The organism is Ruegeria pomeroyi DSS-3 (assembly GCF_000011965.2).
In the GTDB taxonomy this organism is placed as follows: domain Bacteria; phylum Pseudomonadota; class Alphaproteobacteria; order Rhodobacterales; family Rhodobacteraceae; genus Ruegeria_B; species Ruegeria_B pomeroyi.
On record NC_003911.12, the window covers coordinates 1054784 to 1164805 of the forward strand.

Annotated in this window: 121 protein-coding genes, 1 tRNA gene and 1 pseudogene (1 of these 123 running past the window's edge); 76 read left to right on the top strand and 47 right to left on the bottom strand. The window is 62.8% G+C overall.

Annotated features, from left to right (window positions below; genetic code table 11):
• Positions 1–295 carry the start of a GlxA family transcriptional regulator gene (locus tag SPO_RS05045; RefSeq protein WP_011046750.1) on the bottom strand. Its footprint begins 710 nt before the window's first position, so the window shows 295 of its 1005 coding nt (coding positions 1–295); the start codon lies at positions 293–295; its stop codon lies off the left edge, out of view.
• A gap of 244 nt (positions 296–539) precedes the next feature.
• On the opposite strand from SPO_RS05045, the gene SPO_RS05050 reads away from it, so the two are divergent.
• The 6 genes from SPO_RS05050 (at position 540) to SPO_RS05075 (ending at position 4401) form a co-directional block, all read left to right on the top strand.
• Complete coding sequence (locus SPO_RS05050; RefSeq protein WP_011046751.1) at positions 540–1169, top strand: ATP-dependent Clp protease proteolytic subunit; 630 nt, start codon at positions 540–542, stop codon at positions 1167–1169.
• Between the two features lie 139 nt (positions 1170–1308).
• The gene (clpX, locus tag SPO_RS05055; RefSeq protein ID WP_030003187.1) at positions 1309–2577 is read left to right on the top strand and encodes an ATP-dependent Clp protease ATP-binding subunit ClpX; all 1269 of its coding nucleotides are present in this window, start codon (positions 1309–1311) and stop codon (positions 2575–2577) included.
• Positions 2578–2741: 164 nt separating this feature from the next.
• Positions 2742–3104 (top strand): RidA family protein, encoded by a 363-nt coding sequence (locus SPO_RS05060; protein WP_044029043.1) that lies wholly within the window; start codon positions 2742–2744, stop codon positions 3102–3104.
• A gap of 91 nt (positions 3105–3195) precedes the next feature.
• A complete protein-coding gene (locus SPO_RS05065) occupies positions 3196–3579 on the top strand; it encodes an NADH:ubiquinone oxidoreductase subunit NDUFA12 (protein ID WP_011046754.1) in 384 nt (127 codons plus the stop codon).
• A 10-nt stretch (positions 3580–3589) separates the two neighbouring features.
• A complete protein-coding gene (gene mlaD, locus SPO_RS05070) occupies positions 3590–4045 on the top strand; it encodes an outer membrane lipid asymmetry maintenance protein MlaD (RefSeq protein WP_011046755.1) in 456 nt (151 codons plus the stop codon).
• Between the two features lie 5 nt (positions 4046–4050).
• Positions 4051–4401, top strand: coding sequence for a DUF2155 domain-containing protein (locus SPO_RS05075; protein WP_230981800.1), 351 nt, complete (start codon positions 4051–4053; stop codon positions 4399–4401).
• Here the strand turns inward: SPO_RS05075 and aat are convergent.
• The 4 genes from aat to SPO_RS05095 form a co-directional block, all read right to left on the bottom strand.
• On the bottom strand, positions 4365–4997 hold the full coding sequence (gene aat, locus SPO_RS05080) for a leucyl/phenylalanyl-tRNA--protein transferase (RefSeq protein WP_011046757.1): 633 nt from the start codon (positions 4995–4997) through the stop codon (positions 4365–4367). The two genes, SPO_RS05075 and aat, sit on opposite strands and share 37 nt — an antisense overlap.
• Positions 4998–5048: 51 nt before the next feature.
• Entirely contained in the window at positions 5049–6398 is a 1350-nt protein-coding gene (gene accC, locus SPO_RS05085; RefSeq protein ID WP_011046758.1) for an acetyl-CoA carboxylase biotin carboxylase subunit, read from the bottom strand.
• A gap of 10 nt (positions 6399–6408) precedes the next feature.
• The gene (gene accB, locus SPO_RS05090) at positions 6409–6903 is read right to left on the bottom strand and encodes an acetyl-CoA carboxylase biotin carboxyl carrier protein (RefSeq protein WP_011046759.1); all 495 of its coding nucleotides are present in this window, start codon (positions 6901–6903) and stop codon (positions 6409–6411) included.
• Positions 6904–7050: 147 nt separating this feature from the next.
• On the bottom strand, positions 7051–7587 hold the full coding sequence (locus SPO_RS05095) for a LuxR C-terminal-related transcriptional regulator (protein WP_011046760.1): 537 nt from the start codon (positions 7585–7587) through the stop codon (positions 7051–7053).
• Between the two features lie 90 nt (positions 7588–7677).
• Here SPO_RS05095 and SPO_RS05100 point away from each other — a divergent pair, with 90 nt between their 5' ends.
• Genes SPO_RS05100 through SPO_RS05110 form a run of 3 tightly spaced genes read left to right on the top strand, consistent with a single transcriptional unit; the run spans position 7678 to position 11143 of the window.
• A complete protein-coding gene (locus SPO_RS05100; protein WP_011046761.1) occupies positions 7678–8838 on the top strand; it encodes an acetyl-CoA acetyltransferase in 1161 nt (386 codons plus the stop codon).
• The gene (locus SPO_RS05105) at positions 8835–10343 is read left to right on the top strand and encodes a class I adenylate-forming enzyme family protein (protein ID WP_011046762.1); all 1509 of its coding nucleotides are present in this window, start codon (positions 8835–8837) and stop codon (positions 10341–10343) included. The genes SPO_RS05100 and SPO_RS05105 overlap by 4 nt, the downstream gene beginning before the upstream one ends.
• Positions 10340–11143, top strand: coding sequence for a 3-hydroxybutyrate dehydrogenase (locus SPO_RS05110; RefSeq protein WP_011046763.1), 804 nt, complete (start codon positions 10340–10342; stop codon positions 11141–11143). Before SPO_RS05105 ends, SPO_RS05110 begins: the two co-directional genes overlap by 4 nt.
• A 1-nt stretch (position 11144) precedes the next feature.
• On the opposite strand, the gene SPO_RS05115 is transcribed toward SPO_RS05110, so the two are convergent.
• The 6 genes from SPO_RS05115 to SPO_RS05140 all read right to left on the bottom strand — a co-directional run bounded on the left by SPO_RS05115 (position 11145) and on the right by SPO_RS05140 (position 17489).
• Entirely contained in the window at positions 11145–12011 is an 867-nt protein-coding gene (locus tag SPO_RS05115) for a glycosyltransferase family 2 protein (RefSeq protein ID WP_044027954.1), read from the bottom strand.
• Positions 12012–12201: 190 nt separating this feature from the next.
• Positions 12202–12957, bottom strand: a complete 756-nt coding sequence (locus SPO_RS05120) for an ABC transporter ATP-binding protein (RefSeq protein ID WP_011046765.1) — start codon at positions 12955–12957, stop codon at positions 12202–12204.
• 69 nt (positions 12958–13026) lie between these two features.
• On the bottom strand, positions 13027–13782 hold the full coding sequence (locus tag SPO_RS05125) for an ABC transporter ATP-binding protein (protein ID WP_011046766.1): 756 nt from the start codon (positions 13780–13782) through the stop codon (positions 13027–13029).
• A 12-nt stretch (positions 13783–13794) separates the two neighbouring features.
• Complete coding sequence (locus SPO_RS05130; protein WP_011046767.1) at positions 13795–14997, bottom strand: branched-chain amino acid ABC transporter permease; 1203 nt, start codon at positions 14995–14997, stop codon at positions 13795–13797.
• Positions 14998–15000: 3 nt separating this feature from the next.
• Positions 15001–16032, bottom strand: coding sequence for a branched-chain amino acid ABC transporter permease (locus tag SPO_RS05135; protein ID WP_044027955.1), 1032 nt, complete (start codon positions 16030–16032; stop codon positions 15001–15003).
• Between the two features lie 104 nt (positions 16033–16136).
• Positions 16137–17489, bottom strand: coding sequence for a substrate-binding protein (locus SPO_RS05140; protein WP_011046769.1), 1353 nt, complete (start codon positions 17487–17489; stop codon positions 16137–16139).
• Between the two features lie 228 nt (positions 17490–17717).
• Here SPO_RS05140 and SPO_RS05145 point away from each other — a divergent pair, with 228 nt between their 5' ends.
• From SPO_RS05145 to SPO_RS05165, 5 genes are all read left to right on the top strand, one after another.
• Complete coding sequence (locus tag SPO_RS05145) at positions 17718–19016, top strand: helix-turn-helix transcriptional regulator (RefSeq protein WP_011046770.1); 1299 nt, start codon at positions 17718–17720, stop codon at positions 19014–19016.
• An 85-nt stretch (positions 19017–19101) separates the two neighbouring features.
• Positions 19102–19482, top strand: coding sequence for a response regulator transcription factor (locus SPO_RS05150; protein WP_011046771.1), 381 nt, complete (start codon positions 19102–19104; stop codon positions 19480–19482).
• Positions 19479–19784, top strand: coding sequence for a hypothetical protein (locus SPO_RS05155; RefSeq protein ID WP_011046772.1), 306 nt, complete (start codon positions 19479–19481; stop codon positions 19782–19784). Before SPO_RS05150 ends, SPO_RS05155 begins: the two co-directional genes overlap by 4 nt.
• Positions 19781–22459 (top strand): sensor histidine kinase, encoded by a 2679-nt coding sequence (locus tag SPO_RS05160; RefSeq protein ID WP_011046773.1) that lies wholly within the window; start codon positions 19781–19783, stop codon positions 22457–22459. Before SPO_RS05155 ends, SPO_RS05160 begins: the two co-directional genes overlap by 4 nt.
• Before the next feature lie 81 nt (positions 22460–22540).
• Positions 22541–23704, top strand: coding sequence for a FliM/FliN family flagellar motor C-terminal domain-containing protein (locus SPO_RS05165; RefSeq protein WP_044027956.1), 1164 nt, complete (start codon positions 22541–22543; stop codon positions 23702–23704).
• Positions 23705–23723: 19 nt separating this feature from the next.
• On the opposite strand, the gene SPO_RS05170 is transcribed toward SPO_RS05165, so the two are convergent.
• From SPO_RS05170 to SPO_RS05185, 4 genes are read right to left on the bottom strand one after another with little or no spacing between them, the layout of a single operon-like run.
• A complete protein-coding gene (locus tag SPO_RS05170; protein WP_011046775.1) occupies positions 23724–24155 on the bottom strand; it encodes a TIGR01244 family sulfur transferase in 432 nt (143 codons plus the stop codon).
• A gap of 9 nt (positions 24156–24164) precedes the next feature.
• On the bottom strand, positions 24165–24596 hold the full coding sequence (locus SPO_RS05175) for a DUF6691 family protein (protein ID WP_011046776.1): 432 nt from the start codon (positions 24594–24596) through the stop codon (positions 24165–24167).
• Entirely contained in the window at positions 24596–25024 is a 429-nt protein-coding gene (locus SPO_RS05180) for a YeeE/YedE family protein (RefSeq protein WP_011046777.1), read from the bottom strand. Before SPO_RS05180 ends, SPO_RS05175 begins: the two co-directional genes overlap by 1 nt.
• A gap of 40 nt (positions 25025–25064) precedes the next feature.
• Positions 25065–25928, bottom strand: coding sequence for an MBL fold metallo-hydrolase (locus tag SPO_RS05185; RefSeq protein ID WP_044027957.1), 864 nt, complete (start codon positions 25926–25928; stop codon positions 25065–25067).
• A gap of 257 nt (positions 25929–26185) precedes the next feature.
• Between SPO_RS05185 and SPO_RS05190 the strand changes: the two genes are divergently transcribed.
• Positions 26186–26401, top strand: coding sequence for a hypothetical protein (locus tag SPO_RS05190; protein ID WP_044027959.1), 216 nt, complete (start codon positions 26186–26188; stop codon positions 26399–26401).
• A gap of 24 nt (positions 26402–26425) precedes the next feature.
• On the opposite strand, the gene SPO_RS05195 is transcribed toward SPO_RS05190, so the two are convergent.
• On the bottom strand, positions 26426–26647 hold the full coding sequence (locus SPO_RS05195) for a hypothetical protein (protein WP_011046780.1): 222 nt from the start codon (positions 26645–26647) through the stop codon (positions 26426–26428).
• A gap of 146 nt (positions 26648–26793) precedes the next feature.
• On the opposite strand from SPO_RS05195, the gene SPO_RS05200 reads away from it, so the two are divergent.
• Positions 26794–27054 (top strand): DUF2312 domain-containing protein, encoded by a 261-nt coding sequence (locus tag SPO_RS05200; protein WP_011046781.1) that lies wholly within the window; start codon positions 26794–26796, stop codon positions 27052–27054.
• Positions 27055–27090: 36 nt separating this feature from the next.
• On the opposite strand, the gene SPO_RS05205 is transcribed toward SPO_RS05200, so the two are convergent.
• A complete protein-coding gene (locus tag SPO_RS05205; RefSeq protein WP_011046782.1) occupies positions 27091–27966 on the bottom strand; it encodes a hypothetical protein in 876 nt (291 codons plus the stop codon).
• Between the two features lie 164 nt (positions 27967–28130).
• Between SPO_RS05205 and SPO_RS05210 the strand changes: the two genes are divergently transcribed.
• The 4 genes from SPO_RS05210 (at position 28131) to SPO_RS05220 (ending at position 31217) form a co-directional block, all read left to right on the top strand.
• Positions 28131–28206, top strand: a tRNA-Thr gene (locus SPO_RS05210).
• Between the two features lie 141 nt (positions 28207–28347).
• Entirely contained in the window at positions 28348–29592 is a 1245-nt protein-coding gene (locus SPO_RS05215; protein WP_011046783.1) for an integrase family protein, read from the top strand.
• A gap of 141 nt (positions 29593–29733) precedes the next feature.
• The gene (locus SPO_RS22785; protein ID WP_202807075.1) at positions 29734–29967 is read left to right on the top strand and encodes a helix-turn-helix domain-containing protein; all 234 of its coding nucleotides are present in this window, start codon (positions 29734–29736) and stop codon (positions 29965–29967) included.
• On the top strand, positions 29967–31217 hold the full coding sequence (locus SPO_RS05220) for a hypothetical protein (RefSeq protein WP_044027960.1): 1251 nt from the start codon (positions 29967–29969) through the stop codon (positions 31215–31217). The genes SPO_RS22785 and SPO_RS05220 overlap by 1 nt, the downstream gene beginning before the upstream one ends.
• Here the strand turns inward: SPO_RS05220 and SPO_RS23405 are convergent.
• Positions 31211–31339, bottom strand: a complete 129-nt coding sequence (locus SPO_RS23405; protein WP_269138914.1) for a hypothetical protein — start codon at positions 31337–31339, stop codon at positions 31211–31213. The two genes, SPO_RS05220 and SPO_RS23405, sit on opposite strands and share 7 nt — an antisense overlap.
• A gap of 13 nt (positions 31340–31352) precedes the next feature.
• Positions 31353–31547 (bottom strand): hypothetical protein, encoded by a 195-nt coding sequence (locus tag SPO_RS05225; RefSeq protein WP_044027961.1) that lies wholly within the window; start codon positions 31545–31547, stop codon positions 31353–31355.
• Positions 31548–32419: 872 nt separating this feature from the next.
• Between SPO_RS05225 and SPO_RS05230 the strand changes: the two genes are divergently transcribed.
• From SPO_RS05230 to SPO_RS05300, 17 genes are all read left to right on the top strand, one after another.
• Positions 32420–32617: a hypothetical protein gene (locus SPO_RS05230; protein WP_144083960.1), complete on the top strand. Its 198-nt coding sequence runs from the start codon at positions 32420–32422 to the stop codon at positions 32615–32617.
• Positions 32614–33996 carry a DUF4055 domain-containing protein gene (locus tag SPO_RS05235; RefSeq protein WP_011046786.1) on the top strand — a complete coding sequence of 461 codons (1383 nt, stop codon included), beginning with the start codon at positions 32614–32616 and terminating at the stop codon, positions 33994–33996. Before SPO_RS05230 ends, SPO_RS05235 begins: the two co-directional genes overlap by 4 nt.
• Positions 33996–34607 carry a hypothetical protein gene (locus SPO_RS05240; protein WP_044027963.1) on the top strand — a complete coding sequence of 204 codons (612 nt, stop codon included), beginning with the start codon at positions 33996–33998 and terminating at the stop codon, positions 34605–34607. Before SPO_RS05235 ends, SPO_RS05240 begins: the two co-directional genes overlap by 1 nt.
• Before the next feature lie 75 nt (positions 34608–34682).
• The gene (locus SPO_RS05245) at positions 34683–35081 is read left to right on the top strand and encodes a hypothetical protein (protein ID WP_158454158.1); all 399 of its coding nucleotides are present in this window, start codon (positions 34683–34685) and stop codon (positions 35079–35081) included.
• Positions 35074–35742, top strand: coding sequence for a hypothetical protein (locus SPO_RS05250; RefSeq protein ID WP_011046789.1), 669 nt, complete (start codon positions 35074–35076; stop codon positions 35740–35742). The genes SPO_RS05245 and SPO_RS05250 overlap by 8 nt, the downstream gene beginning before the upstream one ends.
• A 190-nt stretch (positions 35743–35932) precedes the next feature.
• Positions 35933–36169, top strand: a complete 237-nt coding sequence (locus tag SPO_RS05255) for a hypothetical protein (RefSeq protein WP_011046790.1) — start codon at positions 35933–35935, stop codon at positions 36167–36169.
• A 2-nt stretch (positions 36170–36171) separates the two neighbouring features.
• Complete coding sequence (locus SPO_RS05260) at positions 36172–36705, top strand: terminase large subunit domain-containing protein (protein WP_144083961.1); 534 nt, start codon at positions 36172–36174, stop codon at positions 36703–36705.
• Positions 36702–37412 (top strand): hypothetical protein, encoded by a 711-nt coding sequence (locus SPO_RS05265; protein ID WP_044027966.1) that lies wholly within the window; start codon positions 36702–36704, stop codon positions 37410–37412. The genes SPO_RS05260 and SPO_RS05265 overlap by 4 nt, the downstream gene beginning before the upstream one ends.
• A gap of 39 nt (positions 37413–37451) precedes the next feature.
• Positions 37452–37811 (top strand): hypothetical protein, encoded by a 360-nt coding sequence (locus tag SPO_RS05270; protein ID WP_030003188.1) that lies wholly within the window; start codon positions 37452–37454, stop codon positions 37809–37811.
• Positions 37812–38057: 246 nt separating this feature from the next.
• A complete protein-coding gene (locus SPO_RS22790; RefSeq protein ID WP_144083962.1) occupies positions 38058–38555 on the top strand; it encodes a hypothetical protein in 498 nt (165 codons plus the stop codon).
• Positions 38548–39276 (top strand): hypothetical protein, encoded by a 729-nt coding sequence (locus SPO_RS22795; protein ID WP_011046793.1) that lies wholly within the window; start codon positions 38548–38550, stop codon positions 39274–39276. The genes SPO_RS22790 and SPO_RS22795 overlap by 8 nt, the downstream gene beginning before the upstream one ends.
• Before the next feature lie 144 nt (positions 39277–39420).
• Positions 39421–40389, top strand: coding sequence for a reverse transcriptase family protein (locus SPO_RS22425; RefSeq protein WP_011046794.1), 969 nt, complete (start codon positions 39421–39423; stop codon positions 40387–40389).
• A gap of 122 nt (positions 40390–40511) precedes the next feature.
• A complete protein-coding gene (locus SPO_RS05275) occupies positions 40512–41537 on the top strand; it encodes a NotI family restriction endonuclease (protein WP_011046795.1) in 1026 nt (341 codons plus the stop codon).
• A 69-nt stretch (positions 41538–41606) separates the two neighbouring features.
• The gene (locus SPO_RS22430) at positions 41607–42728 is read left to right on the top strand and encodes a DNA cytosine methyltransferase (RefSeq protein WP_011046796.1); all 1122 of its coding nucleotides are present in this window, start codon (positions 41607–41609) and stop codon (positions 42726–42728) included.
• A gap of 104 nt (positions 42729–42832) precedes the next feature.
• Positions 42833–43156: a hypothetical protein gene (locus tag SPO_RS05290; protein ID WP_044027970.1), complete on the top strand. Its 324-nt coding sequence runs from the start codon at positions 42833–42835 to the stop codon at positions 43154–43156.
• Between the two features lie 234 nt (positions 43157–43390).
• Positions 43391–43657, top strand: coding sequence for a hypothetical protein (locus SPO_RS05295; protein WP_044027971.1), 267 nt, complete (start codon positions 43391–43393; stop codon positions 43655–43657).
• A gap of 9 nt (positions 43658–43666) precedes the next feature.
• Positions 43667–44755, top strand: a complete 1089-nt coding sequence (locus SPO_RS05300) for a tyrosine-type recombinase/integrase (protein ID WP_011046797.1) — start codon at positions 43667–43669, stop codon at positions 44753–44755.
• 90 nt (positions 44756–44845) lie between these two features.
• Here the strand turns inward: SPO_RS05300 and SPO_RS23280 are convergent.
• From SPO_RS23280 to SPO_RS05335, 6 genes and pseudogenes are all read right to left on the bottom strand, one after another.
• Positions 44846–45067: pseudogene (locus tag SPO_RS23280) on the bottom strand (Bro-N domain-containing protein); the annotation flags it as partial.
• A 395-nt stretch (positions 45068–45462) separates the two neighbouring features.
• On the bottom strand, positions 45463–45783 hold the full coding sequence (locus tag SPO_RS05315; RefSeq protein ID WP_044027974.1) for a hypothetical protein: 321 nt from the start codon (positions 45781–45783) through the stop codon (positions 45463–45465).
• A 14-nt stretch (positions 45784–45797) separates the two neighbouring features.
• Entirely contained in the window at positions 45798–46814 is a 1017-nt protein-coding gene (locus SPO_RS05320) for a hypothetical protein (RefSeq protein ID WP_011046798.1), read from the bottom strand.
• A gap of 27 nt (positions 46815–46841) precedes the next feature.
• Positions 46842–47240, bottom strand: a complete 399-nt coding sequence (locus tag SPO_RS05325; protein WP_144083963.1) for a hypothetical protein — start codon at positions 47238–47240, stop codon at positions 46842–46844.
• Between the two features lie 53 nt (positions 47241–47293).
• Positions 47294–47701 (bottom strand): hypothetical protein, encoded by a 408-nt coding sequence (locus SPO_RS05330; protein WP_011046799.1) that lies wholly within the window; start codon positions 47699–47701, stop codon positions 47294–47296.
• Positions 47702–47857: 156 nt separating this feature from the next.
• Positions 47858–48271 (bottom strand): hypothetical protein, encoded by a 414-nt coding sequence (locus SPO_RS05335; RefSeq protein WP_144083964.1) that lies wholly within the window; start codon positions 48269–48271, stop codon positions 47858–47860.
• An 87-nt stretch (positions 48272–48358) separates the two neighbouring features.
• Here SPO_RS05335 and SPO_RS22800 point away from each other — a divergent pair, with 87 nt between their 5' ends.
• Positions 48359–48592 carry a hypothetical protein gene (locus SPO_RS22800; protein ID WP_144083965.1) on the top strand — a complete coding sequence of 78 codons (234 nt, stop codon included), beginning with the start codon at positions 48359–48361 and terminating at the stop codon, positions 48590–48592.
• Positions 48593–49579: 987 nt separating this feature from the next.
• Here SPO_RS22800 and SPO_RS23070 read toward each other — a convergent pair.
• Positions 49580–49747, bottom strand: a complete 168-nt coding sequence (locus SPO_RS23070; protein ID WP_158454159.1) for a hypothetical protein — start codon at positions 49745–49747, stop codon at positions 49580–49582.
• A 294-nt stretch (positions 49748–50041) separates the two neighbouring features.
• Here SPO_RS23070 and SPO_RS05340 point away from each other — a divergent pair, with 294 nt between their 5' ends.
• Entirely contained in the window at positions 50042–50284 is a 243-nt protein-coding gene (locus SPO_RS05340) for a hypothetical protein (protein ID WP_044027978.1), read from the top strand.
• 388 nt (positions 50285–50672) lie between these two features.
• Here the strand turns inward: SPO_RS05340 and SPO_RS05345 are convergent, their stop codons facing one another.
• The 4 genes from SPO_RS05345 to SPO_RS05360 form a co-directional block, all read right to left on the bottom strand.
• Positions 50673–51155 (bottom strand): AAA family ATPase, encoded by a 483-nt coding sequence (locus tag SPO_RS05345; protein ID WP_230981774.1) that lies wholly within the window; start codon positions 51153–51155, stop codon positions 50673–50675.
• A 75-nt stretch (positions 51156–51230) separates the two neighbouring features.
• Positions 51231–51740 carry a DUF1772 domain-containing protein gene (locus SPO_RS05350; protein WP_011046801.1) on the bottom strand — a complete coding sequence of 170 codons (510 nt, stop codon included), beginning with the start codon at positions 51738–51740 and terminating at the stop codon, positions 51231–51233.
• Positions 51741–51796: 56 nt separating this feature from the next.
• Positions 51797–52225 carry a DUF4345 domain-containing protein gene (locus tag SPO_RS05355; RefSeq protein ID WP_044027980.1) on the bottom strand — a complete coding sequence of 143 codons (429 nt, stop codon included), beginning with the start codon at positions 52223–52225 and terminating at the stop codon, positions 51797–51799.
• Positions 52226–52254: 29 nt separating this feature from the next.
• Positions 52255–53082: an NmrA family NAD(P)-binding protein gene (locus SPO_RS05360; protein ID WP_011046803.1), complete on the bottom strand. Its 828-nt coding sequence runs from the start codon at positions 53080–53082 to the stop codon at positions 52255–52257.
• A gap of 175 nt (positions 53083–53257) precedes the next feature.
• On the opposite strand from SPO_RS05360, the gene SPO_RS05365 reads away from it, so the two are divergent.
• Entirely contained in the window at positions 53258–54256 is a 999-nt protein-coding gene (locus SPO_RS05365; protein ID WP_011046804.1) for an AraC family transcriptional regulator, read from the top strand.
• 154 nt (positions 54257–54410) lie between these two features.
• Here the strand turns inward: SPO_RS05365 and SPO_RS05370 are convergent, their stop codons facing one another.
• Complete coding sequence (locus SPO_RS05370) at positions 54411–55286, bottom strand: lysophospholipid acyltransferase family protein (RefSeq protein WP_011046805.1); 876 nt, start codon at positions 55284–55286, stop codon at positions 54411–54413.
• A 769-nt stretch (positions 55287–56055) separates the two neighbouring features.
• Between SPO_RS05370 and SPO_RS22140 the strand changes: the two genes are divergently transcribed.
• The 7 genes from SPO_RS22140 to SPO_RS05405 all read left to right on the top strand — a co-directional run bounded on the left by SPO_RS22140 (position 56056) and on the right by SPO_RS05405 (position 65430).
• Positions 56056–58095, top strand: coding sequence for a serine/threonine-protein kinase (locus SPO_RS22140; protein ID WP_230981775.1), 2040 nt, complete (start codon positions 56056–56058; stop codon positions 58093–58095).
• 103 nt (positions 58096–58198) lie between these two features.
• A complete protein-coding gene (locus tag SPO_RS05380; RefSeq protein ID WP_011046807.1) occupies positions 58199–59575 on the top strand; it encodes a transporter substrate-binding domain-containing protein in 1377 nt (458 codons plus the stop codon).
• 83 nt (positions 59576–59658) lie between these two features.
• On the top strand, positions 59659–60759 hold the full coding sequence (locus SPO_RS05385; protein WP_011046808.1) for a LysM peptidoglycan-binding domain-containing protein: 1101 nt from the start codon (positions 59659–59661) through the stop codon (positions 60757–60759).
• Positions 60760–61023: 264 nt separating this feature from the next.
• Positions 61024–62115, top strand: coding sequence for a LysM peptidoglycan-binding domain-containing protein (locus SPO_RS05390; protein ID WP_158454160.1), 1092 nt, complete (start codon positions 61024–61026; stop codon positions 62113–62115).
• Positions 62116–62274: 159 nt separating this feature from the next.
• Positions 62275–63111 carry an FHA domain-containing protein gene (locus SPO_RS05395; protein WP_011046810.1) on the top strand — a complete coding sequence of 279 codons (837 nt, stop codon included), beginning with the start codon at positions 62275–62277 and terminating at the stop codon, positions 63109–63111.
• Entirely contained in the window at positions 63095–64051 is a 957-nt protein-coding gene (locus SPO_RS05400) for a PP2C family protein-serine/threonine phosphatase (protein WP_011046811.1), read from the top strand. The genes SPO_RS05395 and SPO_RS05400 overlap by 17 nt, the downstream gene beginning before the upstream one ends.
• Positions 64052–64053: 2 nt before the next feature.
• Positions 64054–65430, top strand: a complete 1377-nt coding sequence (locus tag SPO_RS05405; protein WP_011046812.1) for a hypothetical protein — start codon at positions 64054–64056, stop codon at positions 65428–65430.
• A gap of 27 nt (positions 65431–65457) precedes the next feature.
• Here the strand turns inward: SPO_RS05405 and SPO_RS05410 are convergent, their stop codons facing one another.
• The 7 genes from SPO_RS05410 to SPO_RS05440 all read right to left on the bottom strand — a co-directional run bounded on the left by SPO_RS05410 (position 65458) and on the right by SPO_RS05440 (position 73902).
• Positions 65458–66246: a hypothetical protein gene (locus SPO_RS05410; protein ID WP_011046813.1), complete on the bottom strand. Its 789-nt coding sequence runs from the start codon at positions 66244–66246 to the stop codon at positions 65458–65460.
• 38 nt (positions 66247–66284) lie between these two features.
• On the bottom strand, positions 66285–66650 hold the full coding sequence (locus tag SPO_RS05415; RefSeq protein ID WP_044029055.1) for a hypothetical protein: 366 nt from the start codon (positions 66648–66650) through the stop codon (positions 66285–66287).
• An 87-nt stretch (positions 66651–66737) separates the two neighbouring features.
• Positions 66738–67640 carry a dynamin family protein gene (locus tag SPO_RS05420; RefSeq protein ID WP_011046815.1) on the bottom strand — a complete coding sequence of 301 codons (903 nt, stop codon included), beginning with the start codon at positions 67638–67640 and terminating at the stop codon, positions 66738–66740.
• Positions 67637–69739, bottom strand: a complete 2103-nt coding sequence (locus SPO_RS05425; RefSeq protein WP_011046816.1) for a dynamin family protein — start codon at positions 69737–69739, stop codon at positions 67637–67639. Before SPO_RS05425 ends, SPO_RS05420 begins: the two co-directional genes overlap by 4 nt.
• Positions 69740–70494: 755 nt before the next feature.
• On the bottom strand, positions 70495–72156 hold the full coding sequence (locus SPO_RS05430; RefSeq protein ID WP_011046817.1) for an FAD-binding dehydrogenase: 1662 nt from the start codon (positions 72154–72156) through the stop codon (positions 70495–70497).
• A 68-nt stretch (positions 72157–72224) separates the two neighbouring features.
• Complete coding sequence (locus SPO_RS05435) at positions 72225–72959, bottom strand: glutamine amidotransferase (protein WP_011046818.1); 735 nt, start codon at positions 72957–72959, stop codon at positions 72225–72227.
• Between the two features lie 202 nt (positions 72960–73161).
• Positions 73162–73902 (bottom strand): YebC/PmpR family DNA-binding transcriptional regulator, encoded by a 741-nt coding sequence (locus tag SPO_RS05440; RefSeq protein WP_011046819.1) that lies wholly within the window; start codon positions 73900–73902, stop codon positions 73162–73164.
• A gap of 203 nt (positions 73903–74105) precedes the next feature.
• Between SPO_RS05440 and SPO_RS05445 the strand changes: the two genes are divergently transcribed.
• Genes SPO_RS05445 through SPO_RS05460 form a run of 4 tightly spaced genes read left to right on the top strand, consistent with a single transcriptional unit; the run spans position 74106 to position 78853 of the window.
• Entirely contained in the window at positions 74106–75050 is a 945-nt protein-coding gene (locus SPO_RS05445; protein ID WP_011046820.1) for a tripartite tricarboxylate transporter substrate binding protein, read from the top strand.
• Between the two features lie 10 nt (positions 75051–75060).
• Positions 75061–75489: a tripartite tricarboxylate transporter TctB family protein gene (locus tag SPO_RS05450; protein WP_044027981.1), complete on the top strand. Its 429-nt coding sequence runs from the start codon at positions 75061–75063 to the stop codon at positions 75487–75489.
• 23 nt (positions 75490–75512) lie between these two features.
• Positions 75513–77018 carry a tripartite tricarboxylate transporter permease gene (locus SPO_RS05455; RefSeq protein WP_011046822.1) on the top strand — a complete coding sequence of 502 codons (1506 nt, stop codon included), beginning with the start codon at positions 75513–75515 and terminating at the stop codon, positions 77016–77018.
• 59 nt (positions 77019–77077) lie between these two features.
• Positions 77078–78853: an SLC13 family permease gene (locus SPO_RS05460; RefSeq protein WP_011046823.1), complete on the top strand. Its 1776-nt coding sequence runs from the start codon at positions 77078–77080 to the stop codon at positions 78851–78853.
• Between the two features lie 70 nt (positions 78854–78923).
• On the opposite strand, the gene SPO_RS05465 is transcribed toward SPO_RS05460, so the two are convergent.
• Positions 78924–79616 (bottom strand): nitroreductase family protein, encoded by a 693-nt coding sequence (locus SPO_RS05465; protein ID WP_011046824.1) that lies wholly within the window; start codon positions 79614–79616, stop codon positions 78924–78926.
• Between the two features lie 37 nt (positions 79617–79653).
• Positions 79654–80538 (bottom strand): ArgP/LysG family DNA-binding transcriptional regulator, encoded by an 885-nt coding sequence (locus SPO_RS05470; protein ID WP_011046825.1) that lies wholly within the window; start codon positions 80536–80538, stop codon positions 79654–79656.
• 91 nt (positions 80539–80629) lie between these two features.
• On the opposite strand from SPO_RS05470, the gene SPO_RS05475 reads away from it, so the two are divergent.
• From SPO_RS05475 to SPO_RS05500, 6 genes are all read left to right on the top strand, one after another.
• Positions 80630–81241: a LysE/ArgO family amino acid transporter gene (locus tag SPO_RS05475; protein WP_011046826.1), complete on the top strand. Its 612-nt coding sequence runs from the start codon at positions 80630–80632 to the stop codon at positions 81239–81241.
• Positions 81242–81308: 67 nt separating this feature from the next.
• The gene (locus SPO_RS05480) at positions 81309–82220 is read left to right on the top strand and encodes a DMT family transporter (RefSeq protein ID WP_044027982.1); all 912 of its coding nucleotides are present in this window, start codon (positions 81309–81311) and stop codon (positions 82218–82220) included.
• Positions 82221–82278: 58 nt separating this feature from the next.
• Complete coding sequence (locus SPO_RS05485) at positions 82279–82692, top strand: DUF1036 domain-containing protein (RefSeq protein WP_051420321.1); 414 nt, start codon at positions 82279–82281, stop codon at positions 82690–82692.
• A gap of 61 nt (positions 82693–82753) precedes the next feature.
• Positions 82754–83326, top strand: a complete 573-nt coding sequence (betI, locus tag SPO_RS05490; RefSeq protein ID WP_044027983.1) for a choline-binding transcriptional repressor BetI — start codon at positions 82754–82756, stop codon at positions 83324–83326.
• A complete protein-coding gene (gene betC / locus SPO_RS05495; protein WP_011046830.1) occupies positions 83323–84831 on the top strand; it encodes a choline-sulfatase in 1509 nt (502 codons plus the stop codon). Before betI (SPO_RS05490) ends, betC begins: the two co-directional genes overlap by 4 nt.
• Positions 84832–84981: 150 nt before the next feature.
• Positions 84982–85341 (top strand): nuclear transport factor 2 family protein, encoded by a 360-nt coding sequence (locus tag SPO_RS05500; RefSeq protein ID WP_011046831.1) that lies wholly within the window; start codon positions 84982–84984, stop codon positions 85339–85341.
• Between the two features lie 20 nt (positions 85342–85361).
• Here SPO_RS05500 and SPO_RS05505 read toward each other — a convergent pair whose 3' ends face one another.
• On the bottom strand, positions 85362–86168 hold the full coding sequence (locus tag SPO_RS05505) for an isocitrate lyase/PEP mutase family protein (RefSeq protein ID WP_011046832.1): 807 nt from the start codon (positions 86166–86168) through the stop codon (positions 85362–85364).
• Positions 86169–86333: 165 nt separating this feature from the next.
• Positions 86334–86915 carry a choline-binding transcriptional repressor BetI gene (gene betI / locus SPO_RS05510; protein WP_011046833.1) on the bottom strand — a complete coding sequence of 194 codons (582 nt, stop codon included), beginning with the start codon at positions 86913–86915 and terminating at the stop codon, positions 86334–86336.
• Positions 86916–87080: 165 nt separating this feature from the next.
• Here betI (SPO_RS05510) and SPO_RS05515 point away from each other — a divergent pair, with 165 nt between their 5' ends.
• From SPO_RS05515 to SPO_RS05525, 3 genes are all read left to right on the top strand, one after another.
• Positions 87081–88283, top strand: coding sequence for a BCCT family transporter (locus tag SPO_RS05515; RefSeq protein ID WP_011046834.1), 1203 nt, complete (start codon positions 87081–87083; stop codon positions 88281–88283).
• An 82-nt stretch (positions 88284–88365) separates the two neighbouring features.
• Positions 88366–90024 (top strand): choline dehydrogenase, encoded by a 1659-nt coding sequence (gene betA / locus SPO_RS05520; protein ID WP_011046835.1) that lies wholly within the window; start codon positions 88366–88368, stop codon positions 90022–90024.
• A gap of 122 nt (positions 90025–90146) precedes the next feature.
• Positions 90147–90386 carry a YdcH family protein gene (locus SPO_RS05525; protein WP_011046836.1) on the top strand — a complete coding sequence of 80 codons (240 nt, stop codon included), beginning with the start codon at positions 90147–90149 and terminating at the stop codon, positions 90384–90386.
• Between the two features lie 72 nt (positions 90387–90458).
• Here the strand turns inward: SPO_RS05525 and SPO_RS05530 are convergent, their stop codons facing one another.
• Both SPO_RS05530 and SPO_RS05535 read right to left on the bottom strand, forming a co-directional pair.
• Complete coding sequence (locus SPO_RS05530; RefSeq protein ID WP_011046837.1) at positions 90459–91856, bottom strand: helix-turn-helix domain-containing protein; 1398 nt, start codon at positions 91854–91856, stop codon at positions 90459–90461.
• A 69-nt stretch (positions 91857–91925) separates the two neighbouring features.
• Positions 91926–92213 (bottom strand): YciI family protein, encoded by a 288-nt coding sequence (locus SPO_RS05535; protein ID WP_011046838.1) that lies wholly within the window; start codon positions 92211–92213, stop codon positions 91926–91928.
• A 97-nt stretch (positions 92214–92310) separates the two neighbouring features.
• Here SPO_RS05535 and SPO_RS05540 point away from each other — a divergent pair, with 97 nt between their 5' ends.
• Positions 92311–93213: a LysR family transcriptional regulator gene (locus SPO_RS05540; RefSeq protein ID WP_011046839.1), complete on the top strand. Its 903-nt coding sequence runs from the start codon at positions 92311–92313 to the stop codon at positions 93211–93213.
• Here SPO_RS05540 and SPO_RS05545 read toward each other — a convergent pair.
• Positions 93157–94362 (bottom strand): multidrug effflux MFS transporter, encoded by a 1206-nt coding sequence (locus tag SPO_RS05545; protein WP_011046840.1) that lies wholly within the window; start codon positions 94360–94362, stop codon positions 93157–93159. The genes SPO_RS05540 and SPO_RS05545 overlap by 57 nt on opposite strands.
• 182 nt (positions 94363–94544) lie before the next feature.
• Between SPO_RS05545 and SPO_RS05550 the strand changes: the two genes are divergently transcribed.
• From SPO_RS05550 to SPO_RS05570, 6 genes are all read left to right on the top strand, one after another.
• The gene (locus SPO_RS05550) at positions 94545–96077 is read left to right on the top strand and encodes an acyl-CoA carboxylase subunit beta (RefSeq protein WP_011046841.1); all 1533 of its coding nucleotides are present in this window, start codon (positions 94545–94547) and stop codon (positions 96075–96077) included.
• Between the two features lie 141 nt (positions 96078–96218).
• A complete protein-coding gene (locus tag SPO_RS05555; RefSeq protein WP_044027984.1) occupies positions 96219–96851 on the top strand; it encodes a hypothetical protein in 633 nt (210 codons plus the stop codon).
• 147 nt (positions 96852–96998) lie between these two features.
• The gene (locus SPO_RS22440) at positions 96999–97349 is read left to right on the top strand and encodes a cupin domain-containing protein (protein WP_144084051.1); all 351 of its coding nucleotides are present in this window, start codon (positions 96999–97001) and stop codon (positions 97347–97349) included.
• 71 nt (positions 97350–97420) lie between these two features.
• Positions 97421–97825, top strand: a complete 405-nt coding sequence (locus tag SPO_RS05565) for a DUF6497 family protein (RefSeq protein WP_230981776.1) — start codon at positions 97421–97423, stop codon at positions 97823–97825.
• Between the two features lie 214 nt (positions 97826–98039).
• Positions 98040–98177 (top strand): hypothetical protein, encoded by a 138-nt coding sequence (locus tag SPO_RS23190; protein ID WP_011046843.1) that lies wholly within the window; start codon positions 98040–98042, stop codon positions 98175–98177.
• Between the two features lie 69 nt (positions 98178–98246).
• Entirely contained in the window at positions 98247–98606 is a 360-nt protein-coding gene (locus tag SPO_RS05570; RefSeq protein ID WP_011046844.1) for a hypothetical protein, read from the top strand.
• An 80-nt stretch (positions 98607–98686) separates the two neighbouring features.
• Here SPO_RS05570 and SPO_RS05575 read toward each other — a convergent pair whose 3' ends face one another.
• Positions 98687–99826 carry a DcaP family trimeric outer membrane transporter gene (locus SPO_RS05575; protein WP_011046845.1) on the bottom strand — a complete coding sequence of 380 codons (1140 nt, stop codon included), beginning with the start codon at positions 99824–99826 and terminating at the stop codon, positions 98687–98689.
• Positions 99827–100485: 659 nt separating this feature from the next.
• Here SPO_RS05575 and SPO_RS05580 point away from each other — a divergent pair.
• From SPO_RS05580 to SPO_RS05590, 3 genes are all read left to right on the top strand, one after another.
• Positions 100486–100689: a hypothetical protein gene (locus SPO_RS05580; RefSeq protein ID WP_011046847.1), complete on the top strand. Its 204-nt coding sequence runs from the start codon at positions 100486–100488 to the stop codon at positions 100687–100689.
• A gap of 120 nt (positions 100690–100809) precedes the next feature.
• Positions 100810–102855, top strand: coding sequence for an acetyl-CoA carboxylase biotin carboxylase subunit (locus SPO_RS05585; RefSeq protein WP_011046848.1), 2046 nt, complete (start codon positions 100810–100812; stop codon positions 102853–102855).
• 4 nt (positions 102856–102859) lie between these two features.
• The gene (locus SPO_RS05590) at positions 102860–103381 is read left to right on the top strand and encodes a hypothetical protein (RefSeq protein ID WP_011046849.1); all 522 of its coding nucleotides are present in this window, start codon (positions 102860–102862) and stop codon (positions 103379–103381) included.
• Positions 103382–103397: 16 nt separating this feature from the next.
• Here the strand turns inward: SPO_RS05590 and SPO_RS05595 are convergent, their stop codons facing one another.
• On the bottom strand, positions 103398–103844 hold the full coding sequence (locus SPO_RS05595) for a DUF4174 domain-containing protein (RefSeq protein ID WP_044027987.1): 447 nt from the start codon (positions 103842–103844) through the stop codon (positions 103398–103400).
• A 171-nt stretch (positions 103845–104015) separates the two neighbouring features.
• Here SPO_RS05595 and SPO_RS05600 point away from each other — a divergent pair, with 171 nt between their 5' ends.
• The 6 genes from SPO_RS05600 to SPO_RS05625 all read left to right on the top strand — a co-directional run bounded on the left by SPO_RS05600 (position 104016) and on the right by SPO_RS05625 (position 110005).
• The gene (locus tag SPO_RS05600) at positions 104016–104948 is read left to right on the top strand and encodes a hypothetical protein (RefSeq protein ID WP_044027989.1); all 933 of its coding nucleotides are present in this window, start codon (positions 104016–104018) and stop codon (positions 104946–104948) included.
• Positions 104914–107043, top strand: a complete 2130-nt coding sequence (gene scpA / locus SPO_RS05605; protein ID WP_011046852.1) for a methylmalonyl-CoA mutase — start codon at positions 104914–104916, stop codon at positions 107041–107043. Before SPO_RS05600 ends, scpA begins: the two co-directional genes overlap by 35 nt.
• Before the next feature lie 129 nt (positions 107044–107172).
• Positions 107173–107775 carry a VOC family protein gene (locus tag SPO_RS05610; protein WP_030003190.1) on the top strand — a complete coding sequence of 201 codons (603 nt, stop codon included), beginning with the start codon at positions 107173–107175 and terminating at the stop codon, positions 107773–107775.
• On the top strand, positions 107772–108266 hold the full coding sequence (locus SPO_RS05615; RefSeq protein WP_011046854.1) for a GNAT family N-acetyltransferase: 495 nt from the start codon (positions 107772–107774) through the stop codon (positions 108264–108266). The genes SPO_RS05610 and SPO_RS05615 overlap by 4 nt, the downstream gene beginning before the upstream one ends.
• A 40-nt stretch (positions 108267–108306) precedes the next feature.
• Entirely contained in the window at positions 108307–108987 is a 681-nt protein-coding gene (locus tag SPO_RS05620; protein WP_011046855.1) for a molecular chaperone DjiA, read from the top strand.
• Positions 108988–108991: 4 nt separating this feature from the next.
• Complete coding sequence (locus tag SPO_RS05625) at positions 108992–110005, top strand: endonuclease/exonuclease/phosphatase family protein (protein WP_011046856.1); 1014 nt, start codon at positions 108992–108994, stop codon at positions 110003–110005.
• Positions 110006–110022: the final 17 nt, after the last annotated feature.

A 110022-nucleotide genomic window follows, 5' to 3' on the forward strand; every position in this document is an offset into this window, starting at 1 on the left:
CCCCGGCGCAGACAAAACCCATCGCCTCGGGCGGCAAGGGCGCCAGCGCCTGATCGGGGGTGATGCGCAGCCCGTTGGAACAGGTCACCGGCGCGCCGTTCTCGGTCATCGTATGCCAGGTGTACAGCTGTGTCTTGGTCAGCTGGTTGGCGATGCGCAGCGGCTCGATCGCGGCGGCCACCGCCAGCATCGTTGCCTTGGGCAGCAGCAGAAAGCGGAAATCCTGCGGCGGCCCGTCATAGTGCAGCGAAACCGAGGCAGAGGCGGCTTTGGAAACAAAGGGGGTCTGGGTCATGACGCTCGGGCAGGGGCGGGAACCGGCATCGGCTCCGCCGGGTTACACGCCCCTACCGTGCTGTGCGCCAGAGGCAAGGTCAAGATGCGGCGGTTCGTGCCTTGTTTGCGTCAGCCTGCCCTGCCGGTCTGCGGCAAACGAAATCGCCTCCGGCCCTTGCAGCCCCTCCAAGGCGACACTAAGACTCGTGTAACCCTCCTCGGGTAATGTCCCGAACCAACGCTAATGAGCAGGCAGGTCCCAGATGTTCGATCCCGTCGATACCTATATGAACACCCTTGTCCCCATGGTGGTCGAGCAGACCAGCCGGGGCGAGCGCGCCTATGACATCTTCTCGCGCCTGCTGAAGGAGCGGATCATCTTCATCAACGGCCCGATCCATGACGGGATGAGCCATCTGATCGTGGCCCAGCTGCTGCATCTGGAAGCCGAGAATCCGAACAAGGAAATCTCGATCTACATCAACAGCCCCGGAGGCGTGGTGACCAGCGGCCTGTCGATCTATGACACCATGCAGTATATCAAGCCGAAATGCTCGACCCTGGTGATCGGCCAGGCGGCCTCGATGGGCTCGGTCCTGCTGGCGGGCGGCGAAAAGGGCATGCGTTTCTCGCTGCCCAACAGCCGCATCATGGTGCACCAGCCCTCGGGCGGGTATCAGGGCCAGGCCAGCGACATCATGATCCATGCCGCCGAGACCCAGAAGCTCAAGGACCGGCTCTATGACATCTATGTCAAGCACACCGGCCAGACCAAGAAAGCCGTTGAAAAGGCGCTGGACCGCGACAATTTCATGTCGCCGGAAGAGGCCAAGGAATGGGGCCATATCGACGAGATCGTCGAAAGCCGCAGCAAGGGCGACGACGCAGAGTGAGCGATCCGGCCAGCGGGCATGACCGCAGGTCGGGAAGTTTGACATTGTAGCGGCCGGTATGCTGGCCTAAGCTTTACGAACAGACGGCGGCCCGCCTGCGCAGAGCGGGGCGCCGGGACGAAGGCCGGAAAGGGTGACCATGGCGACGAATTCAGGCGGTGACAGCAAGAACACGCTTTACTGCAGCTTCTGCGGCAAGAGCCAGCATGAGGTGCGCAAACTGATTGCCGGTCCAACGGTGTTCATCTGCGACGAATGCGTCGAGCTGTGCATGGACATCATCCGCGAAGAGACCAAAAGCAGCAGCCTGAAATCCTCGGACGGGGTGCCCACGCCGCGCGATATCTGCGATGTGCTGGATGACTATGTGATCGGCCAGTCCACCGCCAAGCGGGTGCTCTCGGTCGCCGTACACAACCATTACAAGCGTCTGAACCACGCCCAGAAGGCTGGCAGCGATATCGAACTGGCCAAGTCGAACATCCTGCTGATCGGCCCGACCGGCTGCGGCAAGACGCTGTTGGCGCAGACGCTGGCGCGGATCCTGGACGTGCCCTTTACCATGGCCGACGCGACCACCCTGACCGAGGCCGGTTACGTGGGCGAGGATGTGGAGAACATCATCCTCAAGCTGTTGCAGGCCAGCGAATACAATGTCGAACGCGCCCAGCGCGGCATCGTCTATATCGACGAGGTCGACAAGATCACCCGCAAGTCGGAAAACCCCTCGATCACCCGCGACGTGTCGGGCGAGGGGGTGCAGCAGGCGCTCTTGAAGCTGATGGAAGGCACCGTGGCCAGCGTGCCGCCGCAGGGCGGGCGCAAGCATCCCCAGCAGGAATTCCTGCAGGTGGATACCACCAATATCCTGTTTATATGCGGCGGCGCCTTTGCGGGGCTCGACAAGATCATCGCGCAGCGCGGCAAGGGCAGCGCGATGGGTTTTGGCGCCGATGTGCGCGCCAGCGACGAGCGCGGTGTGGGCGAGCTCTTTACCGAACTGGAGCCCGAGGACCTGCTGAAATTCGGCCTGATCCCGGAATTTGTCGGCCGTCTGCCGGTTCTGGCGACGCTGGAGGATCTGGACGAGGATGCGCTGGTCACCATCCTGACCAAACCCAAGAACGCGCTAGTCAAACAGTATCAGCGCCTGTTCGAACTGGAAGATACCGAGCTGGACTTTACCGATGACGCGCTGAAGGCGATTGCCAAGCGGGCCATCGAACGGAAGACCGGCGCGCGCGGCCTGCGCTCGATCATGGAGGATATCCTGCTGGATACCATGTTCGACCTGCCCAGCATGGATAACGTGACCAAGGTGGTGGTGAACGAAGAGGCGGTGACCTCGGACGCGCAGCCGCTGCTGATCTATGCCGATGCCGAAAAGGGGTCGGCCAGCGCGGGCTGAGGCCCGGACGCGTGAGGATAGGACGGCGCGGAATTTCCGCGCCGTTTTCCGTTGAGAGGGGAGAAGGGGCGCTGCCCCCGTCACTTGCGGTGACGCCCCCGGAGTATTTTGAGCAAAGTGAAAAGGCCATGTGCAGGCATGGCAATCGGGAAGGAGCAGGCAAGATGCGCATAAGGCGGATTTCATCGGGTGGCCCGTTTGAGGCCAAGATCGGCTATTGCCGAGCGGTGGTGGCGGGTGGCTTTGTCCATGTGGCCGGAACCGTGGGGCAGGGCGAGGATGTGGTGGCGCAGTGCCGTTCGGCCCTGGAGGTCATCGGCGCGGCTCTGAAAGAGGCCGGTGCTGGATTCGCCGATGTGGTGCGGGTGACCTATTATCTGCCGGACGCGGCCGAGTTCGAACCCTGCTGGCCGATCCTGGCCGAGACCTTTGGCGCCAATCCGCCGGCGGCGACCATGATCGAATGCGGCCTCATCGACCCCAAGTACCGGATCGAGATCGAAGTCACGGCCTTGTTGCCACAATGAGAGCTGCGCGCGCCTGTCACGGGGGCTGGCCTCTGGACCTTGGCGCGCGCATCGGTCATATCTGCTGGTAAGTCATTTTCGGAGGTACCCTATGGGAATCCTGAACACCCTGCTGCGCGCCGTGACCTGGTGGAACGGTGCCACGCTGAACACCCGGATCTATACCGCCCGCAAGGGGACAAGGGTGGGCGAGGACGCGCAGGGCAACATCTTTTACCGCAATGGTGATGACAGCCAGCGCTGGGTCATCTTCAACGGCGAGGCCGAGGCCAGCCGGATTGATCCGGAATGGCATGGCTGGCTGCACCGGACCTGGGACGAACCGCCGAGCGAGCGGCCGTTGCCCCACAAGGCCTGGGAAAAACCGCATCAGGAAAACCTGACCGGTACGCCTCTGGCCTATGTCCCGGCGGGATCGTTGCGCCGGACCAAGCCGGTCGAACGGCGCGATTACGAGGCCTGGAGCCCGGAATAAAGAGGCGGATATGTCCAGCCACAACATGACAGAAGTTCTGGTCGGCGGGGCGGTTCTGGCCGCGGCGCTGACCTTTGGCATCTATGCCAGCCAGGCCACCGGCCTGTCGCGCGGCACCGGCGGCTATGAGCTGGCGGCCTCGTTCCGCTCGCTCGAAGGGGTGACGGTGGGCACCGATGTGCGGTTGGCCGGGGTCAAGATCGGCACCGTCACCGGGGTCGATCTGAACCCCGAAAGCTATCGCGCCGACACCCGGTTCACCGTCAGCGAGGGGATCCAGATTCCCGACGACAGCGCGGCGGTGATCTCGTCCGAGGGGCTGCTGGGCGGCAATTTCCTTGAAATCATGCCGGGCGGTTCGGCCTTCTACTTCGAACCGGGCGACGTGATCGACGACACCCAGGGCGCGGTCAGCCTGATCTCGCTGCTGGTCAAGTTCGTGGCAGGCGACGGGAGCGGCGAGTGATCCGTCTGGTGGCGGTCCTGCTGGCGCTGTTGCCAGCGCCGCTTGTGGCGGGGGATGCGGTGACCTCGGGCACCGGGGCGATGTTGCGCGGGCTCGACAAGGTCAGCGGCCAGACCGAGGATTTCAGGGTCGCAACCGGCGGCACGGCCGAGATTTACGGGCTGGATGTGGCGCTGGGCGATTGCCGCTATCCGGTCGAGAACCCCACCGGCGACGCCTTTGCCTATCTCACCATCTGGGAACGCGGCCAGCGCCAGGCGATCTTTGACGGGTGGATGATCGCCTCGTCCCCGGCGCTGAGCGCGCTTGACCATTCGCGCTATGACGTCTGGGTGATCCGCTGTATGACGCCCTGAGGGCTCTGCTCGATCACGGCCGCGAAATCCGCCGCCCCGTTCAGCGCGCGCTCCAGCTGGCGCCGGTATTCGGCGCGGGGGATTTCCACCGCGCCCAGCGAGGCCAGATGCGCAGTCAGGAACTGGGTGTCAAACAGGGCGAACCCGGTCTGGCGCAGCCGGTCGACCAGATGCGCCAGCGCGATCTTTGACGCATCGGTGCGGCGCGAGAACATGCTTTCCCCAAAAAAGGCCGCGCCCAGCACCACGCCATAGACGCCGCCGATCAGCTGCCCGGCCTGCCAGACTTCCAGCGAATGGGCATGGCCCAGGTGGTGCAGCGCCAGATAGCTGGCGCGGATCTCGGGGTTGATCCAGGTCTCGGCCCGGTCGGCGCAACCATCCAGAACGCCTGCGAAATCACGGTCGATGCTGACCTGGTAGCCGCCCCGCCGCATGCGCCGGGCCAGGCTGCGTGACAGGTGAAACCCGTTCAGGGGAAAGACGCCGCGCCGGATCGGATCGACCCAGAACACGTCCGGGTCGTTGCGATGTTCGGCCATCGGAAAGATGCCGATGGAATAGCCATGCAGCAGGATTTCGGGCGGCAGGCTCATATCGTGCTCGCCGCGCGGAGAGGGGCCGGATCAGGGACCCGGCCCACATGGTCAGTCGGCCAGATTCTCCGCAAGCCAGCGCTCCAGCCAGTGGATGTTATAGGTACCGCTCTGGACGTCAGGCTCTTGCAGCAGCGCGTGAAACAGCGGCACCGTGGTGTCGATGCCGTCCACGATCAGCTCGCTCAGCGCCCGTTGCAGACGCGCCAGCGCCTCGGGGCGGTCGCGGCCCTGCACGATCAACTTGGCGATCAGGCTGTCGTAATAGGGCGGGATCGAATAGCCGGTATAAAGCGCAGAATCCATCCGCACACCCAGACCGCCGGGCGCGTGATAGGCGGTGATCTTGCCGGGGCAGGGCGAGAAATTCGGCAGTTTCTCGGCGTTGATCCGCACCTCGATCGCGTGGCCGTTGATCTGCAGATCGTCCTGGGTAAAGGACATCGGCAGGCCAGCGGCAACCCGGATCTGCTCGCGCACCAGATCGACGCCAAAGATGCCCTCGGTCACCGGATGCTCCACCTGCAGGCGGGTGTTCATCTCGATGAAGTAGAACTCACCATTCTCGTAGAGGAATTCCACGGTACCGGCGCCGATATAGTTGATCCGGGCCACCGCATCGGCACAGATCTTGCCGATCCGCGCGCGTTCCTCGGGGGTGATGCAGGGGCCGGGGGCCTCTTCGAACACTTTCTGGTGACGGCGTTGCAGCGAGCAGTCACGTTCGCCCAGATGCACCGCGTTGCCCTTGCCGTCGCCAAACACCTGGATCTCGATATGGCGCGGCGTGGTCAGGTATTTCTCGATATAGACCTCGTCATTGCCAAAGGCGGCCTTGGCCTCGGAGCGCGCGGTGGAAAAGGCGTGCTCCATCTCCTTGGCATTGCGGGCGACCTTCATGCCGCGACCGCCACCACCGGCGGTGGCCTTGATGATCACCGGATAGCCGATGTGCTCGCCGACCCGGCGCGCCTCGGCCACATCTGCCACACCACCATCCGAGCCGGGGACCACGGGGATACCCAGTTCCTTGGCGGTGTCCTTGGCGGTGATCTTGTCGCCCATGATGCGGATATGCTCGGCCGAAGGGCCGATGAAGGTGATGCCGTGGTCTTCGACTATCTGCACGAAACCGGCGTTTTCGGACAGAAAGCCATAGCCGGGATGGATCGCCTGAGCACCGGTGATCTCGCAGGCCGAGATTATGGCGGGCACCGAAAGATAGCTCTGGTTGCCGGGCGGGGGGCCGATACAGACCGATTCGTCTGCCATGCGCACATGCATCGCGTCGCTGTCGGCGGTGGAGTGCACGGCAACCGTGGCGATCCCCATCTCGCGCGCGGCGCGGATCACACGCAGGGCGATCTCGCCTCGGTTCGCAATCAGGATCTTGTCGAACATGATTGCGCCCTTATTCGATGATGACCAGCGGGGTGCCGAATTCCACGGCGTCGCCGTCTCCCACCAGGATGCGTTTGACGGTGCCCGCGCGCGGTGCGTGGATGTGGTTCATGGTCTTCATCGCCTCGACGATCAGCAGCGTGTCGCCCTCGGCAACGCTGGCGCCGACGCTGACGAAAGAGGGCGCGCCCGGTTCGGGCTGCAGATAGACGGTGCCAACCATGGGCGAGGGGACGGCGCCCGGATGGGCGGCGGGGTCCTCGGCGCTGGCCGGTGCGGCGGTGGGCGCTGCGGGCGCGACCGGTGCGGCGGCCACGGGCGCGGCGGGCACGGCAACCTGTACCGGTGCGGCGGCAACGGGCGACACGCGGCTGACGCGCACGTTCAGGCTGTCTTCCTCGCCATATTCACGCTTGACCTGCACTTCGGTCAGATCGTTTTCCCGCAGCAATTCGGCCAGCGCCTTGATGAATGCCACATCCGCTTCGTGTCTGCTGTCTGTCATGAGTGTCCTCGACGGTTCCCCTTGGCCCGTTTGTGGTGGTCGGGCTCGTGAATTACGCGGCGTTATAGGCCAAGCGTCGGGCCATGAAAAGCGCCCTGTCACCGGGAAACATGGGGTTTGCGCCGCTCGATTGCGAGGAAAATGCGATCAAAGCGGCATCCCGGACAGTTTTGCCACCAGTTCCGGCAGTTTGCGGGCGCCGAATTTTTGCAGCAACCGGGCGCGATGCGCCTCGATGGTGCGATAGCTGAGCCCCAGTTCGACGCCCACCTCCTTGGCCGAGAGGCCCCGGCAGGTCAGCAGCGCCACCTCGCGTTCGCGCGGGGTCAGCTCGACCACCCGGCGCTCTTCCGAGATGTCGGCAAAGCTCCAGATCCCGTGGCGGAACGGGTCGTCGGGCGTCAGCGACTTGCCCCGCGCCCGGCACCAGAACAGATCGCCGTCGCGGCGGCGCATGATGCGTTCGTCGGTGTAATAGCCGGTTTCGCGCATAACCTGCAGGCCACGCTTGCCGATGCGCTCGAAATCCTCGTGACTGGGATACAGCCTGAGCAGCGGCATGTCGCGATACTCGCTTTCCTGCCCGCCGAACATGCTGGCAAAATGCAGGTTGCACCGCCGGATGACGCGGTTTTCCAGCTCTACCAGACCGATAGGCGCATATTCGAAGCCGGGATCGCTCATGCTGTGTATGGTGACGGGTATTTCTACGGAATTGAAGCGAAAGCTGCGTCTTGGCAGGATTTGCCACAAATCATTTGGGGAGGATGAACCATGGTTTCCATCGCGGGCTGGGGGCATACCAAGTTCGGCAAGCTGACAGACATGTCGGTCGAGGACATGATCACCGCCGCCGGGCGCGATGCATTGGCTGATGCCGGGCTGGGCGCCGAGGCGGTCGATGGTATCTGGGTCGGGCATTTCAACGCCGGGCTGGTTGGCGATGGGTTCCCCGCGTCGCTGGCGATGAGCATCGACCCCGCCCTGCGCTTCAAACCCGCGACCCGGCTGGAAAACGCCTGTGCCTCGGGTTCGGCGGCGGTGTTTGCCGCGCGTCAGGCGATCCTGTCGGGCGAGGCGCGGGTGGCGCTGGTGATCGGGGTGGAAAAGATGACGCATCTGCCCACCGCCGAAGTGGCCGCCGCCCTGGGCCATGCGGCGTATCAAAAGGAAGAGGCGGGCCTGTCCTTTCCGGGTGTCTTTGCGCAGTTTGCGCAGGCCTATTTCGAGCGTTACGGCGATCACAGCCGGGCGCTGGCCCGGATTGCCGCCAAGAACCACGGCAATTCGGTCAACAACCCGCTGGCGCAGTTGCAGAAACCGTTGGACGAGGCGTTCTGTGCCGAGGTGTCCGATCGCAACCCGATCATCGCCGCGCCGCTGAAAAAGACCGACTGTTCGCTGGTCTCGGACGGGGCGGCGGCGCTGGTGCTGGTGGCCGACGACATGCTGGGTGACGTGACCAAGGCCGCGCGGCTGCGTGGCGTGGCGCAAGTGAACGATATTATGCCGATGTCGCAGCGCGATCTGCTGGCCTTCGAGGGGCCGCGCCGGGCCATCCACCGGGCCTATGACCGGGCCGGGGTTACCGTCAGCGATATCGACGTGGCCGAGGTGCATGACTGTTTCACCATTGCCGAGCTGTTGATCTACGAGGCGATGGGGCTGGCGGCCCATGGCCATGCCGCCGATCTGCTGGAGGGCGGTGTCGTCCATGAAGGCGGGCGCCTGCCGGTGAACCTGTCCGGCGGGCTCAAGGCCAAGGGGCATCCGGTCGGCGCCACAGGTGTATCCATGCATGCGCTCATCGCGCGCCAGGTGCTGGGACAGGCGGATGCGATGCAGCATCCGGGCGCCGAACTGGGGCTGGTCTTCAACATGGGGGGATCGGGGGTTGCCAATTACGCCTCGATCCTGGAACCGGTCAAGGCATGAACATCGGCCTCTGGCTGGCGCGGCAGGCGCAGGCGGGTGGCGAGCGCCCGGCGCTGTTTCTCGGGCGCGATCTGGTGGCCGATTATGCGGCGTTTCACGACCGCGCCGCGCGGGTGGCGGGATGGCTCGGCAGTCAGGGCGTGGCGCCGGGCGACCGGGTTGCGCTGTTCATGGGCAACAGCCCCGATTACCTGATCCTGCAATACGGCATCTGGTATGCCGGGGCTGCCGCAGTGCCGATCAATGCCAAGCTGCACGGGCGCGAGGCGGCGTTCATCCTTGCCGACTCCGAAACCACGATCACCTTTGCTGCACCCGATCTCGCCGCGGCGCTGCACGCGGCGCAGGCGCCGGGCCGCATTGTCGAGACGGGTACGGCCGGGCTGGCCGCGATCCTTGCCGCCGATCCGGTCGCGGCACCGGCGCAATGCGATCCGGGTGATCTGGCCTGGCTCTTTTACACCTCGGGCACCACGGGCAGGCCCAAGGGGGTGATGATCACCCACCGGATGCTGATGGCGGTCTCACTGGCTTATCCGGTGGATGTGGATCCGGTCACACCCGAGGATACGGTGCTTTATGCCGCCCCGATGAGCCATGGCGCCGGGCTGTACAACATGGTGCATGTGCTGCGCGGGGCGCGCCATGTCTGCCCGGCCTCGGGCGGGTTCGAGCCGGGTGAGATCTTCGGTCTGGCGCGCCATTTCACCCGGGTCCAGATGTTTGCCGCGCCCACCATGGTCAAGCGGATGACCGACCAGGCCCGCGCTAGCGGAGAAACCGGCGAGGGGCTGCGCACCGTCGTCTATGCGGGCGGGCCGATGTATCTGGCAGACATCGTCGAGGCGGTCGAGCACTTCGGGCCGATCTTCGTGCAGATCTATGGTCAGGGTGAATGTCCGATGGGCATCACCGCCCTGTCGCGCCATGACGTGACCGACCGCAGCCATCCGCGCTGGCAGGAGCGGCTGGCCAGTGTCGGGCGCGCGCAATCCCCGGTTGAGTTGCGCATCGGCGATGGGGATGGTGCGCCGCTGCCGCCGGGCCAGACCGGCGAGGTGATGGTGCGCGGGGACGTGGTGATGCCGGGATATTGGCGCAACCCGCAGGCAAGCGCCAGGGCCTTGCGCGACGGATGGCTGATGACCGGCGATATGGGGTTTCTGGATGCGGAGGGTTATCTGACGCTTCAGGACCGCTCCAAGGATCTGATCATCTCGGGCGGCTCCAATATCTATCCCCGCGAGGTCGAAGAGGTGTTGCTGACCCATCCGCTGGTGCGCGAGGCCTCGGTGGTGGGCCGCCCGCATCCCGACTGGGGCGAGGAGGTGGTGGCCTTTGTGGTGGGCGAGGCCACGGCGGCAGAGCTTGACGCGCTCTGCACCCGCAACATCGCGCGGTTCAAGCGGCCCAAACATTATCGCTGGCTGCCGGAGCTGCCCAAGAACAATTACGGCAAGGTTCTCAAGACCGAACTGCGCCGGATTCTGGAGGGTGAGGGATGACCGATCTGAGTGGAAAGACGGCGCTGGTGACCGGCTCGGTCCAGGGGATCGGGCTGGCGATTGCCAAGGTGCTGGCGGGGGGCGGTGCCCGCATCGCGGTGCACGGGCTGGCGGATGCGGGTGAGGCCGAGGCGGCCTGTGCCGCGATGCGCGCGGCGGGCGCGTCCGAGGCGCGGTTCTTTGCCGGCGACCTGCGCGACCCTGGCCAGATCGCCATGCTGATGCGCGAGGTGGCCCATTGGGGTGGCGCCGATATCCTGGTCAACAATGCCGGTATCCAGCGCACCGCGCCGCTGTCCCAGATGGCGGGCGAGAACTGGGAGACGATCCTGTCTATCAACCTCAGCGCCGCCTTCTACACCATGCAGGCGGCCATGCCCGCCATGGCCGAGCGCGGCTATGGTCGGGTGATCAATATCGCCTCGGTGCACGGGTTGGTGGGCTCAGTCGAGAAGGCGCCCTATGTGGCGGCCAAGCACGGGCTGATCGGGCTCAGCAAGGTGGCGGCACTTGAATATGCAGCGCTTGGTGATCGGGGCCGGGGCGGCGTGACCGTGAATTGCATCTGTCCGGGTTGGACCGAAACCGCCATTCTCGAGCCGCAGATCGCAGCGCGGATGGCGGCACTGGGGGTCGACAGGGTGGCGGCGATGGCCGATCTGATGGCCGAGAAACAGCCCTCGCGCCGGGCCTCGGACCCGGCAGAGATCGGGGCGCTGGCGCTGTGGCTTTGCGCCCCTACCGCCCATAACGTGACCGGGGCTGCGATCCCGGTGGATGGCGGCTGGACCGCGCAATAGGTCAGAGCGCGCTGAACCAGTCGGGCAGGCGGGTGCGGAGGCGCGGCGTGTCGCGGCGTGCGCGCACCACGCCGGGGCCGGGTTCGCGCACCGGTTCGGTCGAGATATCGGCATAGGCGCGCGGTTCGGCCTCCTCCCAAGGCAGTTCAGGCAGCGCCTCGAATTGTTTGAAGAAGCGGCGGCTGTCGGTGCCGGGGTTCAGCCAGGCCTGACCGGGATTGCCCAGACCCGGCTGTTCGGCCACCTCGCGCCGGTGGTCGGCCGAGCGCGCCAGCGCGGCGCTGTTGGCGTATTTCAGATGCACAAGATAGGCGCCGCGCGGCATGACGAAGGGAAACCCCTCGACCCGCGCCGGGCGCAGCTGCACCCCGTGCGACTTGAGGCCGATCCTGTTGCGCACGGCCCAGGCCTTGGAATAGTTGCCGGTGAAGACCGCGCTCTGGCGATGGTTCAGGACCGGTTCATCTCCTTGCAGCGTGGCGTCCTCGGCCCGTTCGCCCAGATTCAGTCCCAGCGCAAAGACGGCGCTGCGGCGCTGGCGGGCGAAGAAATCGGCAAAACTGTCGAAACGCGCGGGGTCGAGGCAGATCAGCTCATCCGCGTCGGTGCGGATCACCCAATCATAGATCTGGTTCAACCCGTTCTGAAAGGCGTTGAGCATGTCGCCCCGGCGGGTGTCGAAGCGGCTGAGATCCGCGCGCGGGATGGTCAGGATGCTGGCGCCGGGGCAGATGCGGGCAATCTCGGGGTCGGCGCCATGAGCCACCACATAGAGATGTTCGGCCCCCAGCTGGCGCGCGAAATGGCGGTACCATTGGCCAAGCGCCCAGTGATCGCGGTAAACCATGGTGATCGCACAGATTTTCATGCGCTCATTTAGGCAGGGCCGGGCCTGTCGGACAAGAGCCGGAAATTGGAAATTTCCGGCCAGGAAAAGATCTTTTCCTGGCCGTTTTCCGTGCCGGAAAACGGTCGCGCGCAAAAAAGAACCGGCCCTTCAGGGCCGGTCTCAAGGTATCGGCAGGGGCTGATTGCCCTGCGCGACGGGGAGTGTGATGTCAGATCGCCAGATATTCGGCGCGCAATTCGGCATTGCCCAGCACCTCGGCGGCGCTGCCGTCGAAAACGATGGTGCCGGTGTCCAGGATCACCGCGCGGTCGGCCAGTTCAAGCGCCCGCACCGCGTTCTGTTCGACGATGATCGTGGTCATGCCCTGTTCCTTGATGTGGATAAGGGTCTTTTCGATCTCGTCCACGATGACCGGCGCCAGCCCCTCATAGGGTTCGTCCAGCAGCAATACCTTGATGTCGCGGGCCAGCGCGCGGGCGATGGCCAGCATCTGCTGTTCGCCGCCCGAAAGCGTGACACCCTCCTGCTTGCGCCGCTCACCCAGGCGCGGGAACAGGTCATACAGCCGCTCCAGCGACCAGCCGACCGGCGGCGCGATCTGGGCCAGTTGCAGGTTCTCCTCGACCGTCAGGCCGGGGATGATGCGGCGATCCTCGGGCACCAGGCCCAGCCCGGCCTGCGCGGCCTCGTAGCTGGCCATGTTGTGCAGCGGCTGATGGTCCAGCCAGATCTCGCCATGGGTCACCAGCGGCGAGCCGGTGCGCGCGATCGAGCGCAGGGTCGAGGTCTTGCCCGCCCCGTTGCGCCCCAGCAGGGCGAGTATCTCGCCCTCGTGCACGTTGAAGTTCACGCCCTGCACGATGTAGCTCTCGCCGTAATAGGCGTGCATGTCCCAGACCGACAGAAAGGCGGGCGCCGTGGTGGCCTGGTTGGCGTTCTTGGAGAAATCGGGTTTTACGTTCATCGTTTATCCTTTCTCACTCATCTTATCCAAAAACCGGTTCCCACTTTTCGGGATGAGTGACGCACTCCCTTACGCACTTTCGCCCAGATAGGCTTCGCGCACCTTCGGATGACCCTTGATGTTTTCCGGCGTGTCCTCGACCAGGGGCGTGCCCTGGGCCAGAACGGTGATCCGCTCGGCCAGGCTGAACACCACATGCATGTCATGTTCGATGATCGCGATGGTGATGTCGCGTTCCTCTTTGATCTGCTTGAGCAGGTCGATGGTGTTGTTGGTATCGGCCCGCGCCATGCCCGCGGTGGGCTCGTCCAAAAGCAGCAGGCGGGGCTGCTGGCTCAGGCACATGCCGATTTCCAGCCGCCGCTTGTCACCGCGCGACATCGAGGCCGCGTGCATGTGGCGCTTGTCGGCCATCCGCATCTCTTCCAGCATGTGCATGGCCTGTTCCACGACATCCTTCTGACTGCCGACCGAGGGCAGGGCGTTCAGTTCGAACGCCCCGTCGCGGCGGGCGAAACAGGGGATCATCATGTTTTCCAGCACCGTCAGATCGCCAAAGATCTCGGGCGTCTGGAACACGCGGCTGATGCCCATCTGATTGATCTCGTAAGGCGCGCGGCCCAGCACCGACTGACCGTCGAACATGACGCTGCCACTGTCCGGGATCAGCTTGCCGACCAGGCAGTTGAGCAGGGTGGACTTGCCCGCGCCATTTGGCCCGATGATCGCGTGAACGGTGTTTTCGGCCACGCTCAGGTTGACATCGGACAGCGCCTGAAGGCCACCGAACCGCTTGCCCACGTTCTTGACTTCGAGAATTCCCATGATCCCGGCTCCTTATTCCGCAGGCTCGTGCTTGGTCTTGGCCTCACTGGTCCGCTTGCCCCGGTTGCGCAGCCAGTTGCCCAGCCTCTGGCCGCCTTCCACAAGGCCACCGGGCAGGAAGATCACCACCAGCATGAACAGGATGCCCAGCGTCAGGTGCCAGCCCTTGCCGATGAACGGGTGCACGATAAAGACCATGAAGTCCTCGATCCCGTCGGGCAGGAAGCTGAACCACTGGTGCAGGATGGTATCGTTGATCTTCGAGAAGATATTCTCGAAATACTTGATGAAACCCGCGCCCAGAACCGGCCCGATCAGGGTACCTGCACCGCCCAGGATGGTCATCAGCACCACCTCACCGCTTGCGGTCCACTGCATCCGCTCGGCGCCGGCCAGCGGGTCCATCGCCGCCATCAGGCCACCGGCCAGGCCGGCATACATGCCCGAGATCACAAAGGCCGCCAGCGTATAGGGACGCGGATTGAGACCGGTATAGTTCATGCGCTGCTGGTTCGACTTCACCGCCCGCAGCATCATGCCGAATGGCGAGCGGAAGATGCGGATGGCCAGGTAGAACATGACCATCATGATCACCGCGCACAGATAGTAGCCCGCGTTGAAGTCAAAGCTCCAGGCGCCGAGGTCGAGCTTGTAGGTCGAGCGCATCGACAGGCCGAACAGATGCGGCATGTCGGGCAGGCCGTCACGGTGGAAGATCTGCGGATCATCGGCATAGACCTGAAGCCCGGTTTCCCCGTTGGTCAGATTGAACTTGGGGTTCGACAGCACCGAATAGGCCAGCGCAAAGCTCATCTGCGCAAAGGCCAGCGTCAGGATCGAGAAGTAGATGCCCGAGCGGCGCAGGCTGACATAGCCGATCAGAAGCGCGAATAGCGCGGCCACGACAACGCTCAATGCGATGGCCGGGATCACGTTGTAGCTGAGCAGCTTGAACATCCACACGGCCGAATAGGAGCCGACGCCAAGGAAGGCCGCGTGACCGAAGCTGAGATAGCCGGTCAGGCCGAACAGGATGTTGAAGCCGATGGCGAAGATGCCGAAGATCACGAACCGCTGCATCAGGTCGGGATAGCCTGCGTTGAACTGCGCCATGGCGCTTCCGGTCGGGAAGGGGTTCAGGATGAACGGCGCCAGCAGGGTGAGGATCGCCACGATGATCAGAAGCGAGGTGTCTTTCTTGTCCAGTCCCAGCATGGGTTAGTCCTCCATCACGCCCTTGCGGCCCAACAGGCCCCGAGGACGGGTCAGCAGAATGATGATTGCGACCAGATAGATGATGATCTGGTTGATGCCCGGGATGGTGGTGGTGGCCCAGGTGGTCGAGGCAAAACTTTCCAGCACACCCAGCAGGAACCCGGCCGCGACCGCGCCCGGCAGGCTGCCCATGCCGCCGACCACGACGACGACGAAGCTGAGCACCAGGAAATCCATCCCCATGTGATAGTTGGGCGGGTTGAGCGGCCCGTACATGACACCCGCCAGACCGGCGACACCGGCGGCGATGCCGAACATGATGGTAAACCGCTTGTCGATGTTGATGCCCAACAGGCCCACGGTCTCGCGATCGGCCATGCCCGCGCGCACCACCATGCCGAAGGTGGTGAATTGCAGGAAGGCGAAGACACCGCCGATGATCACCGCCGCAAAGGCGAAATAGACCAGGCGCCAGATCGGATAGATGATCGCGTTCGGATCAAAGCCCAGCATCAGCCCGATGTCGAGCGAGCCCTTGAGCGCCGAGGGTTCCGGCGTCTGGATCGGGTTGGCGCCGAAGAAATACTTGATGATCTCCTGCAACACGATGGCCAGGCCAAAGGTCACCAGGATCTGGTCGGCATGGGGACGCTTGTAGAAATGCTTGATCAGCCCGCGTTCCATCGCATAGCCGATGAACAGCATGATCGGGATGGCGAAAATCACCGCCAGCGGCACCGACCAGTCGATGATCGCGGCGCCGGTCTCGGGCCCGAACCAGGAATGAACATAGGGGGTATCGACTTTCAGCGGATTGCCGAGGAAATCCTTCTGTGTTTCGTCGATGGTCTGAAAGCTCAGGTTGAGAATGCGTTGCAGCATGACGGCGCAGAACGCCCCGATCATGAACAGCGCGCCATGGGCGAAGTTGACGACGCCCAGTGTCCCGAAGATCAGCGTCAGACCCAGCGCGATCAGCGCATAGGCAGAGCCCTTGTCGAGCCCGTTTAGAATTTGCAGCAGGATTGCGTCCATCGTCCCCACCCTTGGCTGGTACTGATTGCTCTTCCCGATGCGCGATCGGGAAGAGCAAGGTCACGACATTTCAAGACTTGTCGTCGAAAGATCCGGTTGCCTGATCAGGCGCCCGGGTTGCACTGGCCCAGCGTGGCCTCGTCGCCACCGAACATCGGGTGGTTCGGCGGATACATGACCTGCGCGACCGGGGTGACCTCGACGATTTCCAGCGTGTCATAGGCGTTGGTCGGGTTCTGCGCACCGCGCACGACCAGAACGTCCTTGAAGCACTGGTGGTCATCGGCGCGATAGAGCGTCTTGCCGTTGCCCAGACCGTCGAATTCGAAGCCTTCCAGCGCTTCGACCACACCGCAGGGGTTGAAGGTTCCTGCCCGTTCGCAGGCATCGGCATAAAGCAGAACCTGCGCATAGCAGGTCTGGGCCGAGTTCGACGGCGGTTTGCCGTATTTCTCGCCGAACGACTTGACGAAGGCGCGCGAGCCCTCGTTGTCGAGCTGCCAGTTGTAGTTCATCGAGCCCAGCACGCCCTTGATGTTGTCGCCGGCACCGGCGGCCATCAGTTCCGAATAGAGCGGCACGACGATCTTGAAGTCCTTGCCGTTGGCGACCTTGTCCAGCAGGCCGAACTGGATGGCGTTGGTCAGCGAGTTGACCATGTTGCCGCCATAGTGGTTCAGAACCAGCACGTCGGCGCCCGAGTTCAGGACCGGCGCGATGTAGGACGAGAAATCGGTCGAGGCGAGCGGGGTCTTGACCGTGTTCACGGTTTCCCAGCCCAGCGCCTCGGTCGAGGCCACGATCGACTCTTCCTGGGTCCAGCCCCAGTTGTAGTCGGCGGTCAGGTGATAGGCGCGCCGATCCGAGCCCATCTCCTTGGCCAGCACCGGCGCCAGCGCGGCACCCGACATGTAGGCGTTGAAGAAATGACGGAAGCCATTGGCCTTGCGGTCCTTGCCGGTGGTGTCGTTGGCATGGGTCAGGCCGGCCATGAAGATCACGCCCGCATCCTGGCACAGGCCCTGCACGGCAACAGCCACGCCCGAGGACGAGCCGCCGTTGATCATGATGGCGCCGTCCTTTTCGATCATCGACTTGGCCGATGCGCGGGCGGCGTCCGACTTGGTCTGGGTGTCGCCGGTCACGAACTGGACCTTCTTGCCCAGGATGCCGTTCCCCTTGAGCGCCTTCGAGGTGAATGTGTTCAGGCAGCCGCCGTCGCCCATCCCGTTCAGATGCTCGACCGCCAGCTGCTGCGCCAGCAATTCGTCATTGCCTTCATCCGCATAGGGGCCGGTCTGGGGCACGTTGAAACCCAGGGTGACGGTGCCACCGGTGGGTTCGTTGGTATAGGCGGCGGCCGAAGAGGCGGTGAAGATCGTCGGCAGGGCCACACCGGCCCCGGCAACCGCACCGGTTTTGAGCACGCCCCGGCGCGTGACTTGGTTCTTTGACATGTTTTCCTCCCAAAAGATTGCGTGCGCGGCGGCTCCTCATCCGCTTGGCGCAGGCACATATGTGCAAAAGAAGTATGATAGGGGGTTGGAAAATTTAGCAATAAACCCTTTAAATGGAAGGGAAATATTGTAAATCAATCAACACGAGGGGCCGTGGATGTGTAAAGAAAATTACGTTGCGCCGCAGAAACCCATTGATTTCTCTTCACATTCGGGGAATGGGATATCATGGCGCGCGACACACTGACCGGAAGCCGAATCCGCGAGCGTCGGCTGATGATCGGACTCAGGCAGGCCGATCTCGCTCGCGAGGTGGATATCTCTGCCTCCTATCTCAACCTGATCGAGCATAATCGCCGCAGAATCGGCGGCAAGTTGTTGGTCGATATCGCCGCAGCCCTGTCTGTCGAGCCCTCGATGCTGACCGAGGGGGCCGAGGCGGCGCTGCTGGCGACCCTGCGCGAGGCCGCCGCCGATGCCAGCCCGACCGGCGCCGAGGCCGACCGGATCGACGAGTTCGCGGGCCGCTTTCCCGGCTGGGCCGAGCTGCTGGCGCGGCTCTTTCGCCGGGTCGGGTCGCTGGAGCGCACGGTCGAGACCCTGTCGGACCGGCTGACACATGACCCGCATCTGGCCGCCTCGCTGCACGAGGTGCTCTCGACCGCCGCGGCGATCCGCTCGACCGCTGCGATCCTGGCCGAGCCGGGCGAGCTGGAAGCGGAATGGCGCGACCGGTTTCACCGCAACCTGCACCAGGATGCCGAACGGCTGGCGGAAAGTTCGAAATCGCTGGTGGGCTGGCTTGACGACAGCCAGGCGATCGAAGACCGCACCGGCGTGCCGGTCGAACAGGTCGAGGCCTTTGTCGCCGGGCATGGCAACCATTTTCCCGAGCTCGAGGCGGGTGGCGATATCGAGTCGGTGCCGCTCGACGATCTGGCCTCGGGCGCCGCGCGCGAGATCGCGCGTGTGATACTCGGCGATTACGCCGCCGATGCCCGCGCCATGCCGTTGCCCGAGATGGAGGCGGCGCTGGACGCGCTGGGCCTTGACCCGGTGGCGCTGGCGCGGCGCTTCGACGTCGGGCTGCCCGCGATGTTCCGGCGTCTGGCCAGCCTGCCCGAGGGGGTGTTGCCCTATGAGGTCGGGCTGGTGATCTGCGACGCGTCGGGCAGTATCCTGTTCCGCAAACCGATCACCGGGTTCGCCTTGCCCCGGCATGGAGAGTCCTGCCCGCTCTGGCCGCTCTATACCGCGCTGGGACGGCCGCTGACGCCGATCCGCCGGCGGGTGTCGCAACTGGGGCGCAACGCGGTCGAGTTCGATTGTCTTGCCGTGGCCTGGCCCGAGGAGATGCTCGATTTCGACAGCGATCCGGTGATCCGGTCGGTGATGCTGATCCTGCCGGTGCCCGCAACCGAGCGCGGAAGACAGCCGGCCCAGCCGGTTGGTGCGTCGTGCCGGGTCTGTCCGCGCGGCGACTGCCCCGCCCGGCGTGAACCGTCGATCCTGTCCGAAGGGTTTTGACAGGCCCGCGACAGCGTGTCTAATCTATATTTGAGAATACGAGCGGGCAGCAGCCCGCCGTTTTTGGGGGGAGGAAGAGGCAAGGATGAGCCGACGAGTTCTGCTGATCGAAGACGAGCCGAACATCGCCGAAGCGATCCGCTTTCTGCTGTCGCGCGATGGCTGGCAGGTGGAAACGCATGCGGATGGGGCGGATGCAGTCGACATAATCACCACGGCCCTGCCCGATCTGGTGATCCTCGACGTGATGCTGCCCGGCAAGAGTGGCATGGATATCCTGCGCGAGTTGCGCGAGCAGGCCGCAACACAGGATCTGCCGGTGCTTATGCTGACCGCGCGGGGCCAGTCGCGTGATCGCGACATGGCGGAAAAGGCCGGTGTCAGCCGGTTCATGACCAAACCGTTCTCGAATACCGAGGTGCTGACGGCGGTGCGCGATCTGCACGCGCAGGCATCGCGACCATGAAAGGCCCGGCGGGCGAGGAGGCCGGGCGCGGCCCGCTCCAGCCGCCGCCGGTGTTTCTGGAACGGCAAAGCTATCGCCGCCGCCGCCTGATGGATGCCGCGCGGTTGTTGCCGCTGATGGGGGCGGCGCTGTTTGCGGTGCCGTTGTTATGGCCCACCGACGAGGCGGGCACGGTGCGGATGTCGGCGGCCATCACCTATGTGTTCGGTGTCTGGGCCGTCCTAATCGCGGTCAGCGCCCTGTTCGGCCGCGCCACACGTCAGGGCGGTGACCGCCAGATCGCGCAGGAGCCGGAGCGGTGACCTCGCTCAACGTTCTGGTCGCGGTCTGCATGGCCTATGTGATCCTGCTGTTCGGGGTCGCCTTTGCCGCTGACCGGTTGTCCTCGACCGGGCGCACCACCTGGCTGCGCTCGCCGCTGGTTTATACGCTGTCGCTGTCGATCTATTGCACCGCCTGGACCTTTTACGGCGCGGTGGGTTATGCGGCGCGTTCGGGATTGGAGTTTGTCACCATCTATCTGGGGCCGACCCTGGTGATGATCGGCTGGTGGTGGGGCCTGCGCAAGCTGGTGCGGGTAGGCCGCTCGCAGCGGGTCACCTCGATCGCCGACCTGATCTCGTCGCGCTATGGCAAGTCGAACACGCTGGCGGTCTGCGTCACCCTGCTGGCGGTGATCGGCGTCACCCCCTATATCGCGCTGCAACTCCAGTCGATTACCCTCAGCTTCGACATCTTTGCCGAGGCCGATCCGGTCAGCCGCCCGGGCGAGGGGTCAAGCGCCTTCTGGGTCGCCTGCGGGCTGGCGGTGTTTGCGATCCTGTTCGGCACCCGCAACCTGGACGCCAACGAGCGCCACCACGGCGTGGTCACCGCCGTCGCCATCGAGGCGGTGGTCAAGCTGGTAGCGTTGCTGGCGGTTGGGGTCTTTGTGGTCTGGGGTATCGCGGGCGGTCTGGGTGACACGCTGGCGCGCATCGACGCCTCGGAAATCGGAGTCTGGCAGGTCGACCACGGGCGCTGGGCGACCATCACCTTTCTGGCGGCGGCGGCCTTTGTCTGCCTGCCGCGCATGTTCCAGGTGATGGTGGTCGAGAATGACGACGAACGCCACCTGCGCACCGCTGCCTGGGCCTTTCCACTTTATCTGATGCTGATGAGCCTGTTCGTGGTGCCCATCGCCGTGGTCGGGCTGGAGCTTATGCCCGAGGGGGCCAATCCCGACCTGTTCGTGCTGACCATCCCGCTGGCCGAAGGCCAGGAGACGCTGGCGATGCTGTCCTTTCTGGGCGGGTTTTCCTCGGCGACCTCGATGGTGATCGTGGCGGCCATGGCGCTGTCGACCATGGTGTCGAACCATATCGTGATGCCGATCTGGCTGAACGCACAGGGCAGCGGCGCCTCGGTTTCGGGCGATGTGCGCTCGGTCGTGCTCTATGCCCGGCGGGTGTCGATCGCCGTGATCCTGGCGCTGGGCTATTTCTATTACCGCCTCTCGGGCGGCGGCGCGGCGCTGGCCTCGATCGGGTTGATCGCCTTTGCCGGGATCGCGCAGATCCTGCCGGCGCTGGTGGGTGGCCTGTTCTGGCGCGGTGCCACCCGGACCGGCGCGCTGGTGGGATTGACGGTGGGGTTTGTCCTTTGGCTCTATACCCTGTTGCTGCCCGGAATGGGCGCGGGGGTGATCGCGCCCCAAGTGATGGAGCATGGTCTTTTCGGCCTGTCCTGGCTGCGCCCGCAGGCGCTGTTCGGCATCGCCGGGATGGACCCGATGGTGCATTCGGTCATGTGGTCGCTGTCGCTGAACACCGCCGCTTTCTGCATCGCCTCGCTGCTCAGCTTTCCCAGCCCGCTGGAGCGCTTGCAGGGCGCGCAATTCGTCAATGTGTTCGATCATTCCGCCGGGCCGCGCGGCTGGACCGGCTCGGTCGCGCAGAGCGAGGATCTGATGATCATGTCGCAGCGCATCATGGGCGCGCGCGAGGCGCAGGAATTTTTTCAGTCCGAGGCAATGGCGCAGGGCAGCCGCGCCTATCTGCCCGAGCCGACGCCTGCCTTTCTGGAGCGGCTGGAGCGGGAGCTGAGCGGCTCGGTCGGGGCGGCCACGGCCCATGCGATGATTGGCCAGATCGTCGGCGGCTCTTCGGTCTCGGTCGAGGACCTGCTGGCGGTGGCCGACGAATCGGCGCAGCTGCTGGAATATTCCAGCCGGCTCGAGGCGAAATCGGCCGAGCTGAGCCGCACTGCCCGCAAGCTGCGCGAGGCGAACGAGAAGCTGACCCAGATCTCGCTGCAAAAGGACGCGTTCCTCAGCCAGATCAGCCACGAATTGCGCACGCCGATGACCTCGATCCGGGCGTTCTCCGAGATCCTGCGCGATACCGACGGGCTCGCGCCGGTGGACAAGACCCGCTATGCGGCCATCATCCATGACGAGGCGTTGAGGCTGACCCGGCTGCTGGACGATCTGCTGGATCTGAGCGTGCTGGAAAACGGCCAGGTGACGCTGAACATGGGGCAGGGAAGGTTGGTGGATGTCCTCGACCGAGCCATGGCGACCGCGTTGACCGGGACCGACCGGCCGTTGCGGGTGCGGCGCCATCGCGGTGCCGAACGGATCGTGCTGCGCACCGATCTGGACCGGCTGTCGCAGGTGTTCATCAACCTGATCACAAATGCCCAGAAATACTGCGATGCCGCCGACCCCGAACTGAGCGTGACCGTGCATGATGTGGGCGGCCGGATCGTGGTCGATCTGATCGACAATGGCAGCGGCATCCCCAGGGATGCGCGCAAGATGGTATTCGAGAAGTTTGCCCGCGTCGGCGCCGAAAAGGCTGGCGGCGCCGGGCTGGGCCTGGCGATCTGCCGCGAGATCATGCAGCGCCTGGGCGGCGATATCAGCTATCTCTCGGGGCAGGAGGGCGGCGCGTTCCGCGTCAGCCTGCCGGTCGGCATGGAAATTGCCGCGCAATAGATCTTCGTAAAGAGCTTGGTAACGCTTGGCGCGCTACACCTGTCTGGTGACTGAGGCGGAGCGGCAGGCGAAACGCATGTGATGGCGACGGACGCGGAAAACAAGACGGTTCTGGAACGGAAACTGGCCCTGGCCCGGGACGAGCGGCAGGGCGATACCCGCTCGATCCTGCGGGCGCTGCGTCTGGCGCTGGCCCGCGCCGCGGATGAGGCGGTGGGGCTGGCGATGTCGGTGATCGGGGCGACCCAGGCCCGGCGGGAACTGGATGAGCTGGGCCGGGCGGTGGCCGAGGACCGGCTTTATCTGATGCTGTCGGGGCCAGAGGGGGCACTGGGCGCGGCCTGTATGGACCGGGCCTGTGTGACCGCTATCCTGCAACAGCAGACCATGGGTCAGGTGGTGGCGGGCGGCTTTGTCGAGCGGGCCTTTACCGGCACCGATGCGGCCATGGTGGCGCCGCTGATCGACGCGCTGCTGCCGCGCGCGCGCGACATGGTGGACCAACCCCTCGATCGCGTCTGCCTGACCGGGTATGAATTTTGCGCGCGTGCCGAAAGCCGCAGGGCGCTGTTGCTGCTGCTGGAATACGACCGCTACCGGGTGTTCGACCTGACCGCCGAGATTGCCGGGGGCAAGGCGCAGGGCCAGATCACCCTGATTCTGCCCGACCGGCCCGAGGCGGCGCTGGAGGGCGCCGAGGGCGCTGCTGCGCCGCAGGGGCTGCATCTGGATGCGGCATTCGGCGTGGTGCGCGCCGATCTGGATGCGGTGATCTCGCGCATCCGTCTGCCGCTTGCCGCCTTTGCCGGAATGCAGCCGGGCGATCTGCTGCCTTTGGTGGGACTCAAGCTGGACAGGACAGAGATCGTGACCATCGAGGGGCGCCAGGTGGCGCTGGCCCGGCTGGGCCAGTGTCGCGGCATGCGGGCGGTGCGTCTGAACGAGAAGCTGCCCGATCCCGAGCGGATAGAGCAGGGGCCGGACGGGTTCCTGGCGCACAAACCCGGCGAGGGACAGAGACCCGAAACTCCGCCCGATCCGGATGTGATCGACCACGAGGCACGACCGCCCGCGCGCCCGCGCCACCGGGCCGAGGATTACGAGGATGTGGATACCGAGGCCGAGGGCGATCTGGACGCGCTGTCGGAATATGATCTGCCCGCGCTGAGCACCGATCAGGTCGCCACGGAAATCGCCGAACTGGCCGGATTGCCGCGCGAGGAGGAAACGGCCGAATCAAACTGATCCGGCCGCAGGCGTGCGGTTACCCGCGCGCCTGAGCGATCTCTTCGAGCCGGGGGCGCAGCGCCTCGAGCTGATAGCCCGCCGCCGCGGTCTTGTTCAGCACGTCGTCGGCGCCCAGCACGCCGCACTGGCCCAGCGCCCAGACGACCGAGCAGCGGGTGCCCGAGGCGCAATAGGCCAGAACCGGGCCACTGGCAGATTCGGCAAGCGTGCCTTGCAGCGCCACGTTCTCGGGTGTCATGGTCTGGTGCGTCAGTTCCAGCACCTCGAACTCCAGCCCCGCCGCGCGCGCCGCCTCACCAATGGCCGCCGCCTGATGGCTGGGCGGTACCTCGGCATCGGGGCGGTTGCAGATGATCCGGGTGAACCCGGCGGCTGCGATGGCGGTAATGTCCTCGACCGAAATCTGCGGCGAGACGGCGTAGCGGGGGGTGATCGGTCGAATATCCATATCCGCTCCTTAGGCCGTTGCCGCAAGCCTGTCCAGTTGCGTGCCGACGCGCGGTGCCACCGCCATGCCCGCCAGCATCGCAACCAGGAAAATCAGCCCGCCGACGCCACCATAGCTGAGCGAGGCGATGGCCGGGCCGGGGCACAGCCCGGCCAGGCCCCAGCCCATGCCGAACAGCACCGAGCCGGTGATCAGGCGATGATCCATCTCGGGCCGGGGCAGCGCCGGAAAGCTGCCGCCCGCCAGCGGCTTGCGCCCCTCGGTCAGGCGCCAGGCCAGCAGCATCGGCAGGATGGCGCCGCCCATCACAAAGGCCAGCGTCGGGTCCCAGTCGCCGAACACATCCAGCCAGCCCTGCACCTTGCGCGTATCGGTCATGCCCGAGACAAACAGGCCGCCGCCAAACAGCGCCCCCGCGATCAGTGAAATCAGCAAGCGCATCAGATCACCCCCAGAACATGGCGGAAGATCGCCAGCGTCAGGCCACCGGCGAGGATGTAGAACACCGTCGCGACGATACCGCGCAGCGAAAAGCGCGAGATGCCGCAGACCCCATGGCCCGAGGTGCAGCCATTGGCGATCCGGGTGCCGACCCCGACCAGCAGGCCGGCGGCCACGATGACCCAGATATCACTGGTCACATGGGTGTCGATCTCGACGCTGTAGAGCGGCCAGAGCAGCAGCGGCGCCACCACGACCCCGAACAGGAACACCGCCCGTTCGACCCAGTTGCTGCGGCCGGTCCCGTCGATCAGGCCACCCAGAATGCCGCTGGCCCCCATGATGCGGCCATTGCCCAGCAGATAGACCGCCCCGCCGGTGCCGATCAGCAACCCGCCGACCAGCCCCCAAATCCAATCCGTTTCCATTTTAACCGTGTTCCCTGTTCGCGCTTGATTGGTCCGCCGGTCAGAGCTTGTTGACCGGCAGTTTCAGATAGACATTGCCCTGTTCATCGGCCGGCGGCATCTGACCCGCGCGCATGTTGACCTGCAGCGAGGGCAGGATCAGCCGCGGCATGCCCAGCGTGGCATCGCGGGCGTCGCGCATCTGGACGAACTCCTCGATGCTGCGGCCCTGGCCGATATGGACGTTCAGGGCCTTTTGTTCGCCCACCGTGGTTTCCCAGGCATATTCGTCACGTCCCGGCGCCTTGTAGTCATGGCCGACAAAGATGCGGGTGTCGTCCGGCAGCGCCAGGATTTTCTGGATCGACTGGTAGAGCGTCGCCGAGGAGCCGCCCGGGAAATCGCAGCGCGCGGTGCCGAAATCGGGCATGAACAGCGTATCGCCGACAAAGGCCGCGTCACCGATCACATAGGTCAGGCAGGCCGGCGTGTGGCCGGGCGTGTGCAACACGTCGCCGCGCATCTGGCCGATATGGAAACTGTCACCCTCGCGGAACAGCGCGTCGAACTGGCTGCCGTCGCGCTGGAACTCGGTGCCCTCGTTGAACACCTTGCCAAAGGTATCCTGCACAACGGTGATATTGGCACCGATGCCGATCTTGCCGCCCAGCCGCTCCTGCAGATAGGGGGCGGCGGACAGGTGGTCGGCATGCACGTGGCTTTCGAGGATCCACTCGACATTCAGCCCCTCGGCGGTGACATAGTTCACGATCGCATCGGCCGAGGCGGTGTTGGTCCGGCCCGAGGCGTGGTCGAAATCCAGCACGCTGTCGACGATGGCGCAGGCGCGGCCGTCGGGCTCACGCACCACGTAGGACACCGTAAAGGTGGCTTCGTCGAAGAAGGCTTTTACGAAGGGGGTCATGACGGGCTCCTGTTGGTTTCCCAGATCATATGGTGAATCATGAATATGATGCAACTGCCATGTGCCATTTTATATGCCCGGGCGCGGTTTGATATCGGTCAATGTGGGCGCTGCAGGGCTGTGCAAGGATACGGCAGCCGCTGCGAAAACAGGCAGATCGCGCCTTTGGCCTCGGGATGGGGCCAATTGTCCGGGAAATTTCTTATGCCTGTTACCTGCCTGTGGCAAAGTCGGTTCTGACAATGGGGAGAGGACACATGACAGCACAGGATCTCTACCGCGCCGCCGAGCGTCTGGAGCGCCGGGTCGAAGGCGCGTCGCTGAACACCCGTCTGGAGTTGCAGCCGGAATTCAGCAAGATCATGGACCGGATGCGTCAGCAGGGGCTGAAGGTGCCCGCCCGCCTGCGCCAGCTGGACGCGGCGCTGTGCGAGGACGCGGTCGAGGCGCAGTTCGACAATATGCCGGTTTGATGTACCGTTCTGGGCGCGTCGCGCTCAGCCCAGCGAAATCCCGACCATGACCATCATCAACCCGATCACGGACAGGAACAGCGCGCCCAGGTTCCAGGGTAGCACCGCCTGAACCGCAGCGCGCAGATCGTCGTCACTCAGCCCTGCCTTGCGGGCGCGGTTGACGCGCAGGATGCACCAGACCAGCCCGGCCAGCCCGAGCAGCGACAGGGCGGCCCCCGCCCAGATGATGATGTCGAACAGCATGATCGCCCCGCCTGTTACGCTGACTGCGCGCCCGCGTTACCCTATCGGCCTATCCGGTGCAACCGGCGGGAAATGATCCTTGCAGGCGAACCGGCGCCGCGCTATCCCGCTCGTCGCCGCATAACTCACCGATGGAGATCGCACCGATGGATCAGCCCCAGTCAGACGCCAATTACGGGATCGCCGCAGGCGAATTGCGCCAGTTCATCGAACGGATCGAACGGCTGGAGCAGGAAAAGAAGGACATCGCCGACCAGCAGAAAGAGGTGATGGCCGAGGCCAAGGCGCGTGGCTATGACACCAAGGTCATGCGTAAGATCGTCGCCCTGCGCAAGCGCGACAAGGACGATATCGCCGAGGAAGAGGCGGTGCTGGAGATGTACAAAGCGGCGCTGGGCATGGCCTGAGCGTCGCGCCCGCGGACCCGTCCACAGCCGGACGGGTCAGGGGGCGATGAACTGCACTCCGGGGATGCGTTGCAGGCTGAACACATCCTCGTCATACCGCTCGGTCAGCTGGTCGACCAGTTCATGGGTCCAGCCGGGCAGATCCAGCTCTTCCTCGACCGCGTCTTCCAGCGCGTATTTGTCCAGAAATGCGGCGATGACCCGGCGTTTCTGCATCTCGCTCAGCTCGGGATGTTCGGCCAGATAGGCGCGAAAGCGTACCATGCCCTCCTTGGACATGATCTCGGACAGCAGCGAGAAGCCGCCGACGATCTTGTTGCCATGTTCCAGCCCGGCCATATCGCGGATGATCTGCGCCCAGATCAGCGGCGTATCCTCGTTGCACCACAGGGTCAGCTGCACGTTCGGGGCGGCAGCACGGATGCTTTCGACCAGGCCGGTCCAGTGCAATTTGTTCAGGTCGATGCCATCCATCGCCTCGGCGGCACCTTTTTCAGGCAGGGCGCCAAGGATATCGGGGACGAAACTGGCCGGGTTGCGGATCGCCATGAACATCTCGACCTGGTCATAGGCAAAGATGGACTGCAGGTTCGCCATTCGGGGTGCGGCACGGGGATAGAACATGCCCTTGCCCAGTGCCGACCAGTGGGAGCCAAAGAAATTGGCATCCGAAAAGATCACTCTGTCGGCCACCTCGCCATCCAGGATCGTCTCTATCAGCACCTCGCGGGCCTGTGGTTCCGGCTCTGCCTCGTCCAGCGCGGTCAGCACCTTCTTGAACAGGGCGCGATACTGCGCTGGCCCCGGAACGGCAATACCACGCTGGGAAAACGGTTCCTTGTTGCTCAGCAGGCACCTGATCAGCCGATCATCGTCGGTGCCATGCGCGCCGGTATGGAATACCACCTGCATCGTTTGCCCGGCTTCCTTATGAAAAACAAACAGATAGTTCCCTGACTACAAGCTAGGTGCAAGTCAGTCAAACGCTTGGCGTAAAGGGGGATGCGAGATTTTCGTCAACAGGTCGAGAATTCCATCTTGAAGTCGGACCGGCCTGCGATTAATCGGGTCATGTTGCCCCTATAGCTCAGCTGGTAGAGCAACTGATTTGTAATCAGTAGGTCCGCGGTTCGAGTCCGTGTGGGGGCACCACTTAAACACCAGCTAAACACTGAGTTTCAAAGCAATTACCTCAATGAAATGAGGTGCTTGCGCAATCTGTGGTTGGGTTTAAGCGCGGTTAGAGCATAACATGAACCTTGTAACGTGAAGGCCATTACAAGGATTTTCAGAATGCCTCAGATCAAGTTCATCGACACCAAAGTCGGCGCGATTCCGACGCCGGACAAGACTGTCTGGTATACAGACCCCGAGCAGAAAGGCTTGCGCCTTTGTGTGACGAAGACCGGCGTTAAGACTTGGTACGTCAACAAGTGGGATCCGACCGCGAACAAAGTGCGCTCGGTCAAACTTGCTCAATGGGCGTCGAAGGTGACGCACTGCAAATGGGCGAAGGATCAGCGCGGCCTTGTCGCGCATGGCATCGTGTCGGGCGACGTCTTGAACAAGGCCGAGACACAGGCGAAGGCGGCGGTCGAGCAGGCCAACGCGCTACCGACGTTTCGCGAGGCGCTTGAACAGTTCATCGAACACCGCACGACCAGCAGGCAATCGGGCAAGGCGCGGATGATGGAGACAACGGCCAAGGACTACCGCTCGACGTTCAACAAGCATCTGGCGCACTGGGCGGACGTGCATGTGGACAGGTTGCCGATTCTTGAGATCAATCAGTACCTGAATGCGGTGCAGATCACGCGCCCGAACGCCGCCCATGTCGCGGCAACGGTGGCCGGGGCGACGGTTCGCTTCATCAACAAGCTCTGCGCCCTTGCTCTGCCGATCCCGTCGCTGCTGGAAGGCACCAAGATGCGGTCGCGCGTCGAGACAGGCAAACTCGACATGCATGTCCCGTGGGCGAATCGCTGGGACGAGATCGAAGCAATCCAGAATGAGCATATCCGCCTGTGTTGGAAGATCACTTGGTATACGGGCTTCCGTGGCCGTGGGCTGCGCGCATTGACGTGGGACCAAGTTGATCTCGACGCCGGTGTTGTGACCTTCGACAGGCTCAAGCGTCAGGAGGTTGAGCGCACCATCGTTCTCGCGGACGATGTGTTCTGGCTGTTTAAACGCCTGCATGAAATTCGGCATGACGACTGCGACTGGGTGTTCCCGTCGCGTGTCGTGCGCCGGGATACGCGTGGCCACTTGGACGTGCTGGACAAACTGCCGCTGACGAAGCCCGGAGACTTGCGCCATTTCTGGATGACCGTTGCGCGGGAGGTAGCCCCGCGTCACGTTCACAGATGGTTGGCGCAGCAGACCATGACCGACAACGATCTGCGGATGCTCGGCCACTATGGTGAACCGACGTATGAAGAACAGAAGGCGGCGGCAAATTCGATTGCAGCGGCGATCAGCAAGCGGATTCAGGCAGCACCTTCTTCCGTTGTTGAATTGCGCCGAAACACCGCCTAAATTGAATGCTCCAATACCTCCATGCCTATAGGTAGTGACCCGGATAGGTGTGAGGCCGACGCGTGAGAGTAGTGGCATCGCCACTCAGGAAGCGGGAGACGCGGTTCGGTCATGTGGGTTCCAATCACAGGACCTATAATCATGACCATTGACCAAATCGCGTCACAAATCGACTCTCTCCGTGCGGACTTGATCCGTTCAAATCCACCTCTGGTAATGACCAGCGCCGAAGCCGCCGAGTTTCTTGGTGTATCGGATGAAACGATGCTCCGCTGGCGCAAAGACGGTTTTGGACCGTCATATTCGCAGCCCAATTGCCGAATTGTGCGATACCTTCGCGACGATGTGGTCGCATGGCTCGAGGAGAATCGGTGATGGCTGGAAATCGAATCCGCAGGCAGAACACAACCGACGAGTTCGAGCGTCTTGAACCCGGCGTGGCTCAAGACTTGCTCGCGTTCAATATCACCAAGCAGCGCATCGTCGATCTCTGCAATAAAGAGTTCGACGAAGACCCGCTGGAGGGTGCAAAAAACTACTCGTCGTTCCATCGCGCGCTTGATGGGCACGAGGTTTATTCAGGGATTGTCCACGCGCTGACGAACCTCCGCGATGATCAAGCGACCAACCCAGCGAAATACCTGCCCAAGGAAGGACCGGGGGAGGATTTGGCCGAATGGATGGCGCAATTCGCGAAAGCGACTTGGTGGTACAATCTCCTCGATCTTGAAATGACCCAAAGCACCCTGAACGCTTGGTTCTCAGGCCGTGGAAAGCGCGAACGGCCGGACGTGCGCGAACAGGTCGAGGCGTGGTGGGCCAAGTTGTCGGAAGCGGTAGAACTTGTCATGCGCCGAAATAGGGCTGAGGCGCGTTCCCGGCATCATGACTCAGAAGTGAAGCGGGACGAATGGGACAAACCACGCCGAGAAGCAATGTCGTGGGATACCTGGTGCAAGGACCAGCTTGAAGACGGATTGTCGATGGAGGAGGTTCGCGAGCATTTCATTGGGGAGGCGTTGATCTACAAGACGTCGCTCTTCGACGTGGACATAATCGACCTCGCGAACCCGCAGAACCCACTTGAGGCGGAAAGCCCGACAGACCTAGAGCGCAACTTGTGCGAGTATATGTGGAGCGAACTCGTTGAGCGAGACTTTGCTTGTGCTGTTTCACGGCATCCAACCGAGTTCGATCCCACGCCTTTCTTCGAGGAAGATCGCTGGGGAGATCGACGCAATGAGGAATGCCCAAAAGACATCAATTCGGAGCTGTATAAGCTAAATTACCGCACGAAAGTGACGCGGTTCTGGGATGCTGAGCAGCGGTGTGTTTCTACAGAGCGAGAGATCGTGGCGGTGTCGAAAGATGGCATTGATTGGCAGGAGCCAACAGAGCGACAGAAGCAGGGCTGGTCCAGTGGGTTTGACTACTGGCTGGCTGCGATGGATGCCGGTGAGTCGACTGACTCCCAGTACAAACAGGCGCTTGATGCCGCTTCACTGAGAGTCAGGCAGATTGATCGGAAGCTGTCACTTGAAATGGACGACGCAGAAAGGCGTTCACTCAAAGTCCAGCTTGAAGAAGCGCAGGATTGGGAAAATCACTGCCACAACGACTATTGAACCAGAGCGCGGATGATCTGTTCGCGTTCTGACTTCGTGGTCACGAATGCAAGGGCCATGAACACGGTTTGGATCGAATGCCCGTCGGCGTAAAGCTGGCGGGCGCGTTCTGTTGGGGTCATGGTTTGGGGTAGGTCAAAAGGCATTCGGGTCATCCTTCTTGAGCAGATTTCGTTTCACGAGTTCAACGATCACGCAGGCGGTCACGCCATTGGTTCGGGTTACGAGCCAGACATACAGGTCGTCTTTGTGCATGGAGGCGGCGTCGATTGTGGCCAGTGCATCGACAAGGTTGATGGCGTGTTTGCGCTTGCTCGTGCGGCCAGGCATCGTTGCTCTCCGTTGCGGTGTTGATGCGTGGCATCATACAGGCAGCGGGCGGCGGTATCCGACTGTAATGGCAGGTGACGATAAGGGAGTTATAGGTGCAGGGGCGTTGAGGCAGGACGCTCGGTGTTCCTGATGTGCGCCTTACGCATGTGACGCGTGTGCATAAAAAAATTATTATGTTCGTTTCCCTGATCGCGCACATAATAATTTTTTTGTGCACATGTCATGACGCGCGTAATGCAGCGTTCTGTCCCTGTCTCCTGTCAGAAAGACGTCCCCTTGAGGCGTCTGCCAAGACCAAATGATGGGTTATCAGTGGGTCAAGCCAATCAACTCATTGAACTGAAAGCATCATTCTTGGTCCAATCCTTGTAATGCACCGCATATCACAAGGATTTTGTCGATTCCGCCTCGACCACCCCCTTTCTCTGCTGCCGATCCCCGGCCCCAGGGACATTTAGAAGATCACAAATCCACGATTCTCCCACCGCGCCCGCACGGCACATATCCCCAGCGCCCTGACACCGCATCAAAGCCGCAGCGAAACCGCCCAAGCAACGCGTTCCTGCACATGCGCCCCGCCATGATGCCCGACACCCCATAACCGCCCGTCTCTGACGCGCTCTGCAAGCCTGCGCACAACGCCCATACGCGCCACCTGCTTTTCGCAGTTCGCTACCTGAAACTCCGGGAACGCCCGCCAAGCGTTCCTGATATGTTCTCACTATGCTCGCAAGTCGGCGGGTAGCCCGCACCTGTCCGCCGACACCCAAACAGAGAAAGTAAATCGAATGCCCCTGCAATCCGTCACAATTCAGCCGACGCCTCACGGCTCCCGCCTCTTGGGTGAAGACATTCACACGGCCTTCCACATGGACGTGCCGCTGCCTCCTGATGACCTCCACCAACTGATCATCGCCGCCGCGAAATCCGACGACTTGCACCCGCGCGCCGAACTTATGGGCGTGATCGCTGATCGAACGCCCAGCGGCGTCCGCGTCCGCGTTGTTGCGAATGCGGCCCACTTCGACATCCCGTGGCCCCTGATCGTGCGCGGGGTGCGCAAATGACCAAGATCAAGCACCGCACGTATCAGGAGCAACGCCAAGCCTATGACAAAATCCGCGATGTGATCGCTGGCGAAGACCGGCTGAAAAACGCAGGCGCACGATACCTGCCCGAACCCGAAGGGATGACCACTGCCCAATACACCCGCTATGTTCAGGGGGCGTCCTTCTATGCGGTCGCCGAGCGCACCTTGCGCGGCATGGTCGGTGCTGTCACCCGGAACGCCCCGGTTCTGGAATTGCCTGAACGGATCGCAGGAATGCGCGATGCTGCAACCTTCGAGGGACATTCACTCGACGTGCTTTTGGAAAGCGCCCTGCGCGAAGTCCTGTCCCTCGGCAGGTTTGCGATGCTGCTCGACTACCCGACGGACGGTGCGGCCCCCGGCTCCGCGCCGTTCATCTCCACTTTCGACGCAGAGTCGATCTTGGACTGGAAAGAGGAACTTGTCGGCGGGCGTCAAAAGCTGACCTACCTGCGGCTGCACGAGACCAACCACGACCTCGAAGACACCGGCGTCGAGCAACACCTCGTCCTGACCCTCGACCCGGCCTACACGGTCAAACGCTACCACGTCAAATCGCAGCGCAACGGCCCTGACATTCAGTCGGTCGAAGAAGTTCAAGTCGGCGAAGACATCACGCCGACAATCGACGGCTCGCCAATGTTCGACATTCCGGCGGTGATCGTGTCGCCCTACAACCTGAAAGCGGACGTTGAAAAGCCGCCCTTCCTCGATCTCGTGAACGTCAATCTCGCGCACTGGCGCGTGAGTGCCGACTATTACTGGTCGCTTTACCTGACGTCCCAGCCGACGCCTTGGGTCGCCGGGTCGATCAATGAGAAGAACAAGCCGAGGCAAATCGGCAGCGGTGCGTTCTGGGTTTTGCCTCAGGGCGCGCAAGCGGGAATGCTCGAGTTCACGGGCGCAGGTATCGCCGCGCAAAAGACGGCCCTCGACGATCTGACGGCCCAGATGGCGACGCTCGGTGCGCGGATGGTATATGACGGCAAAGGCCGCAATGAGACGACCGACACGGCCCGCCTGCGCCATCGCTCTGAACTGTCTCTGCTTCACAGCAGCGTCAACATGGTCGAAGCCGGTCTGACGAAACTCCTGCGCCTTGCCGCTGAATGGACGCGCCCCGGCACTGCTGACGATGTTGTCTTCAAACTGCACCGTGACTTCGTGACCGCCCAGATGGACCCGGCCATCCTCACGGCCCTGCTCAAGGCCTACACCGCTGGTGCAATCTCGCACGATACCTTCCTGATGAACCTCAAGAAGGGCGAACTTATGGACGTGAACCGCGCCCTCGACGATGAACGCGACCTGATCGACGAGGACGACAACGTACTGCCGATGCCTGGGGTCGCGTGATGCTCACCGACCCCGACTTTGGCCAGCACAATTCACGAACGCCGCCCGAAGAACTCTTGATCTTTGCCGTCCTGTCTCGCGCGATCTTGGACCTGTTCGGCCCTGTTGCTCTGGCGTCCAATAAGGCTGAGGGGAAAAAGTCGAGATACGAAGCCTTGCGGTTTCTGACCGACCATTCGGGCGCGTGGGCGAAGCGGCGAACGGAGCTTTGCGACGCCATCGGTTTCAACGGTGACGACGTTCGGGCGCGCGTTATCCGCGTCTTGGAGGGCGATACGAGGGCGCTCGACGTTTACGAGGGGCGCGGCTCTTTGAACCAGGTCGAAAAGGCCCGCGAACTTTGGGAATGTGAGAAACAGGCGCGTGCCGATGCGCAAACCCGCCGCAAGGTCAAACCGAAGCGACAAGGCGTTCGATACATGGAGGCGCGCCCCAAGGTCATGGCGCTGCTGGATCGACCGCGCACCGTAAAGGAACTGTCTGACGAAACCGGCTTCTCCGACGGCGTGGTCCGCACAGTCCTGAACAAAGCGATTGAGAAGGGCACCGTCGAGAAACAAGGAGCCGCATACCGAGTACCTGATACTCCGGTTGCGGCGACGGCGGCGTAGCACCGATATTCAATCTACAGAACGCGAGTTAGGCTCAACCTTCTGGTCTTGTGATGGAAACGGGGCGGGTTGGGCATGACCCGCCCCAATCACGAGGAACCAGAAATGGCCGACGAAAACGATAAGCAAGCAGAAGCCCTGATTGCCGCACTCGCACCGAAAATCGCAGAGGCGATCCTTCCCCAAATTACGGAATCCGTTGAAACCCAGATCAAGGGCGTCGTCACCAAGAACGACGAGCTTCTAGACAAGCTCGCGAAGCAGAAAGCGGACGACAACCACAGCAAGTTGCTCGCCGCTGCTGAAAGCCAGTACCAAGCCCGCCTGGACGGCAATGGCTTGTATCAGGGGCGCAAACCCGGCGACTCGATCAAGATCAAGAAGTCCGATGCGCGTTCGGTGTCCAAATACCGCGAAGCCAAAGCCCTCGCCGAGAAAGAGGGCGTGCCGCTCGAGATCGTAGCCAATGACTAAGAAGGTCACTCTGGTGCCCGGAAAGGGGCCGGTGGCGACCGTGCATAAGAAGCGTGGTCCGCCGAAAGGCACTCCTGTGAAGGCGAAGCAGCCCTACAAGATGGAGCTGCTCCCCGATGCAAAGCGGGAGCATTACACGCGGGAGATCGTTCTCGGGCGCATGTCGATGTTCCAAGCGGGCAAAGAACTTGGAATTTCTGATACGTCGGTTGCCCGGTACATCACCCAACTTCCCGAAGACGAAAAGCTGGCCATCCTCGCGACCGCCATGCACGACGCCAAGGTCAAAACGGCGATGCAGCACGCGGCCATCGTCAACGAGTTTGGCGAGGACACCGACAAAGACCTAAAGTGGGTTCTGCGTGAGCTTAAATCGCTGCTGGAATCCGCCAAGGGCGACGAAGACCGCATGATGCAACTGGGCGCGCTGAAAGAGCTTCGTCAGAGTCTCATGTCCCTCGCGGACCTGCACGGCAAGCTGAACAAGAAGATGGATATTCATCTGAACCTGAACGAAAGTCCGCAGTTTATCCAACTCCGTTCGATCATCCTGAAAGTGCTCAACAACCACCCAGCCGCGAAGCACGAATTTCTGAACGAGATGGACGCTATGGGGGTCATTCAGGAACCTGTCCTTGTCGATGATCGGAGACCTGCGTAATGCCTTCCCAAGTCGCAAAAGCCGCCGTTGGGATCGTGAACCAACTCGAAAAGGTCGATCTCGAAAGCCCTAACGATATGCGCGAACAGTTCGAGTCTGCGCCGCCCATCGTCGTCAAACTCCTTTCCGAGTTGGCCGCCCGTCGAATGCTGAAACCCGCGACACGGTGGCCGGGTCGTCCTGATCGCCCATGATGGACCCGCACCTCCTGTCCTTCCTGCAAGGTCTGACTGTCTCGCTCGATCCGGTCGAGCGCTTCCGCCTTGCCATCGGTGAGCCGGACCCTTGGCAGAAAACGCTTCTGTCCACCGACCCGCGTTTAAACGAGGCGGACCGAATGGTGCTCGCCCTGTGCGGACGTCAGTCGGGCAAATCGACTTCTGCTGGTGGTCTTGGCTATGACGATTTCTCGCAGGCAAGACGGTGATCTTGACGGCCCCTAGCCTGCGGCAATCGACGGAATTGTTCCGCCGGATTCTGGAATTCAAGAACACCGATCCGTTCTGCCCGCCCATCGTGCGCCAGACGCAAACGGAACTTGAGGCGCACCCATCGCACGGCGGGCGGATCATCGTTGTTCCCGCGACTGATCAGGCCAGGGGAATGACGGCGGACACCATCATTGCCGATGAGGCGTGCTTCCTCGACGACGATGCTCTGACGGCCTTCTTCCCTATGAGGCGCGAGACCGGGCGCATCTTCTTGCTGTCCACGCCGAACCTGCGAACCGGATTTTTTTACGAGACGTGGACAGGCGACAAACAGGTGCGCCGCATCATGGCGCGCTCCATCGACATCCCCCGACGCGCGGCGCAAGTCGCCTTCGACAAAGCCACCATGTCCGACACCACGTTCCGGCGCGAACACCTGTGCGAGTTTGTCGGTTCTGGAACGCCCCTCCTGTCTTGGGACACGCTCGAAAATTCGAGCAACCCGAACGTCAACGCATTGGAGCTGTCATGACACAACCCAAGTATGAATTTCTGAAAGACGGGCGCGTTGTCCTGCCATCGAACGCCGACCCTGCGGCCTATGGCACGGTCGTTCACGGCTGGTTGAAACACCACGTCGGCATGGACTTGGGTCGCAACGATCCGTCAGCAATCGTGGTGGTGAGGGATACTTGCTATCCGCAGTTCACGGGCCGCGGTTTCGAGCAAGAATTGGGACCCCGCAAATGCACCGTCGTCTTTCAAGAGACGATCCAGCTTTACTCCTACACCGACCTTGCCGATTTCTTGGCGAAGCGCCTCAACCAGATTCCGCACTGGTCCCTCGCCATCGACGCATCAGGCCTCGGCGCACCATTCAGCAGCACCTTGGACAATGCAGGGATCGAGCATCACGCCGTTGTCATGACCGCTGGCGCGAACATGTCTCGCAGCGGCAAGGATGTGAAGATTGCGAAAACGATGCTTCTGGAGAACATGGCCGTCGGCCTTGAAACCGGCGCGCTCACCGTCGCCCACGACCTTGAAGGGAAGCAAGACCTGCTGAACGAGATCGCCAGCTTTGAACTCGCCAGTACGTCGTCGGGCAATCTCGTGTTGCAGGGCGGCGGCAAAGGCCACCATGCCGACCGCGCGATTGCGACCGCCTTGGCATACCTTTCTGCAACTCACCTGGACACAACTCTCAGCGGCTCCTACCGGCTCAGCGGCTGGGCCTGATTCCTTGCTATCGCTTGGGTTGTGTGCGACGCTGCCAGTATGGAACCGGACAGCAAACGCTTCAACTCATGGGGCCTGACAGGCGATCCCGAAGAAGACAGGCGACGCAAAATCGCTATGCTCAATCGCGTCAATAAGTTGCGCGAGGCGTTCGAGGCCAGTCAACATGTCCAGATTGATCTACTCGCAGGCTTGGGCGGTAACGTGGAGCCTGACAAAACGAAAGCCAAGCGAACGTCGCAGTGGAAGAAGGATCGAGAAACGATCATGAAGGCCCTTGCGCTCGACCTCCACGAATACATCCCAGAGGAACTGGCGCGGTACTACGGCTACACCTCTAGGCCCGAACCCGACAACCACCCGACGCCGCCCGAAGACCTCTCGAAACCCCCGTTCTGACCTGCGCTCTCGTCGTGTTCGCTGCAACCGCGCCCGTCATTGCCCGACGAGTTCAACGAGCCACCGGGAAAAGGGTAGGCGCTGATGGGCGCCTCGGGGTTTTGGGTATTGAGGGTTGCGAGAATCACGACGCTCATTGATGTGACGCCGACCGTGCTCTTCGTAAAAATTTGTGATCCTTAATGGTCGGCCACTTTGTTGCACGAAGGCGCTTCTCATGCTGGCAAAAATTCGTATGATCTTTGCATGCAAAGCGTCGCCCATCACCTACAAGTCGAAGCCGTCAAACTGGTGCCTGCCTCCACGGTTGATGCTGACTCATATGCACGATCTGCATTTAATAGATATTACTATGCGACATTTCTTTGTGTCAGATCGGCTCTCGTTTCCATTGACAGAAAATATGAAAGCTCCCTGAATCATAAGGGCGTGCCTGACCTTCTTAGGGGGGTGATTCAAAAAAGAATTAAGGCAATACAGAAAAAGGCTGATAAGCTTGGTGACCAGTTACTGGTCAAAGACTGTCGGCAAGCAAATTCGCGGAACTTGAAGTTTGCCAACACGCTAGAAAAAGCCTATGCGATACGTGTGGTTGCTGATTACACGCCGGAAACCGCTGTAGACTTTAGATCGTCTCGTTTTTCACTTTCCGGTGTTGCGGTTACAGAAGCTCACGACTGGCTCGGCGAAGCAACCCTTTGGGCTTCTCTACTTCTTGACGTAATCAGGCAAGAGAATGCGTAGTTTAGAAAAAGTCACAAAGTATCTGGTGGATAGTGGCTTAAAACTCAGCGGCCCTATCGCGCGTAGGGATGGTGAAAATTCGGACCTATACGCTTTTGTTGAAGTAACTAGGGACGAAAAAGGGCATCAAAAACCATCGAACCTGCGCCTTAGTCGGTTAACCAAAGAGCTTTTGGACGATGGAATTGTTGTCAAGTTTATTCTCAACGACGTCTCAAACGCAGATTTTGAGACGGGACTTAGAGCTACACTTCTTCACGCCTTTCCAGAATTCATAAGAAACTGCTTTCTGTCATTTGACAACGACGGGGCCGTGGTGTGGATTGTCCCGAAAATTTCTGCTGTTAGAGAACACTTGGGCTCAATTGCAAATCGTATTACGATCTACTTGGGAAACGCGGACATAACTCTTTCAGAGGTTAAGTTAACTGTTGACGAAAACCTTCCTTCGCGTACTGCAATCTTGAGCGAACTCAGAATTTCTGCACCGACGACTTCTGAGCACTTGGCGGAAAGGTTGTCAGAAAAAGGGTTTTCGACTCCCCCCATTGACTACATAAACCGTCACTTAGATGCGCTGAGACGCGCGAACCACGTTATTCGGCGGAAGGACGCCCACTATTGCTTAACCGCAAGCGCATTGAAGGTTCTAGGAACAGTAAAGCGAAGAAGTAGTCCAGACATAGCACGCTTCCTTGACCTCGCTAGGCGGGGGACATAGTTTGTCGTTGTGGAAGCCTCAGGCGCGGGTGTGCATCATGCCCATTTGCCAAGACTACATACAGAAGGGTCGTCGGTCTTCGAACTGGCGCTCCTTCGAAGCGCCAGTTCGAAGACCGACGCTCATGAAACGATTGTTTGCTAAATGAGGCTTCCGCACCAACTTACTGGTTCGCGCTTTTTCTCGTTTTCTGACGAGGGAGAATTCTTGAAATCTGTTAGCGCAGTGGTTGATGAGGAGGAATTCGTTCGCATTGGAAGCTTGGTTCAAGCTGGGCTTATGCCAATTACTTCGAAAGAGGTGTTGGCAACAATGCTGGGCGTCAATCCTGGGATCATTTGGTCACTGGAAAACAAGCCTGAGCGTTATTACCGGCGGTTCAAAATTCCAAAGGGCAAGGGAGAACGAGAAATCGTAGCGCCGAAGGTTGGCCTGAAAGTAATTCAAAAGTGGTTTTCTGTGCAGCTTCAGGATTGCGCAAGAATTGATGATCACGTGTTTGGGTTTGTTCCGGGCAGGTCTCATATTGATGCGGCTTCGGTGCACACGAATGCCAATTGGGTATATTCAATTGACTTGACAAATTTTTTTCCCAGCACACCCATAAACTGGGTGGCGTCCAGTCTAATAAATATTGGCTACGATGCAGATAGTGCAGATCGAATTTCAAAATTGTGCTGCTACCGTGGTGCACTCGCACAGGGGTCTCCAGCGAGTCCAGTTCTGTCGAACATCTCGATGAGAGGTATTGATGCCGCTTTAGGTGCACTTGCGGCGGAAATGGATGTCAGAGTTACTAGATACGCCGACGACATCACATTTTCAGCGGCTGGAGAATTTCCCCAAGTGTTGCCTGAAAGGCTTGAATCCTTGTTTTCCCAGACACCTTGGAAAATTTCACAAGAAAAGACATATTTTTCCGAAGCGCCAGTGCGGCTAAAGGTTCACGGACTTGTGGTAAACGGCAACACGGTGAAATTGACGAAGGGATACCGTAATAAACTTCGCGCATACCGCCATGTCCTCCAAACCAACCGTTGCCGACAGGAGGACTTGGCTCGCCTTTCAGGGCACGTAAGATATGCTTCACAAGTTAGTAGCCGTGACGATTAGGTTTTGGTCTGAACAAGCCATTTGGATTCCAAATCTAGCCAAGGTATGCGGTGCATGCATCCGACGTTATTGACTAGATGTAGTAGCTTCTGGTCAAGTGCCCTCAAATAGAGGGAAGAACATTGTCAGAAGAACGATTCCACATAGCTGAATGGTACGGAAATCCATTTCATCGACTTGGTGACTGGGATCGTGTGCGCCTTGCGCAGCACAAGGTCGGTGGCGCAACTATGTCAAAGGCCGAGATAGACCGTCTTGTCGTACTCGAAGACAAGGCCGTGACTGAGGCGTTGACCTCCCGTGAGAGCGACCGCCTGTCGGTCCTGCGGGATAAGCTTACCCGGCAACAGGCAGAGGAAATTCCTTGTCCATTTCGACCCGATACCCCTAACGCGACTTGCACAAAGCCGGGAGGTGTCTGTTCAATCCGTGTCTACCGGGGCGAAAAAAACCGTGTTGAACCGATCACAGGCGAGCGCGGCAGACTTCGAGCGTTGTGCCCTTGGCGTTTCCATCAAGACGGCAAAGCGTTCTCAGAGGTTGGCAAGCGTCTACTAAACGACCCGGACCCGATCAAAGCGGGCGAAGTTGGCTTCTTGGAATCGAGCGGAAACCTCGATAGCGATCCCGGTGAAGATGTCGGTCGTATAGACATGATACTCGTCAAATCGAACGGTGTCGAAGGCGCGCCTATGGACTGGGTCGCGGTCGAGGTTCAGGCCGTCTATTTCTCGGGTAAGAAGATGTCCATCGAGTTCGACCACCTGATCAAGACGCAGGGCAAAATCTCAATGGCTCGCGAGAAACGCAGGCCGGACTATCGCTCTAGCGGTGTGAAGCGCCTGATGCCGCAGTTGCAAACCAAGGTGCCGACCTTGAGGCGCTGGGGCAAGAAGATGGCTGTGGTTGTCGACGCGCCTTTCTTCTACTCGATGGGAGAGATGGCGCGTGAGCGCGATGTCTCGAACGCAGACATCATCTGGTTCCTGGCTGATTTCAAGGAGGACCTAAATGGTGGCGGCTTCAAGTTGGAAATCGTCGAGGAGTTTTATACGACGCTCGAAAGCGCGACGTTGGGCCTAACAGGCGGCACTCCGGTCTCGCAGGGGGATTTCGAGGCTCGGATACGAGCGAAGACCGATGGATAACCGTTGCCCGCTTTACCCATTGTTGATAAAGCTGGTACAAAATGAGAACAAACAATGCGGGCGGAAGGCATGGCACATACTGCGATAGACCTTTTTTGTGGTGCAGGCGGGCTGTCTGCTGGCCTCGAAATGGCTGGGTTCACTGTGCTTGCGGGCAATGACATTTTTGATGCAGCAGGCAAGACTTTCGAGGCGACCCATCCGCGGGCCAAATTCATACCCGGACCAATTGAAGACCTGACGATTGAACATTTACTCGAAGTAACAGGCCTCAAGCCCGGCGAGTTGACTGTCTTGGCTGGCGGTCCACCGTGCCAAGCATACTCTGTCTACAATCACCAGCGTGGGATGCACGACGAACGCGCAACCTTGTTCAAGGAATACCTCCGCATCGTGGATGGGCTGCGTCCAGAGTGGATTGTGATGGAGAACGTCACGGGCATCTATTCGATTGGCGGCGGCGAGGCAGTCGCAGCGATAAAGTCGGAATTGGCTGCTCTTGGCTATGAGGTTGAAGAAGCAGTTTTGCGTGCGGAAGAATATGGCGTTCCTCAGGAACGCAGGCGGGTGGTGTTCATTGGCAATCGGGTAGGAGTACCGATCTCGCATCCCGAACCTACACACGGCCCGGGCCGTTCGATGCCGTTTGTGACGATCAAGGATGCGATTGGTGACTTGCCTGCACTTGAGAATGGAGAGGCAAAACCGGATGCAGCCTACCTTGATGGAAAGCCCACTAGCTACCAACGTCAGATGCGCGGCAACGCGACGGTGATCACCAACCATGCGGCCCCAAGACTTGGACAAGTCAACATGGATCGCCTGCCGCATATTCCACCGGGCGGCAGTTGGCGTGATATTCCATTTGATCTGCTTCCCGCTGGTATGAAACGCGCAAAGCGTTCGGACCACACGAAACGGTATGGTCGAATGACTTGGGATGGTTTGTCCTGCACGGTCTTGACCAAATGCGACATTCACTGGGGCGCCTACATTCATCCTGAGCAAGACCGCGCTATCTCTGTCCGCGAAGCAGCGCGTTTACAGGCGTTCCCAGACTGGTTTGAGTTTCATGGGTCTCGAACCGACCAGTATGTGCAAGTTGGAAACGCTGTTCCGCCTGTTCTCGGCAAAGCAATCGGAGATCACTTGATGGGTCTCATCAAGGCCCGGTCAAGCAAGGCTGCTTAGAAGCCGCGTGAGACTCACAAGCCAAAAGGAGCGTTTGCAGTTGTTGCCGAGGTGAGTTGGCTTGATCAATTGCGATGTAGGGTGTGGCGAGTTAGCCTGTGCGTATGGGCAAACGGTATACGACCAAGAATTACCGCCAACGCTTCTCCGGCAACGTCACCGAGGAGGACGGGCGTGTCTTCCTGTTTGGCTGCGAAGAAGTCGGACCTATTCAGCTTGAAGGCAGATTCCACTTCTTCAAAGGTGAACTCTCTGAAGAGGCATGGGAGCGGGTGCGCAAGCGGCACAAGTTGTCGAAGAAAGTTCGACATACCTGCTATTCTTGGGGCGTGCGCAAGGGTGAGGGGCGCAAGTTCGGCGGACCTTGGACAAGCCCGACATTCAACGTAGGCGTGATCTACGCTCATAACCACTTTGGCAAACAATAGGGCGTTTCAAAACATCGCCCTTGTGACATCCTTGTAATGCCCGACGCGCGCTGGGAAAAACACTGGTTTTCCAAGTGTGTTAGCGTCTTGCCCAAGGCATTTGTAATCAGTAGGTCCGCGGTTCGAGTCCGTGTGGGGGCACCAGATCACTCGTTGATCATCCTTTTTTCAACGATACAAGGCCGTTAGCTCTTCCCGAAGGACACATTTCGGGGCACAAAAGGGGCACATAGGATGGTTGCGACGGTGAAGCTCAGGCACGTTGATAGGACAGACTCGGGTGGCTGGCGGTATCGTCGCCGCGTCCCGACACCTCTTGTCGAAGTGACAGGGAAGGCTTGGTTCCGTCATTACTTCGAGGCCAAGACGGAAGTCGCGCTGGTCGGGGAATACCCGAAGGCTGAGGCGGCGTTCGCCAAACTGGTCAAGGAGGCCAAGGCCCGCCTGTCCGCTGTCGAGACCCGATCTCCTCGTGAAGCGTGGTTCGCGGCCCGGGTGTAAGCGGATGCCATGAGTTCGGCGGTCGTGGGTCTTGAGAACGACGACGACGATTACGATAGGCGCGAGGTGGTCGCTGAAAGCCTGCGCGGGGTGCCTGACAAGGCCTTGACCGTCGTGGCCCTCATGGACCCCGAGAGGCCAGCCCCCGTACATACCCTGCAGGATGCCCGAAACATCTACCTCAAGGAGCGGCTTGGGGATGATGAAGACGGGCGGAAGCGGGTGGACAGGGTGTTCAAGCGGGTCGAGGAGGCGCTGGGCGATTTGACCAAGTTGCCGTTGTCGGGTCTCAAACGGGAACACGCCCGTAAGGTCCGAGATCACATGTTGCAGTCCGAGAAGAAGGGCGGTGGCACGTTGTCCCCGGCCACGGTCGAGAGGGAGTTAAACCTCGTTACGGCTGTTGTCTCGTTGGCGTTGCGGGAGTTCGATCTTGCTGGGGAAGTTGCGAACCCGTTCGAGAAACTGCCCGTGGGGTCTGCCGGTAATGAGGCGCTGAAGAACGAGAGCGACAAGCGCGACCCGCTGCCCGCTGATGTGATCAAGGCCATGCGGGAGAGGCTGTCTAGCGGCGCTGTCCGGTTACCTGAGATAGGCCTGATCTGGCGTCTCCTCGAAGGCACGGGATGCCGTATGTCCGAGGTAACGGGTCTTCTTGTCGATGATGTGGACGTAACAAGCGACCTGCCTCACATCCGCATCCAGTGGAACGAGGACAGGCGCTTGAAGACCCAAGTCTCCATCCGCTCGGTTCCTCTTGTCGGGGATGCTCTGGACGCTGCCAAGGAAGCCCTTGAGTTGTCCCGAGAGGGCAGGGCGCTGTTCCCCAGATACAGCGGCAAGCGCGGCGGTGATGGGGCTTCTCAAATCCTGATGAAGCACCTACGCACGATCACCACGAACCCCCGCCACACGAACCACTCATTGCGCCACAAAATGAAGGAACGGCTGGTGACAGCAGACGTGTCCGAACTGGTTCAGAACTTCCTCCTTGGGCACACCCTTCGGGGCGAGGGAAACACGGCTTACGGGGGCGAAAGGGCCAAGCTGGTGGTGACCACGAAGGCCTTGAAGAAGGCGCTGGGTCTGCCTGAATAGCCCCGCTTTCCCCGTCTTCCTGATCGAGGTCAATACGTCGCGGGTGACCCACTCTTGGAATGGCTTGGCGTCCGCCTTGTCGCTCCGGGTGATCAGCTTGTAGAGGCCACTCTCGGACAGCATAGTTGTGTGCCAAGTGGACCCGCAGAATAACTGAGGGTGCGTTTTCTTGGTAAGGACACGCTTCTCGTCCTTGGCGACATTCACTGTCCACCTTGAAGTTCCTGCACTCATATCCATCCCCAATGCTCTACAAGCATCGTTGGCATAGAACCACGGCTCACCGTCGATCTGCACCACCCGCAGGGTCATCCCGTTGAAGTCGTAGGTGCTGACCTCGGGGGTCTCCTTCGATCCAATACGGGGCGGTCTGACTACCCCCTAAGTAGCTTTGATCTACTTTGGTGGTCTCGTCGGCCAAGGTCGGAAAAAACCCCGCAGGTGCCCGCTAAGGCTCCCACGAGGGTTCACTGTAGTTCACTGTCAAGCCAGCGGGTCGGGCCTCAAGAGGCGCTGGAAGGTCTCTCGACGCTCCCTATCCATCTGCTTCTGCCGCTCCTTCGCCTCCTTCATCAACCGCTGCTGGTGGTGATGTTCGGCGTTCCGTCTCATCCCCTCAGCGGCAACTTCAGCACAGGACTTCAGTCCCGCTCCGAGGTGCTTGGGCTGGGAGATGTTGCAACCGGGGTTGAAGGGCCTGTCGTGGCTCATGCTGCGAGGCTTTCTGTAGGGGGCCGTTCCAGGGGCCTTTGAGGGCGCTTCGGGGGGTTGACCCATGCGGACAGCGAACGGGGTTTGGATGCGGGGGTAGAGCCGCGCTGGAGGACCACCACGGTCGAGGGGGAGACCCCCGCCGCGATGATCATCTTCATCAGCTTGATCGAGGCATTCCCGTCGTGGACAACCTCCATGTCCCCTTCGATCCCGTAGAGAGCAGCCGAAGCTGCCTCCAAGCGGGCGCGGTTTATGGGCCTGTATTCGTTGGCGTTGCGGTACTTCCTGACGGTGTCGAGGGCGATGATGGTCATGGTCTTCTCCTCCGTCAGATGAACCGGATGATGCCCTGATGGACAGCCACCTCGAAGGGTATCTTCCCGAAGTCGTTGGTCACCACAATCAACCTGCCTTTCCCGTCGCTCTCCCAGCCATATCCGGCCTCGTCGAGAGCGGCCTTCACATCGTCCTGCATGAAGCGGTCTGCCTGCCAGAGGAACCGCTCCTTGGCCTCGTCGATGATCTCGAAGCCTTCGTCGATATTCCCCAAGACCAGCTGACGGGCTGCATGGGTGAACTTGCCGAGGCGCTGGAGGTCGGACTTGAGGAATGCCTCGAAGGCATCCCCGTCGATACCCGAGGCTTCGATGCGCTGGGCAACGGCGTCGTAGAACCCTTGGTGGGCCTTGTTGACGATCTCGGCCATCTCATGGGGTTCCATGTTGGCTGCGGAGGCCAGCTTGCCGATGGTGTTCGGGGAGACTTCGCCGTGGTTCAGGATTTCATCCATCCCCCTGATAGCATCCCCCTGAAAGCAGCTCTCGACGATGGTCTTCATGGCAGCTTCGCCTTCTTCACTGAGGGAGAAGGTATCGTCGCTGTCGCTACCACTGGCCTCCCCCTTCACCGAGGAGGCATCAGGCTTTCCCGGCAGGGCACCTGCAGTCGGGTCTTTCAGGTCCGTCTTCCGGGGTGCATCGCTATAGGAGCCGTTAGGGTTGCGGACGAGGAACCCGAGGTCAGCCGCGATGGAGGTCATCCCACCGGGCAGCGTCACCTGGTCGGAGCCACGGACGGCGCGGTTGACGATCATGTGGCCCCCTTCGGCAGCAGCGGTCTCGATGATCGACCCTTTGAAGCTGCGGTCTTGGTATGCCTGATACTCGCCGTTGTGCTGTTCAGTGACACGGGCGGGGCCACCGTTGAAGGGCATGTGAACTTCCCGGCTGACCGTGGTGTCAGGGCGGCTCTGACGAGCGGTGATCTCAGCGATCTTCTCGGGGGTTGCGATGTTGGAGGTGCATACTTCTTGTTCGCCAGAGGCGGTAATCCAGCCGTTGGACATGGTGATATTCCTTGATCGAGTTGAGTTTCAGATGGCGAGGAGGACGGCCTTCGCGTCTGCGAGAGACCAGTCCTTGGGGATGGGGTGGCCAGTCAGGTGCTGATGTGAGGCCAGAACCCTCATGGTCCGGGTGGCGTGGAGGGCGGAGGAGATGCCACCCTCGGGGAAGGCTGCCTTCAGCTGCCATACGGTCAGCTTCGGGTTCACCCTCAGGTGCTCCCAGAGGGCCTGCATGCGCTGGTCTTGGGGCTGTTCCTGTGACCTATGCTGGGGCTGTGGCGGCTCATCGCTTGGCTCGGCACGACGGCCAGCGAACTCCTTGCGGGCCTCCAGCAGCGTGTTGAGGTGCGCGTCGAGGTCACCCTTGGAGACCGGGATGGGGGTTGGTTGAGGGGGCACTGGAGGGGCCTCTGAGGTCTCCCTCAAGGATCTCTCCATATACACTGCGAATGCCGCCAGTGCGGCCTTACGTTGCGGTTTCAGCTGCGCCACCCCGACTTGACCAGACCATCATGCAGGCGCTGCTGTTGTTCCGCTGCTGCGACCTCGTCTTCGGCATCCTCGGCCAGCCGTTCGACCAACTCGGGCAGAGTGATGGACATGGCAGCCGCGATGATCTCAGCCGGGGGCAGGCGAACGCCGGTCTTGGCCTCGTAGTCTTCGGCAATGAGGTCACAGGTGATCTGCACCTCGTTGCGGATACGGATGGAACGCCACCAGACCGGCACGTTCCGGTCCTGCCGCTTGCTTCCAGCGGTCTTGTACTTCTCGTCGAGCGGGGCAAACCGGGGGCCACCGAAGGCATGGACGAGCTGACGACGGAGTTCCGAGGTGAACCGGGACCGTTTCTTCTGGGAGCGGGTGGGGAGGGTTTCGATAATGGACATGGGAGTTCCTTGGTGATGGATGGAGGTCGGTGAGCAGTTGCGCTGAGGGCCGTTTCAGGGGCCTTTGGACTGCTCTGGAGGGAGAACCTGCGGACAACCCCAGAGGCCACTGAATGGGCACCTGAGCGGGCTGCTGGAGGGTGGTTAGGCGCTGGGTCAGGCTGCAACTGCTGGTGCAGCGGCAGCATTCCATGGGACCGGGCGGTGTGCCGTCATCGGTCGGAAGTCATCAAACAGGTCGATGACAACAAGATCATCATCAAAGTCCTTCCGGGCACGACGAGCTGGCTCCGTGCCGATCTCGATCTCGTCCTCGCGTAGAGGCCCGCAAGACAGGAGACCATGGTAATCCCCGTGGGGCCGGAGCGGGTCCAGAGGGCGTCCTTCGCTGTCCTCGTCGATGGCCTTCACGACCTTCCTGAAGACCGTCTCAATGGTTTGCTTCGGGGGCACTGCAGGTGACCAGTGGGCTGCATCGTGACCTTTGAGAACTTGTTCCGTCAGCCACTCGGTGAACCCGATGGACCTGATCGGGTTGAAGTCCTTCACCTTGCCCTCGGCAAACATCATCACCGCCCTCGGGCTTATCAAGCTGCCCCTGTTGCGGCGACCGTCAGAGAACCTGAAGGGGGTGTTGGTGATCTTGATGATGTCGGGATGATCTACCCGACGCAGGGCGCGGCCAGTGTGCTTGGTCTCTGCGGCATTGAAGCCCATGACCTCCATCACCTGATTTCCAGACAACCAGATGTTGCCGTTGGTCTTGATGATGTCGATGTGCTTGGGGCCGTCGGTGTCTTCGTAGACGGCGGTGTTGTGTTCGAAGGTGTCAGCGAACAGGGCCTAACCTTCATGATCGACGATGTCGTCCATGTCTTCTTCCTTATGTAAACCTAAGGGCAATGGCGGGTATTTAATGGCGGGTATCTCCGCTACGGTGTGATGAGGAGGAGAACTTCGCCTCGTCGGCATTGTCCGACAGGCAGAGAGAGGAACCTGATGGTCACCTTCATCATGAAGGGTCTCGATCAGAATGCTCCATCATGGGGCAGACCATGGAGGAGATGTTCACCTAGAGGGCACCTAAATCTTCGTCTCCTTCGGCGGAAGCCGAGCTGGTCTTCACCACGAAGTGGGATGTTCAGGTTCTCCAGTGAAACTGGGTCTCACTGACGGTGCACCTACAATAGGGCTTCTTCTTCAAGACGAGTGCGAAGCCGACACCCCAAGGCCCTTATATAAACCTAAGGGCAATGGCGGGTATTTTCTGGCGGCTATCTCTTAACGGTCCCCCATCACGGTCACTATTACATATGCGGAGGCGGATTGGCTGATCAGGGCCGTGACAGGTTTCGAAAAGGGGATGGATTTCACCCCACCGAAGGCACGTACCCCGAAGAAAAGCCCCCCAGATCACAGCCGTCATCGCCTAGCCACCCCCTCGCGGCCCCGTGAATGCCGCGTTGAGGTGACCGCTCGGGCCGTGATCGTGGGAAGCCTGATCAAGGAATGGCTCATGTTCGCCAGACAGGACGCGGTGGAAGCTCCGCGACTCCTATAGGGCTAGGGACCGGGTTAATTGTGGCAGGTTCTGTGGTGCCCGTGATGGGAACCGGAAGGGGTGCCTTGAGGGCCTTGTTTTGTTGGCTGAGAGGCTACCCAGGGTGTGTGATCAGTGCCGCCAGCCGGGCCTCACGACACACGGGCGACACACTTTCAGGCGCAAATCGGGCCTCTCGTCACCGTTTTGCGTCACCATCAGGCTGAACCCACAATGCACTATGAGGATGCCACATATGTATGATCTGGGGACATGATCGAGCGGAGTAACGGGTGGAAGAGGTTGCGGCCACCCTCTAAGGTGACCGCTGAGTGTTCCTAGCGGGCTGCAACACGGGCCTTGTGATAGGTCACCATCAGGCTGACCCCCGGAAGGTCGATGATGAACTCTCCCGGCGCTGGGCGGCTGAACAGGTTACGGGAAGGGACGGACTCGCGCTGAGCGACGAACTCGAAGCGACCGAGGCGGAAGTCGAAGATGATCATGGGGTGTTCCTTGCGTTGATGTGAAGGCGGGCATGGTGCCTCGTTCCCTCTACATCGGCGGCGCAAGGAAGATAGTCAAGTCGTTGTTTTTGCTGCACTTTAGGGGAATTCCCGTAGGTGGAGCTAACGGGGTCCAGAGGGTGCCCCCACGGGGGGATGCGCGGTGCCTCTCTATCTATCTTGGCCTGTCGGATTTTTGCAGTGAAATAATCCGGGGTTGCAAATACGCGGTTGCTCTGGAGAGTTGTCATTAACGGCGAAGGTAAGGGCCGCGATAACAATGGGCTAGGATAGATGACGACCGACGAAGATGAGCGCAACCGGTTGATACACAACGAGAGAATTCAGCTTATTGCCGGTGACCGAATGTCGTTGAGCCACGGGCTTTTCTTGGTCGGCGGTTTAGGCGTCTGTATCCAGGTGTTTCTATTCAGTGAGGGTGTCCAGCCCCTTGCAATACTGCTCGTTTTGGCCAGCTTCGTCGCATCCCGTTGGTATTTCGGTCTCGCCTTGAAGGCTATTGAGGAACTCAAGTGAACCGGTCTTCGCCTAGGCTGACGCCTATATAGGAAGAGTAGATGGGCTGTGGGGTAAAGCCACTTGCCTCAGGGGCACATTTCGTGCACCTTCAAGGACACATTAGGGAACAGCCTTTCGGCTAAGTATCTGAAAAGAAAAGGTGAACCAGTCGGTTTGATCTTCCTGCCTTCCCGTGTGGGAGCACCATTTTCAAAGGCTTAGAGGCGGAAGGCATTGCCAGGGGCAAGGGTTTCTGCCTGACGGATCGCGGTCCGGATTGGTCGGCGCTCATATCGGATCGCCACCCGGCGCTGGTCCGCGAGCCTGTTGAAACCGATCTCGATCCGGGTGCGGCGCTTGTGGTTCCTGACCGGAGTCTGCGCTGCAACATCTGCCTGGGCCAGGGTCAGCGGGCTTGTCCATCGTGTCGAACGAGGGTGAAGCCCTCGTCCTCTGTCGGCGGCACGAAATGCGCCGTGAAGCGGCGGAACTGTTCCTCGGTCGCGGCGAAGGCATGGCTTCCCTCGGCGTTGCGTGCGCGAAGCCGGTTCAGGCAGGTGTCGTCCGCCACATCCAGATAGTGCAGCTGATGCGCCGCGCCGCTGGCGCGCACGATGTCCGCCATCCATCTCCGCTGTGCCAAAGTGTTGGCGGCAAAGTCCAGAACCACCGTCAGGCCCGCATCCAGCAATGCGGTTACATGCAGCGCCATGATCGTGCGCAGCCTGGCAGAGTAGCGCAGATAATCCGCTCCATCCTGAATTTGCTCGCCATAGAGGGCGTCAAGCCATGCGTCCTCGGAAACGAGGATCGTGTTCGGGGCGCAAGCAAGCTCTGCGGACAGCGTCGATTTCCCGGAGGCGATTTTTCCACAGACCATATGCAGCATGGGTTTTTGGGGTGACATGTCCTGACTCCGAAATTCGGCCAACAGCAACGCGCCAAAGAAGGGCCGATTGCCGACTCAGGCCAGTCGCGTTTGAGACTGTGTAAACCAGACAAGCCCGAAGAGCATCATCGTGGCGGCCAGTATGCAGGCCAGCATGCGTATGGTGTTCCACATGGTCCATCGCGGCAGATAGGTGCCGGTCCAGAAATCGCGGGTCGCTTCTGCCGACAGGTCCATATCCGCAAGCGCCTGATTCATGGGAACATTGAAGATCACCGTGATCGCGAAGCAGCCGAACAGATAGACCAGCGCCCCAACGAGGATGAGCGTTCCCGGACCACCCGCAAGATAGAGCGCGCTATGGACCATGATGAAGGCCGAGATCGCAGCCATCCCCAGAAACAGCGTCATGAAGACCCAGCGAAAGACCTCGCGATTGATGACTTGCATGGCCTCGATCCCGCCTGTTGCGCTGGTCAGGGCAAGGGCGCGCATGATGAAGTCGGAAAAGGCCAAGAATACACCGCCAAGGACCGCATAGGCGAGGATGGCAAACTGGGTCAGCACGAAAACGAGCGGGGACATGATCGTTCTCCCTTTTGGGGCGATAGCGGTCTTGCTTGATGCACCACCGCCGGGTTTCAGTGTTTGGGGCGGCCAATGGGGTGCTTTGCGCGTATCGGTGTGGCGCCGCGGCCAAAGGCCAGAACGCACAGCGCCGCAATCGCCAGTTCGAAGAGCAGTGCGCCGATGATCGGGGCAGAGGGCAGGCCGTCGACGATCACTCCGATGATCCGCCCCGCCGGGAAGGCGAGGAAGATGGTCATGGCCGCAGCCTTGGACAGCGGCGTCAGCGCGGCCCGCCAGAGACCGGCCAGGATCAAGACACCAAATGCCGCCAGGCCTGCAGCAGGCGCGCGCAGTTCGCTCAACAGGCTTGGGTCATCGCCCAGGATGATGGCGTAGCTGGCAAAGAACGCATGAGGTGCGGTCAGAATGCAGGCGCCGATGCCGACAGCCGTCAGGCCCGAGGCCCAAAGGGCGGTCTTTTCGAGAACGGTGAGAGCCATTTGCAACTCCTTTCGATTGCCGGGGACCGTCAGGCCGCGGCCGTCCAGAGGCCCTGCGAGGCCGCCGCAGCGGCAAACGCCGCAAAGTCGCGCGGTTTGCGCCCAAGCGCGCGTTCAACCCCATCGCTCACATAGGCGTTGCGCCCATCGAGGGTCTCGCGTGCGATCGCGGTGAAGACATCCGCGACGAATTCGCCCCCCGCGGCCGCGACATTGGCGTGGAAATCCTCGAAACTGATCGGCAGGTGCCGGATCGGGCGCCCTGTTGCGGTCGACAATACCTTTGCCATCTCCGCAAATGTCATCAGGCGCGGGCCGGTGACTTCGTAAAGCTGACCGGCATGTCCGTCTTCGCTCAATGCGGCGACAACGACATCGGCGATGTCATCGATGTCGATGATCGGTTCGGCGATGTCGCCGCCGGGCATTGGCAGAACCCCCGCCACGACAGGATCTCGCAGATAGCCTTCGCTGAAGTTCTGCGCGAACCAGGCGGCGCGCACGATGGTGAAGGGAATCCCCGAGGTTTCGACAACCTTCTCACCAAGGCGTGCATGATGCTCGCCACGACCCGAGAGCAGCACGATCTGGTCAAGCCCGCTGGCCGCCGCCACTTTGGTGAAGGCTTCGAGCTTTTCGACGGCGCCCGGAAAGGCGAGATCGGGAAAATAGGTCACATAGGCCCGCGAGACACCGCTCAACGCTGGCGCCCAGGTTGCCGGGCTTTCCCAATCGAACGGAATTTCCGCATGCCGAGAGCCGCGCCGAACGGCGGCGCCCTTCGCTTCAAGCTTTGCCGCGACGCGCGATCCGGTCTTTCCGGTGGCGCCGACGACAAGGATGGGACGGGTTTGCATGGAGCTACTCCTTGTTCGATACAATGATCAGGAGATAGCCGGTGCGCCGCCCACAGATATTGACCGCCGCGGCCAGGGTTTTGACCGATCATGCCAATCGCGCCTGTGACATGGCGGTTAGGCGGAGGTATCATCGGGATATGCAACTCGACCGACCACTTCGCAGGCTTCGCACATGGCCTATGTAACCTCTCTTTTCGCGCGAAAGATGGTGGCAGCCGCCGGGGCGGGCATCGACCAGCGGGCCACGCTGGAGGGGGCGGGACTCAATCCCGATGCGCCCTGGGATCCAAAGGTCATGATCCCCGCGACCACCTATTACGAGATGCTCGAAGACATGGCCGAACAGACCGATGTGACCGAGCTTCCGATCCATGTCGGGGCTTCCATGCGCTGCGACGAATATGGTGCGCTCGGCCTCGCGTGGAAGGCCGCGCCGACGCTGGGGGCGTCCTGCGCGCGGATCGCGCGATATGCCCGGATCTGGACCGGCGTTGTCACTTACGAGCTGCGCGAGCATCCGCAGGGCACCCTTTTCATCCTGCACCGCGAAGGCGAGCGGCGTCTGGGCCTGCGCCTGTCGAACGAGGCGACGCTTGCCAGTGCGGTCGCGCTTGCGCGCCAGGTTTGCCCGGTTCCGTTCAGCCCCCTCGCGGTGTTCGTTCAGCACAAGGCGCCAGAGTCCAAGGCCTTTCACGAGGCCTGGTTCGAATGCCCGGTCACCTTCGGGGCCGATCTCGACGCGATCCTGATTTCCCGTGAAGCCATGGAGAGGGCAAACATTCTTGGCGACGAGGGCATCTCGCGGTACCTGATGTCCGATCTCGACGGCGAGCTTGCCAGGGTTCAGATGCCACCTGCGGTGGTGGGGCAGGCCAAGGACGCGATTGCGCAATCTCTGAACGCGGGCACACCACGTATGGCCGATATCGCCCGGGGGCTCGGTCTCAGCGCGCGTTCCTTTCATCGCCGCCTCTCGGAACACGGCATGAGCTTTCAGGCCCTGACCGAGGAGACCCGTCGCGAACTGGCCGAAGGCCTGTTGCGGGATGAACAATATTCCCTGGCCGAGGTTGCCTATCTGACCGGCTTCTCCGAGCAGAGCTCTTTCACCCGAGCCTTCAAGCGCTGGCTCGGCACGACGCCGGCCAGCTATCGCAAAGCGCTATCGTGAAACACGCGCCCGCGCGGGGCATGAGGCCGCCCCGGCTTGCCGGAGCGGCCAGCGCGTCGGGGATGGTGCTTGGCGGCACGCGACAAGATCGCTGTCTGCCCGGGCGAAGCGGGCAGGGGTGCTTGGATGACTTGAACGGGTGCAAGGGCCGCGTTCAAGCCCCCTCCCACCGTCTCAGCAGCCAGTACCACTGATCCGGATTCGCCAGAATCCGGGCGGACAGGCTGTCGTTAAAGGCACGGGTCATGGTGACACTGTCGGTGCGGGCAATCGGCGCTTCGAAGATCACCTGCACGGCGTCCCCGTCCTCGATGCGAATGCCGTAGGCGGGGATCATCGGAACGTCGTATTTGAGCGCGAGTTGCGCAGCAGACAGCGATGTCAATGCATCCACACCAAGAAACGGCAGGCGAACACCTTCCGGGTATTTCTCATCCAGCAGGATCGAGATGATCCCGCCGCTGCGCAGGTGACGCACAAGCGCCATTGTCCCGGCGCGACCCGTCGACAGGATCGGCGTGCCGCCCGCTTCGATGCCGGCCCGAATCCTGCGCGCGTAATGGGGGTTCTTGTGGGTGCGGATGATGGCTCCGCTTTCCATGTCATGCATCTTGAGGGCGGCGCGAATTGCCTCCCATTGCCCGAAATGGCCTGAAACGATGATCGCCCCCTTGCCGGCGGCATGGGCGGTTTTCAGCGCCTCGAGGCCGGGGCCTGAGATCCTGAACTTCTGGTGCTGGGTCTGAAATTCCGCATCGTGATAGAGTTCGAACAGGGTTCTTCCCATATGCCTGCCCATGCTCTGGCCCAGCTTAGCGCGTGCGCCGCGCGTCATCTCGGGGAACACGCGCCGCGCCTCGCGATCGAAGCGGTTCCTTGCCGGGGGAAACCAACGCATCACAGCCGCAAAGGTCGCCCCAAGGCTGCGGGAGCGTTCATCGAAAGACCGCCATTGCGACAGGGTCAGCGCCGACCACAAGGGGAAGTATCGGGCGTGATGGATGAAGGATTTCAAAGATGCGGATGACATGGTGCTGTATCGCCGGTTTGCACGGACAAACCAATCGGAAAGTGAGCCGGCACCCTCTCATCTCGACAGGGCCGGGGCAGCGCCTTGAGAGGGGCGGAGCCGGACCCACCGGGGCAGGCCCGCAACAGGTGGACCCGGCACAGGCGGAGCGGTCTCTTTTGCGCCGGGCGGGGGTCGTCAGCGGGCAGGGCCGGTGAGTCAGCCAACCGTCCCCGGGGGGCGGGGCTTGTGATCGGAAACCCGAAGGTGCGCCATCTGAAAGCCCGATCACGATGTACGGAAAAAATCTGCGGTCCGGTGACTGCCCCCATCACGATCGGAATCGCCCGTGGCAAGGACACCGGATGCAGCGCGCCGGAAATCCGACGGGCGGCCTGGAAACTCGGGGAAGGCGGGTAGGTGCGCACCCCTGTTCGGATGTCCATTGCCCGCTGCGCTTCGGTAAAGTGCCGACCTTGCGGCGCGCGCTGCCGGTCGGGCATGGGATCGCGGTGGCCACGTCGAATCGGGGCGTCTTTGCCGTCAAGTTGGAAAAGACAAGATTTTGGACGCTCTGAAACGCCTCTTTCGTCAATATTCCCTCTTTGCGCCTTATTGTTGCCGGTTTCTCAACGGATCAGCTTGTCAAGTAATTTACGAAAAATTGCAGACATCTGAAAATTCAGCGGTCGCAAAGCAGTGAAAGGGGAGCAACGGAATGGCACTCAATACGCTTGTAGATACTTCAATTGAGGCGGATCAACAGGACGATCTGCAGCCAGGCACAACGTTGCTTCATGGCCAATATACCATCACGTGCTTTCTGAACAATGGCGGATTTGGCATCACCTATCTGGCCAAGGACAGTCTCGACCGGACGGTGGTTATCAAGGAATGTTTCGCGGATGCATTCTGCCGCCGGACCAAGACATTGGTCAGCGCCCGGTCGCGTGCACATCAGGGCGAGCTGAAGTCGATTATCCGCCACTTCATCCGCGAGGCGCAGAGCCTGTCCAAGCTCAAGCATCCCAACATTGTCGGTGTGCATCAGGTGTTCGAGGACAACGATACCGCCTACATGGCGATTGATTTTGTCGATGGCCGCGACCTGCAGGACATTCTGGATGATCCGAACGCGACCCTGACACCTGAACAGATTGTCAACATGACCCGTAAGCTGTTGTCAGCAATAGGTTATGTGCACAAGGAAAACCTGCTGCATCGCGATATTTCCCCGGACAACATCCTGCTGACCAAGGACGGCGAGCCGGTTCTGATCGACTTTGGCGCCGCCCGCGAGGAAACCAGCGCCGATGGCCGCAAGCACTCTGCGTTGCGGGTGGTCAAGGACGGCTATTCGCCCCAGGAATTCTACATCGCCGGCAGTGATCAGGGGCCCTGGAGCGATCTTTATGCGCTCGCGGCCTCGCTTTATCACGTTATCCGTGGCGAGGCGCCGGTGAACGGTCAGGCCCGTCTGGTCGCCATCGCGGAACAGCGCCCCGATCCCTATGCCCCCCTTGCAGGCGATGTGAAGGGATATCCCGAAGGTTTCCTGGAAGCCATCGACAAGGCGATGAACACCAAACCCTCGACCCGCCTGCAATCCGCCGAGGACTGGCTGGCCATGCTGGACGGCAACCAGACCGCGCCGGTTGCGCCGGAAGCTGTAAATAACAACACGGCTCCGGCCACGGAACAGAAGCAGCGCAGCCGTCTTCCCGCCGTTTCTCTGCTTGCGGTCGTGGCTGGTCTGGGCGTGGCTGGTTTCGTCTTTTATGGCAATAATAAGGCGGAAAAAGGGGCCGAACTGGCCGCTCCCGTAGCGGCGCAACCGGTAAAATCCGCGCAGACCGAACCGGTGGCAGGCGGGTCGTCCGAGGCGCCGACCGCAGCCAAGCCGACAAGCGAGATCGCAGTCGCCATTGCGCCGCCGCCGGAACCGGCCGCCAAGGATGCCCCTGTCGCAGAGGTGACCAGCCAAGCGGCTGCGCCCGAGATTGCCGCCGTTCCTGCCGAAACTGCGGTGGTCGCCGAACCGGCGCAGACAGCGGCACCCGCCGCGGACACGGCAGCACCCGCTGCCACTGAAAGCGCGGCCGCAGATGCGCCCGGCGTGGATGCCGAACAGGCGGCTGCCGACAGCGACAAGATCATCGCGGCCGCAGCCGCGCCAACCGAAACCGCGCCTGCCGTCGAAGCACCCGAGGTGAAGGCCGCACCGGCTCCCGGTCACGAGGTCACCTATGCCCTGTGGGATGTCTCGATCCCCTTCGAGTACGAAGAGAAGATCGTGCGCAAGGCCCAGGTGGTCTCGATCACCGGTATCGGAACCGAGACGGATCTTGCCAAGACAGGCGCCTGGATCGCGCCGGGGGTGGAGATCATCACGGTCAACAACCGCCCCCTGTCGACGGACTCGCGGTTTGCGACACAATTGCTGAACGCCATGCAGATCGATCCCGACGGCTATACCCGGGTCTCCATCCGCTACAAGGACGCGGAAAACAAACGGTTTGAAATGGGATTGCTGGCCGTGCCGGTTCTGCGCCGGACCGGTATGACCGGCGGCCTGCAGTTCGAGGCGGGGATGCAGGATGGCGCATGGGTCACCGTTGTCAGCCAGGTCGCGGCAGAAGGGGCAGCCCAGTTTCAGGTCAGCGATATCCTGTTGCGCGAAACCACGACCGGTTCCCGCCTGACCACAGCTGATGGGCTGAGCGAGATCATGCAATCGCTGAAGGAGCGCGATGCCGCAACCGCCAGTTTCGACATTCTGCGCGACGGGCAGCCGGCCTCGGTCGAGCTGAAACTCGCCGGGCACGACTGACCGCCCAAGCCTCTCCACACCACGCTGAACATCACGCGGCCCGCACATATCGCAGGCCGCCACCAAGAGAGCTTTGCCTCTTTGACCTACAAGGACTGAACGAATGCGGAAGACAACGATACTGATGGGCGCCTCCCTGCTTGCAATCGCGGCAGCAGCACAGACGGCCCAGGCACAGCAGGCCTGTGAAATCTACCAGGTCGCACCGGGCGACAACCTTCTGAAACTGACCCAGAAGGTCTACGGCCATATCGATTTCAATGTGATCTATAGCGCCAATGCGGCTGTCATCGGACACAACCCGAATATCATCAAGACCGGATCAAAGCTGCTCCTGCCCTGCGCGGATGGCAGCCTGCCCGGAACGACCGCTGCCGAGGAGAAGGCCCCCGCTGTCACCACCCAGGCCGTGGTCGTGAACGACACCGCCGAGGCGGCCGACGCTGCCGCCGTGGCGCAAGCCCTGGCCGCCGCAGAGGCCTCGGTCGAGGCGCAAACCGCGCTGGAAACACAAGCCGCGCTTGAGGCACAAGCGCTGCGCGATGCCGAGGCAGCGGCACAGGCCGAGGCAGCGGCGCAGGCCGAGGCAGCGGCGCAGGCTGAAGCAGCGGCGCAGGCTGAAGCGGCGGCACAGGCTGAAGCGGCGGCACAGGCCAAAGTGACTGCCGAGGCAGAGATCGCCCCTGAAGCCCCCGTCGCGGTAACGCCCCTCGTTCCCGCCGATCCCGAACCGATGGTGCTGATCACCGGTAACGACTTTCCGCCCTTCACCGGTGAAAACCTGCCCGGGCGGGGCCTGTTCACGCAATTGATCGAAACCGCCGCCCTGCGGGCAGACCCCGATACCGAGGTCTCGGTGACCTTTGTGAATGACTGGGAATCGCATCTGGAAACCCTTTTGCCCGCCATGGCATTCGAAGGGTCCTTTCCCTGGCTGAAACCCGATTGCGAGGAATACCAGCTGCTGTCCGGCGGCGACCGGTTCCGCTGCGACACCTACAGGTTCTCGGACCCGTTCTTCGAAGTGGTCGACGGCTTCTTTGCCACCTCCGGCAGCCCCTTTGTCGCCACCTTTGACTATGACGATCTGAAAGGATCCCGGATCTGCCGCCCCGAAGGCTATTCGATGGCGCATCTGGATACGGCGGGTCTGACTTCCGAAACCGTCAACTTCTACCGCCCGGTACAGGTGGCCGAGTGTTTCACCGCGCTGGCTGCGGGCGCCGTCGATGTGGTTGCACTGGACACGCTGGTCGCCAGCGACACGCTCGCCACCATGGGGCTGGCCGGCCAGATCCTGGAAAACCCGAACCTGGGCGAGGTGAAAACCCTGCACGCGATCGTTCACAAGGACCATCCCCGCGCGGAAGAGACGCTGGGCCTTCTCAACAGCGGGCTCAAGGAGATGTCGGCATCGGGCGAATGGTACGCGATCATCTCGAAAGCGCTGCAACGCGAAATTCGCCCGCTGACCAACTGAATATCACCTTGAAATCATAAGAAGAAAAATCGGTCAAATGCTCTGCCTGGACGACGGGGCAAGAACGAAAGGAACCAGATCTCATGACGATGCTCAAACCCCTGGTGCATAAGTGTGCAACCACTCTTGCCGCCGCGCTGTGCCTGGCGACATCGGCAGAGGCACAGGAGGCATGCTCCTCCTACACCGTTCAGCATGGCGACAGCCTCGGCTCGATTGCTCAATCCGCATATGGCTCGTTCGACTATCAGATGATCTTCAATGCCAACCGGAACGCTCTGGGTTCCAACCCGAACGCGGTTGAACCCGGCACGGTTCTCCAGATCCCCTGCGCGGACGGTTCAATCGCGGGGATGGAGCGGGCGCAAGCCGTGATCAAGCGGGAAGAAGCGAAGCAGGAAGAACGCGATATTCCCGAAGTGTACAATCCGCCGATCAAGTTTCTTGGCGGCAACGACTGGAAACCCTTTATGGACGAAACCCTGAAGGGTGGCGGCATGATGGTGCGGCTTTCGTCGACGGCGCTGAAACGCGGCGACAACGATCGCGACCATATCATGAGCTATATTGATGACTGGGGCGCACATCTGACAACGCTGCTGACCAATGGCGCGTTTGATGTTGCCATTGGCTGGACGCCGCCGCCCGACTGCACCAAGCGTGACCTGCTGGACGAAGCCGCGCTTTACCGTTGCGACGAGTTGGTCTTCAGCTTGCCGATCTATGAAACGGTGACCTCCTACTGGTCCCGGACCGACAGCAAATACGCTGATGTGAAGACCTGGTCCGATTATGCGGGCGCAGTGATTTGCCGGCCCGAAGGCTGGTCCACTTTCGATCTGACGCTGGAAGGGCTGGTTGATCCGGTCGTGACGTGGAAATTCATGCCCAATGCCTCGGACTGTATCAAGGCAGCAGTCGATGGCGACGTGGACATGGTATCGCTCGACCTGGAGAGCGCGCTTGGAGCTATTGAAGAAGTCCCCGGTTCCGCCGATGTGCTTCAGCCCAACTCCAATCTGTCCAAGGTGGAGCCTTTGAACTGGGTCATGCACAAGAACAATCCGCGTGCCGCTCAGTACATCGAACTGCTCAATGCCGGCCTGACCGAAATGCGCGAAAGCGGCGAATGGTACGCGATCATTTCGGACAGCATCGCGGAGTACAACCAGTTTGGAAGCTGAACGGTCCCGTCACAGGCCTGTCCCTATGGCAAGTGCCAGGGACAGGGCCGAAGACAAGACCCCAGAAATTGCCGAAGTGCGTGTGACGGTTTCCGCCAGAACCAAGCGCCATTTCGTTCCCTGCGTGCGGAACACTCCCACGCATCTTCACTCGGGCACTTGCCCGCAACCCTAGCAAGACACGGCTGAAGAGGTCGGTACCCCAAGAACGCCAACGACTTATTCGACATCGGACAGCAGTGCAAACCAAGGACTAGAACCATGATGAAATTCTCGAAAACCAAGACCCTGATCCTCGCCGGAGTGGCCATCGCCGCTTTGCCCGGTATCGCCGCAGCACAGGTTGCCTGTGCGCCTTACACCGTGAAGGACGGCGACAGCCTCGGCTCGATTGCCCAGGCCGCCTATGGGTCCTTCGACTATCAGATGATCTTCAACGCCAACCGGAACACGATCTCCAACCCCAACAGCCTCGAGGCCGGCACGGTTCTGCAGATCCCCTGTGAGGATGGCCGCCTGACTGCCAACAGCGATGTCACCGAGATCATTGCACAACAAGAGGAAAAACAGTCCAAGCGGGCCAAGTCCAGCATCTACGAGCCGCCGATCAAGATGGTGTCGGGCAACGGCTGGGAGCCCTTCACCGGCGAAAGCCTCAAGGGGGGCGGCATGCTGGTGCGCCTGGCCACCACCGCGCTGAACCGCGGCGGCAACGACCGTGATTACAACCTCAGCTTCGTGGATGACTGGAAGTCCCACTTCGACACCCTGCTGCCGCTGGGCGCCTTCGACGTGTCGATCGCCTGGTACAAGCCGAATGACTGCTCTGACCTCGAAAACACCGATTCGGACACCAAGTACCGCTGCACCCAGCTGAATTTCTCGCTGCCGATCTATGAATCGGTATCCGCCCACTGGACCACCGTTGACAACCCCTATGCCAATATCCGGGACTATGCCGATTACGCCGGTGCCAAGATTTGTCGCCCGGAAGGCTGGTCTCTGGCCGAGCTGTCCGGCCAAGGCCTGGTGGAGCCGGTGATCACCGTGCTGCATCCGACCACCGCGGTTGAATGTATCCGCATGCTGATGACCGGTGAGGCCGACATGGCGCTGCTCGACCTGGAAGGCGGCGATGCAGCAGTCAGCGAAGTTCCAGAAGCGGAAGGCAAGGTGCAGCTGAACTCCAACCTGTCGGAGCTGCAGGCGATCCATTTCGTGACGCACAAGACCAACCCGCGCGGCCGTGTCTACCTGACCCTCCTGAACAAGGGCCTGAACGAGATGCGCGAAAGCGGCGAATGGTATGCAATCATTGCCGACAGCCTGGCCGAGTTCAACAAGATCGGCAGCTGATCCGGCTTTCCTGCCATGCCCTCGTCCCCGGGGGCATGGCAGGCAGCAGGGACGGTGAAGGAACGGCGGTGCAACCGCCGCAGCATCACACCGCAAATAAGAGAAACCGGGTCTTGATGACGGCGTTCGGTTTCCGCTGACAGAGAAAAGGCAGACAACATGGGATTTTTCGGAAAACTAATCGGGCGCCAGGACCAGCTTGCTGAGCCTGACCGGATGGGCAGGCTGCGGGACTCGGACGAGGCCGCCCAGCAGGACCTGCTCAAGGCGGTCGCGCAGCAGACCCGGACCGTGGAACTGGATCTGGGCCCGTTCGCCACGGAGCGGACCCCGCCCGCAAGTGCCGCTGTACCTGCACAGGCTGCGCCTGAGGCGGCGGCCGGTATCTGGGACCTGGATAGCGCAGCCGGCTCTCCTGCGGCGGCGCCCTCCGGCGGGGCCGGGCTGCAGATTCCCCAACCCGGTGGCGAGATGCCGGACCTGACCGCTCATGTCAGCGCCGCGCCCGCCCGCAAGCGGCGCGCCAAGACCCGTCTGCTTGGGTTTGACACCTCCGATGGCCAGGTCGTCGATCTGTTCAACGCCCCCGATACCGCTGCCGCTCAGGCCCGCGATGCCCGCTTCCCCGTGGGCTGGATCGTTGTTGCCGACGGCCCGGGGTATGGCGAGTCCTTCACGCTCAAGGCCGGCATGTCGGCCATTGGCCGGGGCGAGGATCAGGCGGTTGCACTGGATTTCGGCGATACCGCGATCTCGCGCAGCAACCACGCCGCCATCGTGTTTGACCCGGAAACCGCGCAATTCTTCCTGGGCCATGGTGGCAAAAGCAATATCGTGCGTCTGAACGGTCAGCCCGTGATCAGCAACGAGAGCCTGAAAAGCGGCGATATGATCCGCCTGGGCGAGACCACGCTGCGCTTTGTTGCGCTGTGCGGTTCGGAATTCAGCTGGAGCGCCAACGGCGGGCAGGAGGCGGAACATGTGGAAATCGCCTGAACCGCGCTTTGATGTCGCTGCCGCGATCTGCCAGGGCGCCCGCGATTATCAGGAAGACGCAATCATCACCGATTTCCCCTCGGGCACGGATATCGGCATGGCCGTCCTTGCCGATGGCATGGGGGGACACGCCGCCGGGGATGTCGCCTCGAAGATGGTGGTGACCGAGGCCTTCAGCAAGCTGAAATTCGAAAGCGTCAACTTTGCCGAATACGAAACCCAGATCCCCTATCATCTGACCCATGCGGCGGCCGAGGCGAACAGTTGCGTGCACGAATATGTCCAGGACAATCCCAGTGTGCGCGGCATGGGGGCGACCCTGGTGTCGCTGGTGGTGATCGAGGATCGCCTGTACTGGCTGTCGATCGGCGATTCACCGGTCTATCTGTTGCGCGGCGGCAAGCTGAAGCAACTGAACGAGGATCATTCGATGGCGCCGCAGATCGACATGATGGTCAAGGCGGGCCTGCTGGATGCCGAGGCGGCACAAAACCATCCCGACCGCAATTGCCTGACCTCGGTCATCCTGGGCGAGAATGTGGTGCGCACGGATTGCCCCAAGACCCCGTTCAAGCTGGAGGTCGGTGACCTTGTCGTCGTCTCAAGCGATGGGCTGCAATTCCTTGAGGACGCGCGGATCGAGAAGATCCTGCAGAAGTACCGGCGCCGCAAAAGCGCCGAGATCGTCGAGCGCCTGCTGGCCGCGCTGGACGAGCTGGCCGATCCCGATCAGGACAATATCTCCTTTGCCGTGATCAAGCTCAATCACAACAAGCCGGCAACGCGGAAAATGCGCCGCAAGCCGGTGGACCTGGTCAGCGACAATTCGGCCAGCGCCACTCGCGTTGTGGCGATGAACAGCGCTACATATCCGCAACCCGCCGAAGGTGAGCCGGATCAGGGTGGTGAAGTGGTCAAACTGGCCGCGAAGGGGCGCTAGGCATGACGCAGAGCGAGACCGCGCAAACCGGCGAAGCAGTGCGGCGCGCGCTGGCAGATGGGCATATCCCCGCCCATCTGCAGGCCGCGGCCGGGGCGTTGTTGCAAAAACTGGACCAGCCCGTCGGCGTGACGCTGTTCGGCCTGCCCGGGTCGGGCAAGTCCAGTGTCGTGAACCTGCTGCTGGGGCGCGAGGTGATCCCGGCGGGTATCTCCTTTCCGACGCTGAAGATCAGCGGCGGGCCAGATGCCGCCAGCAGCGGGGTGCTGGCGGATGGCAGCCCCTTCCGCTTGTCGGGTTTCGATCCCGTCGCTTTGGCCAGCAAGGCGGCGGTCTATATCGAGGCCCGGTTGCCGCTGCCGGCGCTGAACCAGATCAGTGTCACCGAGATCGTGGCGCCCGATGCTGCCGCGCTGGAGCGGGCGGTTCCCTGGGCGGCCGACAGAACCGGTATCTCGCTGTGGTGCACACAGGAATTTGGTGCCGCCGAACAGGCTGCCTGGTCGCGCGCCTCCGAGCAGATGAAGGACAGCGCCTTCCTGCTGGTCACCAAGGCGGATGACCTTGCGGCGCAGGGCCGGTTGCAACCGGTTCTGGCGGCGCTTCAGGACGGTGCCGCCGAGCAATTCAACCAGCTGTTGCCGCTGGCCACGCTGGAGGCGCAAGCCGCGCGGCACCCGGATGGAGCGGTCGACCGTGACCGCCTGCGCCGCTCGGGCGGGCAGGCGCTTATCTCTGTGATCATGCATGAGGTGAAGCTGCAACGACAGGCGGCACTGGATCAGGCCGACAGCCTGCTCAGAAAATACCGCCCCGCCACACCCAAAGCGGACCCGGCACCAGCGGTTTCGGTTCTTCCCGAGGCCGAGGCGGTGCACGAACAGGCAGCCATGCCAGCGGTTGCCGCCGCCCCGGCGCCCAACGACGTGCAGGCACGCCCAGCCATGCCAGCCACCATCCCCCCGGAGCAGCCCGAGGCGGTCACCGCGGCCGACACACCGGTGCCGCCCCCCACCGCCGTGCCAGGGGCGGCGGCCGATCCGGCCCTTGGGCCGGAGATCCGGCAAGCCTATGATCAGGCGCTGGACTATCTCTCGGGGCAGGCGCAGAGCCTGAGCCAGACGCTGCAGACGAAGACCGCCAGGGACCACGCACCGCTTATCCGCCAAACCCTGCAATCGGTGCAATGGCTGAGCGAACATCTGGACGAATGCGGTAACGGGAGTGACGGCGCGCTGGCGCAAATGCGCGGCGCGGTCTCCGAGGCGGAAGACCTGCTGCATCTGATCCAGGTGGAAGAGGATGAAACCTCGCTGTTTGATGCCACCAGTATCTTGTTGCAGCTGAAACGGGACATGCAGGCGCAGCTTGCCGCCTGAACCCGGCCCGGCGTCGGGGTTTTCACCTTACAGGGTGAAAACCCGCCGCCACATCTCGTGCAGTCCGACCAGATCGGCCTGGCTATGGGCAAACAATGCATATTCACCGTCGGCCCAGACAACAGACACGCATAGCCCGTCCTCCAGAACCGCGCCAAGCGAGATCAGTCGCGGCGCCGCCAGAGGGGCCGCGTGTTTGGCGAACGAGGCCTGAAAACGCTCCCACTGCACATCCGCCACCTGTTGCAGGCTGGCCAGAACTGTCTCGTCCTCGGCGGCTTCCATCCAGGTGCCGTCGGTGTGAAGCAGGCAGGCGACATACAGGTCGGCACTGGCGTCGATGAAGAACGCCATCGGCCGTTCCTGCTCGGCCTGATCCAGCGCGATGAGATCCTTCAGCATGCCCAGCGGCACCCCAAGACCGGATTGGCCCTCGCTTGGCCCCGAAAACCCGGTATCGACCAGCACTGGCTGTTCCATCTGCGACAGCCGGACCAGTGCCGAGGCGACCGCCTCGAGCACATCGGGCTGGTCATGCGACAGCCCGGTTCCGATCAGCGGCTGCACCTCTGCCAGATCGCTGCTGGCCGATGTCAGCGCCATCAGGCGCCGTTCGGAAACGACAAGGGAGAGGTGGCTGTCCCCGGCCTGGAAGGTCACCTGCCGTGGCAGGACCGTGGTGGCGATCTCTTGCAGGATGGCGGGAAGGGGCGGCGGGAAAAACCCGTTGGAAATGACACGCTTGCCATCCCGGAACACGGTCTGCCGGGCAGCCAGGGCCGCCAGGTTGTCGGCAATTGCGTCGTCATGTGTCACGTCTGGTTTCCCGTTCGAAGGTCGTGAGGGCGGTGATGTCAGGCTTCGGCGCTGATGGCGGTCAGACAGTCCCGCGCCGCGCTCCGAAACCCGCCCAGATCCAGTTCCGGATCGGCAAGGCACAACAGTGCATCCGAGGGCTGCTCCGGCGCGCGAAGGGCAAGCAAGAGCCTGCCGGCCTGTTGCGCCAGGGCGATGTCGGGGGCGTTGGAACCAAGCGGCGGCGAACTGGCCTCACCCAGCAGGCAGCCCGCCTCGGCACATAGCGCGTCCAGCGCATGGCGGTCCAGCGCGCACTGGCTGTTGGCGACCAGGACCATGCCTGCCGCCAGGTCGGCATAGGCCAGCGTCCCGCAGGCGGGAAACTGAGTGTGCAACCGATCCAGTGCTTCCAATACCGTCATCTCGCTGGCCCTGCTCGAGAGGCCGGTTCCGGCCGGCCCGCAGGTCAATTCACAAACGCAACGCGTCCCGGATTACAACCCCCTTCTTCACGTCTCCTGCATTTCCCTGCGCAGGGCGCTGAGGTCCTGATCCGCCGCTTGCGGCCGCGCGCTGGGACGCGGTGTTCGCGTCTCGCCCTTCGGCCGCACCCGGCGCGGCATCACGCGGCCGGGCGCCGGCTGCGGTGCGCTTGTCGAAGGCTCTGCCGGTTCCGGCGCGGCAGGGGCCGTGAGCTGGGTCTGGGCGGGCATGGCCTCGGGCAGGCCGCCGCATGCCGCGGCCCGAACGACCGCCTCCAATGCGTCGGCAAAGGTCTCGGCGCCGGAGGCTTCCCATTCCGGACTGTCCGGGGCCGCCGCCAATGCTTCGGTCAGGGAGATCGGACAGACACCGGCAAACAGGCCCTCGGTCTCGCGCGCGACCCGCGTCTGCACCCGCAGCTTGTCAAGCGGGGTGGTCAGCTTGTCGAACCGGGTGATCAGCAGCAGGCTGCGCTGGCGCACCGCTTCGGGCACCATGCCCCAGGCCGCGGCCTCGGACTGGCGCCAGGCCTGCGTGGCATGTGTGCACCACAGCACGCTGTCGACTTCGGCCAGCATCCGCTCCCAGACCTCGGACGGCATGTTCGGGTCCGAGATGCCGGGAAAGTCGATCAGGTCGCATTCGTCCAGAACCGGCGCATCAATGCCGATTTTGACATACAGGGTCTCTTCCAGGGAAATCTCTTCGAGATCGACAAGCGACATCGGATGCAGGCTGCCATCAAGCGCCGCGCGCTGTGCGGGCTTGTCGCCTTGGACGATCCAGACCGGCGGCAGGCGCGTGGCTGTCACCTGCTCGGGCAGGATGCGCTGACCCAGCAGCAGGTTCGACAGCGTGCTCTTGCCGGCGCTGAATTCCCCCATGATCCCGATGCGAGGCTTGCGGGCCCCTCCCTCTGGCGTCGTCATGCCGCTGCTCCTTCACGTGTGGATTTCGCCGGAGCGTCTGTCTGGCCCGCGTCGCTGGATGTCAGTTCCTTGAGCAGAAGCCCCAACAGCTCTGCCTGCTCCTGTTGCGCGGCGATACCGAACAGATTGTTCAGATCGCCCACGCTGAGCCTTGTTTTTTCCGCCACTTCCATCAGCAAGGCCCGCTGTTCGCTGAAGAAATCCATCAGCCGCTCTCGGGCGTCCTGCCGGATTTCGGCGGTCTGCTGCTCTTTCAGCTCGTGGATGATCGGGGCGGTTTCGGCCTTGATCAGGTCATAGAAGCTGCTGGCATAGGCGCGATAGCCACGCCGGCGCTGCCACCATCCCTTCCACCACGAGGTTTGCAGATCAAGCGCGATCGTCGCGCCGATCGCAACCGGCGGCGGCACTTCGGGCGCGGCGGCGGGGGCGATGCGAAAGCCGCTGACCTGAATGGAAACCGTCTGCTCATAAGTGTCATGGATCGCCGAGGCCGCGTCGCAATAGACCTGGGTACAGGCGGCCAGCAGGTTCTTGCGCATCACCTGATAGCTCGAGCGCAGCAAAATCCGCAGCCCGTCGGGCGCATATTGCCAGGTCTCGTTTTCCCCGTAGCTTTCCAGATGCTGAAGCAGGGATGCGACCGCCCGTTCCAGGAATTTGTTATGGGCCTGATCCACCCGCGCCGAGAAGGTGGCAAAGACCTGATCCAGCGCGGTATCCATCTGCGCCATGCTGACGGATTCCAGGCGCCGCAGCATTTGGTTGAGTGCGGCAGGTTCGATCACCGAGATCTGGTTGCCCTCGATCCGCATCGACGCCACGGTGCAGGCCGCCTGCATGCTGGAAACCTGGTTGGCCGCCCGCTGGCGGACCTCGGAGAGAAGGCGGGCGCCGACGCCGTCGGCAATGCGCTCGCCGATGGTCTGAAACAGGTCAGGCACGCCCGAGAGCTGCCACATCAGCGCGGCGTCGATCTCGGGGTTCTGGACCGCCTCTTGCAGAACTGCCCCGGCATAGCTGCGCAGCGAGGCGGCGCTGCTTTCGTTGAGCGGATGGGTTTGCGGTGCCAGCGCGGCATTGGCCCAAAGCGCGCTGCCAAAGACGATCCGCGGATTTTCGGGCCCGTTCATCTTTTGCAGGGTTGCCAGGATACTGTCGCGGATATCGGGGATCTGATTGATCGGATCGGGCAATTCGTCGATGCGGTTGACAAAGATCACGATGCCCTCAGAACGCACGTTCGAGATCATCCTGATCAGCCCCATATCCACCGAGCTCAGCGCCTGGGACGCCGACAGCACCACCACGCAGAGCCGGCTGTTGCGCAGGGATTTGATGGTGATCTGCTCGCGCATCAGAAAGGTATCGTTCACCCCCGGCGTGTCGCGCAGGCACAGTGGCACCGGCAGCGAGGGCAGCGACAGAAAGAGATCGGCGGATTTGGTGATATCGGCGAACCGGCCTTGCTGGTCGCTGCTTCCCGCCATCTCGAAATCGTCGCCCAGGCAGACATAGCGCTGCATCAGCTCGTCATCCAGATGCCGGTAATCGTGCTTCTGGCCCAGCAGCAGCTCGAACCGGCGACCCAGCCGTTTGCGGGTCTTCTCGCGCATCTCGGCAACCTGCGCCTGGATTTTCTGCAACTCTTCATCGGCGCCGGCGCGCATGGACAACTCGCCGATGCGTCCGCCATTGGCAACCAGATGATCCCATTCATCGCCGTTGAAGAACTGGAAAGAGGCCACCGGATCCTCTTCCCGGCGCGGCGCGTTGAGATGCAGCGAAGTGACGACCGAAGTCCAGGGATTGACATCCGCAGGCAACAGTCCCGGGCGGGCAACCATGGCGTTGACCAGCGAGGTCTTGCCGGATTTGATCTGCCCCAGCATCGTGACGCTGGGCTTAAAATCCTCAAGCTCCTTCAACTGGCGAGCGACCTGGCTGCGGCGACCCTTGCCCTCGAGCGCATGAATGTCCAGCAAGAGATCCTTGAGCTCCTCGAAGTCTCCGGCAAGCCGGGACAGGCTCCCGTGTCCAAGGTGCAGGAAGGGGAGCGCGCGAATGCCGGCGCGCTGGCTTTCTTGGGTCTCGTCCATGACGCTATTGATCCTTGTTGGTCTGTGCGGGCAAGAAATTGATGGGGGCTAGTTACCTTCTTTTTCTGGAACTGGAACAAACAGCCGTGAAAGGCAAAATTGGGGCAAACCAGGGATGATAATTTGTCTTTGTAAATTTTTTTGCGAAATCTGTTAAGAAATTCACTAACATTTTGACAAATGTACCCCGGCGCGTTGGTTTCGCCCTAAGATGCGGAAATCCGCATGAATTAGTGTTTCAATACATCTTGTTATGTGAATTGTTCCTTGGCTTCAGGTCGCGGGCCTGACAGCGACATGACCGGAACACCTTGCAAGCAGAGAGGGAATCGGCTTGAGCAGTGGCAATCCACGTCGCCTTGGAATTGACTTGACCACCTGCTCTTGAAAAACGGTGTTGCGGCCAGGATTCAGGGGCGGTGGCGGTCTCACAGATACCCCCATGCGCCTGGTGCGCGACCCTTGCGCCGGGGTCAGAGCGGATGGATCGTCAGCTGCGGACCGGTGCCTTGCCCGACCTGCTGACAGCATGCGGTTTTGAGAAATTGTCCGGCATGCCAGCGCCTAGATCGTCGGCGAGGTAATCGGCTGTCCGCGCGCGGCTCTTTGTTCTGTTTCCGGGGTGCCGGTCGGCAAGGCCCGTGATCTGGGGCTGGGCTGGGGGCTTTCTTGTGTTTTCAGATGCAAAGGGAGCGCCGGATCAGTGCAAGCGGCCGATGGCGGAGATCGGGCGATCGCCCGGGCGGGCCTGCCGCTCAGGCAATCGCCCGAGACCGCCCGGCATTGCGGCCTGAAAAGAGGCAGCCGCCCAGAAACGTGCCCTCCAGCGCGTTATAGCCGTGATAGCCGCCGCCGCCGAACCCGGCCACTTCTCCGGCGGCAAACAGGCCGGGCACCACCTGGCCATCGCTGCCCAGCATCTGGCCATCCAGGTTGGTATGCAGCCCGCCCAGCGTCTTGCGGGTCAGCACATGCAGGCGCACCGCGATCAGCGGGCCATTGGCGGGGTCGAGGAACTTGTGCGGCTTGGCGGTGCGGATCAGCCGGTCGCCGCGATAGTTGCGCGCGGCGTGGATCGCCATCACCTGCGCATCCTTGGTAAAGGGGTTGTCCATCTGCGCATCGCGCGCCTCGATCTGGGCGCGCAGGTGATCCTCGTCGATCGCCACCTCGCCCAGCTGGTTCATGCCGCGCACCAGCTCGCTCAGGCTGTGGGCGACAACGAAATCCTCGCCATGCTCCTTGAAGGCCTCGACCGGGGCGGTGGCGGATTTGCCCGACAGGATGCGCTGGCGGATCACTTCGGACCATTTGCCCGAGGTGAAATCGGGGTTCTGCTCGGACCCCGACAGGGCGAATTCCTTCTTGATCACCTTCTGGGTCAGCACGAACCAGCTGTAATCATGGCCGGTCTTCAGGATCTCGCGCAGGGTGGTCAGGGTGTCGAACCCCGGCAGGCAGGGCGGTGCCAGCCGGTTGCCGCGCGCGTCGAACCACATCGACGAGGGGCCGGGCAGGATGCGGATGCCATGCTCGGGCCAGATCGGATCCCAGTTGCGCACGCCCTCGGTGTAATGCCACATCCGGTCGCCGTTGATCACATGGCCGCCTGCGCGCTCGGAAATCGCGATCATCCGGCCATCGACATGAAACGGTACGCCCGCCACCATGTTCGGCGGCGGCGCGCCCAGCCGGTCGCGCGGCCAGGCCTTGCGCACCAGGTCGAAATTGCCCCCGATCCCGCCCGAGGTGACCAGGATCGAGGGGGCGTAGACCTCGAACTCGCCGATCTCGTCGCGGTTGGTCCTTTGCCCGCGTTGGGCGCTGTCCTCGGCCAGAACCTCGCCAGAAACGCCGGTCGCGGCGCCGTTCTGCATGATGATATGGCTGACCTGATGGCGAAACCGCATCTCGATCCGGCCCGCCGCCACATGGTCCTGCACCCGGCGCAGAAAGTGCGCCAGCACGCCCGGCCCGGTGCCCCAGGTGATGTGAAAGCGCGGCACCGAGTTGCCATGCCCGTTGGCATAGGATCCGCCGCGCTCGGCCCAGCCTACCACCGGGAACCAGCGCAAGCCCATCCCATGCAGCCAGGGGCGCATCTCGCCGGCGGCGAATTCCACATAGGCCTCGGCCCATTTGCGTGGCCAGGCGTCCTCGGCGCGGTCGAACTGGGCGCTGCCCAGCCAGTCGCGCAGGGCCAGATCGGCGCAGTCGCGGATGCCCATGCGGCGCTGTTCGGGGGTATCGACCATGAACAGCCCGCCCAGCGACCAGAAGGCCTGGCCGCCCAGGAAACTCTCGGGTTCCTGATCCAGCAGGATCACCCGCTTGCCCCGATCGCCCAGTTCGGCGGCGGCGACCAGCCCGGCCAGCCCGCTGCCCACGATGATCGCATCGGCGGTATTCGCGCCCATATCCATCCTCCCCTGTCCTGGCTTCAGCCTAGGACGGGGGCGGGCCAGCAGGCAACGGCGCCGTTGGGTCAGCCGTAGCGCTCGGCGAAACGGCGCAGGATCTCGCCCGGCGCCGTAACCTCGGCCGAATGGCAGAGCTCGATCAGCCGCGCCGCATCCTCGGGCGGGAAATAGCCGTGATCCTTGTAGATTTGAATGCGCTGTTCGAAATCCTGCGCATCCGCTTCCGGGTGGAACTGGGTGGCATAGACATTCTCGCCCCAGCGGATCATCTGAAACGGGCAGGGGTCCGAGGCGACCAGATGGGTGCAGCCCGGTGGCAGCGCCTGCACCGCCTCCTTGTGGCCGACATAGGCCTCGAAAACCGGGGGCAGACCAGCGGTCAGCGGATCGGTGGCGCCGCTTTCGGTGAGCGTGCAGGTCGAGGGGCCGACCGGCTCGCCATAGCGCGCCTTGCTAACCGCGCCGCCCAGATGCGCCGCCAGCACGCCCAGCCCATAGCAGCAGCCCATGAAGGGATGATCGGCACCGGTGATCTGCGGCATCAGCCCCAGGATCGCCGCCTCGATCCGCGCCTCGGTCGCGGGCTTGGTGGCGGGGTCGTCGCTGACACAACCAGGGCCGCCGCCGACGATGACGCCCGCATAGTCGGTCACATCCAGCCCCTCGGGCAAGTCTTCGCAATCCAGCCGGATTCTATGCGCCCGCTCCGGCCCGATCCCGCATTTGTCGAGGATCGAGGCGAACTCGGCATCGGCGGCATCGGTTTCGGGGCGCAGTTGCAGGATCAGAAAGCGTTTCATGGCGCCTGCTCTAGCGCGCAGCGCCCCGCCGGGCAAGCGCGCGCATGGCCAGCAGGGGACCGATCGAGGCTCTGCCGCGCGCTCCGGAGTATTTGGGGTGAAATGAAGAGAGCAGGCGCCGCTGCTTCTTTCTGGTCGGAAATACTCCGGGGGAGTCGCCCGGAACGGGCGGCGGGGGCAGCGCCCCCTGCCTTGGGCGGGTTTAGAGCGCCGCCATGACCTCGTCGGAGGCTTCGAAATTGGTGGTCACGCGCTGCACGTCGTCATCGTCTTCCAGCGCATCGACCAGCTTCATCAGCTTTTGCATCGCTTCAAGGTCCAGCTCGGTCGTGGTCGAGGGTTTCCAGACCAGCTTGGTCGAATCCGATTCGCCCAGCTCCGCTTCCAGTGCCGTCGATACCTCGTTCAGGTCGGTATCGGCGCACCAGATCACGTGGCCCTCTTCCGAGCTTTCCACGTCTTCGGCGCCGGCCTCGATCGCGGCCATCATCACGGTGTCGGCATCGCCCACCGAGGCGGGATAGACCACCTCGCCCTTGCGCTCGAACATGAAGCCGACCGAGCCGGTCTCGCCCAGGTTGCCGCCATGCTTGGTAAAGGTCGAGCGCACGTTCGACGCGGTGCGGTTGCGGTTGTCGGTCATCGCCTCGACGATCACCGCCACGCCGTTGGGGCCATAGCCCTCATACCGGATTTCCTCATAGGCATCGCCATCGCCGCCGATCGCCTTCTTGATGGCGCGTTCGATATTGTCCTTGGGCATGGACTGCGACTTGGCTTCCTTGATCGCCAGGCGCAGGCGCGGGTTCTTGTCCGGATCCGGGTCGCCCATCTTGGCCGCTACGGTGATCTCTTTCGAGAACTTCGAGAACAGCTTTGACCGCGCGGCGTCCTGTCGGCCCTTGCGGTGCTGGATATTTGCCCATTTGGAATGGCCGGCCATGAGGAACTCCCGACGTTTTTGGCTTGACCGCGCTTCTATAGACGAAGGGCCGGGGGAGCTTCAATCCCCGTTGCGCTCTCCGCCGGGGTCGGGAAAATTTGTTGGCTTGTTAAGTAAATTATGCTTTACTCGGGGCAGAGCCTACGACGATGCGACGCGGGCGCTCCCGTGGACGCAGGCCATGTTCAGGGAGGAACAGAACCATGACATTGCGCAAGACAATTGCCGCGATTGCGGCTGCGGCCGGTCTATTCGTGGCCGGTATCGCCCATGCCGAATGGGCGCCCAAGGGCAACCTGACGCTTCAGATCGGGTTCGGCGCCGGTGGCTCGACCGACACCATCGGTCGGGTCGTGGCCAAGGTGATGAAGGAGCAGACCGGCTGGAACGTGATTGCCGAGAACAAGCCGGGCGGCGGCGGTGTCGCCATGTTCGCCGGTATCGCCAACCGCCCCGCCGACGGCTCGGTGGTTGGTCTCGGGGTCAACATGCCGATCCTGGTCAATCTGGTGAACAAGCCGGGCGATCTGGGGTTCGATCTGGACAGTTTCGACTATCTCGGCACCGCGGCCAGGGCGCAGCTGGGCCTGTTTGCACGGGCTGACGCGCCCTTCGACGATGTCGCCGGGCTGATCGAATATGCCAAGGCCAACGGGGCGGCACCGCTTGCCTTTGACGCCAAGCCGCAGGAACTGGCGATGCGCCAGGTGATGGCGAAATCGGGGGCCGAGTTCCAGTTCCTCTCGACCAAGGGCGGGGCCGAGAACCTGAAACTGGTGCTGGGCGGACAGGCCATCGCCGGGTTCGAGGCGGGCGAGCATCTGCCCTTCCTGGAAAGCGGCGAGATCAAGATGATCGCCAGCATGAACAACACCCGCCACAACTATGCCCCCGACATCCCGACGCTGCCGGAACAGGGCTATGACATCTATGTCGATCCGGTGTTCTTCTTTGCCGCCGGCAAGGGCACGCCCGAGGATGCCCGCATGGCGATCACCGAGGCGCTGGCCGCTGCGCTCGACAGCGAAGAGGTCAAGACGGTGGTGATGAACTCGCTGAAATCCCCGATCGAGAACATGGGCCCCGAGGGCACCGAAAAGATGCTGCGCGACGGGCTGGTGAACGTGGGCGCGCTGTTCGGCAAGTGAAGCGCTGGTGATGCAAGCCAAGACAAGCGACCGACTCCTGGGCCTGTGCCTGATCCTGCTGGCGGTGGCGTTTTTCGTCAGCATCATCCCCTGGCAGGCGCAGGCGGCCGATTATGGCTGGCTCAAGCCCCGGACCTTGCCGCGCATTCTGGCGGTGGTGCTGGGCCTTTGCGGTCTGGCGCTGCTGATCCGCCCGCCGGGCGATGTGCGCCCGGGCCGGTTTTACTGGGCACGCGCCATGCTCTTTGCCGGGGTTCTGGTGCTGGGGCTGGCGGCGATGTCCTGGCTGGGTTTTGTCCTGGTCGCACCGCCCATGGCGCTGGTGCTGATGTGGCTTGCGCATGAACGGCGGCCGCTCTGGCTGGTGCTGGGGGCCGCCGGAATGCCCGCCGCGATCTGGTTCACGGTGGCGGTGCTGCTCGACCGCCCGCTGCCCTAACCTCTCATGACGAAAGGCCAAAGATGCCGGAACTGAGCGTCATTCTCGCCGGGTTCGGCGATGCCCTGGCCCCGATCAACCTGCTGTTCATCCTGTTCGGCGTGGCGCTGGGGCAGTTTGTCGGCGCGGTGCCGGGGATCGGGCCGGTGATGGCGACGGCCATCGCCATTCCGTTCACCTTTGGCATGGACCCGCTCACTGGCATCGCCTTTCTGGTGGGGGTGAACAAGGGCGGGCTGGTGGGTGGTGCGATCCCGGCGGTGCTGCTCAATACCCCCGGCACCCCCGATGCGGCGGCAACCGCGCTTGACGGCTATCCGCTGGCGAAACAGGGCAAACCGCTCAAGGCGACCAAGATGGCGCTGTTCTCCTCGATCACCGGCGACACGTTCAGCGATATCGTGCTGATCACCGTTTCGGCGCCAATGGCGATCCTGGCGCTGCGCATGGGCCCGGTCGAGGTGCTGGGCCTGATGCTGCTCGCCTTTGCGGTCATTGCCGGGCTGATGGGTCAGTCGCTGGTCAAGGGCGTGGTGGCCATCGCGCTGGGCCTGATGGCGGCGATGGTGGGCACCGACCCCGAACATGGCTCGCCCCGGCTGATATTCGGCAATTACGAGCTTTACGACGGGTTGCCACTGGCCTCGGTCGCCATCGGCATGCTGGCAATCTCGGAACTGCTGAAACGGCTGAGCGAGACGAGGGGCACCGTGCGCCCGGCGATCACCCTGCCGCGCAACCAGCCGCGCGCCGACCGCAGCGTCAGCTGGGCCGAATACTGGGGCTGCCGCTTTACCATGTTGCGCGGCGCGGTGATCGGCACCATCCTGGGGGCGCTTCCGGGCATCGGCTCGACGGCGGCGGCCTTCATGTCCTATGCCTCGGCCCGGCAGGCATCGAAAGAGCCAGAGAGCTTCGGCAAGGGCAGCCTGCACGGCATCGCCGCGTCCGAGTCGGCCAATTCCTCGGTCATGGGCGCCAACATGATCCCGATGCTGACGCTCGGCATCCCCGGCAGCGTCAGCGCCGCGCTGATCATCAGCGCCTTCATGATCCACGGGATCCAGCCCGGCCCCTTCCTGTTCTCGCAACAGGGGCAGCTGGTCTATGGCCTGTTCGGGGCGATGATCATCGCCAACCTGATCAACCTCTGGGTCGGGCAGCTGGGCTTGCGGTTCTGGGTGCGGGTGGTCTCGGCGCCGGAACCCTTCATCTTTGCCTCGGCGCTGCTGATGTGTTTCGTCGGCGTGGCACTGGCCTCGGGCGGGCTGTTCGGCATCGGGGTGATGCTGGTCTTTGCGCTTCTGGCCTATGTCATGTCGGCCTTCGGCATCTCGGTCGTGGTCTTCATCATCGCCTTCTTTCTCGGCCCCCGGCTGGAAATCTCGCTGTCGCAGACGCTCGCGCTGCTGAATGGTCAGCCGCAAAAGCTGCTCGACTATCCGTTTGCGCTGGTGCTGATGGCGCTGGCACTGGTCACGGCGGTGGCGCTGGCGCGCCGCCGCGACACCGAGAGCGAAACGCGCTGAGCCTGTGGCCCTTCTCTCCGGCGCGGGGTAAGCTGCTTTGATGACCGGAGTTTTCGCCCATGACGCTTGACCAGATCCTGCTCTTCTCGCTCTTTGCGGCGGTCTTTGCGCTGCTGCTCTGGGGTCGGTTCCGCTATGATCTGGTGGCGTTCTCGGCCTTGTTGACCGGTGTCGTGCTGGGGCTGGTCCCGGTCAAGGACGCGTTTTCCGGCTTTGGCCATCCCGCCACCATCGTGGTGGCGCTGGTGCTGGTGGTCTCCGCCGGGCTGGTGCGATCCGGCGCGGTGTTCCTGATCACCCGCACGCTGGTCGATGCCTCGCGCGGGCTGGGCGCCCATATCGCGCTGATGGGCGGGATCGGCGCGGTGCTGTCGGCCTTCATGAACAATGTGGCGGCGCTGGCGCTTCTGATGCCGGTCGATATTCAGACCGCGCGCAAGGCGGGGCGGGCGGCGGCGCTGACGCTGATGCCCTTGTCCTTCGCCACGATCCTGGGCGGCATGGTCACGCTGATCGGCACGCCGCCCAATATCATCATCGCCTCGATCCGGGCCGAGGCGCTGGGCGAGCCCTATCGCATGTTCGATTTCGCGCCCGTTGGCGGCGCGGCGGCGCTGGCGGGACTGATCTTTGTCGCCCTGATCGGCTGGCGCCTGATCCCGACGCGCGGCGGCGGCGCCGCCGAGGCGGCCGAGGCGCTGGCCGAGTATATCGCCGAACTGACGGTGCCCGAAGGCTCGCCCCATATCACCAAGCGTCTGGCCGAGCTGGATGCCGAGGCGGAAAAGGCCGACGTGGCAATCCTGGGCCTGATCCGCGACGGTCAGCGCCGCTATGGCCGCGCCGCCAACACCATCCTGGCCGCTGGCGACACGCTGGTGATCGAGGCCACGCCCGAGGCGCTGGACGAGTTCCGCGCCGCGCTCAGCCTCGATTTCTCGGACAAGGAGCGCCAGCAGGCGCTGACGGCGGCGGGTGAGGGGCTGGACGTGATCGAGGTGGTGGTGACCGACGGTGCCCGCATCGCCGGGCGCACCGCGCAGGGGCTGGGCCTCAGCTGGCGGCAGAACACGGTGCTGATGGGGATCTCGCGTCAGGGCACAAGGATAACCCAGCACATTCGCCGGACCGAGGTGCAGCCGGGCGATATCCTGCTCTTGCTCTGCCCGCGCGACCGGGGGCCGGATGTGACCGAGTGGCTGGGCTGCCTGCCACTGGCCACGCGGGGCCTGAGCGTCACCGCCAATGACAAGACATGGCTGGCCATCGGCCTCTTTGGCGCGGCGGTGCTGGCGGCCTCGGTCGGGCTTCTCTACCTGCCGGTGGCACTGGGGCTGGTGGTTGTGGCCTATGTGCTGACCGGTATCCTGCCCATTGCCGAGCTCTACGACCATATCGAGTGGCCGGTGGTGGTGCTTTTGGGCTCGATGATCCCGCTGGGCGCGGCATTGGAGGCCTCGGGCGGTACCCAGCTCATCGCGGGCGGGTTGGTGACACTGACCGAGGGTTGGCCTGCATGGGCCATCCTGACGGTGCTGATGGTGGTGACGATGACGCTGTCGGATGTGCTCAACAACACCGCAACGACCATTGTTGCCGCGCCCGTGGGCATCCAGATGGCCAATGCGCTGGGTGTTTCACCCGACCCGTTCCTGATGGCGGTGGCAGTGGCGGCCTCGGCGGCATTCCTGACCCCGATCGGGCACAAGAACAACACGCTGATCCTTGGCCCCGGCGGCTATCACTTCGGTGATTACTGGCGGATGGGTCTGCCGCTGGAGCTGCTGATCGTCGCGGTCACCATCCCGGCTATTCTGCTGTTCTGGCCGATGTGACCGGATCGGGAGCCGGTATCGGAAAATTGCAAATTTTCCGACCCGTTTTCCGTGCCGGAAAACGGCGCCGCTATTCGGCAAAGCTCGCGATCTGATCCAGAGGTTTCTTGATCTTGGCCACCTCGGGCACGGTTGCTTCCTCGGTTGGGTGGCCTACCGCGATGATCATCGTGGGTTTCTCTGAGGCGGGCCGTCCCAGCGCGTCATTCAGGAACCGCATCGGGTTGGGCGTATGGGTCAGCGCGCACAGCCCCGCATGATGCAGCGCCGCCAGCAGGAAGCCGGTGGCGATATTGACGCTCTCGGGCACGTAGTAGTTCTTGTACCGGGTGCCGTCGTCGAACTGCCCCCAGCGCTGGGCAAAGACCACGATTAGCCAGGGCGCCACGGTCAGATGCTCTTTCACCGCATTGGTGCCGATGGGTTCCAGCGCCTTGATCCACTCGTCGCCCGCACCACCCGCATAGAACCGCCGCTCTTCCTCTTCGGCCTCCTCCCGGATCCGTGCCTTCAGCGCCGGGTCCGCGACGGCCACAAATTGCCAGGGCTGGTGATTGGCGCCCGAGGGCGCGGTGCCCGCCGTACGGATGCAGGCCTCGATCACCGCGCGCGGTACCGGCCGGTCAGAGTAATCGCGCACCGTATGGCGCCGCCGCATGGTGTCGTGAAACGCCTCGGCCGCCGCCAGCATCTGGTCATCACTCATCTCGACCCGGTCGGGCAAGGGCAGGGCGGCGTAGCTCAGCGCGTCACGGGCAAACATGTCATCTCCTTGATGGTTGCCCCTTTATCCGGTGCGCTCAACCGGCAATCAAGCCCCGGCTCGCAGCCCGGCGCACGGCGCGGGTCAGGGGGGCAAGCGCCGGGGTCAGCACCCGGCTCACCTGCCAGGTCAGGGGCACATCCAGCGGCGCCTGCGGCAGCAGCGGATGCAGATTGCCCTGCGCCACATGCTGCCGGATCAGGCTTTCGGGATTCATCCCCCAGCCGACCCCGGCTAGCGCCGCATCGACAAAGGCATGGGTCGAGGGCAGGAAATGGGTGGGCGGTGTCAGAGCCTCGGCGACATGCGCGGCGATCCAGGCTTTTTGCAGCCGGTCCTTGGGACTGAAGGTCAGGCAGGGCGCGCGCGCCAGCGCCGTCGCGGTGACCCCTTCGGCGAACCAGTCTTGCATGAAGCCGGGGCTGGCGGTCGCGATATAGCGCAGCGCGCCCAGCGGGTGCGCGTCGCAGCCGGGCACCGGCTTGCCATGGGCGGTGATCGCGGCGGCGACCTCACCGCGCCTGAGCCAGTCGGCGGAATGGTCCTGATCGTCGATCACCAGATCGAACAGCACATCTTCGACCCCGGTCATCGCCTCCAGAAACCAGGTGGCAAGGCTGTCGGCATTGACAGCGATCCGCACCCGTACCGGCCCGGCACCCTGGTCCAGCGCCAGATCGCGGCTCACCTGCGCCTCCAGCAGGCCCACATCCTCGGCATGGCGCGCCAGCCGCAGACCGGCGGCGGTGCCCGTTGCCGGCGGGCCGCGCTGGATCAGCGCCAGGCCCACCTTCTCTTCCAGCGCGCGGATGCGCTGGGACACCGCCGACGGGGTGACCGAGAGCGCCCCGGCGGCGGCCTCGAAACTGCCCAGTCTCAGGATGGCGGCCAGCGCGGCAAGCTGTTGCGGGTCGAACTGCATTAGAGTTCCTAATTCAGACTAACAATCTTTAACTGGATTAAAGTCGCGCCGCTCTCTAGTCAAACCCGGCAACAGTACGGGAACCCACCCCATGTCCTCTGCCATTGTCGCCGGCTTTGCCCTTGGTTTCGGCCTGATCCTTGCCATCGGGGCGCAGAATGCCTTTGTCCTGCGGCAGGGGCTTCGGCGTCAGCATGTCTTTGCCGTCTGCCTGACCTGCGCGCTGTCGGATGCGGTGCTGATCGCCGCCGGAGTGGCGGGGTTTGGCGGGCTGGCCCGGGCCGTGCCCTGGTTCGAGCCGCTGATGCGTTATGGCGGGGCGGCCTTCCTGATCTGGTACGGCGCGCGCAGCCTGTTTGCGGCGCTGACCAAGACCGAGGCGTTGACGACCGGCGAGGACGCCCGCCCGGGCGGAGGAGCCGCCCTGCGCCCGGTGCTGCTGACAGTGCTGGCCTTCACCTGGCTCAACCCGCATGTCTACCTCGATACCGTGGTGCTGATCGGCTCGATCTCGGCGCAATACCCCGACCGGCTCGGCTTTGGCCTCGGCGCTGTTCTGTCCAGTTTCACCTTCTTCTTCTCGCTGGGTTACGGCGCGCGCCTGATGGCGCCGGTCTTTGCCCGGCCCCGCGCCTGGCAGGTGCTCGACACGGTGATCGCCCTGACCATGTGGACCATCGCGGCCAAGCTGCTGCTGATGTGACCGGCTATTGCAGGTCGTTCGCATGTGAAGGGTTGCCCCGGCGCGGAAATGGGTGTTCAACCCTGATATGCCCTTGCCTCAGACAGCCGACTCCCGCCCGCTGGCCGGCATCCTCTGGATGCTTGCGGCGGGTCTGTGCTTTGTGGTGATGACCGCGATGGTCAAGTCGATGGGGCAGGGGATGCATCCGATCCAGTCGGCCTTTCTGCGCTATCTGCTTGGCATCGTCTTTGTGCTGCCGGCGCTGCGAAGTCTGCTGGCGGCGCGGCTGACCCGGCGGCACTGGACCATGTTCGGCCTGCGCGGCGCCATCCATGCGGTGGGGGTGATGCTGTGGTTCTTTGCGATGACCCGGATCCCGCTGGCCGAGGTCACCGCGATGAACTATCTGACCCCGATCTATGTCAGCCTGGGCGCGGCACTGTTCCTGGGCGAAACTCTGGCGGCGCGGAGGATTACGGCAATCTTCGTGGCGCTGATCGGCGCCGCGATCATCCTGCGGCCCGGCTTTCGCGAGATCTCGCCCGGTCATCTGGCCATGCTTGGCACCACGCTGACACTGGGTGGGTCCTATCTGCTGGCCAAGGCGGCGGTCGCCGATCTGAGCCCCGCCGTGGTGGTGGCGCATCTGTCGATCTGGGTCACGGTGGCGATGATCCCCTTTGCGGTGGCGGTCTGGCAGACGCCCAGCTGGCAACAGCTGGCGGTGCTGTTCGCCATCGCCAGTTTCGCCACTGCCGGGCATTACTTCATGACGCTTGCGCTTCAGGCCGCGCCGGTGGCGGTGACCCAGCCGGTCACCTTTCTGCAGCTGATCTGGGCCACCTTGCTGGGCGCGCTGGTCTTTGGCGAGGGGGTCGATATCTGGGTGGTCGCTGGCGGCACGCTGATCCTGGCCTCGGTCAGTTTCATCACCTGGCGCGAGGCGGTGCTGAAACGGCGCCCGATCACCCCGCCCAGCATCGCGCCCAAGCTTTGAGCCGCTTGCACGGTTGCCCGCCAGCCGCATAGGCTCGGGCGCGAAAACAGGAGGGCGCATGACACGCGCGATTGCCATTCTTTGCCTGTTGCTGGCGCCCGGAACGGCGCAGGCGGAACTTGAGATCTGCAACGACACGCCGGTTGTGCAATCGGTGGCGCTCGCCTATCGCGGCGGCGAGGACTGGAACAGCCAGGGGTGGTACGTGTTCGAACCGGATCAATGCCAGACCGTGCTCGAGGGCGATCTGAGCAATCGCTACTATTACGTGACCGCGCTGGCCGAGGGATGGGTGTTCGATCATCAGGACATCGCCTTTTGCGTCAAACAGGGTGTCTTTGACATTGTCGGCGCCGAGAACTGCCGTGACCGCGGTCTGATCACCAATCTGTTCCGCGAGGTCGACACCGGCCCCCGCGCCACCGGTTTTCGTCTTGATCTGTCCCCCATCACACGCATCGGCGAGGATTGATTGACGCGTCAATAAAAATTCCCTAGCGTTTTCTGGAATCTATTGGCGCTGAGGAGTGGGCATGCCGAAAATCGGAATGGAACCGATCAGGCGCGACGCGATCGTCAAGGCGACGATAGCAGAACTGGGCGTGCAGAAAAGTCTGGATGTCACCGTCAGCCAGATCGCCAAACGGGCGGGCATGTCCAGCGCGCTGGCGCATCACTATTTCGGCGGCAAGGACCAGATTTTTCTGGCCGCCATGCGCCATATCCTGAGCGAGTTCGGCGACGAGGCGCGGGCCGAGATGAAAGGCAGCACGCCAGCCGACCGCCCGCAGGCGATCGTGCGGGCCTGTTTCGCGCATTCCTGTTTCACCCCGGATGTGATCGCGGCCTGGATGACCTTTTACGTGTTGTCGCAGACCAATGACGACGCGCTGCGTCTGTGGCGCATCTATCAGTCGCGGCTGTATTCCAACCTGGTCCATGCCCTGCGCCCCGTGGTGCGCAACCCGGGCGAGGTGGCCAACGATTTGCGCGCGCTGATCGACGGGCTCTACATCCAGGCCGCGCTGGGCGCCCCCGGAGAGCCCGATCTGGCCTGCGCCCATGCGCTGCGCGTTCTTGATACCCTGATCGAGGCTGGTAGATGACCCGACCCAATATCCTGATCCTGATGGTGGATCAGCTGAACGGTACCCTGTTTCCCGACGGTCCCGCCGACTGGCTGCACGCGCCCAATCTGAAACGGCTGGCGGCGCGCTCGACCCGGTTTGCCAATGCCTATACCGCCAGCCCGCTTTGCGCGCCGGGGCGGGCCAGCTTCATGTCCGGCCAGTTGCCCTCGCGCACCGGGGTCTATGACAACGCCGCCGAGTTCCGCAGCGATATCCCGACTTATGCCCATCACCTGCGCCGCGCGGGCTATTACACCTGCCTGTCGGGCAAGATGCATTTCGTCGGCCCCGACCAGCTGCACGGGTTCGAGGAGCGGCTGACCACCGATATCTATCCGGCCGATTTCGGCTGGACGCCCGACTATCGCAAACCGGGCGAGCGTATCGACTGGTGGTATCACAACATGGGCTCGGTCACCGGCGCGGGCGTGGCCGAGATCACCAACCAGATGGAATATGACGACGAGGTCGCCTATCACGCCAAGGCCAAGCTTTACGATCTGGCGCGCGGCAAGGACGACCGCCCCTGGTGCGTCACCGTCTCGTTCACCCATCCGCATGACCCCTATGTGGCGCGGCGCAAATACTGGGACCTCTACGAGGATTGCGAGCACCTGCTGCCGCAGGTGGGCGATCTGGGCTATGACAATCACGACCCGCATGCCAAGCGCATCTTCGATGCCAATGACTGGCGCAATTTCGACATCACCGAAGAGGATATCCGCAAGTCGCGCCGGGCCTATTTCGCCAATATCTCCTATCTCGACGACAAGCTGGGCGAGATCCTCGAGGTGCTGGAAACCACCCGGCAAGAGGCGATCATCCTCTTTGTCTCGGATCACGGCGACATGCTGGGCGAGCGCGGGCTGTGGTTCAAGATGAACTTCTACGAAGGCTCCGCCCGGGTGCCGCTGATGGTGGCCGCGCCGGGCATGGAACCGGGGCGCATCGACACGCCGGTTTCTACCATCGACGTGACCCCGACGCTGGGCGAACTGGCCGGTGTCGACATGGCCGAGATCGCGCCCTGGACCGATGGCACCAGCCTGGTGTCGCTGGCCAACGGCACCGAGCGCACCGCGCCGGTGCTGATGGAATACGCCGCCGAGGCATCCTATGCGCCTCTGGTTTCGATGCGCTACGGCAAGTGGAAATACAACCGCTGTGCGCTTGATCCCGACCAGCTCTTCGATCTGGATGCCGATCCGCATGAGATGACCAACCTTGCCGATCACCCCGATCATCAGGGCACGGTGCAGAGCCTGCGTGCAAAGTCGCAGGCGCGCTGGGATCTCGACCGCTTCGATGCCGAGGTGCGCGCCAGCCAGGCCCGCCGCTGGGTCGTTTACGAGGCGCTGCGCCAGGGAGGCTATTACCCCTGGGATTACCAGCCGCTGCAAAAGGCCTCGGAACGCTACATGCGCAACCACATGAACCTGGATAATCTGGAGGAAAGCCAGAGGTTCCCGAGGGGGGAGTAGCCTTATCCCTCAACGATATCGGGCCACGGCCACAGTGGCTCCGATCTCTCCGCGCCCTGCCAAGCGGTTTTACATAGGCAAGACGGTTCTCTTCGGGCATGCATTTCGGGCCCTGATCGGCTAGACTTTTATCCCCAGAAGGGGGAGGTCATGACCACATCAGAGCACATCGCCGCGTTGACCGCGCTTGTCGAAACCTACGTGATGGCGATGACCCGGGGCGACCGGCCCGCGTTGGAACGGATATTCTTCGGCAAGGCCAGCGAGGTGGGCCACTACGAAGGAGAGCTGCTCTGGAACTCCCGCGACGCGTTCATCGCAATGTGCGAGGACGCGGCTGACGCGGAAACCGATCCGTTCTGGGCGATCAGTTCGGTTTCGGTGCAGGGGGACATCGCGATGCTCCATGTCGAAAACGATTGGGCAGGCATGCGCTTTGACGATTTTCTCACGGTCCTGTTGCACGAGGGCAGCTGGCGCATCGTGTCAAAGGTTTATCGCATCCGCTGAATGGGCCGGGTTACCGGACCTTACCCGTTCAGCAAAGCCTCGACCTCTGCCACATTGGCCGCGCCTTTCAGCAGGGTAAAATCGCCACGCTCCAGCATGGCGCGGGTGCCGTCCAGCAGGATCTGCTGCGTCACCCGGGCCAAGCCGCCACCGATGGAGATCCGGGCGACCCCCAGCGCGCCCATCTGTTCAGTCGTCAGATCCCGCATCTCTCCCGCCGCCAGCAGGTTGACCGGCGTCCCGGTGGCCACCAGCGCCCGGGTGGTATCGGCATCGACAAGCGGCGCATAGATCACATCCGCACCCGCCCGGGCAAAGGCGATGCAGCGGCGCAGTGCCTCGGCCTGATCGTAATTGCCCGTCATGCAGCCATCCGCGCGTGCGGTCAGCACGATCCCCGCCGCACGGGCGGCGGCCACGGCCGCCTCGATCCGGGCCAGGGCCAGATCGAAGGGATAAAACTCCTTGGAGGGCATCATGGTGTCCTCGATCGAGACCCCGGCCAGCCCCGCCTCTGCCGCCAGCCGCACCGTCTCGGCCACGGTGTCGGGGCTGTCGCCGAACCCGTTCTCGAAATCGCCGTTCACCGGCAGATCGACGGCGGCGCAGATATCGGCGGCATGCTGCAAGGCGATGTCGCGCGAAATCTGCCCGCCATCCGCCAGACCCAGGGTAAAGCCATACCCCGACGAGGTTGTCGCCAGCGCCTGCGCACCCAGCCGGGCCATCACCTTGGCCGACCCGATATCCCAGGGGTTCGGCATCACCAGCGGATTGCCGGGGACATGCAGGGTCCGGAAACGTTCAGTCAGTTTGTCGCGGCCCATGATGTGCCTCCATTGTGCGCCTTGGGGCGTGTTTCGGTTGCGCTCAGCATACCGTCAATCGGCCCCGTTACCTATCGTTTCGAGCACGGGAATTAGCAAAGTCGCGCGCGCCTTGCTGCCCGCTGATGCCCCGGCGGGCTTGGGGTCTCCGGGGCTCGCGCCTTGTCACCCCCGCTCCAGCAGCATTTCGGTCAGCGCGCAGGCATCCGCCCGCGCCTGTGCCGCGTCGGGGACCGAGTCGGCCTGTGCCGCCTCGATCCAGATGCCGTCCATATAGGCCTGGATGCTGGTCTGTACCCAGCTGCGCGCGGGGTCGGGCAGCAGGGCGCGCAACTCGTGCCGCAGGTTCGAGGCGACCCGCGCCCGGTTGATCCGATGCAGCCGTGACAGGCTGTTGGTATAGGGCGCATTGGCCCAGAACTGCACCCAGACCGAACATTGCGCCGGCGTGAACAGCGTATCGTCGAAATTGGCCTCGACGATGGCCAGCAGCCGGTCGCGCGGTGTCTTTGCCTTGGCCAGCCGGGACAGCAGGGCGGCATGCAGGATCGACAACAGGCGGCGCATGGTCTCTTCCATCAGCCGGTCCTTGGACCCGAAGTAATAGTTGATCGACGCCGCCGAGGCCCCGGCCTCGCCCGCGATCTCGGCCATGGTGACCGAGCCGAATCCTCGCTGATGCAACGACCGGATCGCGGCGGCGACCAGCTCGTCATTGCGGATGTCCCGAATGCGTTTGCGTCTCATGCGGCCATATTGGCCAATCGGCCAAAGGGTTCAAGTTTAAAGGATTATCGAAAAACTTGAACGACTGTTCAAGTTTTGGTTCTTTTGATCAGGTTATTGTGCTAATTTCCCGCATCATTCGACCCGGCCCGGAGGAGAGGGCGGGCGTGAACCCAGGGAGGGACCATGATCCTGAATTCGATCTTGAGCATTGGGCTGCTGCTGACCTTTGGTCTGGTGGCCTTTTGCGTCATCAAATGGCGCGACGTAGAGTGTATCGGCCCGACGCCGGTGCATCTGTTCACCTTCATCGCGATCCTGTTCACATCCGGCCTGGATGTCGGGCTGATCATGTTCCCGCTTGCCGAATTCGGCGGCTATGCCGAGGATCCGGCCTATGCCTTTGCCAACCCGCTCGCGATCGAGTTCGGGTTCTGGGGCTTCCTGATCTGGGCCTTCTACTTCCTGACCGCCTTCTATTTCTGCGTCATCGAACCCCGCGTCGGGTTTTTCGAGATCCCGCTGGTGAAGCTGGTCAACAACATCGTCATCATCGGCACCTGCGCCTTTACCGCCAGCCTGTTTCTGATCTACCTGCCGGGCTACATTCCCGAGATCGGCGATGGCGAGACGGTGGTGCCCGCCTTTTATGTCATCGTGTTCCTGACCATCCTGGCGGCGGCCTATTCCTCGACCGATCTGAAATATGTGCGCGTGCTCTCGGTCGGTTCGACCTTTCTGTTCCTGGCGCTGATCCTGGGCATGTGGGCAGCGGCGGGCATGGGGCTGGGCGGGGTCGGCCAGAACCTTGGCCTGCTGGGCGCCTATTTCGGCAACCTGCATGAGTTCGTGCTGCCGCTGACCGATTACCACGCCTTCTACCTGTTCTGGTGGTTTGCATGGTCGATCATGATCGGCCAGTTCACCTCGCGCTTTGTCGGCGGGCTGAAGACCTGGCAATTGCTGATCGCGCTCCTGGTGTTCCCCTCGATCCCCTTGGCGATCTGGTTCTCGGTCCTCTATTTCTATCACGAGAACGGGATCAGCACCGCCGGGCTGACCAATGTCGCGATGATCGTGGTGGGTATCACCTTTGTCATCAACTCGCTGGACTCGCTGATCCGGCTTTACACCGACAACCTGTCGATCACGGTCGAGCGGCTGGGCCGTCCGGTCTATATCGCGGGCAATGTCGGAGTGCTGTTCGCGCTGACCTTGCTGTTCCAGAGCCAGTGGCTCCAGATCCAGTGGGTCGGCTCGATCGTGATCGGCCTGTACCTGGCCTGCGTCCTGTTCATCGCGCTGCGTCACCGCAGCACGGTGATGGCGATCAGGACATCCCCCGAGGACCGCGCGCTCGACTTCCACAAGGTCGAAAGCGTGCATTGACACAACCGGACCCGGCCCTTGCGGGCCGGGTCCCCACTTTGGCGTGCGCAAGGCGGCGCCGGCAGCAAGGAAAGACAGACGGATGGAAGCGGATTTTGTCATCGTGGGGGCGGGCAGCGCGGGCTGCGCCATGGCCTACAGGCTCAGCGGGGCGGGGGCCTCGGTTCTGGTGATCGAACATGGCGGCACCGATGCCGGGCCGTTCATCCAGATGCCCGCCGCGCTCAGCTATCCGATGAACATGTCGCGCTATGACTGGGGTTACCTGTCCGAGCCCGAACCGCATCTGAACAACCGCCGCCTGGTCTGCCCGCGCGGCAAGGTGATCGGCGGGTCCTCCTCGATCAACGGCATGGTCTATGTGCGCGGCCATGCGATGGATTTCGACACCTGGTCCGAGATGGGGGCAGATGGCTGGGCCTATGCCGACGTGCTGCCCTATTTCAAGCGGATGGAGACCTGGCACGATGGCGGCCATGGTGGCGATGCCAGCTGGCGCGGCACCGACGGGCCGTTGCATGTGACCCGTGGCCCGCGCACCAACCCGCTGTTCAAGGCCTTTGTCGATGCAGGTAAGCAGGCGGGTTACGAGGTGACCGGCGACTATAACGGCGAGAAGCAAGAGGGCTTCGGCCCGATGGAGCAGACCGTCTGGAAAGGGCGGCGCTGGTCGGCGGCCAATGCCTATCTGAAACCGGCGCTCAAGCGCGAGAATTGCGATATCCTGCGCGGGCTGGCAGCCCGCGTGGTGATGGACGCGGGCCGCGCCACCGGGGTCGAGATCATCCGGGGCGGCAAGGCCGAGGTGATCCGCGCCCGGCGCGAGGTGATCATCGCGGCCTCGTCGATCAACTCGCCGAAACTGCTGATGCTGTCAGGCATCGGCCCTGCGGCGCATCTGGCCGAACATGGCATCGCGGTTGTGGCCGACCGCCCCGGCGTGGGGGCCAATCTGCAGGACCATCTGGAGCTTTACATCCAGCAGGCCGCGATTCAGCCGGTGACGCTCTACAAATACTGGAACCTGTTGGGCAAGGCGGCGATCGGCGCGCAATGGCTGTTCACCAAGACCGGTCTGGGCGCCTCGAACCAGTTCGAAAGCGCGGCCTTCATCCGCTCGCAGCCCGGCGTTCCCTATCCGGATATCCAGTATCACTTCCTGCCCATCGCGGTGCGCTATGACGGGCAGGCCGCTGCCGAGGGCCATGGCTTCCAGGCCCATGTGGGGCCGATGCGCTCGCCCTCGCGCGGGGCGGTCACCCTGCGCTCGGACCGGCCCGAGGACGCGCCGGTGATCCGCTTCAACTACATGAGCCACGAAAAGGACTGGGCCGATTTCCGCACCTGCATCCGGCTGACGCGCGAGATCTTTGGCCAGGACGCGTTCAAACCCTATGCCGGCAAGGAAATCCAGCCCGGAGCGGCGGTGCAAAGCGACGAGGAGCTCAATGCCTTTATCGCCGAACATGCCGAAAGCGCCTATCACCCCTGCGGCAGCTGCCGCATGGGCCGGGCGAGCGACCGCAATGCGGTGGTCGACGGGCAAGGCCGGGTGATCGGGGTCGAGGGGCTGCGGGTGGCCGACAGCTCGATCTTTCCGCAGATCACCAATGGCAACCTCAACGCGCCCTCGATCATGGTGGGCGAGAAGATGTCGGACCATATCCTGGGCCGCGACCCGCTGCCGCGCGCCAATGACATCCCCTGGATCAACCCGCGCTGGGAGGCCTCGCAACGTTGAGGCGGGGGCAGAGATTTTTCGTCGAAAAATCTCCCCTGCCGCACCCGATTTGATCCCTGTCAATGTCCGGTCCTGTGGTGGGCGGCTAGCCTCTGGGCTGACATTGAAAAAGGAGCGAACGGATGTCCCATACCCCGCATGAACTGGCCGAGGAATTCCCCGAAAAGGTCGATCTGATGAGCCAGCTCAAGCAGTCGGATGCGCATTTTTCCAAACTGGCGGACGAGTATCACGAGATCAACCGGGCGGTGCACCGGGCCGAGACCAACGTGGAACCTATGGAGGAACTGGCCGAGGTCGAGCTGCGCAAGAAGCGCGCGGCGCTCAAGGATGAGATCTGGGGCATCCTGTCCAAGGTCTGAACAAAAGGCGCGGGGGCGCTGCCCCCGTCGCCTTTCGGCGCCGCTCCCGGAGTATTTTCAGCAAAATGAAGATCAGTTGACCTCATAGGGCAGGGTGCCGCGATGGTCGCTGTCGATGGTCAGGCGCCGTTCCAACGGCGGCACCGAGCGTTGGTGGCAGGTCTTGCGCTCGCAGATGCGGCAGGAAATGCCGATCGGCTCATAGGCGCTGGCGTTGCTGACATCGAGGTTGTCAGCATAGACCAGCTGATCGGCATGGCGCACCTCGCAGCCGAGCCCGATCGCATAGCGCCGCACCGGCGCCCCGAAGGACCCCCCTGTCTTGGACACGTCGCGCGCCAGCGAGATATAGCGCACACCATCAGGCGTTTCCGCCAGTTGTCGCAGGAAATGCCCTGGCGTTTCAAAGGCGCGGTGCACGTTCCAGAGCGGGCAGGCGCCACCAAAGCGGGCAAATTGCAGCCGTGTGGCCGAGTGGCGTTTGGTGATCGTTCCCGCCTGATCGACCCGGACAAAGAAGAAGGGGATACCCTTGGCGCCCGGTCGTTGCAGGGTCGAGAGGCGATGCGCCACCTGTTCGATCGAGGCGCCAAAGCGGGTGCTGAGCCGTTCCAGATCGTGGCGGGTCTGCTGCGCGGCCTCCAGGAAGATGCCATATGGCATCAGGGCGGCACCGGCGAAATAGTTGGCCAGCCCGATCTTGGCGATGGCGCGCGCCTCTTCGCTGTGAAAACGGGCGAAATCGAGCGTTGCCTCGAGCAGCGAGTTCTGGCTGAGCAGCGCCACCTGCAAGAGCAACTGAAAGACCTGGGTCTGGGGCGCGCTGCGGGTCGACAGGCGCAGCAGGCGCGTTGCGGGATCGTACTGGCGCAGTGCCTCGATATCGGCCAGCTCGACCGTGATGCCGCGATCGGCCAGCGCGGCCAGCGCCGCGCCGCGTACACCGTCGGTCTGGGCCCGGGCTGCGAACCGTTCTGCCGCGTGATCGACCGCGTCGATGTAGTTGTCACAATAATGGAAGAAGTCGCGCACCTCCTCCCAGGGGCTGGCCTGGATGCGGGCATCCTCGCGTCCCAGCGCCTCGTCCAGCGAAGCCAGCCGTTCATGGGTCTGCCGGTATGTGCGGTGTAGCTCGATAAAGGCGCGCGCCAGCGCTGGCGCATTGGACGCGGTCAGGCGCAGATCGGCGAGCGGCGGCATCGCATCGGCAAAGATCGGGTCGGCCAGCGCCTCGCGCATGTCACTGACCAGCCGCTCGCTGTCGCCGGTGCTCAGTTCGGTCACGTCCAGCCCGAATTCCTGCGCCAGCGCCAGCACCACCGAGGTCGAGACCGGGCGGTTGTTGTTCTCCATCTGGTTCAGATAGGGCAGCGACACGCCCAGCTTGGCGGCGAAATCCTTTTGCGTCAGCGACAGGCGGTTGCGGATCTCGCGCAGCTTGGCGCCGGCATAGAGTTTCTGGGTGGCCATGATCGGGTGCCGACTCTTTGCAAGTTTACCTTCTGCACAGGCTACGTTTGCAAAGCGGGAACGGCAAGGTCAGAGCGGTTGGCCGTCGCAAAAGACCTGTCGCCATTCCAGGATCGTGACCTCCTTGCGCAGGCCAGTGGGCCAGAACGGGTCCTGTTCGACCAGAGCCTGCACATCGGCGCGGGTCCCGGCCTCGATCAGCCACATGCCACCGCGCCCTTGGGCGCCCTCGAACAGCGGTCCGGCGCCGCGGATGGCCGCGCCCTGGGTTGCGAGAAAGGCAAGGTGCTCGGCCATGTGGCGCTGGCGCAGATGTTCCTTGCCCGGATTGTCCTGAAACGTGACGCAGAAAAGCATGATAGCTCCCTTTCGGTTTGGATACCGGCAGGGTGACATGCTGCAAATCCACCGTGCAGGGTGGAAAATTGCAGCCAACAGATGCAAGATTGCAGTCATGAACTGGGACGACATGCGGTATCTGCTGGCGGTTGCGCAGGCGGGCAGCCTCAAAGGGGCGGCCCGGTCCCTTGGGGTGGACAAGACCACCGTGTCGCGGCGTCTTCGCGCGATGGAGGCAGCGCTTGGGCGTCCGCTTGTCGAACCGCGCGGGCCGGGGCTGGGCCTTACCGACTTCGGCCAGGTGCTGCACCGGCATGCCGAGGTCATGCGCGACGAGATGCGGGCGGTGGATGCCCGGATCATGGCCGATCATGCCGCGCCGCTGGGAACGGTGCGCCTGACGTCGGTGCCGTTGATCATCAATCATGTCCTGTTGCCGGCCCTCTCCGACCTGCGCGCGGCGGCGCCGGGACTGCGGGTCGAGCTGATCGCCGAGTCGCGCGATCTCAGCCTGTTGCGCGGCGAGGCCGATATCGCGCTGCGTCTGGCGCGTCCGACAGAGGGCGGGCAGGGCGTTCTGGCGCGCAAGCTGGGCGATCTGGACTATGCTGCCTATGGCGCGCGGGGCGCTGCGGGGCCGATGCCCTGGATCGGGTACGAGCCGCGGATGGGCTATCTCTCGCATGCGGCGGCGATTGCGCGGGCGGCCGAGGCAGAGGGTGGTTTTGCGGTCGCGGTCAACGATGCCGAGTCCCTGTTCCAGATGGTCTGTGCCGGGCATGGCAGGACATTGTTGCCGCGTGCCATCGCGGATGCCGATGCGCGTCTGGTCGAGGTGCCGTTCCCCCATGTTGCCTTGCCAAGGCGCGAAGTCTGGCTGATGGTGCGCCGTGATCTGCGCGAGCTGGACAGGGTGCGTCTGGCGATGGAGTGGGTCGAACGAGCCTTTGCGGCGCGGATGTCACAGGCCCAGTCGACGCGCCCGCCAGATCACCGAGAAAATGGCGACAACCCCTAAGAGGGCGGTGGCCAGCATCAGCAGCAACAGCGGCATCGCGCCGGTTTCAGGCGACAGCAGGGCGCCGGCCCAGGCGCTCAGCGCGGCGCCGCCCCCCAGCATGATGGCGCCGTTCAGCCCCGAGGCGCTGCCCGCCAGATGCGGGCGCACCGACAGCGCGCCGGCGGTGGCATTGGGGATCGCCATGCCGTTGCCCAGCCCAACCAGTGTCATGAACCCAAAGAAGCTGTATTCCGACCCAAAACCGGCCAGCAGCGTGACCAGCGACAGCGTCACGCCAAGCGCGTTCATCAGGCAGCCCCACAGCACCATCCGGTCGACCCCGACCCGGACCGAAAAGGCGCCGCTGACGAAGTTGCCGGCGAAATACCCCAGCGCCGGGGCGCCAAAGAACAGGCCCATGCGCGCGGGCTCCATCCCGAAAACCTCGGTGCTGACAAAGGGGGCGCCGCCCAGATAGGCAAAGAACGCCCCCGAAGACAGGCCGCTGGCCAGCGAATAACCCCAGAACCGGGGCGAGGTCAGCAGGGCGGGATATTCGCGAAACTGCTGAATCAGGGTCTTGCCGCTTTTCAGCGCGGTTTCTCCGAAATCGACATAGGTGAGAATGAGCGCCGCCACCCCGAGCACGAACAGGATCCAGAAATTGGCCTGCCAGCCGAAATACTGGTCCAGCACGCCGCCCAGCGCGGGGCCGATCATCGGCACCACCGCCATGCCCATGGTCACCCAGCCCAGCATCGAGGCGGCCTCGTCCTGCTGGTACATGTCGCGCACCGCGGCGCGGCTGAGCACGATGGCCACCGCGATCACCGCCTGGCACATGCGAAAGAACAGGAATACCTCGACCGTGGGCGCATAGATGCACCCCAACGTGACGAACAGGAACAGGACCAGCCCCCACAGGATGACGGGGCGACGCCCGGCCTTGTCCGCCAGCGGCCCGATCACCACCTGCATCGCCGCGTTCACCGCCAGATACAGCGCGACCGAAAGCTGCATCAGCCGGTAATCGGTCTGGAAATATTCGGTCATGTTGGGCAGGCTGGGCAGGAAGATGTTCATGCCCAGGGCCGAGAGGCCCGACAACAGGATCAGCGTGGCAAGCGCAGGCGGGCTGCGATGCGATGGGGCGGGCGGGCTCTGCATGGTTCCGATCTAGGGGCGGCGCGCGGGCAAGTCCATCTCTGGGCATGGCTTAAGGTGTTAATTAGCAAGTTTTCATTTTGCTAACGGCTTCTTGCCAAAGATTTGCAAATTTGCCGAATTCCCCTTTGGCCCTTGCAGCATTGTCTTTATGGTCCGTTCAAATTTCAAAGGGGACAATCGCCATGAAAGACATCCTTTCCGAGCTGGAAACCCGCCGCGAGGCCGCGCGGTTGGGGGGCGGGCAAAAGCGGATCGACGCCCAGCATGCCCGGGGCAAGCTGACGGCGCGCGAGCGGATCGAACTGCTGCTGGACGAAGACAGCTTCGAAGAGTTCGACATGTTCGTCAGCCACCGCTGCACCGATTTCGGGATGGAAAAACAACGACCTGCGGGCGATGGCGTGGTCACCGGCTGGGGCACGATCAATGGCCGCATGGTCTATGTGTTCAGTCAGGATTTCACCGTCTTCGGCGGCTCGCTGTCGGAAACCCACGCCCAGAAGATCTGCAAGATCATGGATATGGCGGTGCAGAACGGCGCCCCGGTGATCGGCATCAACGATTCGGGCGGCGCGCGGATCCAGGAAGGCGTCGCCTCGCTGGCCGGCTATGCCGAGGTGTTCCAGCGCAACATCATGGCGAGTGGAGTGGTGCCCCAGATCAGCGTGATCATGGGGCCCTGTGCCGGTGGCGCGGTTTATTCCCCGGCGATGACCGACTTCATCTTCATGGTCAAGGACACCTCCTACATGTTCGTGACCGGCCCGGATGTGGTGAAAACCGTCACCAACGAGGTGGTCACCGCCGAGGAACTGGGCGGTGCCTCGACCCATACCCGCAAGTCCTCGGTCGCCGACGGCGCCTTTGAGAACGATGTCGAGGCGCTGGCCGAGGTCCGCCGCCTGGTCGATTTCCTGCCGCTCAACAACCGTGAGAAGCCGCCCGTGCGCCCCTTCTTCGACGAGCCGGGCCGGATCGAGGCCAGCCTCGACACTTTGGTGCCGGAAAACGCCAACACGCCCTATGACATGAAAGAGCTGATCAACAAGATCGCGGACGAGGGTGATTTCTATGAAATCCAGGAGGATTTCGCCAAGAACATCATCACCGGCTTCATCCGGCTCGAAGGGCAGACCGTGGGCGTCGTGGCCAACCAGCCGATGATTCTGGCCGGCTGTCTGGACATCGACTCCAGCCGCAAGGCGGCACGCTTCGTGCGCTTCTGCGACTGTTTCGAAATCCCGATCCTGACGCTGGTCGATGTGCCGGGCTTCCTGCCGGGCACCAGCCAGGAGTATGGCGGTGTCATCAAGCATGGCGCCAAGCTGCTGTTCGCCTATGGCGAGGCGACCGTGCCAAAGGTCACCGTGATCACCCGCAAGGCCTATGGCGGCGCCTATGACGTGATGGCCTCCAAGCATCTGCGCGGCGATTTCAACTATGCCTGGCCGACCGCCGAGATCGCGGTGATGGGCGCCAAGGGCGCGACCGAGATCATCCACCGTGCCGATCTGGGCGATGCGGACAAGATCGCCGCCCATACCAAGGATTACGAGGGCCGGTTCGCCAACCCGTTTGTCGCCGCCGAACGCGGCTTCATCGACGAAGTGATCCAGCCGCGCAGCACCCGCAAACGCGTCAGCCGTGCCTTTGCCTCGCTGCGGGGCAAGTCGCTCAAGAACCCGTGGAAGAAGCACGACAACATTCCGCTCTGACCCCGTAGGGTGGGCAGTTTGCCCACCTGCACGGTTGGGGTGGGCAAACTACCCACCCTACGGAACTGAAGAATCTATCAGCACCTCCTCCCGCAGTGGCTTTCTGCCCTGTGGGAGGCCTTGAAAACTAGGAGCAATGCATTGTTCTCAATTAAGAAAACTCTTTTCGCTTCGCTCGTGGCTGCTGCTTCCCTCGTGGGTTGGGAGGCTGAAGCAATGAGGGGCAAAAAAACAAAGATTTCCCAAAAAGACGTTTACATCCTGATGCTGTACACCCGCGAGCAAGACGCGCCTTTTACCGGCGCGGTTTTTTGCCCGGTTGCCAACGGCAAGGTTCAGGATTGCAAAAAAAGAGACGGCGGCTTCATTTTTGGAATGTACCGTTTCGACATCGGTACTTCCTGGTTTACCCGGGACCGTGATGCAGGGCTGCCTTATGCGTTGTTCGATAACGTGCGGTTTAAGGGGAAGGGGCAGTATGTACTGACGTCGGGGGCATTTGGGGAGGCCACAGTTATTCCGGAAGACATCACGTATTCCTTTAATTCGGAACCAGGCACAGTTTTTGTCATTCCTGAAACAGGGCAATCAGCTAGTGAGGCAATCAAAATTGCCCAAACTCTCTTGAGGGGTGAATATGGCGATGCCGTTGACCAGTTGAATATCCGGCTCATCGACGCTGTGAAGTATGATTGCGAAGGGTCGTCAGTTTACAAGCGGACTTGCAAGCCCGGTGCAGCGGTCAGCCCTTCTGCGCTGCGTAAGAACTGGTAATCCGTGGCCTGCAGGACCTGGCATATCACGCGCGCTGACGGGAAGCTCCAGCTTTCCCGCCGCTTGCCTGCGTCCTTTGACGTGGCGGCGGAGACCGTGCTTCCAGCCGCTGACCCATTGCGGCTGGCGCACCAGATCCGCCAGGACATGTGGCGTAAGCTGCAGTCCCTGTGTGGTTTCTCCCCGGTGGTCGAAATAACCGCCGAAGGGCAGGGGCTGCGGGTGCGTGCAGGCGCCCATGTGATCCGCGCGGTTCCGGGTATGGAAAGCCCGGGCGCCTGGCACAGCCACGATCTCGATTTCCAGATGGTCTATGTCACCAAGGGCTGGGTCGTCTTCGAATACGAGGGGCAGGGCGAGCATCTGCTGCGCGCGGGGTCCTGCGTGTTGCAGCCGCCCGGCATCAAGCATCGCGAATGCCGCCATTCCGACGACATGGAGCTGATCGAGATCATCTCGCCCGCCGCATTCGAAACACGGGACGAGACTGCCCCATGACCCTGCACGCCCGACATGGAACAGCGCCCGCCACGTGCGATGCGCAAGCAACCCCGGCGAGAGGAGCCCGCTTGCGGGGCCGGGGTTGCCTCTATGTCCTGGCGCTTGTGGCCGCGTTTGCCGCGCCCGCACGGGCACAGGCGCTGCTGCCGGTGCCCTCGGGCCAGCCGGTCGAACTGGCCGATATCCTGCTGGATGACAATCCGGGAGAGCTGTGGATCCGTTTCCGCTTCATCGCGCCCAAGATCGGCGATCAGGCAGGGCAGATCCCCTATGACGTGGTGGCCATCGACATGGAGCATCTGTGCACCATCCTGGCGGTTCCCTATGTCGAAAGCCGCCAAATCACCCCAGCGCGCGTGATCATCTCGATGTCGGACCGCCCGGTCGCCTTTGGCACCTCGCAGCCCGGCTCTACACAATATTTTGAGGCCTACCGCCTCCGCGAGTCTCGCTGTATCTGGGAGGAGTTTTGACGATGCCACAACATGTTGCGGGTCAAACTTCACATCAGCGGAGTTTTGCGACTTTGGAGTCACAGGCCATGAACTTGCCCGATCTCGGATGTATTTCCGAACCGTTTTCAACTATGCTCGCGCTCGGTCGCCAACGTGCGTCCAATCCCGAAAGGGTGAGGCAGGCAGAAGCTGTCGCTTCTGTTGGTTTCGATTGTGTCAGTAGGAGAAACAGATGTCGAAATGCATCAAATTCGTTGCAATGGTTGCCTTCGTTGGCGCCGTTGCCGCATGTGACAACTCGCCGAAAGAAGAGTTCGTCATCGTCGAGCCCATCTCGACCGAACCGGTCTTCACCGGCAAGTACAAGTAAAGACCTCGCGGGATCGGCCCTGCGGCCGGTCCCGCGTTTCGCCGCGCTCTCTGGCCGGGAGGGCGTGTCATGCTGAAACATCGCGGTTTCCCCAGCCGCATGCCCGGCTCTGATTTCCAGTTCACCATCCGCCGCGCCAATCCCAAGGGCGTGACGCCGCTCACCCGGCGCGAGCGGTATCGCGACCGCAAGGCGGTCGACCGGCGTGCCGATGCGCTGTTCATGCAGGCCCTGTGGGAGCAGTTCGGCGACCAACCGTTCGAGCGCGGCAATCTGGATGCCGGGCGGCTGAGTTGGCTGTTTGGTCGCGAGGTTGTGGCAGCCGAGGATCCCTTTGATCCGGCCAGCTACGAGGCGCTTCTGGTCATCGACGTGGCGGTGGCGCGGGCCTCGTTCCCCGATGCGTTCGACGGGGACGATTGGGAATGATCCATCCGGCGGCGCATATGGCCCGATCCGGGACTACCGGACACGCCCTGACCGAGGGAGGACAGGGCGTGCCGCGGCTCTCAGAAGTTCAGCTGTACCGCAAGCTGAACCCGGTCGCCTTCGAAGCTGGCGCCGGTCGAGGTGGTGCGTTCGCCAAAGATGTATTCGGCACCCAGCGTCAGATTGTCGGTGGGTTTGTAGAACGCGTTGACATGGATGGATTCAAGCTCGGTGAAATCGAGCGTGCCGGTGGAGGTCCCGAGGTCGTATTCTTCGTTGCCATAGGCGATGCCGAAGTTCCACTTCTCGCCCACATCCTGCCGGAATTCGACGGTGAAGCCGTCGACATCGTTGGCCACGCCGCCAACCGCCGAGGCACCACCGCCGATCAGCAGCGGGCCCAGTGCCTCACCGGTGACAAAGGTTGCCTGGAACAGGCCGCCATGCCAGGGGCGCAGGGCACCGGACACGGTGACGCCGGTCTGATCGACCTCGGTGCCGCCGGAAATGACGGTGCCGACCAGACCCGCGATCCGGGCCGAGAACAGATCGTCATTGTATTCCAGCGCGGCGGTGACGACCGGATCATCCGAGCGGGCGCTGTTTTCCTCGATCGAGGCGCTGAACACCGCCTTGCCGAAGGCATGGGTGTAACGCACCTGCGGCACCCGGGCAAAGGTCACGCCGACCGGACCGTTGAACTCGACACTGGTCGGGTAATGGCCGATGGGCATGAAGTTGGTCCAGGTCTGACCGATCAGCCAGTGATCGCCGATGCGGATATTGGCATGGCGCAGGCGCAGTTCGGACCGGCCGCCCGAGGCGAACAGGTCAAACTCCAGCTGCCCGCCCAGGGTGCCGATATCGGTTTCGGTGCTGGTGCGGATGCCCAGGCGCGATTGGCGCACGGTGGCACCAAAGGTACCGTCGGTGGCATTCGCAGGCTCGCCGATATTGTTCACGAATGCGGTGTCACCCTGCACAAAGTCGAAATCGTAGAAGAAATCGGCCTTGGCATATCCGTAAATGTCGATTGCGGTGCGCCCGATGTTCAGGTCGCCATTGGCACCGGCGGCACGTCCGGCCTCCAGTGCCTCGACCCGGGCGCGCAGCGCGTCCAGCTCGGCCTGGCTGCCGGCGTCTCCGGCGGTCGCCGTGCTGGCGGCCCCCAGAGCCGCCATCAGCGCCAGCGCCGAAATTGCGTCAAGTCTCCTCACCATTTCTACCCATCTCCTCGTTTATGTGGTGAGGTTTTGGGTTCCATGCGCCCCCGGTTCGAGCAAATGACAAGCAGGCGATTGGCCGTGAGCGAAAATTGCCGCGATGGTGATCGGTCGGGAGTTGAGTTTTTGCCCGTCGCACACGCTGTCTCGCCGAGGCCGGGTTTGCTGCGCACAAAGGCGTGCAGCCCGTGTGAAAGCATCTGCCGCGCCTATGGGCGGGGCTGGGATCATGCGGTGATGCGTAACGCTTATGTGACAGGGGCCATGCGCGCAGCAGCGAAGCGCCCAGTCGGCATATTCCCGCCAGAGTTGCTTGGCGCCCGGCAGAATCCGGCTCAAATCCGGCGCCGCGTGAACCGGGGCTTGGCGGCTTGCCATGGATACGGCAGCCTCGTTCAGGCGTGCGGCACAAATCTGCCTGCGTCGTGCGCGCACCTACTATTCCGTACCCCTTCCCTAAGCGGGCGGTTTGATGTCGCTGACCTCGAACCGCCCGTCTTTTTACCCGCGCCCGGCGCGGGTGGATCGGCGGATTTCCCCCAAATTGCGCGGCCCGCCGCTGAGGCTGTCACGGCGCGTGCGCGCCGCTTGATTTCCACCCGCGCGCAGCGCCATCTATCTGCCCATAAGACGGACCAATCCGAAGGAAGGGCAGGATGCAGAAATCGAAACTATTTGCCGGTCTGGCGCTTGTCGCCAGCCTGGCCGCCTGTGGCGACAACCCGACCGAACAGGCCCTTTATGGCGGCAGCGCCGGGCTTCTGGGATCGCTCGTCCTGGACGGAAACCCGGTTGTCGGCGCTGCGGCCGGCGCCGCAGGCAACATGCTTTATTGCAAGGTGCAAGGCACCTGCAACTGACGCACCGACTTCTCCCCGGGTCCTGACAGGCCCGGCTGACATCGCGCGACACGCCGTTCCTGGCCATCTGGCCGGGGGCGGCGTTTTGCGTTCCGACCCTTCCAAGACAGAGGACACCGCATGTTCAACAAGATCCTGATCGCCAACCGGGGCGAAATCGCCTGCCGGGTCATCAAGACGGCGCGCAAGATGGGCATTTCCACCGTTGCCATCTATTCGGACGCGGACAAGCAGGCGCTGCATGTGCAGATGGCTGACGAGGCGGTGCATATCGGCCCGCCCCCCGCGAACCAGTCCTATATCGTCATCGACAAGGTGATGGCCGCCATTCGCGCCACCGGCGCCCAGGCGGTGCACCCGGGCTATGGCTTCCTTTCGGAAAACTCGAAATTCGCCGAGGCGCTTGAGGCCGAGGGCGTGATCTTTGTCGGCCCCCCGAAAGGGGCGATCGAGGCGATGGGCGACAAGATCACCTCGAAGAAGATCGCGCAGGAGGCAAATGTTTCGACCGTGCCCGGTTACATGGGCCTGATCGAGGATGCCGACGAGGCGGTCAAGATCTCGAACCAGATCGGCTATCCGGTGATGATCAAGGCCTCTGCCGGGGGCGGCGGCAAGGGCATGCGGATCGCGTGGAACGATCAGGAGGCGCGCGAGGGCTTCCAGAGTTCCAAGAACGAGGCGGCGAACTCTTTTGGCGATGACCGTATCTTCATCGAGAAATTCGTCACCCAGCCGCGCCATATCGAAATCCAGGTGCTGTGCGACAGCCATGGCAACGGCATCTATCTGGGCGAGCGCGAATGCTCGATCCAGCGCCGCAACCAGAAGGTCGTCGAAGAGGCGCCCAGCCCCTTCCTCGACGAGGCCACCCGCCGCGCCATGGGCGAACAGGCCGTGGCCCTGGCCAAGGCCGTCGGCTATGCCAGCGCGGGCACCGTCGAGTTCATCGTCGACGGGCAGAAGAACTTCTACTTCCTGGAAATGAACACCCGCCTGCAGGTGGAACACCCGGTGACCGAGCTGATCACCGGCGTCGATCTGGTGGAACAGATGATCCGGGTTGCCGCGGGCGAACCGCTGAGTATCACCCAGGGTGATGTGAAACTGACCGGCTGGGCCATCGAGAACCGGCTTTATGCCGAGGATCCCTATCGCGGCTTCCTGCCCTCGATCGGCCGTCTGACCCGTTACCGCCCGCCGGCGGAAACCGCCGCTGGCCCGTTGCTGGTCAATGGCAAATGGCAGGGGGATGCGCCCTCGGGCGAGGCGGCTGTGCGCAACGATACCGGCGTCTATGAGGGCGGTGAGATCAGCATGTATTATGATCCGATGATCGCCAAGCTCTGCACCTGGGCACCGACCCGTGCCGCTGCGATCGAGGCGATGCGCATCGCGCTCGACAGTTTCGAGGTCGAAGGCATCGGTCACAACCTGCCGTTCCTCAGCGCCGTGATGGACCACCCGAAATTCATTTCGGGCGACATGACCACCGCCTTTATCGCCGAGGAATATCCCGAAGGCTTCGAAGGGGTGAACCTGCCCGAGACCGATCTGCGCCGGGTGGCCGCTGCCGCCGCCGCGATGCACCGTGTCGCCGAGATCCGCCGCACCCGGGTGTCGGGCCGGATGGACAATCACGAGCGTCGGGTGGGCACCGAATGGGTGGTCACGCTGCAAGGCGCCGACTTCCCGGTCACCATCGCCGCCGATCACGACGGATCGACCGTCAGCTTTGACGATGGCAGTTCGATGCGGGTGACCAGCGACTGGACTCCGGGGGACCAGCTGGCCAACCTGATGGTGGACGGCGCGCCGCTGGTGCTGAAGGTGGGCAAGATCTCGGGCGGGTTCCGTATCCGCACCCGGGGCGCCGACCTGAAGGTGCATGTGCGCACCCCGCGTCAGGCGGAACTGGCGCGCCTGATGCCCGAGAAACTGCCGCCAGACACCTCGAAAATGCTGCTCTGCCCGATGCCCGGCCTGATCGTGAAGGTCGATGTCGAAGTGGGCCAGGAGGTTCAGGAGGGCCAGGCGCTGTGCACCATCGAGGCGATGAAGATGGAAAACATCCTGCGCGCCGAGAAAAAGGGCGTGGTCGCCAAGATCAATGCCAGCGCCGGCAACAGCCTGGCCGTTGACGACGTGATCATGGAGTTCGAATAACCCCATGTTCGGGGCACGCACATATCCTCGCGCCTCGCGGCCGCTCGCGGTGCTGGCCCTGATCGGGCTGGCGGCCTGTGCGCTGGACCGCGAGGCCGAGGTGCGTGCCCAGCTCGGCGGCTGGATGCCGCTGGGCGACACGCTCTATTTCGAGTCCAAGCTGGAATGCACCGCCGGGGTGTTCGCCACCCCGGCCGATATCCTGCAAACCAAGGTGCGCACGGTTTCGACCCTGCGCGACGGGTTGGCGGCACTGTCGCGCGAGGCCATCGTTGCCTTTGACCTTGAGGGCGAGACGCCCGATCAGGTCTCGCAGGCGGTGATGTCGGCGGATCTGCCCAAGGGTTTGGGCATCCTGGCCTCGGGCCTCAGCGCGCGCGCCTGCATGGACGAGGCCACCAAATCGGCCTATCTGAGCGCGCTGCACTCTCCCGCCGCGCTGCTGATCTTTGCCCCCGACAACAACGCTCTGGTGATCCTGGACCGGGATCGGCGACAGGTCTTCTTTGCCCGGGGGGATGTGTGATGGCGGCGCGCGTGCCTCAATCCAGCCCGCGCCGGTCGCGGATTTCCTGTTCGCGGGTGGGCATCTTGTCGATCGAGCGGGTCAGCTCGCGCACGCTCCACGGGGTTGGTTTGCGCAGCTTGACGCCGCCGTCCTTGTCGATCAGCACCAGGGCAAAGCCGCGCGGGCGCAGTTTCTGGCGCGCCGGCGCGCGGGCGGCCGGATCGGTATCGGTCAGCACCACCACGTCACGCTCTTCCAGCATGGCCGCGCCTGCGCGCAGCATCTCGATCTGCTGCTGGAACCTGGGATCGGCCTCGGTATCGGCAAAGATCACGATGGGCCGTTTTATCCATAAAAATTCGCTCAAATCGCTGTCACCGGCGGGCCGGATCAGCGCGTCCTGCTCGGGCTGGGTGGCATCGGCAGCCCAGCCGGCAAGCGGGAGAAAGGCAAGGAAAACAAAGGCGAATAGGGGTTTCATATGGTCTCCTGTCCGCTTCAATATAACCGTGGCCGCGCCGATTGCGACCACTTGCGAGGGCGCGGGATGCAAAAAGTTTAACGTTAATGGCTTCGTCAGGGGTTGGGCATGACTGTGAAGGTACATTCCCGCTCCCACCGGGTCCTGAGGGCCCGCAAGAAAGGCTGCGCCATGGACGTTATCCTGCATATCGGCGCGCATCGCTGCGCGACCACGACATTTCAGCATTACCTTCGCCAGAATGCCGACCGGCTGGCCGCCGATGGCACCGGATTCTGGGGGCCACGGCGGACGCGCAACGGGCTGTTTCGCGGCCTGCTGCCCACGCCCGGCCCCGCCACCGGGCGCGACCTGCGCCGCCGCGCGGTGGGGCGGGTGCGGCTGAACCTGGCACGCACCGCGCTGGGCGGCACCCGGCGGCTGGTGGTCAGTGACGAGAACATGCTGGGCTCGATGCGGCAGAACCTGCGTCAGGCCGAGCTGTACCCGGACGCGGGCGAACGCATCGCCCGCTATGGCGAGGCCTTTGACGGCAAGATCAGCGATGTGGTGCTGAACATCCGCTCGCCCGAGCTCTGGTGGTCCTCGGCGCTGGGCTATGGGCTGACGCGCGGCTTTGGCCTGCCCGGAGAGGTGGCGCTGGACTGGATCGCGCAAAGCCGGCGCAGCTGGCGCGACGTGATCGCCGATATCGGTTGCGCGCTGCCCGGTGCCCGACTCTGGGTGCTGCCGTTCGAGATTTTCGCCGGCCGCCCCGAGGCGCAGCTGGAGGCGGTCACCGGTCGCCCGGCGCCGCACGAGCATAGCCGCGACTGGCTGAACGCCACGCCGCGCCTGCCGGAACTGCGCGAGATACTTCCGCCGCGCCTGGCCGAGGCGCTGCCCGGCGGCGAGGGCCGCTGGACCCCCTTTGCACCGGACCAGGCCGCCGCCCTGCGCGAGGCCTATGCCGATGACCTGATGTGGCTAGCCGCGGGCGCTGACGGGCTCGCCTGGCTGATGGATGATCCGAACAAGAAACCGGCGGGGCAAACCCTGCCAAGACCCGAATTGACAAGAGGAAGACGCAATGAGCAAGACCGACGATTGGCGGGCGCTGGCTGAGAAAGAGCTGCGCGGGCGCCCCGTTGAAGACCTGACCTGGCAGACGCTCGAAGGGATCGACGTCAAGCCGCTCTATACCGATGCGGACACCGCCGAGCTGCCGCATATGGGCGGGATGCCCGGCTTTGGCCCCTTTACCCGTGGCGTCAAGGCGACCATGTATGCGGGCCGCCCCTGGACCATTCGGCAATATGCCGGTTTCTCCACCGCCGAGGAATCGAACGCCTTTTACCGCCGCAACCTGGCCGCCGGTCAGCAGGGTGTCTCGGTCGCCTTCGACCTGGCCACCCATCGCGGCTATGACAGCGACCACCCCCGGGTGGTGGGCGACGTGGGCAAGGCCGGTGTCGCCATCGACAGCGTCGAGGACATGAAGATCCTGTTCGACGGCATCCCGCTGGACAAGGTCTCGGTCTCGATGACGATGAACGGCGCGGTGATCCCGATCCTGGCCAGTTTCATCGTCGCGGGCGAAGAGCAGGGCCATGACAGATCGGTGCTGTCGGGGACCATTCAGAACGACATTCTGAAAGAGTTCATGGTCCGCAACACCTATATCTATCCGCCCGAACCCTCGATGCGGATCATCTCGGACATCATCGGCTATACCTCGGACAACATGCCGAAGTTCAACTCGATCTCGATCTCGGGCTATCACATGCAAGAGGCCGGGGCGAACCTGGTGCAGGAACTGGCCTATACCCTGGCCGACGGGCGCGAATATGTGCGCGCCGCGATCGAGGCAGGGATGGACGTGGACAAGTTCGCAGGCCGCCTGTCCTTCTTCTTTGCCATCGGCATGAACTTCTTCATGGAAATCGCCAAGCTGCGCGCCGCGCGCACGCTGTGGCATCGCATCATGACCGAGTTCGGCGCGAAATCCGAACGCTCCAAGATGCTGCGCACCCATTGCCAGACTTCTGGTGTATCGTTGCAAGAGCAGGATCCCTATAACAACGTGATCCGCACCGCATACGAGGCGATGAGCGCGGTTCTGGGCGGCACTCAGTCGCTGCATACCAACGCGCTGGACGAGGCGATCGCGCTGCCCACCGATTTCTCGGCCCGCATCGCGCGCAACACCCAGCTGGTGCTGCAGGAAGAGACCGGCGTGACCAAGGTGGTCGATCCGCTGGCGGGCTCCTATTACGTCGAAAGCCTGACCAACGACCTGATCGAGAAGGCCTGGGCGCTGATCCAGGAGGTCGAGGAGATGGGCGGCATGACCAAGGCCGTGGCCAGTGGCATGCCCAAGCTCAGGATCGAGGAAAGTGCGGCCCGCCGTCAGGCGATGATCGACCGCGGCGAAGAGGTGATCGTCGGCGTCAACAAGTACCGCAAGGACAAGGAAGACCCGATCGACATTCTCGACGTCGACAACATGGCGGTGCGCGACGCCCAGATCGCCCGGCTGGAGCGTATTCGCGCCAGCCGCGACGAAGCGGCTTGCGCAGCGGCACTCGATGAACTCACGCGCCGCGCCAAAGAGGGCGGCAACCTGCTTGAAGCGGCCGTCGAGGCGGCCCGCGCCCGGGCATCCGTAGGAGAGATCAGCATGGCGATGGAAAAGGAATTCGGCCGCCACCGCGCCGAAGTGAAGACCCTGGCCGGTGTCTATGGCGCGGCCTATGAGGGCGATGAGGGCTTTGCCGCGATCCAGAAGTCGATCGAGGCCTTTGCCGAGGAAGAGGGCCGCCGCCCGCGTCTGTTGGTTGTCAAGATGGGCCAGGACGGCCATGACCGGGGCGCCAAGGTGATCGCCACCGCCTTCGCCGACATTGGCTTTGACGTCGATGTGGGGCCGCTGTTCCAGACCCCGGCCGAGGCGGCGCAGGATGCCATCGACAACGATGTGCATGTGGTCGGCATCTCCAGCCAGGCGGCGGGCCACAAGACGCTGGCGCCGCAACTGGTCGAAGAGCTGAGAAAGGCCGGTGCCGGCGATATCATCGTGATCTGCGGCGGGGTCATTCCGCAGCAGGATTACCAGTTCCTCTATGATCACGGGGTCAAGGCGATCTTTGGCCCGGGCACCAATATCCCCGAGGCGGCGCAGGATATCCTGAAGCTGGTGCGCGACGCGCGCGCGGGCTGAGGGCAGGGGCTGGGGGCGCTGCCCCCCGGCCTGCGGCCTCCCCCCGGAGTATTTCGAACCAGAAAGAAGCGGCAGGCGTTGGCTTGCCGCTTTTTTGCTGTCAGTCTCTGCTTTGGCAGGAGGACGGTGATGGAACTGGATCATTTCGCGGTGGCGGGCGAGACGCTGGAGGCGGCGCGGGCGCATGTGGAGGCGGCGCTGGGCGTGGCGATGCAACCGGGCGGTCAGCATGCGCGGTTTGGCACCCATAACACGCTTCTGGGCCTGGCGGACGGGCTCTATCTGGAGGCGATTGCCATCGACCCCGGCGCGCCGGGGCCGGAGCGGCCGCGCTGGTTCGATCTGGATCGCTTTTCAGGCCCTGCTCGGCTGAGCAACTGGATTTGCCGGGTGCCCGATCTGCAGGCGGCCCTGAGCGCGGCGCCAGCGGGGGCGGGGGATATCGTCGATCTGGAGCGCGGTGCGCTCAGCTGGCGGATGGCGGTTCCGGCAAGCGGCGTGCTGCCCTATGACGACCGGTTTCCGGCGCTGATCCAGTGGCAGGGCGATCTGCATCCGGCGGCGATGCTGGCGCCCTCGGGCTGCGCGTTGCGCTGGCTGGTGGTGACCCATCCCGAGGCGCGGGCGCTGGCAGAGCTGTGCGGGCCGCTGGAGCGCGTGGTGTTTGAGACCGGGCCATCGGGCCTGCGCGCCGAAATCGACACCCCGCACGGGATGCGGGTGCTGGCATGAAGATCCGGCCGGCGCGGGCGCTGGATGCGGCTGATATCGCCGGGATCGCCAACCATTACATCCGCGACACGCTGGTGACCTTTACCACCGAATTGCGCAGGCCAGAGGCTGTGGCCGGTGATATCGCCGCCCGCGCGCCCGCCTATCTGGTGGCCGAAGCGGCGGGAGCTATTCTGGGTTTTGCCACCTATGGCCCGTTTCGTGCCGGGCCCGGTTATGCTTGCACCCGCGAGCATTCGATCCTGCTCGACCCAGGCGCGCGGGGGCAGGGGGCGGGGCGCGCCCTGATGACGGAACTGGAGCGGGTTGCCCGCGCCGAGGGGGTGCATGTGCTGGTGGCAGGTATCTCGGGTGCCAATCCGGGCGCTGTGGCGTTTCACCGTGCATTAGGCTTTGCCGAGGTGGGGCGCCTGCCGCAGGTCGGACGCAAGGAGGGGCGTTGGCTCGACCTGGTCCTGATGCAGAAAATTCTGGACGCCGACCCAAATTGACGCACCTGACACCGCCGGGCGAAGGCGCTAGTGTGGCGCCATGTCACTCTGGACCCGCATAACCGACGCGCTGAGCGCGCTGGCGCAGGGCGAAAGCCTGAGCGCCGTGTTCGAACGCCTGCGCACGCCGCCCGAGAAATCGGTGGCCTTTGCCATTGCCGTCATCGCGCTGGGCGCCAAGATGGCCAAGGCCGATGGCCGGGTCACCCGCGACGAGGTGACCGCCTTTCGCGAGGTGTTCCAGATCGCCCGCGCGGATGAGGCGGGCGCGGCGCGGGTCTTTGACATGGCCCGTACCGATGTCGCCGGCTATCAGGATTACGCCCGCAAGATCAAAGGCATGTTCGCCGAGGACAGCACCGTGCTGTGTGACCTGATGGAGGGGCTGTTTCACATCGCCATGGCCGACGGGTTCTATCATCCGGGCGAGAACGAGTTCCTGGAAGAGGTGGCGCAGATCTTTGGCCAGACCGACCGCCAGTTCCATGCCCTGCGGGCCCGCTTCGTGCCCGATGCGCCCAAGGATCCCTATACGGTGCTGGGGGTGTCGCCCGACATGCCGATGCCCGAGATCCGCAAGGTCTGGCGCAATCTGGTTCGCGAGACACATCCGGACGCGATGATGGCGCGCGGCGTGCCCGAAGAGGCGATCCGCCTGGCCGAGAAGAAGATGATCGACATCAACCGCGCCTGGGACGAGCTCAACGGCGCGCGGGTCTAGGGCGATGCGGCTGGCGACCTGGAATATCGAGTGGTTCGCCAACCTGTTCGACCGCAATGACCGCCTGTTGGTGGATGACCGCTGGTCCGGGCGCCACGATGTCACCCGCGCCCAGCAGGTCGAGGCGATCGCCAAGGTGCTGACCGCGCTTGATGCGGATGCGGTGCTGATCGTCGAGGCGCCCAATACCGGGCGAACCCAGAACACGGTGCGGGCGCTGGGCGCCTTTGCCGAGGCTTTTGACCTGCGCACCCACGCCGCGGTGATGGGTTTTGCCAACGAGACCCATCAGGAACTGGCGCTGCTCTACGATCCGGCCCGGCTTGAGGCGCGCCACGATCCCCTGGGCGAAGAGACCGGCAAGCGCGGCAGCGCCACGCCGCCCCGGTTCGACGGCACCTATCGGATCGACCTCGATATCGACGCGACCGAGGATCTTGTGCGCTTTTCCAAACCGCCGCTGGAGCTGGAGGTGACAACCGCCACCGGCACGCGGTTCCGGATGATCGGGGCGCATCTGAAATCCAAGGCGCCGCACGGGGCCGGGTCGCGGGACGAAGCGATCCGCATCTCGATCCTGAACCGGCGCAAACAGCTGGCCCAGGCGATCTGGCTGCGTGAGCGGGTCGAGGATCATCTGACACGCGGGGACGAGGTGGTGCTGCTGGGCGATCTGAACGATGGCCCCGGTCTGGACGAGTTCGAACATCTGTTTGGCCGCTCCTCGGTCGAGATCCTGCTTGAGGCGGGGCTGTATGACCCGCATGCCGACAAAGCGCGGCAGGTGCGCCCCGGGCCGCTGCCGGCGACGGCGCGGTTCCAGCTGCCGGGCGAGGGGCGGTACCTGTCGGCGCTGCTCGATTACGTGATGATCAGCAAGGGCCTGATGGCGCGGCGCCCGGCCTGGCGTATCTGGCACCCGTTCGACGATGCCGAATGCTGGCAGATGGTGGAGCTGCGCGAGGCGCTGCTGACTGCCTCGGATCATTTCCCGGTGACGCTCGATATTGATATCTGAGCTTTGAATTCCGGGGG

Bases quoted from the DNA above. Each gene is read 5' to 3' on its own strand.
- SPO_RS05050 (WP_011046751.1), top strand. From the start codon at position 540: ATGTTCGATCCCGTCGATACCTATATGAACACCCTTGTCCCCATGGTG.
- clpX (WP_030003187.1), top strand. From the start codon at position 1,309: ATGGCGACGAATTCAGGCGGTGACAGCAAGAACACGCTTTACTGCAGC.
- SPO_RS05060 (WP_044029043.1), top strand. From the start codon at position 2,742: ATGCGCATAAGGCGGATTTCATCGGGTGGCCCGTTTGAGGCCAAGATC.
- SPO_RS05065 (WP_011046754.1), top strand. From the start codon at position 3,196: ATGGGAATCCTGAACACCCTGCTGCGCGCCGTGACCTGGTGGAACGGT.
- mlaD (WP_011046755.1), top strand. From the start codon at position 3,590: ATGTCCAGCCACAACATGACAGAAGTTCTGGTCGGCGGGGCGGTTCTG.
- aat (WP_011046757.1), bottom strand. From the start codon at position 4,997: ATGAGCCTGCCGCCCGAAATCCTGCTGCATGGCTATTCCATCGGCATC.
- accC (WP_011046758.1), bottom strand. From the start codon at position 6,398: ATGTTCGACAAGATCCTGATTGCGAACCGAGGCGAGATCGCCCTGCGT.
- accB (WP_011046759.1), bottom strand. From the start codon at position 6,903: ATGACAGACAGCAGACACGAAGCGGATGTGGCATTCATCAAGGCGCTG.
- SPO_RS05095 (WP_011046760.1), bottom strand. From the start codon at position 7,587: ATGAGCGATCCCGGCTTCGAATATGCGCCTATCGGTCTGGTAGAGCTG.
- SPO_RS05100 (WP_011046761.1), top strand. From the start codon at position 7,678: ATGGTTTCCATCGCGGGCTGGGGGCATACCAAGTTCGGCAAGCTGACA.
- SPO_RS05105 (WP_011046762.1), top strand. From the start codon at position 8,835: ATGAACATCGGCCTCTGGCTGGCGCGGCAGGCGCAGGCGGGTGGCGAG.
- SPO_RS05110 (WP_011046763.1), top strand. From the start codon at position 10,340: ATGACCGATCTGAGTGGAAAGACGGCGCTGGTGACCGGCTCGGTCCAG.
- SPO_RS05115 (WP_044027954.1), bottom strand. From the start codon at position 12,011: ATGAAAATCTGTGCGATCACCATGGTTTACCGCGATCACTGGGCGCTT.
- SPO_RS05120 (WP_011046765.1), bottom strand. From the start codon at position 12,957: ATGAACGTAAAACCCGATTTCTCCAAGAACGCCAACCAGGCCACCACG.
- SPO_RS05125 (WP_011046766.1), bottom strand. From the start codon at position 13,782: ATGGGAATTCTCGAAGTCAAGAACGTGGGCAAGCGGTTCGGTGGCCTT.
- SPO_RS05130 (WP_011046767.1), bottom strand. From the start codon at position 14,997: ATGCTGGGACTGGACAAGAAAGACACCTCGCTTCTGATCATCGTGGCG.
- SPO_RS05135 (WP_044027955.1), bottom strand. From the start codon at position 16,032: ATGGACGCAATCCTGCTGCAAATTCTAAACGGGCTCGACAAGGGCTCT.
- SPO_RS05140 (WP_011046769.1), bottom strand. From the start codon at position 17,489: ATGTCAAAGAACCAAGTCACGCGCCGGGGCGTGCTCAAAACCGGTGCG.
- SPO_RS05145 (WP_011046770.1), top strand. From the start codon at position 17,718: ATGGCGCGCGACACACTGACCGGAAGCCGAATCCGCGAGCGTCGGCTG.
- SPO_RS05150 (WP_011046771.1), top strand. From the start codon at position 19,102: ATGAGCCGACGAGTTCTGCTGATCGAAGACGAGCCGAACATCGCCGAA.
- SPO_RS05155 (WP_011046772.1), top strand. From the start codon at position 19,479: ATGAAAGGCCCGGCGGGCGAGGAGGCCGGGCGCGGCCCGCTCCAGCCG.
- SPO_RS05165 (WP_044027956.1), top strand. From the start codon at position 22,541: ATGGCGACGGACGCGGAAAACAAGACGGTTCTGGAACGGAAACTGGCC.
- SPO_RS05170 (WP_011046775.1), bottom strand. From the start codon at position 24,155: ATGGATATTCGACCGATCACCCCCCGCTACGCCGTCTCGCCGCAGATT.
- SPO_RS05175 (WP_011046776.1), bottom strand. From the start codon at position 24,596: ATGCGCTTGCTGATTTCACTGATCGCGGGGGCGCTGTTTGGCGGCGGC.
- SPO_RS05180 (WP_011046777.1), bottom strand. From the start codon at position 25,024: ATGGAAACGGATTGGATTTGGGGGCTGGTCGGCGGGTTGCTGATCGGC.
- SPO_RS05185 (WP_044027957.1), bottom strand. From the start codon at position 25,928: ATGACCCCCTTCGTAAAAGCCTTCTTCGACGAAGCCACCTTTACGGTG.
- SPO_RS05190 (WP_044027959.1), top strand. From the start codon at position 26,186: ATGACAGCACAGGATCTCTACCGCGCCGCCGAGCGTCTGGAGCGCCGG.
- SPO_RS05195 (WP_011046780.1), bottom strand. From the start codon at position 26,647: ATGCTGTTCGACATCATCATCTGGGCGGGGGCCGCCCTGTCGCTGCTC.
- SPO_RS05200 (WP_011046781.1), top strand. From the start codon at position 26,794: ATGGATCAGCCCCAGTCAGACGCCAATTACGGGATCGCCGCAGGCGAA.
- SPO_RS05205 (WP_011046782.1), bottom strand. From the start codon at position 27,966: ATGCAGGTGGTATTCCATACCGGCGCGCATGGCACCGACGATGATCGG.
- SPO_RS05215 (WP_011046783.1), top strand. From the start codon at position 28,348: ATGCCTCAGATCAAGTTCATCGACACCAAAGTCGGCGCGATTCCGACG.
- SPO_RS22785 (WP_202807075.1), top strand. From the start codon at position 29,734: ATGACCATTGACCAAATCGCGTCACAAATCGACTCTCTCCGTGCGGAC.
- SPO_RS05220 (WP_044027960.1), top strand. From the start codon at position 29,967: ATGGCTGGAAATCGAATCCGCAGGCAGAACACAACCGACGAGTTCGAG.
- SPO_RS23405 (WP_269138914.1), bottom strand. From the start codon at position 31,339: ATGACCCCAACAGAACGCGCCCGCCAGCTTTACGCCGACGGGCATTCG.
- SPO_RS05225 (WP_044027961.1), bottom strand. From the start codon at position 31,547: ATGCCTGGCCGCACGAGCAAGCGCAAACACGCCATCAACCTTGTCGAT.
- SPO_RS05230 (WP_144083960.1), top strand. From the start codon at position 32,420: ATGGACGTGCCGCTGCCTCCTGATGACCTCCACCAACTGATCATCGCC.
- SPO_RS05235 (WP_011046786.1), top strand. From the start codon at position 32,614: ATGACCAAGATCAAGCACCGCACGTATCAGGAGCAACGCCAAGCCTAT.
- SPO_RS05240 (WP_044027963.1), top strand. From the start codon at position 33,996: ATGCTCACCGACCCCGACTTTGGCCAGCACAATTCACGAACGCCGCCC.
- SPO_RS05245 (WP_158454158.1), top strand. From the start codon at position 34,683: ATGACCCGCCCCAATCACGAGGAACCAGAAATGGCCGACGAAAACGAT.
- SPO_RS05250 (WP_011046789.1), top strand. From the start codon at position 35,074: ATGACTAAGAAGGTCACTCTGGTGCCCGGAAAGGGGCCGGTGGCGACC.
- SPO_RS05255 (WP_011046790.1), top strand. From the start codon at position 35,933: ATGATGGACCCGCACCTCCTGTCCTTCCTGCAAGGTCTGACTGTCTCG.
- SPO_RS05265 (WP_044027966.1), top strand. From the start codon at position 36,702: ATGACACAACCCAAGTATGAATTTCTGAAAGACGGGCGCGTTGTCCTG.
- SPO_RS05270 (WP_030003188.1), top strand. From the start codon at position 37,452: ATGGAACCGGACAGCAAACGCTTCAACTCATGGGGCCTGACAGGCGAT.
- SPO_RS22790 (WP_144083962.1), top strand. From the start codon at position 38,058: ATGCAAAGCGTCGCCCATCACCTACAAGTCGAAGCCGTCAAACTGGTG.
- SPO_RS22795 (WP_011046793.1), top strand. From the start codon at position 38,548: ATGCGTAGTTTAGAAAAAGTCACAAAGTATCTGGTGGATAGTGGCTTA.
- SPO_RS22425 (WP_011046794.1), top strand. From the start codon at position 39,421: ATGAGGCTTCCGCACCAACTTACTGGTTCGCGCTTTTTCTCGTTTTCT.
- SPO_RS22430 (WP_011046796.1), top strand. From the start codon at position 41,607: ATGGCACATACTGCGATAGACCTTTTTTGTGGTGCAGGCGGGCTGTCT.
- SPO_RS05290 (WP_044027970.1), top strand. From the start codon at position 42,833: ATGGGCAAACGGTATACGACCAAGAATTACCGCCAACGCTTCTCCGGC.
- SPO_RS05295 (WP_044027971.1), top strand. From the start codon at position 43,391: ATGGTTGCGACGGTGAAGCTCAGGCACGTTGATAGGACAGACTCGGGT.
- SPO_RS05300 (WP_011046797.1), top strand. From the start codon at position 43,667: ATGAGTTCGGCGGTCGTGGGTCTTGAGAACGACGACGACGATTACGAT.
- SPO_RS05315 (WP_044027974.1), bottom strand. From the start codon at position 45,783: ATGACCATCATCGCCCTCGACACCGTCAGGAAGTACCGCAACGCCAAC.
- SPO_RS05320 (WP_011046798.1), bottom strand. From the start codon at position 46,814: ATGTCCAACGGCTGGATTACCGCCTCTGGCGAACAAGAAGTATGCACC.
- SPO_RS05330 (WP_011046799.1), bottom strand. From the start codon at position 47,701: ATGTCCATTATCGAAACCCTCCCCACCCGCTCCCAGAAGAAACGGTCC.
- SPO_RS05335 (WP_144083964.1), bottom strand. From the start codon at position 48,271: ATGATGTTTGCCGAGGGCAAGGTGAAGGACTTCAACCCGATCAGGTCC.
- SPO_RS22800 (WP_144083965.1), top strand. From the start codon at position 48,359: ATGATCTACCCGACGCAGGGCGCGGCCAGTGTGCTTGGTCTCTGCGGC.
- SPO_RS23070 (WP_158454159.1), bottom strand. From the start codon at position 49,747: ATGATCATCTTCGACTTCCGCCTCGGTCGCTTCGAGTTCGTCGCTCAG.
- SPO_RS05340 (WP_044027978.1), top strand. From the start codon at position 50,042: ATGACGACCGACGAAGATGAGCGCAACCGGTTGATACACAACGAGAGA.
- SPO_RS05345 (WP_230981774.1), bottom strand. From the start codon at position 51,155: ATGCTGCATATGGTCTGTGGAAAAATCGCCTCCGGGAAATCGACGCTG.
- SPO_RS05350 (WP_011046801.1), bottom strand. From the start codon at position 51,740: ATGTCCCCGCTCGTTTTCGTGCTGACCCAGTTTGCCATCCTCGCCTAT.
- SPO_RS05355 (WP_044027980.1), bottom strand. From the start codon at position 52,225: ATGGCTCTCACCGTTCTCGAAAAGACCGCCCTTTGGGCCTCGGGCCTG.
- SPO_RS05360 (WP_011046803.1), bottom strand. From the start codon at position 53,082: ATGCAAACCCGTCCCATCCTTGTCGTCGGCGCCACCGGAAAGACCGGA.
- SPO_RS05365 (WP_011046804.1), top strand. From the start codon at position 53,258: ATGGCCTATGTAACCTCTCTTTTCGCGCGAAAGATGGTGGCAGCCGCC.
- SPO_RS05370 (WP_011046805.1), bottom strand. From the start codon at position 55,286: ATGTCATCCGCATCTTTGAAATCCTTCATCCATCACGCCCGATACTTC.
- SPO_RS05380 (WP_011046807.1), top strand. From the start codon at position 58,199: ATGCGGAAGACAACGATACTGATGGGCGCCTCCCTGCTTGCAATCGCG.
- SPO_RS05385 (WP_011046808.1), top strand. From the start codon at position 59,659: ATGACGATGCTCAAACCCCTGGTGCATAAGTGTGCAACCACTCTTGCC.
- SPO_RS05390 (WP_158454160.1), top strand. From the start codon at position 61,024: ATGAAATTCTCGAAAACCAAGACCCTGATCCTCGCCGGAGTGGCCATC.
- SPO_RS05395 (WP_011046810.1), top strand. From the start codon at position 62,275: ATGGGATTTTTCGGAAAACTAATCGGGCGCCAGGACCAGCTTGCTGAG.
- SPO_RS05400 (WP_011046811.1), top strand. From the start codon at position 63,095: ATGTGGAAATCGCCTGAACCGCGCTTTGATGTCGCTGCCGCGATCTGC.
- SPO_RS05405 (WP_011046812.1), top strand. From the start codon at position 64,054: ATGACGCAGAGCGAGACCGCGCAAACCGGCGAAGCAGTGCGGCGCGCG.
- SPO_RS05415 (WP_044029055.1), bottom strand. From the start codon at position 66,650: ATGACGGTATTGGAAGCACTGGATCGGTTGCACACTCAGTTTCCCGCC.
- SPO_RS05420 (WP_011046815.1), bottom strand. From the start codon at position 67,640: ATGACGACGCCAGAGGGAGGGGCCCGCAAGCCTCGCATCGGGATCATG.
- SPO_RS05425 (WP_011046816.1), bottom strand. From the start codon at position 69,739: ATGGACGAGACCCAAGAAAGCCAGCGCGCCGGCATTCGCGCGCTCCCC.
- SPO_RS05430 (WP_011046817.1), bottom strand. From the start codon at position 72,156: ATGGGCGCGAATACCGCCGATGCGATCATCGTGGGCAGCGGGCTGGCC.
- SPO_RS05435 (WP_011046818.1), bottom strand. From the start codon at position 72,959: ATGAAACGCTTTCTGATCCTGCAACTGCGCCCCGAAACCGATGCCGCC.
- SPO_RS05440 (WP_011046819.1), bottom strand. From the start codon at position 73,902: ATGGCCGGCCATTCCAAATGGGCAAATATCCAGCACCGCAAGGGCCGA.
- SPO_RS05445 (WP_011046820.1), top strand. From the start codon at position 74,106: ATGACATTGCGCAAGACAATTGCCGCGATTGCGGCTGCGGCCGGTCTA.
- SPO_RS05450 (WP_044027981.1), top strand. From the start codon at position 75,061: ATGCAAGCCAAGACAAGCGACCGACTCCTGGGCCTGTGCCTGATCCTG.
- SPO_RS05455 (WP_011046822.1), top strand. From the start codon at position 75,513: ATGCCGGAACTGAGCGTCATTCTCGCCGGGTTCGGCGATGCCCTGGCC.
- SPO_RS05460 (WP_011046823.1), top strand. From the start codon at position 77,078: ATGACGCTTGACCAGATCCTGCTCTTCTCGCTCTTTGCGGCGGTCTTT.
- SPO_RS05465 (WP_011046824.1), bottom strand. From the start codon at position 79,616: ATGTTTGCCCGTGACGCGCTGAGCTACGCCGCCCTGCCCTTGCCCGAC.
- SPO_RS05470 (WP_011046825.1), bottom strand. From the start codon at position 80,538: ATGCAGTTCGACCCGCAACAGCTTGCCGCGCTGGCCGCCATCCTGAGA.
- SPO_RS05475 (WP_011046826.1), top strand. From the start codon at position 80,630: ATGTCCTCTGCCATTGTCGCCGGCTTTGCCCTTGGTTTCGGCCTGATC.
- SPO_RS05480 (WP_044027982.1), top strand. From the start codon at position 81,309: ATGCCCTTGCCTCAGACAGCCGACTCCCGCCCGCTGGCCGGCATCCTC.
- SPO_RS05485 (WP_051420321.1), top strand. From the start codon at position 82,279: ATGACACGCGCGATTGCCATTCTTTGCCTGTTGCTGGCGCCCGGAACG.
- betI (WP_044027983.1), top strand. From the start codon at position 82,754: ATGCCGAAAATCGGAATGGAACCGATCAGGCGCGACGCGATCGTCAAG.
- betC (WP_011046830.1), top strand. From the start codon at position 83,323: ATGACCCGACCCAATATCCTGATCCTGATGGTGGATCAGCTGAACGGT.
- SPO_RS05500 (WP_011046831.1), top strand. From the start codon at position 84,982: ATGACCACATCAGAGCACATCGCCGCGTTGACCGCGCTTGTCGAAACC.
- SPO_RS05505 (WP_011046832.1), bottom strand. From the start codon at position 86,168: ATGGGCCGCGACAAACTGACTGAACGTTTCCGGACCCTGCATGTCCCC.
- betI (WP_011046833.1), bottom strand. From the start codon at position 86,915: ATGAGACGCAAACGCATTCGGGACATCCGCAATGACGAGCTGGTCGCC.
- SPO_RS05515 (WP_011046834.1), top strand. From the start codon at position 87,081: ATGATCCTGAATTCGATCTTGAGCATTGGGCTGCTGCTGACCTTTGGT.
- betA (WP_011046835.1), top strand. From the start codon at position 88,366: ATGGAAGCGGATTTTGTCATCGTGGGGGCGGGCAGCGCGGGCTGCGCC.
- SPO_RS05525 (WP_011046836.1), top strand. From the start codon at position 90,147: ATGTCCCATACCCCGCATGAACTGGCCGAGGAATTCCCCGAAAAGGTC.
- SPO_RS05530 (WP_011046837.1), bottom strand. From the start codon at position 91,856: ATGGCCACCCAGAAACTCTATGCCGGCGCCAAGCTGCGCGAGATCCGC.
- SPO_RS05535 (WP_011046838.1), bottom strand. From the start codon at position 92,213: ATGCTTTTCTGCGTCACGTTTCAGGACAATCCGGGCAAGGAACATCTG.
- SPO_RS05540 (WP_011046839.1), top strand. From the start codon at position 92,311: ATGAACTGGGACGACATGCGGTATCTGCTGGCGGTTGCGCAGGCGGGC.
- SPO_RS05545 (WP_011046840.1), bottom strand. From the start codon at position 94,362: ATGCAGAGCCCGCCCGCCCCATCGCATCGCAGCCCGCCTGCGCTTGCC.
- SPO_RS05550 (WP_011046841.1), top strand. From the start codon at position 94,545: ATGAAAGACATCCTTTCCGAGCTGGAAACCCGCCGCGAGGCCGCGCGG.
- SPO_RS22440 (WP_144084051.1), top strand. From the start codon at position 96,999: ATGTGGCGTAAGCTGCAGTCCCTGTGTGGTTTCTCCCCGGTGGTCGAA.
- SPO_RS23190 (WP_011046843.1), top strand. From the start codon at position 98,040: ATGTCGAAATGCATCAAATTCGTTGCAATGGTTGCCTTCGTTGGCGCC.
- SPO_RS05570 (WP_011046844.1), top strand. From the start codon at position 98,247: ATGCTGAAACATCGCGGTTTCCCCAGCCGCATGCCCGGCTCTGATTTC.
- SPO_RS05575 (WP_011046845.1), bottom strand. From the start codon at position 99,826: ATGGTGAGGAGACTTGACGCAATTTCGGCGCTGGCGCTGATGGCGGCT.
- SPO_RS05580 (WP_011046847.1), top strand. From the start codon at position 100,486: ATGCAGAAATCGAAACTATTTGCCGGTCTGGCGCTTGTCGCCAGCCTG.
- SPO_RS05585 (WP_011046848.1), top strand. From the start codon at position 100,810: ATGTTCAACAAGATCCTGATCGCCAACCGGGGCGAAATCGCCTGCCGG.
- SPO_RS05590 (WP_011046849.1), top strand. From the start codon at position 102,860: ATGTTCGGGGCACGCACATATCCTCGCGCCTCGCGGCCGCTCGCGGTG.
- SPO_RS05595 (WP_044027987.1), bottom strand. From the start codon at position 103,844: ATGAAACCCCTATTCGCCTTTGTTTTCCTTGCCTTTCTCCCGCTTGCC.
- SPO_RS05600 (WP_044027989.1), top strand. From the start codon at position 104,016: ATGGACGTTATCCTGCATATCGGCGCGCATCGCTGCGCGACCACGACA.
- scpA (WP_011046852.1), top strand. From the start codon at position 104,914: ATGAGCAAGACCGACGATTGGCGGGCGCTGGCTGAGAAAGAGCTGCGC.
- SPO_RS05610 (WP_030003190.1), top strand. From the start codon at position 107,173: ATGGAACTGGATCATTTCGCGGTGGCGGGCGAGACGCTGGAGGCGGCG.
- SPO_RS05615 (WP_011046854.1), top strand. From the start codon at position 107,772: ATGAAGATCCGGCCGGCGCGGGCGCTGGATGCGGCTGATATCGCCGGG.
- SPO_RS05620 (WP_011046855.1), top strand. From the start codon at position 108,307: ATGTCACTCTGGACCCGCATAACCGACGCGCTGAGCGCGCTGGCGCAG.
- SPO_RS05625 (WP_011046856.1), top strand. From the start codon at position 108,992: ATGCGGCTGGCGACCTGGAATATCGAGTGGTTCGCCAACCTGTTCGAC.